Source organism: Chryseobacterium viscerum (assembly GCF_002899945.2).
GTDB classification, from domain to species: domain Bacteria; phylum Bacteroidota; class Bacteroidia; order Flavobacteriales; family Weeksellaceae; genus Chryseobacterium; species Chryseobacterium viscerum.
This window is the reverse complement of sequence record NZ_PPEG02000007.1, coordinates 230,687-346,029: the sequence shown is the minus strand read 5'-3', so window position 1 is coordinate 346,029 and position 115,343 is coordinate 230,687. Positions and strand designations below refer to the sequence as shown.

General features: G+C 36.7%; 86 protein-coding genes (2 of these 86 running past the window's edge). 44 read left to right on the top strand and 42 right to left on the bottom strand.

The features are described 5' to 3' along the window. Positions 1 to 56: the 5' portion of a hypothetical protein gene (locus C1634_RS17970; RefSeq protein ID WP_103234772.1), read on the bottom strand. 427 nt of this gene lie to the left of the window's left edge; the window shows 56 of its 483 coding nt (coding positions 1-56); the start codon lies at positions 54 to 56; its stop codon lies beyond the left edge, outside the window. A 466-nt stretch (positions 57 to 522) separates the two neighbouring features. On the opposite strand from C1634_RS17970, the gene C1634_RS17965 reads away from it, so the two are divergent. The 3 genes from C1634_RS17965 to C1634_RS17955 all read left to right on the top strand — a co-directional run bounded on the left by C1634_RS17965 (position 523) and on the right by C1634_RS17955 (position 4,570). Further along, entirely contained in the window at positions 523 to 2,118 is a 1,596-nt protein-coding gene (locus C1634_RS17965; protein ID WP_103234216.1) for a peptide chain release factor 3, read from the top strand. Positions 2,119 to 2,479: 361 nt separating this feature from the next. Next, positions 2,480 to 3,424, top strand: coding sequence for a DUF4349 domain-containing protein (locus C1634_RS17960; protein ID WP_109738869.1), 945 nt, complete (start codon positions 2,480 to 2,482; stop codon positions 3,422 to 3,424). Between the two features lie 114 nt (positions 3,425 to 3,538). Continuing rightward, a complete protein-coding gene (locus tag C1634_RS17955; protein WP_109738868.1) occupies positions 3,539 to 4,570 on the top strand; it encodes a cupin domain-containing protein in 1,032 nt (343 codons plus the stop codon). 117 nt (positions 4,571 to 4,687) lie between these two features. Here C1634_RS17955 and C1634_RS17950 read toward each other — a convergent pair whose 3' ends face one another. Then, positions 4,688 to 5,053 (bottom strand): hypothetical protein, encoded by a 366-nt coding sequence (locus C1634_RS17950; RefSeq protein ID WP_103234213.1) that lies wholly within the window; start codon positions 5,051 to 5,053, stop codon positions 4,688 to 4,690. Between the two features lie 25 nt (positions 5,054 to 5,078). Continuing rightward, on the bottom strand, positions 5,079 to 6,218 hold the full coding sequence (locus tag C1634_RS17945) for an acyl-CoA dehydrogenase (RefSeq protein WP_109738867.1): 1,140 nt from the start codon (positions 6,216 to 6,218) through the stop codon (positions 5,079 to 5,081). Between the two features lie 193 nt (positions 6,219 to 6,411). Between C1634_RS17945 and C1634_RS17940 the strand changes: the two genes are divergently transcribed. From C1634_RS17940 to C1634_RS17930, 3 genes are all read left to right on the top strand, one after another. Then, positions 6,412 to 6,984 carry a Crp/Fnr family transcriptional regulator gene (locus tag C1634_RS17940; RefSeq protein ID WP_103234211.1) on the top strand — a complete coding sequence of 191 codons (573 nt, stop codon included), beginning with the start codon at positions 6,412 to 6,414 and terminating at the stop codon, positions 6,982 to 6,984. Between the two features lie 79 nt (positions 6,985 to 7,063). Then, positions 7,064 to 7,735 (top strand): metal-dependent hydrolase, encoded by a 672-nt coding sequence (locus tag C1634_RS17935; protein WP_103234210.1) that lies wholly within the window; start codon positions 7,064 to 7,066, stop codon positions 7,733 to 7,735. A gap of 191 nt (positions 7,736 to 7,926) precedes the next feature. Continuing rightward, a complete protein-coding gene (locus tag C1634_RS17930; protein ID WP_103234209.1) occupies positions 7,927 to 9,705 on the top strand; it encodes an AMP-dependent synthetase/ligase in 1,779 nt (592 codons plus the stop codon). Between the two features lie 165 nt (positions 9,706 to 9,870). Here the strand turns inward: C1634_RS17930 and C1634_RS17925 are convergent, their stop codons facing one another. Continuing rightward, the gene (locus tag C1634_RS17925) at positions 9,871 to 10,647 is read right to left on the bottom strand and encodes a zinc ribbon domain-containing protein (protein ID WP_109738866.1); all 777 of its coding nucleotides are present in this window, start codon (positions 10,645 to 10,647) and stop codon (positions 9,871 to 9,873) included. Positions 10,648 to 10,649: 2 nt separating this feature from the next. Continuing rightward, a complete protein-coding gene (locus tag C1634_RS17920; protein ID WP_109738865.1) occupies positions 10,650 to 11,747 on the bottom strand; it encodes a Nif3-like dinuclear metal center hexameric protein in 1,098 nt (365 codons plus the stop codon). Positions 11,748 to 11,894: 147 nt separating this feature from the next. Here C1634_RS17920 and C1634_RS17915 point away from each other — a divergent pair, with 147 nt between their 5' ends. Both C1634_RS17915 and C1634_RS26120 read left to right on the top strand, forming a co-directional pair. Beyond that, positions 11,895 to 12,722 carry an ion transporter gene (locus C1634_RS17915; RefSeq protein WP_109738864.1) on the top strand — a complete coding sequence of 276 codons (828 nt, stop codon included), beginning with the start codon at positions 11,895 to 11,897 and terminating at the stop codon, positions 12,720 to 12,722. Between the two features lie 43 nt (positions 12,723 to 12,765). Continuing rightward, a complete protein-coding gene (locus tag C1634_RS26120; protein WP_153816342.1) occupies positions 12,766 to 12,924 on the top strand; it encodes a hypothetical protein in 159 nt (52 codons plus the stop codon). Between the two features lie 139 nt (positions 12,925 to 13,063). Here C1634_RS26120 and C1634_RS17910 read toward each other — a convergent pair whose 3' ends face one another. The 3 genes from C1634_RS17910 to dnaE form a co-directional block, all read right to left on the bottom strand. Then, on the bottom strand, positions 13,064 to 15,388 hold the full coding sequence (locus C1634_RS17910) for a fibronectin type III domain-containing protein (protein WP_103234256.1): 2,325 nt from the start codon (positions 15,386 to 15,388) through the stop codon (positions 13,064 to 13,066). Positions 15,389 to 15,558: 170 nt separating this feature from the next. After that, on the bottom strand, positions 15,559 to 19,092 hold the full coding sequence (locus C1634_RS17905; protein ID WP_103234257.1) for a T9SS type A sorting domain-containing protein: 3,534 nt from the start codon (positions 19,090 to 19,092) through the stop codon (positions 15,559 to 15,561). 336 nt (positions 19,093 to 19,428) lie between these two features. Further along, on the bottom strand, positions 19,429 to 24,099 hold the full coding sequence (gene dnaE, locus C1634_RS17900) for a DNA polymerase III subunit alpha (RefSeq protein WP_109738863.1): 4,671 nt from the start codon (positions 24,097 to 24,099) through the stop codon (positions 19,429 to 19,431). A 262-nt stretch (positions 24,100 to 24,361) separates the two neighbouring features. Between dnaE and C1634_RS17895 the strand changes: the two genes are divergently transcribed. Both C1634_RS17895 and C1634_RS17890 read left to right on the top strand, forming a co-directional pair. After that, positions 24,362 to 26,503: a S8 family peptidase gene (locus C1634_RS17895; RefSeq protein ID WP_103234504.1), complete on the top strand. Its 2,142-nt coding sequence runs from the start codon at positions 24,362 to 24,364 to the stop codon at positions 26,501 to 26,503. 75 nt (positions 26,504 to 26,578) lie between these two features. Continuing rightward, positions 26,579 to 28,651, top strand: a complete 2,073-nt coding sequence (locus C1634_RS17890) for an alpha-ketoacid dehydrogenase subunit alpha/beta (RefSeq protein ID WP_109738862.1) — start codon at positions 26,579 to 26,581, stop codon at positions 28,649 to 28,651. 463 nt (positions 28,652 to 29,114) lie between these two features. Here the strand turns inward: C1634_RS17890 and C1634_RS17885 are convergent, their stop codons facing one another. From C1634_RS17885 to C1634_RS17830, 11 genes are all read right to left on the bottom strand, one after another. Further along, positions 29,115 to 30,230 carry a hypothetical protein gene (locus C1634_RS17885; protein ID WP_109738861.1) on the bottom strand — a complete coding sequence of 372 codons (1,116 nt, stop codon included), beginning with the start codon at positions 30,228 to 30,230 and terminating at the stop codon, positions 29,115 to 29,117. 42 nt (positions 30,231 to 30,272) lie between these two features. Beyond that, complete coding sequence (locus C1634_RS17880; RefSeq protein WP_123921503.1) at positions 30,273 to 30,875, bottom strand: hypothetical protein; 603 nt, start codon at positions 30,873 to 30,875, stop codon at positions 30,273 to 30,275. A 578-nt stretch (positions 30,876 to 31,453) separates the two neighbouring features. After that, the gene (locus C1634_RS17875) at positions 31,454 to 32,569 is read right to left on the bottom strand and encodes a hypothetical protein (protein ID WP_109738859.1); all 1,116 of its coding nucleotides are present in this window, start codon (positions 32,567 to 32,569) and stop codon (positions 31,454 to 31,456) included. Between the two features lie 260 nt (positions 32,570 to 32,829). Then, entirely contained in the window at positions 32,830 to 33,165 is a 336-nt protein-coding gene (locus C1634_RS17870; RefSeq protein ID WP_109738858.1) for a transposase, read from the bottom strand. Between the two features lie 20 nt (positions 33,166 to 33,185). Continuing rightward, entirely contained in the window at positions 33,186 to 33,614 is a 429-nt protein-coding gene (locus C1634_RS17865) for a transposase (RefSeq protein WP_109738857.1), read from the bottom strand. A gap of 133 nt (positions 33,615 to 33,747) precedes the next feature. Next, positions 33,748 to 34,257, bottom strand: a complete 510-nt coding sequence (locus C1634_RS17860; protein ID WP_103235696.1) for a hypothetical protein — start codon at positions 34,255 to 34,257, stop codon at positions 33,748 to 33,750. A 76-nt stretch (positions 34,258 to 34,333) separates the two neighbouring features. Beyond that, positions 34,334 to 34,849, bottom strand: a complete 516-nt coding sequence (locus C1634_RS17855; RefSeq protein ID WP_123921501.1) for a hypothetical protein — start codon at positions 34,847 to 34,849, stop codon at positions 34,334 to 34,336. An 87-nt stretch (positions 34,850 to 34,936) separates the two neighbouring features. Continuing rightward, entirely contained in the window at positions 34,937 to 42,655 is a 7,719-nt protein-coding gene (locus tag C1634_RS17850) for a GEVED domain-containing protein (RefSeq protein WP_123921499.1), read from the bottom strand. 169 nt (positions 42,656 to 42,824) lie between these two features. Next, positions 42,825 to 43,817 carry a hypothetical protein gene (locus C1634_RS17845; RefSeq protein ID WP_109738854.1) on the bottom strand — a complete coding sequence of 331 codons (993 nt, stop codon included), beginning with the start codon at positions 43,815 to 43,817 and terminating at the stop codon, positions 42,825 to 42,827. 977 nt (positions 43,818 to 44,794) lie between these two features. Beyond that, on the bottom strand, positions 44,795 to 45,484 hold the full coding sequence (locus C1634_RS17840) for an alpha/beta fold hydrolase (RefSeq protein WP_228410103.1): 690 nt from the start codon (positions 45,482 to 45,484) through the stop codon (positions 44,795 to 44,797). A 353-nt stretch (positions 45,485 to 45,837) separates the two neighbouring features. Then, positions 45,838 to 46,836: a T9SS type A sorting domain-containing protein gene (locus tag C1634_RS17830; RefSeq protein WP_109738853.1), complete on the bottom strand. Its 999-nt coding sequence runs from the start codon at positions 46,834 to 46,836 to the stop codon at positions 45,838 to 45,840. A gap of 556 nt (positions 46,837 to 47,392) precedes the next feature. Here C1634_RS17830 and C1634_RS17825 point away from each other — a divergent pair. The 6 genes from C1634_RS17825 (at position 47,393) to C1634_RS17800 (ending at position 57,369) form a co-directional block, all read left to right on the top strand. Continuing rightward, the gene (locus tag C1634_RS17825; protein WP_109738852.1) at positions 47,393 to 48,376 is read left to right on the top strand and encodes a helix-turn-helix domain-containing protein; all 984 of its coding nucleotides are present in this window, start codon (positions 47,393 to 47,395) and stop codon (positions 48,374 to 48,376) included. A 706-nt stretch (positions 48,377 to 49,082) separates the two neighbouring features. Further along, positions 49,083 to 53,525 (top strand): VPS10 domain-containing protein, encoded by a 4,443-nt coding sequence (locus tag C1634_RS17820; protein ID WP_165835353.1) that lies wholly within the window; start codon positions 49,083 to 49,085, stop codon positions 53,523 to 53,525. Positions 53,526 to 53,537: 12 nt separating this feature from the next. Then, on the top strand, positions 53,538 to 53,936 hold the full coding sequence (locus C1634_RS17815; RefSeq protein WP_103232077.1) for a hypothetical protein: 399 nt from the start codon (positions 53,538 to 53,540) through the stop codon (positions 53,934 to 53,936). A 336-nt stretch (positions 53,937 to 54,272) separates the two neighbouring features. Beyond that, complete coding sequence (locus C1634_RS17810; RefSeq protein WP_103232076.1) at positions 54,273 to 55,304, top strand: bestrophin family protein; 1,032 nt, start codon at positions 54,273 to 54,275, stop codon at positions 55,302 to 55,304. Positions 55,305 to 55,514: 210 nt separating this feature from the next. After that, entirely contained in the window at positions 55,515 to 56,600 is a 1,086-nt protein-coding gene (locus C1634_RS17805) for a serine hydrolase domain-containing protein (RefSeq protein ID WP_103232075.1), read from the top strand. A gap of 37 nt (positions 56,601 to 56,637) precedes the next feature. After that, on the top strand, positions 56,638 to 57,369 hold the full coding sequence (locus C1634_RS17800; RefSeq protein WP_103232074.1) for a hypothetical protein: 732 nt from the start codon (positions 56,638 to 56,640) through the stop codon (positions 57,367 to 57,369). A 16-nt stretch (positions 57,370 to 57,385) separates the two neighbouring features. Here C1634_RS17800 and C1634_RS17795 read toward each other — a convergent pair whose 3' ends face one another. After that, positions 57,386 to 57,844, bottom strand: coding sequence for an Lrp/AsnC family transcriptional regulator (locus C1634_RS17795; protein ID WP_103232073.1), 459 nt, complete (start codon positions 57,842 to 57,844; stop codon positions 57,386 to 57,388). 157 nt (positions 57,845 to 58,001) lie between these two features. On the opposite strand from C1634_RS17795, the gene C1634_RS17790 reads away from it, so the two are divergent. Then, on the top strand, positions 58,002 to 59,231 hold the full coding sequence (locus C1634_RS17790; protein WP_103232072.1) for an aminotransferase class I/II-fold pyridoxal phosphate-dependent enzyme: 1,230 nt from the start codon (positions 58,002 to 58,004) through the stop codon (positions 59,229 to 59,231). Between the two features lie 124 nt (positions 59,232 to 59,355). Here the strand turns inward: C1634_RS17790 and C1634_RS17785 are convergent, their stop codons facing one another. Beyond that, entirely contained in the window at positions 59,356 to 60,360 is a 1,005-nt protein-coding gene (locus C1634_RS17785) for a glycosyltransferase (RefSeq protein ID WP_109738850.1), read from the bottom strand. A gap of 207 nt (positions 60,361 to 60,567) precedes the next feature. Between C1634_RS17785 and C1634_RS17780 the strand changes: the two genes are divergently transcribed. Together C1634_RS17780 and C1634_RS17775 are read left to right on the top strand one after the other, a co-directional pair. Then, positions 60,568 to 61,581 carry an SDR family NAD(P)-dependent oxidoreductase gene (locus C1634_RS17780; protein WP_103232070.1) on the top strand — a complete coding sequence of 338 codons (1,014 nt, stop codon included), beginning with the start codon at positions 60,568 to 60,570 and terminating at the stop codon, positions 61,579 to 61,581. 39 nt (positions 61,582 to 61,620) lie between these two features. Beyond that, on the top strand, positions 61,621 to 62,427 hold the full coding sequence (locus C1634_RS17775; protein ID WP_109738849.1) for an AraC family transcriptional regulator: 807 nt from the start codon (positions 61,621 to 61,623) through the stop codon (positions 62,425 to 62,427). A 64-nt stretch (positions 62,428 to 62,491) separates the two neighbouring features. Here C1634_RS17775 and C1634_RS17770 read toward each other — a convergent pair whose 3' ends face one another. Next, on the bottom strand, positions 62,492 to 62,923 hold the full coding sequence (locus C1634_RS17770; protein WP_103232068.1) for a branched-chain amino acid ABC transporter substrate-binding protein: 432 nt from the start codon (positions 62,921 to 62,923) through the stop codon (positions 62,492 to 62,494). Positions 62,924 to 62,932: 9 nt separating this feature from the next. Continuing rightward, entirely contained in the window at positions 62,933 to 64,099 is a 1,167-nt protein-coding gene (locus C1634_RS17765) for a THUMP domain-containing class I SAM-dependent RNA methyltransferase (protein ID WP_103232067.1), read from the bottom strand. Positions 64,100 to 64,236: 137 nt separating this feature from the next. Here C1634_RS17765 and C1634_RS17760 point away from each other — a divergent pair, with 137 nt between their 5' ends. After that, on the top strand, positions 64,237 to 64,962 hold the full coding sequence (locus C1634_RS17760; RefSeq protein WP_103232066.1) for a class I SAM-dependent DNA methyltransferase: 726 nt from the start codon (positions 64,237 to 64,239) through the stop codon (positions 64,960 to 64,962). Beyond that, on the top strand, positions 64,962 to 65,690 hold the full coding sequence (locus C1634_RS17755) for a ZIP family metal transporter (protein ID WP_103232065.1): 729 nt from the start codon (positions 64,962 to 64,964) through the stop codon (positions 65,688 to 65,690). The genes C1634_RS17760 and C1634_RS17755 overlap by 1 nt, the downstream gene beginning before the upstream one ends. 80 nt (positions 65,691 to 65,770) lie before the next feature. Here the strand turns inward: C1634_RS17755 and C1634_RS17750 are convergent, their stop codons facing one another. Together C1634_RS17750 and C1634_RS17745 are read right to left on the bottom strand one after the other, a co-directional pair. Then, complete coding sequence (locus tag C1634_RS17750; RefSeq protein WP_228410102.1) at positions 65,771 to 67,156, bottom strand: OmpP1/FadL family transporter; 1,386 nt, start codon at positions 67,154 to 67,156, stop codon at positions 65,771 to 65,773. 53 nt (positions 67,157 to 67,209) lie between these two features. After that, positions 67,210 to 68,325: a prolyl-tRNA synthetase gene (locus C1634_RS17745; RefSeq protein ID WP_109738848.1), complete on the bottom strand. Its 1,116-nt coding sequence runs from the start codon at positions 68,323 to 68,325 to the stop codon at positions 67,210 to 67,212. Between the two features lie 144 nt (positions 68,326 to 68,469). Here C1634_RS17745 and proS point away from each other — a divergent pair, with 144 nt between their 5' ends. From proS to C1634_RS17715, 6 genes are all read left to right on the top strand, one after another. Next, a complete protein-coding gene (gene proS / locus C1634_RS17740) occupies positions 68,470 to 69,945 on the top strand; it encodes a proline--tRNA ligase (protein ID WP_103232062.1) in 1,476 nt (491 codons plus the stop codon). Positions 69,946 to 70,062: 117 nt separating this feature from the next. Further along, positions 70,063 to 71,388: an OmpA family protein gene (locus C1634_RS17735; protein ID WP_103232061.1), complete on the top strand. Its 1,326-nt coding sequence runs from the start codon at positions 70,063 to 70,065 to the stop codon at positions 71,386 to 71,388. A gap of 112 nt (positions 71,389 to 71,500) precedes the next feature. Beyond that, positions 71,501 to 72,838 carry an Nramp family divalent metal transporter gene (locus tag C1634_RS17730; protein ID WP_103232060.1) on the top strand — a complete coding sequence of 446 codons (1,338 nt, stop codon included), beginning with the start codon at positions 71,501 to 71,503 and terminating at the stop codon, positions 72,836 to 72,838. A 198-nt stretch (positions 72,839 to 73,036) separates the two neighbouring features. Continuing rightward, entirely contained in the window at positions 73,037 to 73,573 is a 537-nt protein-coding gene (locus C1634_RS17725; protein ID WP_103232059.1) for a nucleotide exchange factor GrpE, read from the top strand. Positions 73,574 to 73,674: 101 nt separating this feature from the next. Continuing rightward, positions 73,675 to 74,793 carry a molecular chaperone DnaJ gene (gene dnaJ / locus C1634_RS17720; protein ID WP_103232058.1) on the top strand — a complete coding sequence of 373 codons (1,119 nt, stop codon included), beginning with the start codon at positions 73,675 to 73,677 and terminating at the stop codon, positions 74,791 to 74,793. A gap of 98 nt (positions 74,794 to 74,891) precedes the next feature. Beyond that, positions 74,892 to 75,572, top strand: a complete 681-nt coding sequence (locus tag C1634_RS17715; protein ID WP_109738847.1) for a DUF4304 domain-containing protein — start codon at positions 74,892 to 74,894, stop codon at positions 75,570 to 75,572. 241 nt (positions 75,573 to 75,813) lie between these two features. Here C1634_RS17715 and C1634_RS17710 read toward each other — a convergent pair whose 3' ends face one another. Beyond that, complete coding sequence (locus C1634_RS17710; RefSeq protein WP_109738846.1) at positions 75,814 to 76,698, bottom strand: DUF808 domain-containing protein; 885 nt, start codon at positions 76,696 to 76,698, stop codon at positions 75,814 to 75,816. Positions 76,699 to 76,853: 155 nt separating this feature from the next. Here C1634_RS17710 and C1634_RS17705 point away from each other — a divergent pair, with 155 nt between their 5' ends. From C1634_RS17705 to C1634_RS17695, 3 genes are read left to right on the top strand one after another with little or no spacing between them, the layout of a single operon-like run. Next, positions 76,854 to 77,339, top strand: a complete 486-nt coding sequence (locus C1634_RS17705; protein ID WP_103235258.1) for a tetratricopeptide repeat protein — start codon at positions 76,854 to 76,856, stop codon at positions 77,337 to 77,339. Positions 77,340 to 77,382: 43 nt separating this feature from the next. Next, positions 77,383 to 78,771, top strand: a complete 1,389-nt coding sequence (locus tag C1634_RS17700; RefSeq protein ID WP_103235259.1) for a serine hydrolase — start codon at positions 77,383 to 77,385, stop codon at positions 78,769 to 78,771. Between the two features lie 38 nt (positions 78,772 to 78,809). Next, positions 78,810 to 79,679 (top strand): alpha/beta hydrolase, encoded by an 870-nt coding sequence (locus C1634_RS17695; RefSeq protein WP_103235260.1) that lies wholly within the window; start codon positions 78,810 to 78,812, stop codon positions 79,677 to 79,679. A gap of 378 nt (positions 79,680 to 80,057) precedes the next feature. Here C1634_RS17695 and C1634_RS17690 read toward each other — a convergent pair whose 3' ends face one another. The 5 genes from C1634_RS17690 to C1634_RS17670 all read right to left on the bottom strand — a co-directional run bounded on the left by C1634_RS17690 (position 80,058) and on the right by C1634_RS17670 (position 84,947). Continuing rightward, complete coding sequence (locus C1634_RS17690; protein WP_109738845.1) at positions 80,058 to 80,756, bottom strand: DedA family protein; 699 nt, start codon at positions 80,754 to 80,756, stop codon at positions 80,058 to 80,060. A gap of 86 nt (positions 80,757 to 80,842) precedes the next feature. Continuing rightward, positions 80,843 to 81,955 carry a peptide chain release factor 2 gene (prfB, locus tag C1634_RS17685; RefSeq protein ID WP_103231980.1) on the bottom strand — a complete coding sequence of 371 codons (1,113 nt, stop codon included), beginning with the start codon at positions 81,953 to 81,955 and terminating at the stop codon, positions 80,843 to 80,845. Positions 81,956 to 82,080: 125 nt separating this feature from the next. Beyond that, entirely contained in the window at positions 82,081 to 82,386 is a 306-nt protein-coding gene (locus tag C1634_RS17680; protein ID WP_103231979.1) for a hypothetical protein, read from the bottom strand. Positions 82,387 to 82,434: 48 nt separating this feature from the next. Continuing rightward, complete coding sequence (locus C1634_RS17675; RefSeq protein ID WP_103231978.1) at positions 82,435 to 83,544, bottom strand: NAD(P)/FAD-dependent oxidoreductase; 1,110 nt, start codon at positions 83,542 to 83,544, stop codon at positions 82,435 to 82,437. Positions 83,545 to 83,594: 50 nt separating this feature from the next. Then, on the bottom strand, positions 83,595 to 84,947 hold the full coding sequence (locus C1634_RS17670; protein WP_109738844.1) for an AAA family ATPase: 1,353 nt from the start codon (positions 84,945 to 84,947) through the stop codon (positions 83,595 to 83,597). A gap of 116 nt (positions 84,948 to 85,063) precedes the next feature. Between C1634_RS17670 and C1634_RS17665 the strand changes: the two genes are divergently transcribed. The 4 genes from C1634_RS17665 to C1634_RS17650 all read left to right on the top strand — a co-directional run bounded on the left by C1634_RS17665 (position 85,064) and on the right by C1634_RS17650 (position 88,201). After that, on the top strand, positions 85,064 to 85,966 hold the full coding sequence (locus tag C1634_RS17665) for an ABC transporter ATP-binding protein (protein WP_103231976.1): 903 nt from the start codon (positions 85,064 to 85,066) through the stop codon (positions 85,964 to 85,966). Positions 85,967 to 85,968: 2 nt separating this feature from the next. Beyond that, positions 85,969 to 86,814 (top strand): ABC transporter permease, encoded by an 846-nt coding sequence (locus C1634_RS17660; RefSeq protein ID WP_103231975.1) that lies wholly within the window; start codon positions 85,969 to 85,971, stop codon positions 86,812 to 86,814. Between the two features lie 104 nt (positions 86,815 to 86,918). Next, positions 86,919 to 87,548 carry a hypothetical protein gene (locus C1634_RS17655; protein ID WP_103231974.1) on the top strand — a complete coding sequence of 210 codons (630 nt, stop codon included), beginning with the start codon at positions 86,919 to 86,921 and terminating at the stop codon, positions 87,546 to 87,548. 2 nt (positions 87,549 to 87,550) lie between these two features. Continuing rightward, positions 87,551 to 88,201 carry a hypothetical protein gene (locus C1634_RS17650; RefSeq protein ID WP_103231992.1) on the top strand — a complete coding sequence of 217 codons (651 nt, stop codon included), beginning with the start codon at positions 87,551 to 87,553 and terminating at the stop codon, positions 88,199 to 88,201. 42 nt (positions 88,202 to 88,243) lie between these two features. Here C1634_RS17650 and msrB read toward each other — a convergent pair whose 3' ends face one another. The 4 genes from msrB to C1634_RS17630 form a co-directional block, all read right to left on the bottom strand. After that, positions 88,244 to 89,341 (bottom strand): peptide-methionine (R)-S-oxide reductase MsrB, encoded by a 1,098-nt coding sequence (gene msrB / locus C1634_RS17645; protein ID WP_103231991.1) that lies wholly within the window; start codon positions 89,339 to 89,341, stop codon positions 88,244 to 88,246. A 17-nt stretch (positions 89,342 to 89,358) separates the two neighbouring features. Further along, positions 89,359 to 89,805 (bottom strand): DUF417 family protein, encoded by a 447-nt coding sequence (locus C1634_RS17640; RefSeq protein WP_109738843.1) that lies wholly within the window; start codon positions 89,803 to 89,805, stop codon positions 89,359 to 89,361. A 78-nt stretch (positions 89,806 to 89,883) separates the two neighbouring features. After that, positions 89,884 to 90,153, bottom strand: coding sequence for a hypothetical protein (locus tag C1634_RS17635; RefSeq protein ID WP_103231973.1), 270 nt, complete (start codon positions 90,151 to 90,153; stop codon positions 89,884 to 89,886). A 6-nt stretch (positions 90,154 to 90,159) separates the two neighbouring features. Next, positions 90,160 to 90,714, bottom strand: coding sequence for a sigma-70 family RNA polymerase sigma factor (locus C1634_RS17630; RefSeq protein WP_109738842.1), 555 nt, complete (start codon positions 90,712 to 90,714; stop codon positions 90,160 to 90,162). A gap of 568 nt (positions 90,715 to 91,282) precedes the next feature. Between C1634_RS17630 and alaS the strand changes: the two genes are divergently transcribed. The 6 genes from alaS (at position 91,283) to C1634_RS17600 (ending at position 102,198) form a co-directional block, all read left to right on the top strand. Then, on the top strand, positions 91,283 to 93,886 hold the full coding sequence (alaS, locus tag C1634_RS17625) for an alanine--tRNA ligase (RefSeq protein WP_109738841.1): 2,604 nt from the start codon (positions 91,283 to 91,285) through the stop codon (positions 93,884 to 93,886). Positions 93,887 to 94,415: 529 nt separating this feature from the next. Further along, positions 94,416 to 95,894, top strand: coding sequence for a PhoX family protein (locus C1634_RS17620; protein WP_109738840.1), 1,479 nt, complete (start codon positions 94,416 to 94,418; stop codon positions 95,892 to 95,894). Between the two features lie 65 nt (positions 95,895 to 95,959). After that, on the top strand, positions 95,960 to 97,774 hold the full coding sequence (locus tag C1634_RS17615; RefSeq protein ID WP_109738839.1) for a cytochrome-c peroxidase: 1,815 nt from the start codon (positions 95,960 to 95,962) through the stop codon (positions 97,772 to 97,774). 234 nt (positions 97,775 to 98,008) lie between these two features. Next, on the top strand, positions 98,009 to 100,408 hold the full coding sequence (locus C1634_RS17610; RefSeq protein WP_109738838.1) for a hypothetical protein: 2,400 nt from the start codon (positions 98,009 to 98,011) through the stop codon (positions 100,406 to 100,408). 76 nt (positions 100,409 to 100,484) lie between these two features. Then, positions 100,485 to 100,721: a hypothetical protein gene (locus C1634_RS17605; protein WP_103235278.1), complete on the top strand. Its 237-nt coding sequence runs from the start codon at positions 100,485 to 100,487 to the stop codon at positions 100,719 to 100,721. A gap of 7 nt (positions 100,722 to 100,728) precedes the next feature. Then, on the top strand, positions 100,729 to 102,198 hold the full coding sequence (locus C1634_RS17600) for a M20/M25/M40 family metallo-hydrolase (protein ID WP_103235279.1): 1,470 nt from the start codon (positions 100,729 to 100,731) through the stop codon (positions 102,196 to 102,198). Between the two features lie 1,359 nt (positions 102,199 to 103,557). On the opposite strand, the gene ilvA is transcribed toward C1634_RS17600, so the two are convergent. The 7 genes from ilvA to folP all read right to left on the bottom strand — a co-directional run bounded on the left by ilvA (position 103,558) and on the right by folP (position 111,918). Beyond that, positions 103,558 to 104,820, bottom strand: a complete 1,263-nt coding sequence (gene ilvA / locus C1634_RS17595; RefSeq protein ID WP_103234238.1) for a threonine ammonia-lyase — start codon at positions 104,818 to 104,820, stop codon at positions 103,558 to 103,560. Positions 104,821 to 104,831: 11 nt separating this feature from the next. Beyond that, positions 104,832 to 105,878 (bottom strand): ketol-acid reductoisomerase, encoded by a 1,047-nt coding sequence (ilvC, locus tag C1634_RS17590; protein WP_103234239.1) that lies wholly within the window; start codon positions 105,876 to 105,878, stop codon positions 104,832 to 104,834. A gap of 46 nt (positions 105,879 to 105,924) precedes the next feature. Then, positions 105,925 to 106,206: an ACT domain-containing protein gene (locus tag C1634_RS17585; RefSeq protein WP_103234240.1), complete on the bottom strand. Its 282-nt coding sequence runs from the start codon at positions 106,204 to 106,206 to the stop codon at positions 105,925 to 105,927. Positions 106,207 to 106,217: 11 nt separating this feature from the next. Beyond that, positions 106,218 to 107,942, bottom strand: a complete 1,725-nt coding sequence (ilvB, locus tag C1634_RS17580) for a biosynthetic-type acetolactate synthase large subunit (RefSeq protein WP_103234241.1) — start codon at positions 107,940 to 107,942, stop codon at positions 106,218 to 106,220. A gap of 6 nt (positions 107,943 to 107,948) precedes the next feature. Further along, positions 107,949 to 109,631 (bottom strand): dihydroxy-acid dehydratase, encoded by a 1,683-nt coding sequence (gene ilvD / locus C1634_RS17575; protein WP_103234246.1) that lies wholly within the window; start codon positions 109,629 to 109,631, stop codon positions 107,949 to 107,951. Between the two features lie 179 nt (positions 109,632 to 109,810). Continuing rightward, positions 109,811 to 110,683 (bottom strand): branched-chain-amino-acid transaminase, encoded by an 873-nt coding sequence (gene ilvE / locus C1634_RS17570; protein ID WP_109738837.1) that lies wholly within the window; start codon positions 110,681 to 110,683, stop codon positions 109,811 to 109,813. A gap of 368 nt (positions 110,684 to 111,051) precedes the next feature. Next, positions 111,052 to 111,918, bottom strand: coding sequence for a dihydropteroate synthase (gene folP, locus C1634_RS17565; protein WP_103234243.1), 867 nt, complete (start codon positions 111,916 to 111,918; stop codon positions 111,052 to 111,054). A 389-nt stretch (positions 111,919 to 112,307) separates the two neighbouring features. Between folP and C1634_RS17560 the strand changes: the two genes are divergently transcribed. The 4 genes from C1634_RS17560 to C1634_RS17545 form a co-directional block, all read left to right on the top strand. Beyond that, on the top strand, positions 112,308 to 112,874 hold the full coding sequence (locus C1634_RS17560; RefSeq protein ID WP_103234244.1) for a DUF1599 domain-containing protein: 567 nt from the start codon (positions 112,308 to 112,310) through the stop codon (positions 112,872 to 112,874). Between the two features lies 1 nt (position 112,875). Continuing rightward, positions 112,876 to 113,985 carry a BT_3928 family protein gene (locus C1634_RS17555; RefSeq protein ID WP_109738836.1) on the top strand — a complete coding sequence of 370 codons (1,110 nt, stop codon included), beginning with the start codon at positions 112,876 to 112,878 and terminating at the stop codon, positions 113,983 to 113,985. 126 nt (positions 113,986 to 114,111) lie between these two features. Next, a complete protein-coding gene (locus C1634_RS17550; RefSeq protein WP_103234027.1) occupies positions 114,112 to 114,459 on the top strand; it encodes a tellurite resistance TerB family protein in 348 nt (115 codons plus the stop codon). Positions 114,460 to 114,487: 28 nt separating this feature from the next. Continuing rightward, positions 114,488 to 115,343 carry the start of a S9 family peptidase gene (locus C1634_RS17545; RefSeq protein ID WP_103234028.1) on the top strand. 1,271 nt of this gene lie beyond the right edge of the window, so 856 of the gene's 2,127 nt are visible here — the first part of the coding sequence; its start codon is at positions 114,488 to 114,490; the stop codon falls past the right edge of the window.

Below are 115,343 nucleotides of genomic sequence, written 5' to 3'. Positions count from 1 at the left end.
CATGATAGAAGAAAACATAAAAAAATTAAGGTCGTGAAGGTGTAGTTATAATTCATTTTTGCACTATTATTTTTTCTGCGTTTCCTGTAGTTTCAGTAAAAGTCAAGTAACTTCATAAAAACTGCTCTTTATCATTAAAGCGGAGAGTATAATTTATTAAACTCTTGTTATCCTCATAAGACCACTCTTCTTTTAAAGATATTTCATCTTAAAATAATATGGATCTAGTTTTATACAAGTATAAACCATTTTTTGAAACAAATAATGTCTGTTTTTAAAATCATCTACACTCTTTCTAAAATATCCTCCTTACAATTAAAAAAAAACTCCAAATAGATATTAAAATCATAAATAATAAAGCTTTATCCCACAATCTCTCTCTTCTCACCCCTACATTTAAATCTAATCTCTACTCCTCTCAAACCTTTCCTTCTACAAACTCTCCCACCTAATAAGCATTGTTGCAATTTAAATTTGAAAACCTCGCAAAAAATCACGATTTTTGCAACTTCAAAATACGATATGTCAGACTTAATCAAAGAAATACAAAAAAGAAAGACCTTCGGGATCATTTCCCACCCGGATGCCGGAAAAACAACTCTTACAGAAAAGTTACTTCTTTTCGGGGGTGCTATTCAGGAAGCGGGTGCGGTAAAATCCAATAAAATAAAAAAAGGAGCTACCTCCGACTTTATGGAAATCGAAAGACAGAGAGGGATCTCTGTAGCAACTTCCGTATTGGCTTTTGAATATAGAGACCACAAAATCAATATCCTGGATACGCCGGGTCACAAAGATTTTGCTGAAGATACTTACAGAACATTAACTGCTGTAGACTCTGTAATTGTTGTTATCGATGTTGCAAAAGGGGTTGAGGAACAAACTGAAAAATTGGTTCAGGTTTGTAGAATGAGAAACATTCCGATGTTGGTTTTCATCAATAAATTAGACCGTGAGGGTAAAGATGCCTTCGATCTATTGGATGAGGTAGAACAAAAATTAGGATTAACGGTTTGTCCGCTTTCTCTTCCAATTGGTATGGGAAGCGACTTCCAGGGAATTTATAATATCTGGGAAAACAACATTCAGTTATTCTTGGAAGAGAAAAAACAGAAAGTTGGAGATTCTATTAAGTTTGATGATATCAATGATCCTTCCATCGATGAAGTGATTGGTGAAAAAGCAGCCGCAACTTTAAGAGAAGAGCTTGATCTGATTCAATCTGTTTACCCTGAATTTAATCGTGAGGATTATATGAAAGGTGATCTACAGCCTGTATTCTTCGGTTCAGCTTTAAATAACTTTGGAGTTCGTGAATTATTGAATGCTTTCATCGATATCGCTCCAATGCCACAACCCAAAGAAAGTGATAGCCGTTTGGTAAAACCTGAAGAAGAAACTTTCACAGGATTCGTTTTCAAAATTCATGCGAATATGGATCCTAAACACCGAGACAGACTAGCTTTCGTAAAGATTGTTTCAGGAACATTCAAAAGAAACGAAAACTATTTATTGGTAAGAGAAGGTAAGAAAATGAAATTCTCTTCTCCTAACGCATTCTTTGCAGATAAAAAAGAGGTGGTAGAAGAAAGTTTCCCTGGTGATATCGTTGGTTTACATGATACAGGAAATTTCAGAATCGGAGATACCCTTACAGGTGGAGAAAAACTAAGCTTCAAAGGTATACCTAACTTCTCTCCGGAACATTTCCGTTATATCAACAATAGCGACCCATTAAAGGCTAAGCAGTTGGCAAAAGGTATCGATCAGCTGATGGATGAGGGAGTGGCACAATTGTTTACCCTTGAAATGAATAACAGAAAGATCATTGGAACTGTGGGAGCCCTTCAGTACGAAGTTATCCAATATCGTCTTGAGCATGAATATGGTGCAAAATGTACTTATGAACCTCTATCCATGCACAAAGCATGTTGGGTAGAAGCTGATGAGAAATCTGAAGAGTTCAAAGAATTTGCAAGATTAAAGCAGAGATTTCTTGCGAGAGATAAATATGATCAATTGGTATTTCTTGCAGACTCATCATTCACGATTCATATGACACAGGAGAAATTCCCGAATGTGAAGCTGCACTTCATCAGTGAGTTCAGAGAAAATTAAATAAATAGGCAACATCGCGAAAAGGCGAAGTCGTTGAAAATATAAATCCGTAGAAATTTTCTGCGGATTTTTTTTATGGTATACTTTCTACAACCACCCCGTCAAAAGCTCTTTGAATTTCCGCCACCCCTCCGGAAGAGGAGAATTTTTAGGTTTCCAATTTTATATCCGGAGAAAAGACAAAAGGGTTCCAACAATTTCAGGGTTTCAAACAAGTGAAAATCCTTTTGTAAATCTTTTGTAAAACAAATACAAAACACTGAAAGTATAACAGTTAGTATTTTACCAGCACAATACAGTCTATTTACAATCTTTACAAGAACTTCCCTTCTAATTTTACTTCATCAAAAAAATTAATGTTATGAAAAAGTTCATATTACTCGTTGCTGTATCAAGCACTTTCATTATGTGTAAGAAACCAGAAGCTGCACAAGGTAAAATTAGTGAAGCTCTCAATACAGCTGACAGCGCTGCCACAGTTGCTACCGAAGCTATTGATAATGTCAACAAAACAGCAGGCAAAGTTTTGGATTCTGCTAATATTAAAATAAAAGATTTTGAAAATACCAAAAATGATATTCAGCAGAAGATAGAAAATACTTCAAAAATGGTAGATTCTTTATCTGAGAAAATGGCCACTACAAAATTGGAATCCAAAATAGAGAAAAAAGATTCCGCAGAAAAAAAGCCTGAAAAGATTGCTGCAAAAAGTGTGGCTCCCAAGGTTATTAAAGAAACCAAAATCATTTATAAGGACAAGCCTAAAAACGACAGCTATGAACTGAATATGCCAAAAGATAAAATGGTAAAATCAGGATACCTTGTTATAAGAGCAGACAATGCAGAAACGGTAAAGGAAATCATCCGGGAAGAAGCCAACAAAAATAACGGCTATATTAAAAGTGAAAATCTTTCTTATATTGAGTCTGCCAGCCCTCATGGAGAGAATCAAAAAATATACAGTATTGACATCAAAGTTCCTATCCAGCATTTCGATGGATTAATGGAAGCCATTAGCAGCAATGTAAACGATATTGACACGAAAGATATACAGGTTTCAGGGCGTACTTATGCAGATAATACAATCTGTAACATCAATGTCAACATTGCAGACAAGACTGAAACAGAAAAAGAACCTACCACTTTCGGTGGAAAATCATTGGCGGCCATAGAATCAGGTTGGGACGTTATCACTTCCATTTTCCTGTTTATCCTTCCATTGTGGCCATTATTGCTTATTGCGGGTATTGGATATTATTTCTTCAAAAAGAAAAAGAAAAATATCCCTAACAACGACGCCAACTAAACATCAATCCATCCTTGTGATGGATTTTTTAATATTTTTTTAATAATATTTGTAATTTCAGATAAATTCTTATTTTTAAATTTATCAAAATATTAATCATCAAAACATCGGCTCATGAATAAAGAACTCCCTAATTTTAAGTATGAGTTAGAAAAAAAGGAGCCCAGACTAGGCCCCGGTGGAATTACAAGAGGAGTTTCTGTAAAAGAATTCAAAGCCTCTCAAAACCTTGCCGGAGTCAGCATGCATCTTGAACCGGGAGCTATCCGTGAACTTCACTGGCATGCCAATGCTGCAGAATGGGGCTATGTTTTGGAAGGACAGATGCGGACCACCGTTATCGATCCGCAGGGAAATGTTTTTATTGATATTTTTAATCCAGGAGATGTGTGGTATTTTCCAAGAGGTTATGGCCATGTGCTGCAATGTATCAGCAGTAAAAGCTGTCATTTTATATTAATTTTTGACAACGGTGATTTTTCTGAAGACCATACCTTTAGCATCACCGATTTTATCTCGAGTGTTCCGGTAGAAATTGCTGCCCAGAACCTAGGATTGACTGTGGATGAAGTAAAGCAGCTGCATCAGGGTGAGGCTTATTTTGCACAATGCGAGCTTCCGAATATCCGTTCCGGACTGGCTTCTGCAAAAAATGAAATTTCGTTGGTTTCAAAACACCGTTATCCACTGGGAGCTCAGCAGCCGATTGTTGTTCCTGGAGGCGGGGTGCAAAGAGTGGTTACCCAGAAGGAATTTGAGATTGCAAAAACCATTACCGGAAGTATTTTCGAAATAGAACCGGGAGGATTAAGAGAACTGCACTGGCATCCTAATGCTGACGAATGGCAGTATTATATTCAGGGGAAGGCAGAAATGGGTGTTTTTCTGGCTGAGGGACAGTTTGTAAAAGATGAATTTAATAAAGGAGATGTGGGCTATGTTCCAATGGGAGCAGGTCATTACATCAAAAATACGGGAACAGAAACGCTTATCGTTCTTCTCGGATTTAATAATGGCTTATATGAAGCTATTGATCTCAGCAGCTGGATCAGTGGAAACCCGAAAGATATTTTAAAAGGGAATTTTGGAGTGGGTGATAAAATTGTTGATCAACTCCCGACATCCGGTAAGCTTATTATCAAATAAATGAATTTTCGCAACCAGGCGAAATTCAAAAGTAAAGTTGGAAATTTTTATTTCATATATTAATATTTTGTGATTTGGTGTAAAATAAGGCTCTCAATTTGAGAGCCTTATTTGTTTTTATTTCATATTCACTATTTTGTCTACGACGAACTTTGTGTTTCCTCTCCACGGAAGTGCACCATTGTACTCTTTGTAATGCAGGTCAAAAGTTTTACCACTGTTGGTTTCCAACTGTTTGAAAATTTCAGGGTCATCTACAGAAAACTCAAACTCATAGCTGGTAATGGTTCCTGTCTTTCCTCTTCCAAAACCTTCCTGAATCAGCTTACCTTCATATGTTTTGAAGACATAGCCTTTTTTCATAGCATAGTTCAGGTATCCGGATTTTACTCCTTCTCCGAAAACAAAATAGTACTTATACCAGACAAATACGCCTAGTAACAGCAGTACAACCCCAAGGGTGATCCACAAAGATTTTTTCATAATAAATAGTGTGTTTTATAAAATGTTATTTTGCGATGCTTCTTGAGATCACGATTTTCTGAATTTCAGAAGTTCCTTCATAGATCTGCGTAATTTTTGCATCTCTCATTAATCTTTCTACGTGGTATTCTTTCACGTATCCGTATCCACCGTGGATCTGTACTGCTTCAATAGTAGTATCCATTGCTACCTGAGAAGAATATAGTTTTGCCATAGCTCCGCTTTCAGAGATATCTTTTCCAGCATCTTTTTCACAAGCTGCCTTGAAGCATAACATTCTTGCTGCAGTAATCTGAGTAGCCATATCAGCCAATTTGAATGCAATCGCCTGGTGGTTGATGATTTCAGTTTTAAAAGCTTTTCTTGTTTTAGCATATTTCAATGCCATTTCGTAAGCTCCTGAAGCAATCCCTAAAGCCTGGGAAGCAATACCAATTCTACCTCCGTTCAATACAGCCATTGCAAAATTGAACCCGAAGCCATCTTCACCGATTCTGTTTTCTTTTGGAATTTTTACATTATTAAAGATCAAAGAGTGTGTATCACTTCCTCTGATTCCTAATTTGTCTTCTTTGGCTCCGATTTCAAAACCTTCCCATCCTCTTTCAACGATGAAAGCATTGATCCCTTTGTGCTTTTTCTCAGGATCTGTCTGAGCAATTACAATATAATAAGTAGCTGTTCCACCATTAGTAATCCAGTTTTTAATACCATTTAAAAGATAGTAATCTCCTTTGTCTTCAGCAGTTGTTTTCTGAGAAGTAGCATCAGAACCAGCTTCTGGCTCAGATAAAGCAAACGCTCCGATTACCTGTCCGCTTGCAAGAGGAGTAAGATATTTTACTTTTTGCTCTTCAGAAGCAAATTTTTCAAGACCGGCACAAACCAAAGAGTTGTTTACAGACATTACAACAGCTGCAGAAGCATCTACTTTTGCAATCTCCTCCATTGCCAGCACGTAAGAAACGCTGTCCATACCTGCACCGCCGTATTTTGGATCTACCATCATTCCTAAAAGTCCCATTTCTCCCATTTTCTTCACCTGCTCTGCAGGAAACTTCTGGTCACGGTCTCTTTCAATAACTTCAGGTAATAGTTCGTTCTGTGCAAAGTCTCTTGCTGCTTGCTGAATCATCAGCTGTTCTTCCGATAAATTAAAGTCCATAAAAAAAATAATTAGATAGCCGTAAATTTACACTTTTTAACGAAATCTGAAAATAGAATTGGTAATCGCCCATTATTAATTGTCCGACTGCACAAATATGACAAAAAACAACCTATGGGTTGAAAGCACAAAGCATATAAAGTATTGATTTAATGTGTAGCTTTGGTCATATGAATATTTTAATTCCTGCGTGATGACAGAACTTGAACACTATATCCAATCTCATTTCAAAATTATTCAGCCGGAACAATTGCATCAGATAAGTTCACTTTTCAAATCAGAGATTTTGAAAAAGGGAGACAACTTTCTCAAAGCGGGAAGTAGATGTGATAAATTATGTTTTATTCAATCTGGATTATTGAGAGTTTTTACAACAACAGATGATAAGGAAATTACCCAATGGATTGCGACCAAGGGATATTTTGGAACAGACTTATCAAGTTTCTATTTTAAAAATCCATCCCGCTGGACTATTCAAGCGCTGTCCGATACAGAAATTTATTTCATCAACCACAGTGACTATAGTAAAATCATCAATATCGTTCCGACATGGAATGAGCTGGAAAGGAATTTCATCATACAATGTCTTACTTATATGGAGGATAGAATTTTCAGCCATTTATCGATGTCTGCAGAGGAGAGATACAATTCCTTTTTTGAGAGCAACAAAGAGTTATTTAACCAGGTTCCTTTACAATATATTGCTTCCATATTGGGAATGACACCTGAAACTTTCAGCAGGATCAGAAAAAAACAGCTTATGTAATTCTTGATTTTTATCAAGTGTATACCTTCTTCTATATTCTAACTTTGTGTCCGTTATTAAACGTAAAAACAATACAATCATGTTTATAGGACATTTCGGTTTATCATTTGCTGCCAAAAAAATAGCGCCAAGGGTTTCATTAGTTACCTTATTTGCAGCCACTCAGTTTGTAGATATTCTCTGGCCTTTTATGCTCATTTTTAATATAGAAAAAGTAGCAGTTGTTCCTGGATATACTAAAGTGAATGCATACGATTTTCTTTACTTTCCATACACCCACAGCCTTTTGATGGGGATTATATGGGGTATTCTTGCTGCATTCATCTATTTTTTACTAAAAAAAGATATCAGGAGCGCTGTGGTTATTGGTTTATGTGTTCTCAGCCATTGGTTTTTTGATTTGATCGTTCATACGACAGATCTGCCCATTACCCCATTCAGCAATTATAAAATGGGATTCGGGCTATGGAATCATATTGCTGCTACTCTTATTATTGAATTTCTTATCTTTTTTGGAGGCCTGTTTGTCTATACATCTGTAACCACTGCGAAGAATAAGAAAGGTAAATGGGGACTCTGGGGACTGATCGTATTGCTTGTGGCTGTGACGCTTTCCAATACATTCGGACCTCCTCCACCCGATTCTGTCAAAATTTTATTTATATCTTTTGTGATTCTCATGGCGCTTATTCTCTTCCTTGCTGGCTGGGTTGATAAAAACAGGAAAATAAAGCTTTCTATTGATGAGTAAAAATAGGTTTCACAAAAAAGCGGATGGACTCAATGAGTAGTTGAGAGAACATAAGGAAGTAATCTATTTTCCGGCGCGGATTTTAAATTAATATGTTAAGCATTTAAATAATCTTGAATTCATAACATTCAATTTTTTGAATTAAAAAAAATGCTTATATTTAAAATTCTTTAAAAATTGCTTAAAAAATCATGACGATCAAGAGATTATTCGATATTCCACACTACGCTTTAGAAAAATTTCCTAAAACGGATATGTTTGTTACCAAATATCAAGGCGAATGGAAAAAAACTTCTACACAGGAGTTTATTAATGAAGGAAATAAGATATCCAGAGGACTACTGAAGCTAGGTATAAAACCGGGTGATAAGATTGCTTTGATCACTACCAATTCCTGTACGGAATGGGCTATTATGGACTTTGGTATTTCTCAGATCGGAGTCGTTTCAGTACCGGTTTATCCAAGTATTTCTCCGGAAGACTATGAATTTATCTTCAATAATGCCGAAATTCAGTACTGTTTTGTTTCTGATAAGGAATTGTTGAATAAAGTCATGAAAGTAAAACATAATATCCCAAGTTTACAAGGGATTTTTACTTTTGATAACATCAGCGGAGCAGCCAACTGGAGAGAAATTCTTGATTTGGGTAAAGATGAATCTACACAGATTGAAGTAGAGGATCTTTCCAATGCGATCAATACAGAAGATCTGGCAACTATCATTTATACTTCCGGAACTACCGGAAGACCTAAAGGAGTAATGCTTACCCATAATAATATTGTTTCTAATATCCTGGGATCTGTTCCAAGGATTCCAAAGAAAAGAGGGTTTGATTATAAGGATGCGAGAGCTTTAAGCTTTCTCCCTATCTGCCATATCTTTGAAAGAATGCTGTTCTACCTTTATCAGTACAATGGTTTTTCTCTTTATTTTGCTGAAAGCATCGAAAAAATGGGTGAAAACGTAAAAGAAGTGAAGCCTCACTATATGACCGTAGTACCAAGACTGGTAGAAAAAGTATATGATAAAATTTACAATACGGGATCTTCTGCCGGAGGACTGAAATCAAAAATCTTCTTCTGGGCTTTAAATTTAATCAGTAAAAAGAAAACCGTTTCAAAACCATCGGGACTTCAGGAAATCATTGCTGATAAACTTGTATTCTCTAAATGGAGAGAAGGTTTAGGCGGTGAAATCGTAACGCTGGTTTCAGGATCTGCGGCATTGTCTACGAGACTTAACTTAATATTTCAGAATGCTGGAATTCCTGTTTTGGAAGGTTATGGCTTAACAGAAACATCCCCCGTAATTTCCGTGAACAGTTTTGATAAGATGAAATTGGGGACGGTAGGGATTCCATTGGATAATTTAAAGGTAAAAATCCAGGAAGATGGTGAGATTACAGTAAAAGGTCCATCGGTATTCAAAGGGTATTTCCAAAATGATGAAATGACCAAAGAAGCTTTTACAGAAGATGGGTTTTTCAAAACCGGAGATATCGGACATATCGATAGTGAAGGATTTTTACAGATCACTGACCGTAAGAAAGAAATGTTCAAAACATCCGGTGGAAAATATATTGCCCCTCAGACTATCGAAAACTTGGCAAAAGCATCTAAATTCATCGAACAGATCATGGTGGTGGGTGATGGTGAAAAAATGCCATGTGCCCTGGTACAACCTGATTTTGAATTTGCAAAAAGCTGGGCTATGAGAAACAATCTGAACTTAGGTTCCACACCAGAAGAGATTGCAAAAAGCGCTGAACTGAAGCAAAGAATCGAAAAAGAAATTGAAGGAATCAACGAACATCTCGGAAACTGGGAGAAAATCAAAAAGATTGAACTTACTCCTGAGGTTTGGAGCATTGAAAGCGGATTGCTTACCCCAACTTTAAAACTGAAAAGAAAAGCGGTAAAAGAGAAGTTTATTGCTTTGTATAATAAGATGTATGATCATCGTGAATAACTAAAATACAACCGCTTCGTTTTGAAGCGGTTTTTTTATAGCTATTTGCAAGGATGGGAGTTTGTTTTTTTTGATAAGCAAACGGGATAAAGCCCATTACTATTGAGTATATAAAAAAAGCTGTCTCATTTCTGAAACAGCTTTTGTATGATTTAAAATCAGTAATTAGAATTTAATTACCATTTTCATTCTTTCGTTTTCTTCCATTACCAACTCATCATCTACAAGGATTTTCCCTGAATGCTCGTCAATAATGATTTTCTTTCTCTGAGCGATTTCCATCTGCTTCTGAGGAGGAATTGTAAAGAAAGATCCTTTTGGAGCTCCTCTTTCTAATCCTACTACTGCAAGACCGTTGATAGAGCTAGTTCTGATTCTGTTGTAAGAAGCCAGTAATCTCTCATCAATTTTACCTGCAAATTCTTTAGACTGCTCAATTAGGTATTCTTCTTCTTTCTGAGTTTCAGAGATCAAACCATCCAACTCTTCTTTCTTGAATTTCAAGTGGCTTTTCAAGTCGTCGATCTTTGAAGTAAGTTCGCTTAAAGTTTCGTTTTTGTGAGCAATTTTAACTCCGAATTCTTTAATCCTTTTTTCAGCAAGTTGAATTTCCAGATCCTGGAATTCCATTTCTTTTCCTAATGCTTCAAACTCTTTATTGTTTCTTACATTATCCTGTTGAGACTTGTATTTATCAATTAAAGTTTTTGCATGGTTGATTACTTCATGCTTTGTTTTGATCTGATCGTCCTGATCTTTAATGTCTGCATGAAATTTTTCAGCTCTCTTTTCAAGACCTTCAATCTCAATTTCAAGATCTTCAACTTCAATTGGCAATTCTCCTCTAGTATTTCGGATTTCATCCAATCTTGAATCAATGATCTGTAAATCGTATAAAGCTCTTAATTTTTCTTCAACTGAAATATCGTTGGTTTTTGCCATATTTAAATGAAATAATTTACTGGGTTTGTTTTTTCAATAGATTTTGAAATTGCAAATGTACTAAATTTTTGTGACAAAATTTCAAATAATTGTTGAGCAACAAATTGTTCTGACTCATAATGTCCTATATCACAAATCAACATTTTAGACTCTGCTAAAAAATAGTCGTGGTATTTAAGATCACCCGTAAGATAGGCATCACATTTTTTGGCTGCTGCAGATCGTATTCCGCTGGCTCCTGAACCTCCCAAAACCCCTACTCTTTTGATTTTTTTATGATTAAAAGAAGAATGTTTTATCACCTCAAGACCAAACTTTTCCTTTACAAATCCAAGGAAATCTTTTTCATCCATTTCCTCTTCCAGGTCACCATACATTCCCAACCCGGCATGATGGTTTTTGTTATCCAGACTGTATACCTGATGGGCAACTTCCTCATAAGGATGTGCAGACTTCATAGCCCCTACAATCTGACCTTGCTTGTAGCCTTCAAAAATCACAGAAATCATATCTTCATCTGCATTTTCACGAATATTCTGCTTTCCGGAAAAAGGATTGGAACCTTCTGTCGGCCTGAATGTTCCGTTACCATTGACTGTAAAGCTGCATTCGTCATAAAATCCTATATTTCCTGCTCCTGCAGAGAACATCGCTTCTTTTACTTTTTCTGAGTACTCTTTCGGAACAAAAACCGTCAGTTGTTTCAAGTTATTTTCTTTCGGCTGTAGAATTTTCATATTCTTTAGCCCCAATTGACTGCAAATTCCATGATTTACCCCAAAGAAATCATTATCAAACGCGGTATGAATGGCATAGATCGCGACTTTATTTTCAATAGCCTTTAAAACCGCTCTTTCTACATAGTTTTTCCCTGTTAAAGATTTTAATCCGGAAAATATAATAGGATGAAAGCACACAATCAGATTGCAGTTTCTCTCAATTGCCTCATCTACAACATTTTCCAACGCATCATGACAAACCAGAATTCCTGATACATCACGATCGTAAACACCACACAAAAGTCCTACATTATCAAAATCTTCTGCCTGTCTGATACTTATTTCCTCTTCTATCTTTGCAATTACAGTTTTTAGCTTCATTAATTTATATTTTACGGTTACAGCGAAGATATTAATTTTACTAAAACTCTAAAGAAAATTTTAATATTTGTAAAATCCTTTTAACAGTTATATATTTACCTTTCGCTTTATAAATTATTAACTTCCCTGTGAAATAACCTTATGTAAATGGAAAGAGAACATAATCTTATTCCTGAAGACAGTCTTTGGAAAAGATTCCTTTACCGGATCATTTATCGCTCCGATACGAGGCTTGGAAAACTGTTTGATATCATATTATTATCTTTAATTCTTGCCAGTACTGCCATCATCATGATGGAAAGTGTACCTCAGCTTGATAAAAGGTTCCATTATACATTCCTGATCCTTGAGTGGGTGATCTCTATTTTCTTCACCATCGAATACTCTATGCGAATTGCCGTGATAAAAAACAGACGGAATTATATTTTCAGTTTTTTCGGGATTATTGATTTTCTGGCTCTGGTTCCTTTTTTTCTCAGTTTTTTCTTTCCTATTACAAAGTATTTCCTGATTTTCAGAATGCTGAGAATGCTAAGAGTCTTCAGAATATTCAACTTGCTGGATTTCATGAATGACGGCTATCTTATTGTTCGGGCTTTGAAGAACAGTTCCAGAAAAATTTATATTTTCCTTTTATTCCTCATTATTTTCTCAGTTATTGTTGGATCACTCATGTTTATGGTAGAAGGCGGAAGACAGGGGTTCGAAACGATACCACAATCGATCTACTGGGCGGTTGTCACAGTAACCACAGTAGGATATGGTGACGTATCTCCTATCACGCCTTTAGGAAAGTTTTTTGCTGTCATCCTGATGCTGGCCGGTTACTCCATTATTGCAGTTCCCACCGGAATCGTTACCGCAGAAATGAGAAATAAAAGACAAAACCTGGAAGTCATATGTGATCGCTGCGGAAATGATGACATTGATGATGATGCAAGGTATTGTAAGAAATGTGGCAAGAAATTAGCTTAATATTTGGTATAGATTTAATTTATTCACCAAATATTACAAAATCATGGAACCAAAAAAGAAAAACAGACCGAATAGTTTAGTGATCATTCTTTTCGCATTGATAGTCCTCATGATCATCGTCTACTTTATATTAGTAATGTTCTTCCCCACTGTCTTTGACCTTATGAACAAAGGAGAGATACAGCCTGTTCCTTATAAATAATGATCATGGCATACAATAAAAAGATGAACGAAATAATCCGTTCATCTTTTTTTATTCATTAATTTTCAAAACAAATACTACTCTAAATAAAAGACGGATTATAAATAACCCGCCTCTCTCTTTTTATTTAAATGATGAATTATTTCTTAATAGCTTTGATAGTCTGTTTAGAGCCATCTTTCATTTCTAAAGTTACTAAATAAACACCCTGCATTAAGTCTCTTAAATGTATGGTAGATTCAGGATTTGTAATAGTTTTTACTAATCTTCCTGTAACATCTGTTACCGATACATTTTTCACGTTTTTAACATCTGAGATATTCAATACATCTGTAAATGGATTAGGATATACCTGAATGTTATTTTTTGCTTTAGCTACTTCAGAAGTTGCCAGGTTTTCATTGGTAATATGTATATCGTCAAGATACAGATTATACTGGTCTGCATCTGAATATGCATTGAATCCAAAGAAATATACTCCGGTTGTAGGAACTGTAAACGTAATCGTCATTGTATGTGCAGTAGCATCATCAATTGAAGAATAATCTGCTATAGAATTAGTCATCGCTGACTCAACCGGTGACGTTCCGTATGCTACTTTTAGTTTTTCAACAAAAGTTGATGAGTTATTTCCATAGGTATAGCCAATTGTATACTGCACTCCTGCTGTAAGGCTCAATCCTTGAGTAAAGAACCATGCATCGGCAGAGCTGAAAGAATTAAATTTATACTTTAATACATTGGTAGAGAACCCCTGACTATCGGAAGGAGGGTCCATTGTTTCCCAGTTGTTTCCAGTTCCCATATTAGTAGCCACCGTACACCCAGGAAGCTCCGGAGTGGAAACATTCTCAAAATCTAAAGTATAAGGTAAGCCTGTACTTGAGCATAAAGTAGTAAAAGTAAGATAATCACTCCATGCACTTTTGCTCGTACTACTACATACCGATCTCACCCATACATAATAAGGAGTAGAAGCTGCTAAACCAGGGATATTATAAGTGATCGCTGTAACTCCTGTAAAATTAGGAGTACTTGTTGCTGTAGGCGCTGTATTGGTCGTACTATAATAAATATCATATCCGTTTGCCGGAACAGGAGTAGCCGCGGTCCAGGAAACTGTAGCTCCTGCAGCAGTAATATTTGAAGCAACTAATGCTGTAGGTTCACTACAAGCAGGTGCTAGATCTATACTAATATCATCAACGTATAATTCATTCATATTCGCATCAGAGTATGCCTGAAACCCAAAATAATATGTCCCTGTAGTAGCTGCTGTAAAGTTCACAAAGGCACTCGTTGCTGTACTGGTTACCACATTCGGATAATCTGCTAATGTGTTGGTCATCCCTGCACCTGTAGCTGAAGTGCCGTACGCTACTTTTAACTTTTCAGCATACACTGTTCCTTCAGCATTTGCATATTTATATTTGATTCTGTAGGTAGTTCCTGCTGTAAGATTAATTCCGTTGGTGAAAAACCAGGTATTGGCATCATTGGAAGAGTCATATGAATACTTAAGAACGTTACCTGTAAACCCCTGAGCATCTAAATCTCCTGTTTCCCAGATATTTCCAGCGCCGTCATTAACTGCTGTTGTACAAGTCGGCAAATCCGGAACTGTTACACTTTCAAAATTCAATGTATATGGTATCCCCACAGACACACAAGAGGTCATAAATGTTGCATCCTGAGACCATGCACTCTTATCTGAAGTACTACATACAGAGCGTACCCATACATGATAAGCAGTCGCCGGTAAAAGAGTAGACAGACCAGTACTTACTGTAGTACTTGTTCCTGACGGAACTATACTAGCAGAAGGATATGTAGCAGAGGTCGAATAATAATATTCGTATCCGCTGCCAGGAGCAGAAGATGGAGCTGTCCATGCAACCTGAGCTGAATTCGAAGTAACAGCAGACACCGTTATAGCTGTTGGAGCGAAACAGGTTGGAACTGCTCCAATCACCACTGTATAATCATGAGCTTCTCCATATCCATCAATATTACAAGGAATGGGATCGCCTGAGAACCGATCTCCAACTCTCATTCTATAGCTGCCTGGAGTAACTGTAGAAGGGATTGTTATCTGTCCGGCCGTAATATTAGCACCTCCTACAAAAGTACTGCTTGCAGATGCTACAAGTTCCGGAGCGACATCGTCAAAAGTTCCATCATTATTAAAATCTATCCAGATGCGTACATTTTGATCTTCGTATGCATGCTTAACACTAAAGCCATAGCTTAAACCTGCATTCAGGTTAATCGTCATAGAGGTAAAATCTCCATATGCATTATTAGAACAACCTGTATTCGAGTGATCAAATCCGGCACCCGGAATTGTAAAAGAGTCTATCTGGTCTCCACCATTACATCCACTAGCAAATGCAGGCGTGCAATAGGTCTGCGCGGTGGCAAAAAGGCCGGTCATTAAGAAACCAACGAGTAAAATGTTTTTCATATAATATATTATTAGTAATTCAAATCTAGCTAAAAATCATTAACAAAAAAAATACTTTTATAAGTATATAATAACGTATATGTCTTTTTTTTAAATAAAACATAATCTTTACCACAAAAAAAGAGACTACTCAAGCTGAGTAGTCTCTTTTCATATTTTTAAAAAATTATTTACTTTTTAATTGCTTTAACGGTTTGTTTAGTTCCGTCTTTCATATTCAGTACTACCAAATACATTCCTTCTTTCAGATCTCTCAACTGAAGTTCTGAAGCCGGAGTTTCAATAGTCTTCACAAGTCTTCCTGCAACATCAAGAATGGAAACAGATTTCACTTTAGATGCATCAGAAATTGTCAATGTGTCAATAAAAGGATTAGGATATACCTTAATTTTATTGTCTTTCACACCAACTTCAGAAGTCGATAAATTAGGATTTTGTTTTATTTCAACATTATCCAAAAGAATGTCATCATAGAAGTATCCGTTACCGCTTACATTTTTATCTACAGTAAATCTCACCTGAATCGTTGCTCCTATATAAGAAGCAGCTAAAGGAATACTAACTGTTCTCCATTGATTTAAGTTTGTAACATCACTAAATATAGCTACCCAGCCATTTCCATCGTTTACTTCTACAGTAAGTTTATTATTATCATAAGTAGAAGGTGAAACGGTAGTTGAAGTTGATGTAGAATGGTTTTTAAACCAATCAAAAGAAACAAGTGGTGAAGTCAATCCTGTTAAATTCACAGAAGGAGTAATCAATTGTACGGTACCAGTACCGGCTCCTGCATATGGTGAACTTGCATCTACCCATGCATAGGTACCTGCTGCTCTTCCATTATTGGCAGTATTAGCACCGTAGTCTGCAGATCCTGCAAATTTCCAGAAAAGTGTTGCATCGGTAGTAGTTGCTGTAGGGTTCACATTATTCCAACAGCTTGGTGCCGTTCCACTATCAAAATTCTGAGCAAAAGGCGCCATCACTGTACCACAAAGTGTATTGAAAACAGCCGGCCCAACCCAAGGGCTCTTATCGCTCGAACTACATACGGATCTTACCCAAACATAATAAGTGGTGCTTGAAGCTAGTCCGGATAAAGGAGCTGAAGTGGTACTGCTTGTTCCACTAGCCGTTGTAGCAGCAGTAGGAACTGTACTACTTGTACTGTAATAATACTCGTATCCGTTAGCTGGTGTTGTCGCTGGTGCTGTCCAGGATAGATTCGCTGTAGAAACTGTAGGATTAGCTACTACAGGAGAAGCTGGTTCCTGACATGTTGGCATAGCTTCTACCACAAAGTCGTCAATATGGAAGTCAATATCTGGAGTATTGGAGCTTGTTGTTGCAACAAAAGCAATTTTAATATTCCCAGAATATCCAGTAAGGTTTATTATTTCTGTTTGCCCTGTATTAGAATAAGTTGCTGCTCCCGTATAAGTTTTTATAACGTTCGCATTACTCCATGTAGTACCACCATCTGTAGAGACAATAACTCTAACCTGATGAGTCCCTAAGGTCGTTTGTGAAGTGGTTGCCAAATAACTGGTAACGGCCATCTTATACTTCATTCTAAACATACCAGGAGTAGCCCCAAGGTTAATCGGTTGAGAAATCAACCAATCCCCGGTATTGGTTCCATATAAGTTGATTCTTACGGCTGCATTAGCTCCTGCATTGGCAAAACCTGCCTCAGTAGCCCATTTGCTTGATCCATATGTAAGAGTAGATGAAGCTGTAACATCTCCTTTAGCAACTGACCAACACAATGGAGTAAATGTGGTAAAGTTTTGCGAGCTTGTTGGAGCGTTTTCTGGTGCACAAATCGTTGTAAAATTACGTTCAGTACACGAAGCAGAATTACTTGTTGGTGTATAAGCGTTAACTGTATAGTAATATTTTGTTGCATAGTTTAATGGACTAGGAAGTGTATAAGTTGTTACATTTCCCAAATCAGCATTATTCATGACATCAGTTCCTCCTGTTGTAGTACCGATCGACAATTTATATCCTGTTGCGTCTGTTACAGCCCCCCATGTTATTGTTGGGGTTAAAGAAACTCCTGTTGCAGGTGATGCAGGTGCACTTACAGTAGGACAGCCAATATTTTTAGTGGTGAATGAGACCGACGTACATCCACTGGCTGTTCCGTTACTATTGGCTGGCAGTATAGTCGCATAATAGGTAGTATTATATAACAATTGATTTGCTGCCGGAAGCGTATAAGTAAGCACATTTCCTACGTCTACTCCATTTATCACATTTGTTCCCCCTGGTGTAGTCCCCAGATTCAGTTTGTAAGAAGTCGCTCCTGCTGTAGCATTCCATTTGATATTTGGTGTTACGGCTACGCCTGTTGCTGCATTAGCTGGTGCAGTAATTACGGTACAATCCGGAATTGTAATGGCTGAAATTTTAACATTATCTACATAGATATCGTCACTTCCGTTATCGCCCTTAGCTAAGAATCTTACAATTGCATTAGGACTGGATGACCCTAAATCTATAAAGTTAGATGTCCATGATGCTGAAACTCCTAAAGCAGAACCTACATCTGTAAATGTATTCCCGCCATCAGTAGATATCTGGATTTTTAAAACATCGGTTCCAGAAGGGTTGATATAATCAAAACTTAAGTATCTGGTACCTGAACCCGAAGAGAGATTGACATATAAATCCATGTATCCTGAAGCATACTGGCAGTTGTAGGAGTGAAAACGAGCTGCTGGCGTTACTGCAGGAGTAGAAATCGTAGAAGATCCACTCGTTCCAGTCCATCCTGAAGCAGAAGTAAACCCTGTTGTTGCAATATCACTTTGTCTCCATGCATTATCTCCTCTGGCTGGCCATGCTCTCCAATAATTGGCATTAGGAAGATCTAAAGTTGAATTTCCATCTGCCCAGGTACTGAAGTTCTCTGTGAAAGGCAATGTAGCATAGGTGGCAGGTGGAATTTGCCATGTTCCCGGTGTGTAAGTAAATGTCAGTCCTGAAGCAGGAACTGTTGTTCCGTTCGTACTTCCTAAGGTTGCCGTAGAGCTATTTGAGCTTCCTACAGCAAGAGAAGTCCAGTTTGTTCCTGTCAAATTGTTAACATCAGAACTTTCCGATCCTCTTATCCCTACCTGTCCCGCAAGGGTTGCAGTTCCCGAAACACAGTTTCCATAAACAATAGCAATTGTTTTGGTTGTAAGGTCTAATTGAATCTGGAAATTAAGAAGCTGCGCCGCAGAAGCAGAATTACCCTGCACATCTGTAAATTGCACAATAAACTTAGAACCAACAGTTTCATAGGCAATTTCAGAGGTTGTAGTATTAGCATGACGAAGATTTACGGCAAATCCTGCAAAAGCTCCATCATAGGTAGTGGGTGAAATATCGGAAGATAATCCTGTATAAGTGGTGCTGGAAGCAGGAATCCCAAACGTAATAAAACCATTGTTACTGATATAAACAGAATTATACTTCTGATTGTTATAAGTAAAAAGACCAGGTAGAGGAATAGCTCCTGATACCAAATCTGTTCCTATTGTTGCACCGGACTGCCATATTGTTCGGCTTCCCGATAACGGTGTATAAGCACCAGTAGACTGTGCAAAGCCATATCCGTTATTTGTATTGGGGGTGGTCAGTTGAGGTGGACCAACCTGTGCGGACACGCAGTAATAGAACGCTGTCAAACACGATAGTAATAATTTCTTCATAAATAGTAATAATAAAAAGTTAGGTTTGTAAATGTATAAATATTAATTTAAATATTAGAAATTATCATAAAATATTGAACAAAAACACCCAAAAACAAGTATAAAACAAAATAAAATCAAACGTTTATTTAGTTTTAATATTTATTTCGCAATATGATGAAAAAACATTAAATAACTAATAATCAAATATTTAAAATACTATACAATAAAAATAGACTTCAGAAAATTTTTCTATTTAACATAAAAAAGGATATGAAATTTTTCATCAATATTTACAATATATAAACAAAAAAAGAGTGACCAAAAGTCACTCTTTAAGTTATTATATCATTTTTTCTAGTTTAAATAAAACTCATATTTATTAAGAAGCTGGATTTCTTTAATCAAATCTCCAGTTAAGTCTACCGAATGTTTCATAGACTGTACTTCAATATGAGAATCATCTTCAATATTTTTAATAAAGAATTTCAGTTTTTGATTTCCTTTATTCCTATCAAGAACTGTTCTGAAAAAATCCAGATCTTCCGGTCTTACATCCATCACATCCATCACCAAAGATATACTCTTAGCAAATCGCTCAAATGCTTCCTGAAGCTCTATCACATCGTTTACATTAACGAAGACCCTGCCGTCTTTCACCTGAGCAAATTTTATTTTGAAGATAACAAACCTCTGAACCTCCAGCTTTTCCTTCAACCTCATATAATCACGATCCCCCAATCTGAATGAGTACGACCCAGAATAATCTTCAAGCGTCACAAAGGCTACTTTCTCACCACTTCTAAAACCGTCTTTTACCACATACTCCGTAATCAAACCTGCAACGGTATATTCTTTTCCGCCACCTCCATTTTCTCTTTCTTTCTGCAAGGTTTTCCAGTCTTTTTTCTTTTCTTCAAAAAGCTCTTCCTGTTTATTTGCAAAGGCCTGTTCTTTATATGCATCAACTTCATCAAGATTCAAAAAATGAAAAACTCCTTTCGGTTCAGCTTTTTTTGTAACCTCTTCTATAATCTCTTCCTCTTCACCGGCAACAATGTCATCAGAAACAATTTCTACAAGATCTGCAACCTCATCAATAGAATCTTTTTCGAGAATCGGGGCTTCGTCTGCCACCGTTTTTCCCTCTTCATCTTTTTCTAAAACTGACTTTTGAGAAAGCCGTCCCTGCATAAACTGATATTGGTATTTAAATTCATCCAAAGGATGTGCAGAAAGGTAAAACCCAATGGTTTCTTTTTCTTTATTAAGCTTATGCATGTTTGGCCATTCCGGGCAAGGTGCCAATTTGGGCTGCTCAATCTGAACTTCTTCAGCAAAGTCTGCAAAAAGAGAGTGTTCCATCTCATTTTTACTCTCCTGAAAGCTTTGTCCGTACCTGATCAGTCTTTCTATATTTGTTCTTCCAGCCATATCAATATCAAAATACTGACCTCTGTGGAAAGAACTCAATTCATCAAAACCTCCAGCCAAAACCAAACTTTCCGCTACTCTTTTATTCATTTGCGAAGGCAGGATCCTTTCAAAAAAATCATAAATATTTTTAAATCTTCCGTTCGCTCTTTCTCGTGTAATTCCTTCACTCGGACCTTCTCCAATCCCTTTAATGGCCCCCAGACCAAAACGAATCTGTCCTTTCTCATTTACAGAGAATTTATATTGAGATTCATTCACATCAGGACCCAAAACATCAACTCCCATACTTTTACAATCTTCCATAAACATGGTGATAGCCTCTGTATTGTTGATGTTATTACTCATTACACTCGCCATATATTCCGCAGGATAATTGGCTTTTAAATAAGCTGTTTGATACGCAATAAATGCATAGCAGGTTGAGTGGGATTTATTGAAGGCATATTCTGCAAAAGCTTTCCAGTCGTTCCAGATTTTTTCTAATCTTTCCTCGTTCAGGTTGTTTTTTCTACCTCCTTCAATGAATTTAGGATACATTTTATTCAGAACATCGATCTGCTTTTTACCCATCGCCTTTCTCAAAGTATCGGCTTCACCTTTGGTAAAGTTGGCCAATTTCTGAGACAAAAGCATCACCTGTTCCTGGTAAACAGTAATCCCGTATGTTTCTTTTAAGTATTCTTCAGTCTCCGGTAAGTCATAAACAATATCTTCAATTCCGTGTTTTCTGTTGATAAAGTTTGGAATATATTTAATCGGACCTGGACGGTACAAGGCATTCATGGCAATAAGATCGGCAAAAACTGTTGGTTTAAGCTCTCTCATGTATTTTTGCATCCCCGGACTTTCATACTGGAAAATCCCAACTGTTCTTCCTTCTTTAAATAACTGATAGGTTTTCGTATCATCAAGCGGAATAAGGTCCGGATCAATATCTAAACCATATCTTGCCTTTACAAGCCTTATTGCATCTTTAATGATGGTCAAAGTTCTCAGCCCCAGAAAGTCCATTTTCAAAAGACCTGCACTTTCCGCCACCGAGTTGTCAAACTGCGACACCAAAATATCGGCATCTTTTGCTGCAATCGTTACAGGAACCAGGTTACTTACATCTTCAGGAGTAATAATCACCCCACAGGCATGAATACCTGTATTTCTGATACAACCTTCCATCTTTTTTGCACTCGCAAGCACATCATGACGGGCATCACCCGGAGTGTTAAGAACATATCTCATTTCATCAACAAGCATTTGTTCTTCCGGTTTTAGTTTATCATATTTAGATAAAGCTTTTGCAATATTCATCCCTGGACTTGGCGGAATTAGTTTCGCAATATTATTGGTATCAGGAATCGGAACGTCCAACACTCTTCCCGCATCTTTAATCGCAGATTTCCCTCCGAGAACCGAGTAGGTAATAATCTGTGCTACCTGGTTTTTACCGTATTTTTCAACTACCCATTTGATAATTTTATCACGCCCTTCATCATCAAAATCGATATCAATATCGGGCATGGAAACCCTTTCCGGATTCAAAAAACGCTCAAATAGCAAATCATATTTAATAGGATCTACATTCGTAATTCCCGTGCAATAAGCTACGGCTGAACCTGCAGCAGAACCACGGCCGGGACCAACCCAAACTCCCATTTTTCTTGCTTCATTACAAAAATCCTGTACAATCAGGAAATAACCGGGATATCCTGTGTTGGCAACTACTTCCAGTTCAAAATCTAAACGTTCTTTAATTTCGTCTGTGATTCCCGTTTCTACATATCTTTTTTTCGCTCCTTCATAAGTTAAATGGGTCAAATAGGCCATTTCCCCACGTTTTCCTCCGTCAATATCGTCTTCAGCATGAATAAACTCCTCAGGAATATCGAATTTAGGAAGTAAAACGTCTCTTTTTAAGGTATACGGTTTAAACTTTGCAGTGAATTCTTCATAGGTATCAAAAGCATCAGGATATGCTAAAAACGCTTCTTTTATTTCATCAGAATTTTTGATATAATATTCCCCTGTAGCTAATCCTCTTCTCTTTCCAAAGCCTTTTCCGACAGGAGTTGTCAGTTTTTCTCCGTCTTTGATGCAGCTTACAATATCCTGAATATTAGAATCGTCTTTATTAGAATAAAAAGTTTCGTTCTGTGCTAAAATTTTAACATTATATTTATCTGCAAAATGCAGTAAAACATCATTTAAATGCTCTTCTTCAGGCAGTTTATGATTTTGAATCTGAACATAAAAATCATCTTCAAAGGTATCTTTCCACCATTTGAAAAGCTCCTCCCCTTTCTGTTCACCGGTATTTAAAATAGCATCGGGAATATCTCCCAGAATTCCTGAAGTCAGCGCGATCAAACCTTCTTTATATTCAGCTATCAATTCACGACTGATCCTTGGAACTCCAAAATAGAAACCTTTAAGGAAACCTATACTTGAAAGTTTTGCTAAATTTTTATACCCTTCAAAATCTTTTGCCAACAAAACAACCTGCGTTCTTCTATCGGGGTCATCTTTTGTAAATTGCTTCTGTTCGTAACGTTCTGAAATATAAAATTCACAGCCTACAACGGGAATTAACGGTTCTGAAACAGGCTCTGCTTCATTAAATTCTTCTCCCTTTTCTTCTGCTTCCTGTTTTTTTGCTAAATATTCTTTATGCTTTTTTACTCTGTCCCCATTAGTTCCTTCCACCGCTGAAACGAACTTGAAAGCTCCCATCATGTTCCCAAGATCCACCATTCCGACAGCAGGGAAATTTTCATCAGTAGCTTTTTTGATCAGATCATTGATGCTTGAAGTAGCCGTAAGCGTAGAAAAAACACTGTGATTATCAAAATTGAAGTACTTCCCTAAATCAATTTCATCAATACTTCCAAAATCCTGCTGCTTTTTCTTGTTATGAAAATCTGCAACCTGCCTTCTGATAACAATATTAAAAGGCTTGATCGGATCTGGATAAAGGCTTTTGAAATAAGCCAGCTGATCTTCTGAGATCTTTAGTGTTTCAGCAGGAACCACCCCTATTCTTATCATTTCAAAGAAGGCACTGGCCGTAGCATTTACGTCGGCAGCAGCGTTGTGAGCTTCATCGAACTTATGACCGTACAATTTTTCGTACAATTCTTCAAGTTTCGGAGATTTGTAACGGCCTCCCCGCCCTCCGCCAAGCTGACAGAATTCGGTTCCCAAAATCATCGTATCTGCTTTTGGTTTTTCCTGTAGATTATCCTTCAGGTTTTTCCTGTAAAATTCTGCCCCTACAATATTGTAGTCGAACTCTACATTATGTCCGGAAACAACTCTTGTTCTTTCAAGGACTTTAGAAAACTCTTCAAGAATCTCCTGAAGGTCTCGTCCTTCTTCATTTGCAATTTTTGTTGTAATCCCGTGAATTCTTGCCGCGTTAAAGGGAATATCATACCCTTCAGGCTTTATTATATAATCCTGATTTTCAATCAACTTCCCGTCATCGTCGTGCAACTGCCATGCGATCTGAACCATTCTTGGCCAGTTATCCGAATCCGAAAGCGGAGCGTTGAAATTTTTTGGTAAACCGGTTGTTTCTGTGTCAAAAATTAAATACATATAATTTTCTAACTTTTTTATAAAAAAGAGAATGTAAAGTTACTTCATTTTTTCTAAATATTGCTTTATAGCAGCCATATAAACAATCAATAATATTTATAAAAAACAGCAAAATAAGAAATTTTCAAAAAATCATTTTAACAAATTAAAACATAAATTAAAATAACCTTAAAAAATTAGACTTATTCATTAAAACTAACTAATTATTAAAATTTTAGCATAATTTTGATTCACTATAGTTTTAATAATTTACTACCTAAAAATGAAGAAACAATTACTTTTACTCAGTACTTTAGCTATTACGCTAATAAATGCACAAAACAATGAAGAATTAAATAGGTTATTTGAACGTCAGAGAATAGACAACAACGAAAAGTTTGACGCCTATGTATCTAAACGATATGGTTCTAATAGAGCCCCTGAAGTTTTAAAAGAGATCGAACTGCAAAGAACTAATCTTGCAGGCTTTTTACCAGACAATAAGCCTTATTTTTTTCAGGCTCACGATATGGATCAGATTAAAAATTCCAATTCTGATTTTCTGCAGGGAGGAAATATTACTGGCTTAACAGGATCTTTTAACGGAGAGGGAATTAAGTTTACTATTTTTGATGGTAGTACTGCTTCCGGCGTAGCAAGAGTATTTGCAAGCCACGTCTTCTTTAACAATCTTCCTAACAGAATTATCAATAAAGAAAGCAGCAGTGTCAATTACGGTGACCACGCAACAGCCGTTGCCAGTTTTATAGGCGCGAAAGATTATCCATACACCGTAACATTTACGAATGGGACAACAAGACAGGTTAATTTCAAAGGGATTGCACCCAACTCAACAATAGATGCTTATGCTTTTGGGTCTTCTGTTTTGGATGGTGAAACTGCACAAAGTACCGTTTTTCAAAAAATCATAAAGGCACAGCCCAATGTTTCCAACCATTCTTATGGAAGTAATCAGGGATGGGCAGACCCTCAATTGATCAACAATGAACCATCATGGGTATGGAATGGTACTTTTGCGAGCCCAAATACCTCTTTTGATGCTCAGGGAACGTATCACACAAACGACCGTGATTATGACCAGATTGTATACAACAATCCGTCCTATATCATAGTAAAATCAGCAGGAAATTCTTTTGGCGAAGGACCTAGTGCTGACACAAGTACTTATAAAAAATATTACAAAGATAACACAGGGAATTTGGTAGAGTTCGCTGCAACCGATACTCTGCCTCCTAATAATTGCGCACAGGGATATGACTGTATAGGGATTGGTTCTCTTGGGAAAAATATTATTGTAGTAGGAGCTGCAGATAGAATAACAACTAACGATGGAAGATATACAGCTTCTTCTGATGTTATCCATTCCGTTTACAGCAGTGCAGGACCAAGAGATGACGGAGGTATCAAACCGGATATTACAGCGGTGGGGACAAGTGTTGCCAGTGCATGGACTGATAATACCAGTACAGGAGGAAGTAAAATCGACATAGGAGATGGAACCTCTTATTCTGCCCCAGTAGTAACGGGTATTATTGGACTTTGGACACAGGTGAATAAGCAACTATTTGGAGGCAGCTTATTAAATGCTGCATCAGCAAAAACCTTAATGGTACATTCAGCGAAAGAAGCAGGTAACATAGGTCCTGATCCACAATTTGGATGGGGCTTTATTGACGCCAAAAAAGGAGCTGAACTTCTTGTAGGAAAATCCAACAACAGTATTATTTTTAATGATGAAGTATTAAATAGCGGAGTTGCGAATGTAAAAACAGTTAAGGCATCTGGATCTGAACCGTTAAAGGTGACAATATCCTGGATTGATCCTGAATTCACAAACTTCACTAATCAATGGAGCAATATTTATAATAACAGAAGTTCTAAGCTGATTAATGATCTGGATCTAAAGATTACTGATACTACAACAAACACCGCTTATTATCCATGGAAGCTGGATGCCAACAATCCTATGACTCCAGCTACAAAAGGAGACAATACAGTAGACAACGTAGAACAGGTAATAATAGATGCTCCTGTTGCAGGAAGAACTTATAAAATAGAGATCACCAATAAAGGGATACTTAAAAATAATACAGGCGGAAATGCCCCTCAAAATTATTCTGTCATCGTAACAGGATTTACTGAATTATTGGGAACCAAAGATGTTACCAACCCTCTCAATAATCTTGCGATTGCGCCAACGATTACGAAAGATGTTACAAACATTTTAAAAGCACCTAAAAAGTCTACTTTCAATGTTTATGATCTTACAGGTAAAAAACTGCAAAGCGGTACCATCAATAATGAGAAAGAACCAGTAGATTTATCTGCTTACACAAAAGGAATTTACATCATTGAAGTAAAAACAGACAAAGATGTTATTTCCAAAAAAGTGATCAAGGAATAACCTATATAAACAAAGATTTTACACAAAATACTAACAGTTGTTAGTATTTTGTTTTTTTATGTATATTTGCTTCCTATGGAAAATGCACTTCACGAAAAAGTTTCTCAAGATATACTACTCAAGGCGTATAATCATATGATGCTGGCCAAAGCAATGGCTGATATTTACGAAGAAAACAGAAATGTATGTAAATATGTTCACAGTACCTCAAGGGGGCACGAAGCCATCCAGCTTGCTACAGCTTATCAGCTCAAAAAAGAAGACTGGGTTTCTCCTTATTATAGAGACGAAAGCATTCTTTTAGGAATTGGTTTTGAACCTTATCAATTAATGCTTCAATTATTAGCTAAAGCTGATGATCCTTTTTCAGGAGGAAGATCATACTACTCCCACCCTTCCAGCAGAGATGAAAACAAACCAAAAATTGTTCACCAGAGTTCTGCAACCGGAATGCAGACTATTCCTACTACAGGAGTAGCACAGGGAATCAAATATATTCAGGATTTTAATCTTCAGGAATTTGAAAACAATCCTGTTGTTGTATGCAGCCTTGGAGACAATTCTGTTACCGAGGGTGAAGTAAGTGAAGCTTTACAGTTTGCTGCTTTGCATCAGCTTCCTATTATTTTCCTTGTACAGGATAATGAGTGGGGAATTTCCGTAACGAAAGATGAAGCAAGAACTTGTGACGCTTATGATTTTGTAGCTGGATTCACTGGGTTGAGCAGAATGAGAGTAGACGGAACTGATTTCGTGGAAAGTTTTGAGGCTATGAAAAAAGCCGTGGACTTTGTAAGAACAGAAAGAAAACCTTTGGTAGTCTGCGCAAAAACGGTACTGATCGGACATCATACTTCCGGTGTAAGAAGAGAATTCTATAGAGACGAAGAAGATTTATCAAAACATAGAGCTAAAGATCCGGGAGAAATCCTTAGAAAACATTTACTGGAAACAGGTACTGATGAAGATCTATTAAAGCAAATCACAAAAAAGGCACGTCTTGAAGCTGAAGAAGCTTTTGAAAAAGCTAAAAACGCGGAAGATCCGAAGCCTGAAACCGTAATGCAGCACGTTTTCGCTCCTACTCCAATTACAGAGGAAACAGGAACGCGTGAGCCTGCCAACGGAGAAAAAATTGTAATGGTAGATGCTGCCATCCATGCGATCCAGGAATTGATGTGGAAACACCCTGAAGCTCTTCTTTACGGACAAGACGTAGGAGAAAGAATTGGTGGAGTTTTCCGCGAAACGGTAACGTTAGGAAAAAAATTCGGAAGCAAAAGAGTATTCAATACCGCGATTCAGGAGGCGTATATCATTGGATCTACAGCCGGAATGAGTGCTGTAGGATTAAAACCAATCGTTGAAGTTCAATTCGCAGATTATATTTACCCGGGAATCAACCAGTTAATTACAGAGATTTCAAAATCAAGTTATTTAAGTGGCGGAAAATTCCCTGTAAGCAACATCATCCGTGTTCCAATCGGAGCCTATGGCGGTGGTGGTCCTTACCACAGTGGAAGTGTTGAAAGTATTTTAGCCAACATCAAAGGAATCAAAATAGCCTATCCAAGTAATGCAGCAGATTTTAAAGGTTTATTAAAAGCCGCGTATTACGATCCAAACCCGGTAGTGATGCTGGAACACAAAGGATTATACTGGAGTAAAGTTCCGGGAACTGAAGATGCTAAAACCATAGAACCGGCTGAAGACTATGTTCTTCCGTTTGGAAAAGGGAAAGTAATCATTGAAGCTGACAAGGATGAAACTGAGAAAGGAAGAACCTTATTAGTGGTTACTTACGGAATGGGAGTTTACTGGGCTAAAGAAGCAGCTAAGAATTTCAATGGAAGAGTTGAAGTGATCGACTTAAGAACATTGATTCCTCTTGACGAAGAACTTGTTTTCGAAAGAGTGAAAGCTCATGGAAAATGTATCGTTCTTACAGAAGAACAGCTTAATAACTCTTTTGCAGAAGCTTTTGCACACCGTATTTCTAAAAACTGCTTCAAATATCTTGATGCTCCTGTAGAAACAATGGGATCACTGGATGTACCGGCTGTACCGATCAATCTGATACTGGAAAAAGAAATGCTTCCCAATGCTGAAAAACTCAGCAGTAAGATTGAAGAAATGCTGAAATATTAATTTTATAACGAGTCCTGAAATAGAGATACAAATTAAAGGATAAAAATAACTAATTAAACCAGAGCAAAAATAAATTTGCTCTGGTTTTTTGTTTTATGAGTTTTCATTTTTAATTTCGACTGTTTATGCATTTGAATTCGTGTTAAATAATGATTTGAAAAATAGGGTCTGAACTCATTATAAACACCAATCGATTAATCCATATTTTTCTTTCTCATTGAAGTCTCAATATCATATTTATCGATATCGAATTTCTGATTCTTCCGTTTCTATATCTCTTACCATTTGAAGTTTCAAACGCAAGCTGTAATCTTTCTGGGTACGCTTGACATAGAGTATTTCTAAGCTTTCTTTCATAGCGGCTGTTTTTTGTACATCGCTATTTCAGGACGGGACAATATATAAAAAACCTCTGTGTAGTTTACACAGAGGCTCCATTTTTAACTTTAAATTTTTCCTGTTATTAAATGATAATCACTTGTAAGCTTATCCACCTTGTCCCATCACTGATGATTTTCCATTGTGAATAATTGGATCCTGCCTGAATTTGATAATTAAGAAGGCTACTCCTTGAGTTATAACTATTGCTATCTGCTGCAGCCGAATGCATAGGGTAATTTACAAATACGTCTTCTGATGTACCTGCTCCTAATTTATCACTGTCATTCACAAATTGCAGAACCCTTCCAGGACAGGTTACAGGGTCTGGCAATTGTAAATTGGCAGTACTATTTAAATACGGACTTGTATTGCTCACATTAGCAGATAAATTCCCCCCCGAAGAGGTCGTGCTGTATCTTAATATAAGAAGAAAATCATCAGGCTGTACAACATAAGGAGTTGCTGCCGAATACGTTCCTGTAAGGATTTTAAAACCCTCTACCACTCCAGAAGATGAAGATCTGATGTTATACCATTTACTGGTTGGTGAATCGTAGAAATACAATCCTACAGACGTTACGTTCGATACCTTGTTTATCGCTGCTCCGTCTAATGTTGTTACAAAAACTAAGGTTCCGTTTTGGTCACTTCCATACACAGCATCTTTTGCCGAAAGCTGGGCTCGTGTCAATCGGGGTGTTGTGAATCCATCAGGAACTGATGGGGTTGTCACTTTTCCTTCTATCTGAACAGTCACCTTTGGATCGTTAGTTCCCATCCCTACTCGTCCAGCATCGGTAGCTACAAAATCCGTATTTGCATCTCTTACAGTAGAACCATCAGACTTTGTGCCTAGCTTTATCATTGTATTCGCATTGTCATTAGCCCACGCATCATTCGTTGCATCAAGAGGGTTCCAGGCAGTACCATTCCAATAATGGAATCCTTTGGTAAATCCTCCAGCATCAGCAATGAGATAAACCAACTGTCCATTTACACTACCATTGGTAGATAAAGCATTCACTCTTGGTACTAAAACCCCATCTTGCGCAGTGACTGCACCTGGAGTAGAGCCTGTATGATTTTTTGCCCGGATATCAAAAGTTGATTCTGGAGAGGGAGTATTTACTCCTACTTGTCCTAAGACTTTAATATTAAGTAAGAGTAATAGTATTATAATAAAATTTATTTTTTTCATTTCATTTTAGTTGATAATAAGTTTTTTTAAGTTCTTGTGAATTCAAATACCTATTGGAGGAGGGCGGATATAAGAAATTATTTGAAAGTAATCAAAGGGAACTTCCAGGTTTTTAATACTTCCTCCCAGTATTTTTATACAGTAAGGAGGTTTAATTAGTGTTGTTTTCCACCCTATGATAAATTCTATTTTTTTTAGGCTTGTAACAGGGGGAAGAAGACAATATCTCGAAGGATAAGAAGGCAGTAATAATTCTGAATTACCTTTTGGAATAGGAATAAATTTATTCTTAACTACTATTTTTTCATCCGAAAATTTAGCTTTTGTGTTGGTAATTTTAGGTTTACTCTTTTTTGGGGGTTTCTTTTTCTTTAAAGTGCTTATGTAAATAATTTCTCCCGAAATGTGTTCTTTTAAATTGCTAAACTGAGTTTCCTCTTGAATGTAAACCTTCCCCCTTTCCGGTTTTATAATTATTTCCTGCGTAAGATAGCTGCTATCTTTGACATAAATCTCGGCTCCATCATTAATGAAAATTTGAGAGTAAAGAACATTCTGTAATAATAAAAAAAACATCAATAATGCTTTACATTTGTATAATCCCACACAAATGCTACTATTCAATATCCTTTCTATGCTCTCCATTCTTTTCATTTATTTTGCTTTAGCTTTTTAATAAATAAGAGTTCTCAGAAAATCAACAATTTAAAGTTACGAAAAAAAAATAACTAAACCCCTGAAAATCACCAACAAAAACAACCTGTAAAATGGATTTTACTACATTCTTCCATTTGGAAAAGGGAAAGTAATCATCGAAGCTGATAAGGATGAAACTGAGAAAGGAAGAACCTTATTAGTGGTTACCTACGGAATGGGGTTTACTGGGCTAAAGAAGCGGGTAAGACAATGATTTGAAAAATGGGGTCTGAACTCATTATAAACATCAATTGGTTGATCCTTATTTTTCTTCTCATTGAAGTCTCAATATCATATTTATCGATATCGAATTCCTGATTTTCCCGTTTCTATTTCTCTTACCATTCGAAGTTTCAAACGCAAACTGTAATCTTTCTGGGTACGCTTGGCATAGAGTATTTCTAAGCTTTCTTTCATAACAACTATTTTTTGTGCATCGCTATTTCAGGACGGGACAAAAAATATATATAAAACCTCTGTGTAAACTACACAGAGGTTCTTTTTCTAACTTTAAATTTTTCCTTTTATTAAACGATAACCACCTGTAAGCTTATCCACCTTGTCCCATCACTGATGATTTTCCATTGTGAATAATTTTGCCCACTTGCAATTTCATAATTGTTAAGATTACTCCTTGAATTATAACTATTAGGATCTGAGCCCGCAGCGTGCATCGCATAATTTGTATATACATTTTCTCCTGTACTTGACCCTACTTTATCGCTGTCATTCACAAATTGCAGAACCCTTCCAGGACAAGTTGTAGGATCTGGCAATTGTAAATTGGCAGTACTATTTAAATACGGACTGGTTGTGCTAATATTAGCTCCGCTGTTCCCCCCCGTAGAGGCTGTGTTGTATCTTAAAATAAGAAGAAAATCATCAGGCTGTACAACATAAGGAGCTGCTGCCGTATACGTTCCTGTAATGATTTTAAAACTCTCTACCACTCCGGAAGATGAAGATCTGATGTTATACCATTTACTGGTTGGTGAATCATAAAAATACAATCCTACAGACGTTACGTACGATACCTTGTTTATCGCTGCTCCGTCTAATGTTGTTACAAAAACTAAGGTTCCGTTTTGGTCACTTCCATACACAGCATCTTTTGCCGAAAGCTGGGCTCGTGTCAATCGGGGAGTTGTGAATCCATCAGGAACTGATGGGGTTGTCACTTTTCCTTCTATCTGAACGGTCACCTTTGGATCGTTGGTTCCCATCCCTATTCTTCCGGCATCGGTAGCTACAAAATCCGTATTTGCATCTCTTACAGTAGAGCCATCAGACTTTGTGCCTAGCTTTATCATTGTATTCGTATTGTCATTAGCCCACGCATCATTCGTTGCATCAAGAGGTGTCCAGGCAGTACCATTCCAATAATGGAATCCTTTGGTAAATCCTCCGGCATTGGCAATGAGATAAACCAACTGTCCATTTACATTACCATTGGTAGATAAAGCATTAACTCTTGGTACTAAAACCCCATCTTGCGCAGTGACTGCACCTGGAGTAGAGCCTGTATGATTTTTTGCCCGGATATCAAAAGTTGATTCCGGAGAGGGAGTATTTACTCCTACTTGTCCTAAGACTTTAATATTAAATAAGAATAGTAGTATAATAATTAAATTTATTTTTTTCATTTCATTTTGTTTTAGTTGATAATAAGATTTTTAAAATTCTTGTAAATTCAAATACCTATTGGAGATGGGCAGATACAAGAAATTATTTGAAAGGGAATCAAAGGGAACTTTCAGGTTTTTAGTACTTCCTGCATAAGAGAACTGCTATCTTTGACATCAATCTCAGCCCCATCACTAATGAAAATTTGAGAGTAAAAAATATTCTTTCTAAATTCTCTTTTTTTGTCATTAATTGTGCTTGAACTCTATGATATATTATTTTATTGAAAACCAGATTCCGGGAATTTTTTTTTCCATTTTGAAATAGAATTTCTGCTTACCTTAAAATAGTTTGAAATTTCTGTATTATTCATTCTATTTTTTTTCTGATAACTTAATATTTTGCAGATATCATCATCGCCATACGCTCTAAACTTTCCATTTTCCTTATCTCTCAATTCAATATTTTTACCAAATATTCTTTCCTGCAATGCGATAACATCCATAGAAGAAATATTACTTTTATTCAAGATGTTCTCACAATCTTTCATTCTGTCTTGATATTTCATGTTAATCATATCAATATAAATTCTTTTATAATCAGGAGTGGTACCCATAATCGTTTAATTTTTATTCATTATTTCCCGTATTTTACTAACCATTTGTATAATGTCGTTTTAGGGATCCTATATTCGCTGATCACCTGTTGTCTTGTTTTTTCACCAGAATTGATAAGCTCTAAAATGAAATCAATAACTTCCTTTGTATAAATATTTTTTTTGAATTTTGGGAGCTGTGATGCTTGTTTAATGTTATTTGGAGTGCTTCCTGTTGCGGGCGAAAATAATATCAGATGCTGTGTATATAATCTAAAGAAATCATACTCTAAAAGCTTACTCCACTTTAATAAATAATCTGTACCAATATCTTTTTCTAAAAACATTTTCTCCACTTCATCCTCAGTGCATTTCAAGAAATTGCAAATACGATCAATATCCATATTAAGTTCTATCGTCTTTTGCTGAATTAAAGAACCTACATGAATATTTTTAAAATTATTATCCATATTTTATATATATTGATGCTTATTTTAATATTTTTTTTTTGATAAAAAAGATCAAACGTTCAACGATAGTGGCTTACACATCTGAACTGATGTTAATCCTGATTGAAGTTATCATCAATTTATCTTCTTACCGCTATGGCTTCCAGAAAGACCAGACACTGCCATTATACACCGCTAGCTGATGAGCAGTAGTATCATATACAATCATTCCTGCAGCAGGATTGATAATGTTTAAATGCGGACTCGCAACTTTAGGAAGAATCATTGCTTTGTTGCTATCCTCTAAAACCAAAATTCCATCTGTGGAAGTAAGAGTCCCAATACTTACCTTCGCTTCGGTTTTTTCGGTTTTAGTTGTTTGTACAGATAAATCGGCATTTCCAGTTGTATCTACACTTAAATCAAACCAGCTTCCGCTTTTAAGATATTTCACTTTATTATCTGTTGTATCAAATATCATAGTTCCATCTTGTGAAATTCCACTATTATCCTCTATATAGGGAAGAAGCAGCCCTCTGTTTTCGGTTTCGGCAAATTCCAGTGAGGTGGACGGGTTGCTGACACTATTTTTGCCTACTGCAACCTGCGCTTCTATTGTGATCGTAAATAATATTGCTGCTATACTAAAAATTACTGTTTTCATAACCTATTATTATTTTAATTGACAAGAAAATGAGCAAACAGACCAGTAATACCCATTCTTTTTAATGAACTATTCTCTAGTGCTGTACTACTTGTTCCGAAAATGTAATCAGAGCAGGGTCTGTAAAACTTATACGAAGGCTGTTTTTTTCCATCGCAGTGATTGCTTCATCTACAATACTGAAGCTCAGTACATCTCCTTTCTTTAGCTGGATCTGAAAATAATATTCCCCCTCTGCCGATAAATTCCCTTTTCTCGCTACAAAAGCTTCTTTTCCATTAATATGTACAGCGAATATGGGCTGTTGCTTGTCTTTTGGGTTTTTATTAATTTCTGATGATACGCTAATCCGGTAAATACCATTTTTAGTGACCTCTATTTCATTGTTCGTCAGCATAATTTCACCTTTATCCTCTCCCTGGGCACTTAATTTTGAGAAGTTCATGAGCTTTTTCACTCCTGACTCATTATAGCCTATTCCTTCAATAGCATAAACAGGATTTTTATCTATCATCTTTTCGATATGCTGTTGGGAATACATGAAACATGGAAATATTAATAGCATAAATAAAGTCGGTATCTTTAAATACATAATTTTAATTTTTATTGAATGAATTTTTAAATAAAAATTTCAGGTAAAAGCAACAGAAAAAAATCTGTTGCTTTCCCAAAATTCACATTAATCCGGACAAGCCTGTGTATTGAAGCACTGCCAGCTGAAAGTACTCCCTCCATCTGTTAAAGTATATACTTTCAGGCAGTTATTGGTTATATCGTATACCATCATTCCCTCTACAAAGCTCGCAGCCGGTATTCCAACTGGGTTTCCAGAACCATCAAATGCCACTCTGTTGGTAACAAAGCCTTTCGTTTTAGATTCAAGCACCAGCCACGCTCCTTTACGAACCATTGGCCAATTGTCTGAATCTGCTGAGCCTGCTCTGCTTAATGAGGTAATACCCATCTTACTATCCAGCGCTGTGCCTGTCAATATTCCCGGTTTGTAGCAATATGATGATATTCCACAGGTCCAGTCTACATAATAATCCTCTACTTCTCCATCATCTGCTTTCAAATAGCTGCGTTCATCCTCGGGAGTTCCTGTGTCATCACTAAGTTGGTTGGTTGTAAGACGCAAACGTATAAAACTGCGTAATAAATCTCCATTGCATCCAGGGATTGATCCAGGATCTGCCCATGTTAACGCAACAGTCTGTTGAGAAGCAGAAGCCGGTACACTTTTAACTATTGTTTCTCCCGGTTCAAAACTTCCGTTATTATTCCAGTCTATAGATCCATATAGATAAGCTGTCGTTCCCATATTATTGGTAAAAGGAACATTCAACGTATAGGCCACCCCTGCGGCTTTTACCGGCAAAGAACCACTTACAAAGGCATCCTCGTCAATTAAGCTCCCTTTACCATCATTATCATCATCGCTGGCATTATTTCCACTTCCGGTTATCGTAAATTGAGGCCCATCATCACTATCCCCAGCATTAGCCCCTAATCTCAATGGATTATCAACCTGGCTGTATTTAATCTGATGACTGGCCTGATCTCCAGGGTTATAACGGTTATCCAAATCTCCAAAATCAAAAGCAGTATTACCACATACCGGTCCCGTAGAAGGAGGGCCTGTAAAAGTAAACTCTGACGGACTATTCGTACATCCTCCACATCCGTCACTTCCATCAGCGGTATGACCTGTGTAGCCATATCTGTCATTTCTGTCCTTAATCAGGATAGAAATGTGCCCTCCGGCTTCTACATATTTCATCTTACCAGTAAGCATTTGCGCTCCTCCGCCCATCGTAGCTGCTGTAGGAATAAACCTTGTGGTAGGCGAAGGAAGTCCAGCTTTATTTCCGTTATTATCTCCGGCAGAATACGCTCTATTCTCCTCAGTTACCAAATAAAATAATGGATAATATGTATCATGATTATTGGCAGATATCCAGATAACTTTTCCAATAGGTTTTGTAATATCAGTCTGAACTCCGGGGGCATCCGGCTGCTCGTTGATATAAGAAACAGGCAGCCAGGATGTAGCTGTTGTTGTATTTCCAAGTCCTAATTGTCCTGAACCGTTATATCCCATCACAAATACTTTTCCGGCGCTGTCTCTCAAATAATACGACGCTGGCCCGGCATTATTTACATCTAGCTGTTTTACCGGAAGGCTGATTCCTGCCGGAACGTTCATCATAGCAGCAAAATTTCTGTCGGAAGCAGGCTGCCCATCTCCTAACAAAGTACTGGTTCCCCAGGTGTAGAAATTGTTACCATCTGTTGCAATGGCTGCACCACCAGAACTACGAACATCTTTCATCCCTGTCAATAGTGTAGAAGAATTGATCATTACCTGATGCCACCCTGTGGCAGCCTGGTTTCCATCTCCCTGTACATCACTGCCAATCGTATTTGAATATACCCATACTTCTCCCAATTTAGTGAGTACCATAAGAGATCCTGTTGTAAGATTACGCCCCGCATCCATCATTTGTACATTGGCGGGCCCTACACCTGGCGGCAATGCAACCTGAGTCATAGCGGTAGTCGCATTAGCAAATACTCCATTTGCAGCTCCCCAAACATATAGCCCAGAGGTTGTAAGAAGGAAATACTGATGATAAGCCACGCCATAAGAGACTCCTGTCACCATGAGCGGCATTCCAACAAATGAAAATCCGTTAGAGCCAGACTCCACTTTTGAAGGAGTATTTTGATTAGCAATTCCATTTCCATTCGCCGAGTTCCCAAATACAAGATACCCTCCTGTTGCCACTCTTATAATGCTGGCATGAAATAAAGCCTGCACAGAATCCATAAGGCCCAAGTGGTTATCTGTATCATCACAAGGCTGGGCAACAGCCACCGTAGTATCTACCGGTAAATAATAATCTTCTGTTTCTCCATTAATAGGAAAGGCAGCATTAACACCTGTACTTAACCCGTCACCGATGGAACGTTCGTCCACATTTACGGTTGCGGCATTGTCCGTAAGAGAAGCACTTGTAATGCGAACCCTCATATAGGTATTGGAAGCTGCTCCCGTGTAGATTGTCGCGTACCAGTAGAGCTTGGCAGTCTGGGATCCTGAATTGGCAGGTAATGATACTGAAGTATACTCATTGGAGGTAAACCGTCCATTTCCGTCCATATCGATCCAGGCATGCAATGTAGCTGCTGTTGTAAGAGTATTGGTCACATTGATCTGTGCACTGTATTCTGATCCCGGCACAAAGGTAGGTAAAGGAGTGGTTATTCCATCCTCATCAAGACCATCTCCGTTAGTTCCGTTGTTGTCTGATCCTGCTGCAACGCTTTGTGCTGCAGGTTCTATATCTATCGTATTTCCAATAATCAAATTCTCATCAGAAACATGACGTGCAGGCAGCATCATTCCCGATGTGTTTTGCTCGAAAGATGGCGGAGCATCTCCATAATCAAGGTTTGATGTTACAGGTATTGTATGATCTTCAATTTCACCATTATAAATAACTGGTGTAACCGCGTATTCTCCTGTATTCACCCCATCAGCAAGAGCTCTCTCATCTACCAAAAGCCCCGGAGCACCTGTTGTAAAGTCATTTAGTGTTCCTTCTGACAAACGGAGACGCATGTACAATTGGCTGGGTGTTCCTGTAACAACAGTGGAAGCAGCTGGCCAGGTGAGGACTACGCTGCCATTATCTGTCCCGTTAAGCACAGATACTGTTCTCGCCTCAGAGGTCTCAAAACGGCCATTGTTATTAAAGTCTATCCAACCATACAAAGTTCTGATACCTCCGGTATTATTAGTCACTTTTACACTCAGTGAATAAATAGAACCTCCACCGGAGTAAATAGGCCCTACAGCCACACCATCTTCATCATCAATCCCATTATTGTCATCGCCCAATGCATTTCCTGCAATGATCTGTTTTGAATTTTCATCATCTGCAGGATTATTCCCTATATATAATCCCTGGCTTGCAGTATGTCTTGCCGGGGCCACAATATTATTTCTACTGGTATCATAAGTATCCGGAGCATCTCCATAGTCATAAGAAGTAACAACAGGTAAAACATAATCTTCTATTTCACCTCCGTTAGCTGTTCCATACACCCCGGTAGAAAGACCATCTCCAATGGACCTTTCATCCACAACCAGTCCTGGAGGCCCCCCAGTAAAATCTGCTAATGCTCCATCAGATATACGCAATCTCATATAAACCTGGGTTACCCCGGCAGGAATCGTGTTTGTATCTGCAATGGTCCATGAAGGTAAAGTAACAGTTTGCATTACATTGGAAGAAGGAACTGATAGAGAAGACATTTCTCCAACTTCAAAATAACCATCATTATCCAGATCAATCCAGGCATATAGTGTTTTAGCAGAACCGGAATTATTGAATACATTGACTTGTGAATAATAGGCGATTCCTTTATAAACAGGCATCACAGAGGGTATTCCATCCTCGTCTGCTCCATCTCCGTTGGTCCCGTTATTATTGGCTCCGGCAGCTACAGACTGCTCAGCAGCTTCAGTATCTATAGTATTTCCCAGTTTTAATACCGGTGATGAAGCCTGTCTTGCCGGCACGGAAGTTATTCCGTCTCTTGCTCTGGAATAGGCTGCAGGTGCATCCCCATAATCATATAAATTGCTTACTGTAAACTGATAATCTTCTATTTCCCCTGCCGCACTACTGAAACCGGTGCTGCGGGTATCTATTAAAACAGGGACTGCATTATTGGTATTAGTAATCGTTGCTCCGGAAAGTCTGAACCTCACATAGGTTTTCCCTGCTATTAATACTAATGGAGACACAATGGTTGCGGTGGCCGGCCATGTTAAAGTAAATTCGTTGGTAGTCCCGGCAGTAACATTTCCACTTGCGGTAGCAGCTTCGTTACCATTAAATATACCATCGCCGTTAAAATCTATCCATGCATATAAATTTTTAGTCCCATTGACAGTAGTATTTACAGGTACTTTAATCGTAAACGGAGATCCGTTTGTAATGACCTGTGGGGCTATTCCATCTTCGTCCAATCCGTCTCCGTTAGACCCATTATTGTCTGCAGCAGCTGCTACTGCTGCATTACTTAATTCATAATCCACAGTGGCTCCCATAAATAATTCAGGGGCAATACTGTTTGTTTGGGATGCCGGAGATCCATTTTCATAGCTCACAGGTACATCTCCATAATCTCTAATCACTGTCAGCTGATAATCTTCAACCTCTCCCTGTGATACAGAGCTATATAATCCTGTATTTAAACCATCTGCAATTGATCTTTCATCTACAACAGTGTTATTGGCACCAGTTGTTAAATCACCTAATGTAATTCCTGTTTCCGGTTGTACCAATCTCAATCTCATATACAATTTACCCACTGCCGAAGAGATCGTATTGATCTGTGCTGCTGTAAAGGTAATATTGGCAGTAGCAGCTCCTGAAGCAACAGATACTGTTTCAAATTCTCCAGATTCAAATCTCCCGTTATTATTAAGATCTATCCAGGCATATAAAGTTGCTGCGGCTCCTGTTGTATTGTTTACGGCAACAGGATATGTGTTTGCAGCTCCGGATCTTATATACAACTGACTGGATTGAAGTCCATCATCAGAAACCCCATCTCCGTTAGCTCCGTTATTGTCATTTCCGGCTCCTACTGAAAAAGGAGCAGGCTCCAGTGTAGAACTATTTCCTAGATGTAATAGGGTTGTTGGCTGATTTCTGGCAGGCTTAAAATTGGTTGGATTTACAGTTCCGTCTTTGTCCATTTCATAGCTTACAGGAACATCTCCAAAATCATAATTGCTATTTCCAACCGCAAAACGGTAATCTTCAACTTCTCCAACACTTGGAAGGGTATACACTCCGGTAGATGCACCATCTGCAATGGAACGCTCGTCTACAGCTGTAGTCGCAGCATTATCTGAACCTGCAGTCTGGGTCAGCCTGATTCTTACATATAAATTATTAATCCCTGCTGGAATCAGATTGGTCTGGGCTCCTCTGAACCAAAAAGTGACTGAAGATGCGCCTACAGGGACAGACTGATAGCCCGTTCCTGTTCCTGTTGATGCAGTATAGGCAACTTCAGAAACTTCAAATCTTCCGTTATTGTTAAAATCTATCCAGGCAATACTATTTGATGCTAAATCTGCTCTTATCGGCACGGAGAAGCTAAAAGGAGCACTTTTTGTTATTGAAGGCACAACACCAGTAACCCCATCTTCATCTATACCATCTCCATTGGTTCCATTGTTATCGTTACCTGAAGGTACGTTTTGAGCGGCAGCTTCGTTATCTACTATACTTCCAATGAAATATAGAGGATTGGTAATTTGTCTGCCCGGGACTGAAGCACTTGCATTATTGCTTTCATAAGAAACCGGTGTATCCCCAAAATCATACAGATCTACCGGCAGCTGATAGTCTTCAACTTCACCATAGGCTACCATTGGGTTGTTAGCAGCATTAGAGGTTGTAGTAGCCCCGTTACCAATACTTCTTTCATCGATTACTGCACCTCCGGAAGCGGCTGTGGTAAAGTCTGTTAAATTTAAATTTGAAAGTCTGAGGCGTAAATAAATTTTTGTGGTTCCGCTTACAATAGCAGCCGTTTGTGCAGCAGTCCAGGTAAGGGTTAAATAACTTCCACCTGTTAAATTCGTATTTGTTGTGGCAATCTCTCCAACCTGAAAGCGCCCATCTCCGTTAAGGTCCAGCCAACCGAATAAATATTTATTACCGGCTAATGTCGTTGGTATATGTACAGGAACAGCAATACTATAAGCTACTCCACGGCTTACACTTGACACTGAAGAGATTCCGTCTTCATCAACCTGTCCTACTGCGTTATCCCCACCTGCATTATTCTCATTAGGGGCAGCAACAGAAGCAGGATTATCTTCAACATCGAGCAATGTCCCTAAAGTAAAACCTGAAAGAGGTGCATGCAGGCCTGGAAGAGGATTACCATCTTTATCATTTTCATAACTTGAAGGTACATCTCCATAATCAAAGGTATGTAATACCGTAATCTGATAATCTTCCACTTCTCCGTTTGAGGAAGTAGAAAAATCAGTAGCATTGGTTGTACTTGTCGCTCCGTTTCCAACGCTTCGCTCATCAATTAAAGCACCTCCAGAAGCTGCTGTTGTAAAATCAGCTAAGGAACGGTCTGAAAGTCTTAATCTCAGATAAAGTCTGGCTGCACTGGGGGCTATTGTACCTGTCTTAGCTGCAGACCAGGTTAGTGTCTGGGTCGTACTTCCTGTTGCTGTAACCGTTACTACAGCATTGGCCAATTCTTCAACCTGAAATTTCCCATCATCATTAAAATCTATCCATCCATAAAGATATTTTGCTGCAGAAGTAGGATTATTTACAGGAAGTGTCAAGCTATACGGAGCTCCTGCTCTTATGATATTGGCTGATGCCACAATGGCATCCTCATCTACTCCATCCCCATTACTGCCATTATCATCAGAACCGGAAGCGACACTGAGTGGTGAAATTTCAAGATCTGGTGCTGAACTGCCTAAGGATAAACCAGTGAGAAAGCGATGGCCTGCAGGTGCATAAACTCCATCTTTTGTAAAATCATAGGTAACGGGGGTATCGCCAAAATCATAAACTGCGGAGGCTACACCGTTCCATGAGCTTCCAACAGCAATACCATCTACTTCCAATGTTGGAGCATTGGCTGCCGTTCCCTGTAAAAGAGCTACGGCTGAAAAAGCGCTTGCATCAGCTCCGACTGCTGAGGAATATTGTACATCTGCTACGGTTGGTTCTGAAGACAGTGAAGGATTTACATAGAGCTTCACAGCATCATTTGTTGTTCCTGTCACGATTTCATACTTTAACACTACCATAATAGGAGTGTTAAACGGTCTTATTACAGACTCGTATACCGGAGTACCGCCTGTTCCTCTGAGAACGCCGAAACTAAAGCCGGCACCATTTGATCTGATAAAAAGCTTACCTCCTACTGTTGTTGCAGGAGCACCATTTATACCTATGGAATAAAAGAAATCTCCGGCAGTATTGGCTGCAGATACATTTACAATAAGAGATGAATAAATAGGAGCTGAAGTACTTGTAAATGTACGGTAGACATCCTGTCCGTTATTGAGTAAAGGAATTTTATTACCTATTCCATTCCCTACGGATCCCGCATATAAAAGATTTCCAGAAGAAATCATTATATTATTGGTTCCTGTACCTGATAACGCTGGCCAGTTATTACCTGAAAGTAGCGTACCCTGTGTGTAATTGAAACTTTCCGAAAATAAAATTTGGGCCTTACTTTGGGAAAATGTCAATAAAACGATACAAATACACCAGACAACCCGAAGGCTGCCTCTCGGAGAGGTATTGTTTATTAATTTCATTTTTATGTTTTTTTAAATAATGGAATATATACCAGGGAGGAGAACCTCCCTTAGTATACATATGTAAACATTTGTGTTTTTAGAAGTTGCCTCTAATTCTGTATTAGAATAAACTTGTTGGTATAGGATATGGGTATTATCTTATTCTAGTCACCAAAAAAGAAGCTTCTTACCTTGTTCTGAAACTATTAAATACACTAAAACCAATATTAACAGGATCAGGAGGGATACTTGTATTTCTATAGGTAATTCCGGCACTTGTCTTTTCGAGAATAAAATCTACACCTGTCGCAAAATCAAAAGTAAGCAGGTCTGTCCCTTCACCTGTTATGGAAAGATTATTGGTCAAAACTCCTCCGGTAGCGGTTCCAAAGTATCTGCATTGAAATTTATTGACCGGAGACCATAAAACCTCGCCGTATATCGTAGCCCCTACACCCGGTAATCCAAAAGCAAAACCAGAGTACACGGTAAACTTCACTACAGAACCAGGATTAAGAGATACAAGTGTTTGGGCTGTTGGTGTACTTGTATAAGGTCCGTCAAATGTGGCGGCCGTACTACTATTCTGAGTTACATTTGAACCATAATAGATATTGCCTCCACTATCAGAATATAAAGGATAAGCTTTATTATAGTCAATTGACGCTGCCGTTTTACTTCCGCTATTGCTTAAACCTTTCAGCTTTAGTATCGAATTTGTATCGGGCGAATTTACAGTAAGCATAGCCGTATAATCGTTAGCTCCTATACTTGTTCTTCCAGAATCATTAACACTAAATTCTGTTCCCGCCGGTCGTGCCGTTGATCCATCTGAAAGGGTTCCTAATTTAACAACGGTACCCACAGAATCGTCAACCCATGCATCGTTGGTTGCATCTTTTGTTACGGCTGTCCATGCTGTTCCATTCCAATAATGAAACCCTTTTCTAAACACTCCAGAGTCTGCAATAAGATAAACCAATTGCCCATTTACAGAGCCGTTTACAGTTAAAGCATTGACCCGAGGAACCAGAATACCATCTTTAGGATCAACATCTCCCAAGTGGTTTTTCCCTCTCATATCAAGAGTTGCTTCTGGAGCAGTAGTATTTAAACCTACTTGGGCAGAACTGAAAAAACCTACAAAAAAAATAAGAAAATAGAAATTGTTATTCATCATAATTGTTGTTTGATATTAATTGAAATATTAAATGATTTTTATGCAAATTTAACTTCCTATCACAACTGATTTCTGTAAATTTATACCTTTTATAAAAACGCTCAACAAAAAATTAAATACCTGATAAACAACCAATTAAATAAGCTTTTTTATAAATCAACTTAATTAATTACACTGATCTGCATTATTTATTATCTTAATCATATGTTTTTTGCTTTTTCATTTCTTATAAGAGCTTTTTTATATTATAATCTGCTTAATTGGTAGAATTAATAATTTAAGAAATATGTGAGTAAGTAAAATTTATTTAATCATCGGAAAAAGCATTTTTACCTGTTCCCTTTTTTGCTCATTTCCACTTCTGCATTATATTTTGTTTAATCTAAATGTTTTACAATAGCTTAGAAGCTAAAATATCCTCGAAGGAATCGCCAACCTAATATTTGAAAAATAGAATAATAGCACAGGAATAATGCTTAACAAAAGCATTATGTGAATGTCTTGCTGTCACCACTTTGCCGCGTCAATAGCTATTTTTACTATTTTATTAGTCAATTTTTTTGTTTTTTTGAATAGTTTCTATTTTTTGAATTATTGTTTGTTCGCAAGCCGTTAACCCAATTGTGGTAAATATTGTAATAAAAAGCTTAAGAATTTTCATCCTAATCAGTTTTAGAAAGTGGGTGTTGTAAATAATAGAGAGATGAGTGCAAAATTTCACTTTTCGTCAAACCCAATAATAATAAACCTGTTTAAACTTTTTTATGTAAATAAGTTTAAACAGGTTTATGATATCAATATTTCCGCGAACGAAACGTTACAATAAATTCTTATCCTAAAAAATAATTCGCAAAATTCTATTATATTTAATACATTCAATAGGCTGTATCATTAGCGTGCTGTATTTTCTTTTTCATCGGCTGCCCCAAGAAACGCTTCCGAAGCATAATGAGCTTCTTTATCAGATCAATAAATAGTTAAGATTCACTCTCTGCCCAACGAGCAGCTTCTCTGATTACTCTCAAAACAGCTTCTGGTTGTGATAGCATTGGTACATGACTGCTTTCTAGTTCAGTAATAGCAGCACCCATTCTGTTTGCAAAAAGACGTTCTAAATCTGGATTGATAGTATGATCGTTTTTCCCAACAATATACCAGTTCATTTTATTTTTCCACGCAGGATTTGTGACCTGAGCTCCAAATAAAGCTACTGATGCCGGGCCCTGTACTGCATACATTAATGATGTCTCTTTTTCAGGAAGGTCTCCTGCAAAGTATTTTTGCATGCCTTCCAATCCCATCCATACCAAGCCATCTGCAATCTGCAGGTGTTTTGCTGCTTCGGCAGGATATTGTTCAGATAATGCTCCCAAATTTTCACCTTCATCGGGTGCTAATGCTGCAACATACACCAATGATTTTACTTTCTCATCGTTACCGGCAGCAGTAATTACTGCACCTCCCCAAGAGTGTCCAACCAACACAGTAACTCCTTCCAGCCTTGCCAATGCTTTTTGCGTGGCCATTACGTCATCCTCAATAGTTGTTAACGGATTCTGAACCGAAATTACTTGATGTCCTTCTTCTAAAAGAGTTGGGATAAGGGCATTCCACCCGGAACCATCAGCCCAAAGACCGTGTACAAATACAATGTTTGCTTTTTTCACCTTAATTATTTTTGAAATTATTATTTAATCATATCATTATTTTGCCCCCCCCATAGCTGATCGGCTAAATTTCACTTCTTTAGTTTTACTAGCATCAGCTTTCATGCAAATGGTATTTTTTCAAGAGCTTTTTCTTTTGAAATATGCCATTTTTCAAAATACTTAGAAAACCAGAAAAGTTATCAATGAATTTTTCTAACCTGTTCAGGGGGAGTTTTATTAATGATTTATATTATCTTGTCATATAACCATCAGTTTCCTGGCCGTAGAAGAAAGGTGTGTCCATTGAACCAGGACAAATAACTGTAACTGAAATTCCTCTTGATGCCAATAAAGTAACTATTTAGATTGAGTTATTTTTTTAAGATTTTTATTCGTTTAGTCTCCAAACTATTCCCCAAAAATTCTATTGCATACATCCCGGGAACCAAATAAGAAATTTGAATTTTCCCTTCTTCTATTTTCCCTGAGTTTATCATTTTGCCTTCCATAGAATAAATCTTATATGCAGTATAATTGCGAGATTTTGTAGAATTTATAATTATAAAATCCTCAGCCGGATTAGGAAAAACATAGAAAAAATCATTTTTTATTTGCTCATTGACAGCTAAAAAGGTCTCATCTAAAGCTTGAGCGTTGCTAGTTGTCTGATTAATACTTAAAATAGGAATAGTAATATTTCCTTGTGTCGAATTCAATAAGGGAAACTTATGCAAATTATCATAATACAGATACGTAGTACTTGTTACATTTCCTATTGAAAAAAGATAACTGGTATCTGTAGATTGGTATAGGTTTAAATTTTGTACAGACTTTAATCGGAGGACATTCATATAGGTTTTGGTCCCTATCAATAAAGTACCTGAGGCATCTGCCGTAGTGGTTACCGTTCCTTTGAACAGTCCTGATCCTGATGAAGAACTGAATGTACCTCGTGCATTATCTGTTTCTGAATGTCCATAACTTGCTGGGTAGGTAATAAAAGTACCATTGTCTGCTGAAAAATTTAAGGTCGCATCTGCTGTAATAGCTCCCGTTATTTCAAGTTTCGAAGCAGTAGATTTGTATAAAATGGTATTCCCTGTATTGTTCATTTTAATGTTCGAGCCAGGAAAAGCAGCTATTTCACTGACTGTAGGGGTTGCATAATTAGTAATCGAAGATGCTCCGGCTGTCAAAGCTGAATTATTGAAGGTAGTATTCATTCCTGTTGCTGAATTATCAACCGTTCCATTGATATTATAATTATTTATTACATCTCCTACAGAGGGATCATTAAATGATTTTGTAATAGTGGTTTGGCCTAAACAAATATTAGTGCCTACTATAAAAATTATACTTATTAGTTTCATATTATGTTTTTTTAAATAATGGAATATATACCAGGGAGGCTCTCCTCCCTTAGTATACTTATAAACATTTGTGTTTTAAAGGCTGCCTCTAATTCTGTATTTAGAATAAACTTGTTGGTATAGGATATTGGTATTATTTTCTTTCAGTTAGTCACTAAAAAAAAGTTTCTTACTTTAGGATCAACATCCCCCAAATGGTTTTTCCTTCTCATATTAAGAGTCGTCTCTGGAAAAGTAGTATTTAATCCTACCTGCCCAAAACTGAAAAAACTTATAAAAAAACAAGAAAATAAAAATTTTTATTCATCATAAATGGTATTGATATTAAATAAGTTTTATACAAATTTAACTTTCTACAACAACTGATTCGTATAAATTTATACCTTTTATAAAAACGCTCAAAAAACAAACAAACAACTGATAAACAATTAATTATATAAGTATTTTTATAAATGAACTTAATTAATTATATTGATCTATATATTTATTATCTTAGTAGTAATATCTTATCCCTCTGTCTTAGAAAATATTATTATCCATTAAAGATCACATTTGTATGAAACCAAATTTATTTTATTCCAACAAACCCATAGATCCATTTTCGATGGATCATCTTTTAAAAATGTACTTTTTCCATTATCATCTTCTTTTTCTTCTTATTTTATCTATACACATAGGTACATTATATTTTGAGGGGAATACTAATATTGCAGAGTTCATTTTTGGAGCTTTTTTAATTGTCATTGTTACTGCTGCTGTAGTATTTAAATTAGAGTATAGTATTTTGAAACACTTTGTAACCCCTTATTTGGTTATAAAAATTGGAGCTTTAAGTTTTTTCTTATTTATGGTTTGGAAAGCATCTCCCGAAACTTGTACATATTTTTTACTCATTCCTTTTGGAATTTGTAATTTATTTAAATTCAGGACAGTTGTTATATGGACATTAGTCATTTTATTATTAATAGTATTTATTACTATTCTACCCAATAGGTATTATCCGGATTTGATGAAATATAAAAATGTACATGTTAATAATATAAGAATCTTAATCACTTTTTTCACCATTGGCCTATTTATAATATATTACAACATCAAAATATCAGAGAATAAATATAGAATACTTGTTAAATCTTTTGAAAATGAATCTCTTATTCTAGAGGAAAAAATTTACATTGAAAATTCTCAGATGTATGATAGTATTTATCTGCAAATTTTAGATTATTTTGAAAACTCTAAGCCTTGGAAAAACTCAGAATTCGGAATGCAAGACCTTGCTCATCAATGCAATACAAACACCTCTTATATTTCCAGAGCTATTAAATATAATACGGATATGAATTTTAAAAGCTTCATGAATACATACCGCATTAATTATATAAAGGAAGAAATGAAAATCAATTATCCCCGCTATACGTTAATGCATATATATACATCTGCAGGTTTCAAACATCAATCTACTTTTAATAAAGCCTTTAAACAGGTTGAAAATATGACTCCATCAGAATTCATGAATTCTTTGGAAATATCTTCAAAGTAGATTAGCCCGCAAGAATTGTTAAAAAATTAAGGTAATTATATGCGATTTTACACGAATCATGATATTTAATTATTATGACTCTGTCATTCTGAATACAGACTGAAGGTCTGCCAACCTAGTTCAGGAAGTGAAATGAAGAACATATAAGGGTCACTCGACGAAGCGGAAAATATAGCGCGATAAGTGTAAAATCTATTAATTTTAATAGATAAAATGATTTTTTTGCCTGTAAACCTTAATTTCCACCTTTCTTTCTCTTAAATATTTATACAAATGATGGGACATTAGCAAGTAATCGCATGGTAAATTAAGGAGAAAATCCCCTTACTTTTAATACAATTTTAGAAAAAGGAACAGTCTCAGGATCTTAGACTATGATTTCTGGCTACTAAAAAATACAAAAACATTTACGATACTATCTCACTTAGATCGTAAGTGAGATAGTATTATTAACTCAAGTATGGTCTTTTCTTTTAGAATATAATCCTTTTCCTCCAATCAGGATAAAAATAATAACCATCAAAAATCGAAAACTTTCCAGATTGTTGAGAATAAATTTTTTGTAACTTCAATCAGTTTATAACTCTTTCAATTTGAAAAGATTGAAACGCAATTATCTTCTTTTAATTCATCACAAATGAAACGAATCATCTATTTTTTGCTTTTATTTTTACTTGCTGCTCATTGTTATGGGCAAAATAAATCAATGAGTATTAAAGACTTTATTAATTTCTCTGATTTGCCCGTACAAACCTCTGATACCCCAAACTGGGCTAAACAATTTTATAATAATCCTGATCACATTAATATCTTTAAGTTACAAGATAATATGGATGTATGGATAAAAAAACAGGAGAAGGAGAAGGAGCAAGAAAAGGAAAGAAAAGAAAAATATCGTGAAGAAGAAAATGAGTTAGAAGAAAGTATTAGTGAAATCCCTATTGTACGTTTTGCTCTCTACTTTTTACGAAGTGTTCCTTCAGAATTCATTAATAGTGAAGGTTTCCTTAGTCTTCCATCCAAAGAAGCTTATATTAAGCATATTAACCAATCAAATTCAACAAGCAAGACTACGACCAATATAATTTGGTCACAAGTTTCTTCGGATGAAACAGTTAATTCAAGCGGAACAAATATCCCCTATCAAGCTAATGTTTATAATATTGGTATTGCTCCTTCTGACCCTTTAATTCGTATTGCTTCATTGGAGGTAGGAGCTTTATTTAAAACCATAGATGGTGGCGAAAACTGGACATTTTTAGATGATGCACGAGGACCTATTGCATTTCACCCTACTAATCCCAATACTTTTGTTATAGGAAGTTCTCCGATGAAACAAACTACTGATGGAGGAATAACCTGGACTATAAAACCAGTTATCTCTAACAGTAACGAAATAGTATGGTCTGCTGACGGAAATACAATTTTATCTGCTACAACAAACGGAGTGTATGTTTCTAATGATTCTGGAGCTACATTTTCTCAGAAATTAAGTGGAAAAACCTTTCATGATGTTACTTTTGCCCCCAACAGTAATACCATTGCATATGCAATAACCAATACTGGTGATTTTTATAAATCAACAGATGCAGGGATCAGTTGGATTTTAAAACCAACAACATACAGCTTAACTACTACAAAATCAGGATACTTACTAGGCACTACAGCTGATAATCCAAATTTAGTAGCCATTGCTTTTCTATCAGATACTAATGTAGAACTTATAAAAAGTACAGATTCTGGAGAAAATTTTGCTCCTCTATCTGTTTATGCTACTGGATTTTCACAGGGATTTTATGATTTTGTATTTGGAATTTCTCCCAGTAATCAAAATATATTTTTTTTAGGAGTTACCACATTTTTTAAATCAATAGATGGGGGACTTAATTTCACAACTATAGGAGGATATAGTGGGAGTTTTCCTATTCATCCTGATATACAAGATCTAAGGTTTGTGGGAGACAGTGAGGTCGTTCTAGCTACAGATGGAGGGGTAAGTGTTTCTTCTGATAATTTTACCTCTCTTACTAATTGGAAAAGCACAAATAAGGGAATCCTTTCACGTGCTTATTGGGGATTTGATGTAGGATTTAATACCGATCAGATGGGGGGTGGCCAATATCATAATGGTAATCATATATATAACCCTAACTGGAGTAACAGAAAAGCTATTGCTCTTGGAGGGGGTGAATCTCCTGTTGGTAAAACTATTTTTAGCAGACCAAACAGCATTTATTATTCGGATATCTATTCCGGATTCTATCAAGCTGATATTAATTATAATACTTCAGTTCCGAAAACGTATGAATTTGTAATGTCTAATACAGATTATCTTTATGGAGCGAGAATAAGTGATACAACTTCAAATGTTGTGAATAGTAATATCATCTATGTCGGAAAAGATAATTCCATCATGATATCTGATAATAATGGTATTTCTCAAAAAGTTTTATACACTTTCGGTTCTATAGTATGGAATATTAAAACCACTAGAAGTGATGCCAATGTTATGTATGTTTTAACGCAATCCTCAGGTTTATGGAAAACAACTGATGGTGGAATAACATGGAATCTACGCAGCCTCTCACTTAATGGGGCAGACTTTACGTCCAATGGAAGAAATTTATATCTTGATATTTCTCAAACCAATGCTAATGAATTATTTCTAGCATATAGCAGCAATGCTGCTTTTAGCCCAAATACTTCACGTAGAGTTTTTAGAAGTATAGATGGTGGAACGACCTGGATAGATCTAGACTCTAATACCTTAAGTCAATTTCAGGTAAAAGATATGATACATCAATATGGGACTAACGGAGGGATATACATATGTGGTTCAAATAGTATGGGTACATCAAAATGTTATTATAGAAATAATAACATGGCTGACTGGAGTGATTTTTCAAATGGATTGATGACTAAAACAGCAGTCGATAGAATTTATATAAGACCATCCTATTTTCAGGAAAAGCTCAGAATAGCAGGATATCGAGGCATTCAGGAGGCATCCTTTTACGAAGTATATAATACGCCTATAGCACAGCCTACTACAAATGTGAAAGAAGTCTGTATTAATCAAAGAGTAAAATTAGCAGACTACAGTATTTTAAAAACAGCTGGAGCTACCTGGAATTGGTCATTTACCAAAGCTCCTATCTACCTTAATGGCACAAGTGCATCTTCCCAAAATCCGGAGGTAAAATTTTTATCACCAGGAAGCGTAGATGTAACTTTAACAGTAACGGATATTTACAATAAATCCAATACAAAAACGATTACCAACTTCTTAAATGTAAACTATGATAGCAGTAGTTGCTTAATGCTAAATTCTGATGGGAATGTTTCTGCAAATTGCGTCAACAATATCCCGCAAAGCAGTAACTTTACACCAGGAAATCAAGTACTGGTAACCAATTTTGGTAATGCAGCAGCAGGTGAATTTTTAGTAAATATAAATGTTAGTACCAATTGCTATAGTACACTCGCTAAATTAACTGCTATTGTAAATTTAGCAGCCAATAAAATAACAGTCCTCTCATATAGTCATTTTGGTAATGCCAGTATTATGGTTACAGGAGACAATACGAATACCGTTACGAGTGTAAGTAATTCTTATGCTACAATTTCTTTTATACTTACGGGCAATAATTTATATTTAAAGCATATCTCAAATGCTTGTGGATCGGGTGCTACCATTCGCTTGCAGGCTTCTTGCTGGAAACCTTATGTTAAAGCAGACGGTGGTGACTCTGATGAAATACAAAAATGTACGAATACAATACCTCAATCTGCATCTGTAAACAATAATACTTCTATAACTGCTACTAATTTCAATGGGGCAACTTCAGGCATATACTATGTAAATTTGAATGCTTATACCGCCTGTGGGACGAGTGTAAATAATCTTAAAGCGATTATCAATTTGGATAACAATACAATCAATGTTCTTACTTACAAACACTTTGGAGATACTAATACATCAACCGTTACAGGCAATGAAACAAATTCAGTTACAAGTACACTAACGACTAATGCCCAGGTTACTTATTACCTCAATAATCATATACTTTACATCCAAAAAAATTCCGATACTTGTGGTGGATCAGGAATATTTAGATTGAATGCTTCCTGCTGGGCTCCTTTAGATAAAGACAATAATACAATAGATGATACAGAACAGCCAACGACATGTAACAATCCTATTTCAACCAGCCAGATAACTGACAGTAATAATTATTTAATTAAAGATTTCACAACTTTAGCTAGTACTCAGAATAATGTGTTTGTAAATCTTACGATTAACACCAATTGTTCTTCAGCAACTGCTAAAGTCTATTTAAATATTGATTTAATCCACAATATTATTCAGGTAATTAATTACCAACACTTTGGCGCTTCTGCACCCTCCAATGTTACCAATAATAATTCAGCAAACGTATATTCAGAATCTTCAAATATTGCCCAGCTCAAATTTATACTTATAAACAAAGCATTATATATCAAAAGACTTCAAACCGATTGTGCCGGATCCTATTATGAAGTGGTAAATTCCTGCTATTCAACTACAGATCCTGATTGTGGTGTAGTGCCACCTACAGGCAGTATTGCTCAAAATGTCTGCCAAGATTCTACTCTGGATGACTTAACCGCAATAGGAAATGGAATTACCTGGTATGATGCTCCTTCCGGAGGTACACTACTGGATTTATCCACCCCGCTTATTGAGGGTACTACTTATTATGCCGCTCAAACTATTAATAATTGTGACAGCAGCAGCAGATTACCAATTACCGTTTCTCTGATTGCTTGTGGAGCTATAGGTATAAATATTGCCCAGCCGACTTCTATGCTTGATGTAAATGGCTCCATGAGCAGAAAAGTAAATGCCATAAATACTGCTACGACACTGAATAGTACGCATTCTATTGTTTTATCGAATTCTGCCTCAAGCATTACTATAACTTTACCTTCTGCACAAGGAATTAAAGGAAGGACATATATTATTAAAAGTATAGGAACAGGAAACACAGTAATAATGCCTTCTAACAGTGAAAAGATTGATTTAGGAAACTCTGTCACTCTTACACCAAGTAACATGATTACGATTGTAAGCGATGGAGCAGGTTGGCAGATTCTGAAAAAAATATAATAACAACTTAGTATGAAAATAATAATAGCATTTTTACTAGCCTTTTTTTCCATCGGAATACAGGCTCAGGTGGGTGTAAATACAGCGACTCCTAATTCAACTCTGGATGTACGTGGCTCTTTAGCAAACAAGGTTACCAAGATTACAACCAATACAACACTTACTATTAATCATTCTTTAATAATATGTATCCCGACAACAGATATCATCATTACTTTACCTACAGCCATTGGAATTTCGGGTAGAACTTATGTTATAAAAAACACTACTTTGAAAAAAGTAAGTATACAAACACAGCTAAGCCAAACCATAGAGGGCATATCTAACTATGATTTAATAACTCAAAATCAATCTGTAGAAATCGTAAGTGATGGGAATAATTGGATCGTATTAAATACATACATTCCATAAAATTATAATCAGTGTTACTATATGAAATGACAATCGTTAAAAACTACCTATAAAGCCTGTCTTCAGTTTAAGGAAGCAGAACAGAAATGATGCAAATTTTGTTTCAAAAAATTGCAACTTCCTTTTATGTTTAAAATATATATAAAACCTCTAAAAATTTTTAGAGGTTTTTTTGTGCAATTTTTTCACTACTTTTATTTAAGATTATCAATCTCAATTTTAGACTATTATAAACTAAGAAAACTCAACTATCCATTATCTGAAAGGCATTACAAAATAAAATCAATCACAGTTTGGTATTTATTTTGTCTATACACGCAAAACACATCCATCTTTATGATCACAACCAAATACGTCAATTATAAACAGGTTCTCAATCTGGCCGGTGTACATCTTATCCTAATCTCTATCTGGTGTACCTTGATTGCTGTTTTCTTTTATTTCTTCAACTGGCACTGGATGACAATTCCATGGGTTCCTGTTGCACTGATTGGTACAGCAGAAGCATTCCTTGTGGGTTTTAAAAACAACCAGGCCTATGACAGACTTTGGGAAGCCAGAAAAATCTGGGGCGGAATTGTGAACTCAAGCCGTTCGTTTGCTTCCATGGTATATGCCTTTGATACCAAAAATGAAGAAATAGGGGTGTTTGATCTTGAAGACCGTAAAAGAAGAATTGTTTACCGCCATATTGCATGGCTATACACTTTCCGTGAACAGCTTCTTGTTCCTACAGAATGGGAACATATCAGTACAGAAAATAATAAATTCGGGAATATCAACCTGAGAAGAAACAGATTGATCAAAGCAGGATTTCCGGATTACGGAAGAGCGCCTATTTTCCTGCACAAATATCTTTCGGAAGAAGAATATGATCTTAAAAATGATTATAAAAACTTTGCTACTTATCTTATTGCCCAACAGGCAAAAGACATCAATGAGCTCAAAAACATGGATGTCATCACAGATTTTAATCAAACTCAGCTGCAAAACAGTTTGAATGAATTCTATAATCTTCAGGGACAGGCAGAAAGAATCAAAAAATTCCCTTCGCCAAGACAATTTGCCAGTACGGCTTTTGTTTTTAACATCCTGTTTATTATGCTTCTCCCATTGGGATTAGTGAATGAGTTTGCAAAACTGGGTGACTGGGGAATCTGGACCTCTATTCCGTTCTGTATCATTATCGGATGGATCTATATCATCATGGAACTGGTAGGAGATTATTCTGAAAACCCCTTTGCAGGATTGATGTTTGATGTCCCTATGCTTTCTATCTGCAGAACGATTGAAATTGATTTGCTTCAGATGAGCGGAGAAACAGATCTTCCGGATCCTATTGTTTCTAAAAACGGAGTCTTGGTATAGTTTTCAATACGTTGAAAGATCAAAAAGACACCATAAAACGGAATGTCTGAACTCTCGAAAAAAATTAAAAATATTCGATAAAATATATTTTAAAACTTCATTGTTTTTCATAATTTAGAGGCATTGAAAGTATACGTTAAATCACTCAATTCTGGTTTGATTTAACGTATATTTTTATCAACTAATCATTTATCCCTTCTTTTTTAAACAATGAGATCCAAGCAAGTACTGCAGGTTTTGACAATCCTATGTCTTACCCTATTCTGCTCTAAAGTAAAATCACAGGCAGCTTTCAACAAGGAATTACCCAAAGAATTTGAAGACAAATTCACCAAGGAAATCAATGACAGTATTCCATCCCTGGGTTCTTTCATTGTTACCCAAAACGGCAGACTTTTGTATGAGCACTATTTTCACGGAGCCAATAAAGAAACCACCTTCAGTGTAAAATCTGTTACCAAAAGTATCGTATCTGTTTTGGCAGGAATTGCAAAAGATAAAAACATACTTCCCAATCTCAATACTCCGGTTTTAAAAATCCTTCCGGAATACAATATGTCAAGAAGCAGATTCAAAAACATTTCCAATATCGAAGGGAAAGTTCTTCATGATTCTATCAGAAATACATTAACACTAAAAAATCTGTTGACCATGCAGGGAGGTTTCGACTGGGTTGAAAATTCAAAAATTTCGACAGCTATGTCTTTCTCCGGTGACCCGGTAAAATTTGTTCTGGATTTACCTTTTGAAGAATATCCCGGAACTGTATTCAACTATAACAGTGGTGAAAGCCATCTTTTCGGGGCTGCCTTATCAAGAATCGTAAAAACCAGCTTGAAACAATTTGCCAATGAAAATCTGTTTAGACCTTTAAAAATGAATATCACCAGATGGGATACGGATTCAATGGATAGAAATCTTGCAGGCTCGGAGCTTTTTATGAAACCGAATGACATGCTGAAATTCGGAACGATGATCCTTAACAACGGAAAACTTAGCGGCAAACAGATTGTATCTCAAAAATGGATTCAGGAATCAACATCTGAACAGGTAAAGCTGGATTCATGGGATGTAATGCCCAACGCAAACGGATACGGCTATTATTGGTGGCGAAGAAAAACCAATGGACATCAAGCTTTTGTAGCAACGGGCTACGGAGGACAGCTGATCTGCGTCATTCCTGATCTGAAAATGGTGATTGTAACAACATGTTTCTTAAATGAAAGCAATAAAGGAAGAGCAGATATTAAAAGACTACATTATTTCATAGACAAAATCACCAAAGGCGACCAATAAGAACTAACAAAACCAATAGCCAACCGAACAAATAAATATGAGATTCTATTTAGCCCTTATCCTACTCTTCTTTGTCAGCCTATCTTCGGCGCAATCTATTGAAAACAGTAAAAAAGTAAGAGAAAAACAACTGAAAGTTCAAAATCAAAAAGAAAATCTGGATTTTAAAAGAGTGGAAGAAGAACTTAAAGTCCCGGGTAAAGATTCAGGTCCTTTTACGTATGGTGTTTTTCCTTATCCAATCTATGACAGCATTCAGAAAGACGGTTTTAAAGGAGTGGGAACACTGGGAAATTTTTTTGGCTTAAAACTGCAGGGCAAAAGGATTGTATATACAAGCTTTATAGAAAATAAATGGGGAGCTTTAAATTCTCATAAGGTTAAGAATAAAGACAGAGTGTTTTTCACCATTCTTGTTCTCACAGATTTTATTGATGATAAAGAATACACTTCAAGTAAAATGAATATCGTTTCGAGAAATTTCCCCGATGTGATCGGACAAGGATTTGTAAAAACTTCCAATAACAAAATTGACTTCTCTGCCTTTACCACTCTTGAAAAGGAAGATTTTGCTATTGTCAACATGAAACTTTACCATCTGAAATATGGCAACGTGATTCTGATCGCTCCACAGAAAGATGGAAGTCTGCGAAGCTTACAGATCAACAATACAACAGATTTAACTTCTGAAACGTTGAAGCCATATGTTGAACAGCTTATCCAACAACCGGAAACCGTTACTTTTTTTATTAACGAAAAAACAATCTGAGTCTACCGATTAATGTCTACAATACAATTGCTGTCGTATTTTTCACCTCGGAAATCATAAATGAACTGTGCGTACTTGCAATGTGCTGAAGCGTTGTAAGTTTCGTCAGCATAAAATTGCGATAGTCTTCAATATCCTTCACTCCTATTTTAAGGATATAATCATAATCTCCGCTTACATGAAAGCATTCTGTAACTTCCTGAAGATCCATTACTTCTTTTTCAAACTGCAGTACAAATTCTTTTTTATGCTGGCTTAATTTTACGTGACACAGAACGATAAAATTTTTCTTAACTTTACTCTTGTCCAGCAAGGCTACATATTTTGAAATAATTCCGGCATTTTCAAGCTTTTTTACACGCTCGTAGATTGCTGTAACAGACAATCCAAGTTTGCCGGACAGTTCTTTGGTGGTTTGTTTACAGTCTTCCTGTAAAAAAAGTAATAGTTTCTTATCCGTTTCGTCAAGTTCCATAGATATTTTTTTGGTAAAAGTTTAACAATCCCGAAGATACTAAATAATTTTTCTAAATAAACAATATTTTACAGTTTTATATTCTATAAATTCAAATTTATATTGTAATTATTAGGAAATTAATGCAAATTGGGACAATAAAATAAAAACAATACTTATGGAAAACTTTAACGCAGCCAATGAGATCCAGGATCTTCAGTATTTTGGTGAATTCGGAGGAGTGAATCCTTCTATCTCTGACAGCTCTACCTATACGTTCCTTTCTGCAAAAACCATGTTTGATACTTTCGAAGGGAATGCTGAAGGATGCTACCTGTATTCCAGACACTCATCCCCGATGAATCTTTATCTGGCACAGGCTCTTGCCAAGATGGAAAATACCGAATCTGCCAACGTTACAGCATCCGGAATGGGAGCTATTACTTCCGTTTTGATGCAGGTGTGCAAAAGTGGAGACCATATTATATCAAGCAGAACCATCTACGGAGGAACGTATGCTTTTCTTAAAAATTTCCTTCCTCAGTTTAATGTAGCCACCACTTTTGTTGATATCAACAATTTTGAATCTATAGAAAAAGCAATAACACCCAATACTAAAGTTATTTACTGTGAAAGTGTGAGCAATCCGCTTCTTGAGGTAGCAGACCTTAGAAAACTTTCCGAAATTTGTAAAAAACACGATCTGAAACTGATTGTAGACAATACCTTCTCCCCTCTTTCTATCTCTCCAACATTATTTGGGGCAGATGTTGTGATTCACAGTCTGACGAAATTCATCAACGGAAGCAGTGATACTGTAGGAGGTGTATATTGTGCAACACAGGCCTTCATCGATGATACCAAAAATGTAAATTCCGGGGCTTGTATGCTTCTTGGACCCACTATGGATAGTTTAAGATCTTCAAGTATCTTAAAAAACCTCAGAACATTACATATCAGAATAAAACAACATAGCCACAACGCTATGTATCTTGCCGAAAGATTTGAAAAAGACGGCTTAAAAGTATCTTATCCGGGATTACCTTCTCATAAAAATCATGAATTAATGAAAAGCATGCTTCATGAAGAGTACGGATATGGAGGACTATTGACACTGGATGCCGGAACCACAGAAAAAGCCAATGAACTGATGGAAATGATGCAGACAGAAAACCTGGGTTATCTTGCCGTAAGCTTAGGGTTCTACAAAACCTTATTCTCATGCTCAGGGAGATCTACCTCATCTGAAATTCCAGAGGAGGAACGCGCTTCCATAGGTATTTCCGACGGATTGATCAGATTCTCCATCGGCCTTGACCACGATATTAAAAGAACTTATCATAAAATGAAAGAATGTATGCTGAAAGTAGGAGTTCTTAACCACCATGAAAACATTTCTATCATCTAAATTTATTGTAAAAAGGCTGTTTCGTTTGAAACAGCCTTTTTTTATTCTATAAATTCAATAGGAATGGGCTTTAGCCCATTTATTAAAAAGAAATCCTTCAATTTGCTTTAGCCGAAACTTACAATTATTTCTTATGATAATGATGCGGAAAAGCATCTTCCGGTTTCATTCTGAAAACATTCAGCAGGATCCAGGATTTCAAGAACCCGTAGCCGTAAGAAAACATTTGAATATAAGTGGAAATAACTGCCATACCGGCAATACTGATATTTTTCGTCAGCAGTAAGGCATGAAAAAGCACCAAAAAGGTGTACAATCCATAAAAAGCAAGGATTATCCCTCTTCCCATGATAAAATACTCCAGAAAGCCCATTATATAACCCAACATAAACAAAGTTGGAAAAGCAAAAGAGATTTTCACATAATTAGGATGCCTCTGATTAAGAATAGGTCTTGCACAGCCAAACTGATAGACCTGTTTGGAGAATTTACCGAAATCTACCCTGCGTTTATGGTATACTGCAATATCATCAAAAAAGGCGGTCGTAAAACCGTTTTCCCAAAGGGTCATAGACAGATCCGGATCTTCCCCTATCCTCATCTCTGAAAACCCACCAACCTTCTCAAAAACAGCCTTTTTTACCCCCATATTGAAGCTTCTGGGTTGGAATTTGGAAACAGCTTTCTTACTTCCCCTGATTCCTCCGGTTGTAAAAACAGAAGTCATAGAATAAGAAATAGCTTTCTGCATCAGATTAAAACCTTTATGTGCCTTATCTGCTCCCCCAAATGCATCACAAGGAATGGTCTGAATATCTTTTTTGATATGTTCAATATAATCAGCTTCAACAATGACATCACTGTCTACAAATACCAGCCATTCATTTGCTGCTCTTGCCGCCCCATAATTCCTTGTCAATCCAGGTCCTGAATTATCTTTTCTGAAATATTTAATATCCAGAATTCCTTCAAAATTCTTGATGGTGGGTTTCAGATCGATCAGAGAACCATCATCTACGATAATCATCTCGAACTCCTTATCTGTCTGTTGAGTAAGAGAAGTCAGCAGCTCAAAAAGTTCATCTTTTCGGTTGTAAATGGCAACGACAATGGAAATAGTAGGCTTCAAATTGAAAATTTTTCAAAATTACTTATTCGCAGCACAACCTACAAACAGTTTAACAGCTTATTCAGAGAAATTAACTCAGATAAAATTTATTGTTCTCAGTGAATGCATATTATCTGTGAAATTCTGAGCCAACCAATTTGACATTTTAAACAAAATGAACACAAGGAATCCCTCCTAATTTTGCTATAGAAATTTAAAACAAAAAAAATGGAACCAATTATCAGCACATTACAGCAACCTATTCAATCGGGATTTAATGCCTATTCAACCGCTCAGGAAGTTATTAAAGGAATTGATCTTACCGGAAAAACAGTTATCATTACCGGCGGTTATGCAGGAATTGGGCTTGAAACCACAAAAGCGCTTACTTCAGCCGGAGCACATGTCATTATTCCCGCAAGAGATATTGAAAAAGCTGGAAAAAATCTTTCAGGAATTGAAAATTTTGAACTTGAAAAAATGGATCTGATGGATCCGGCATCGATAGAGGCCTTTGCAGAAAAATTTGTCTCGTCAGGAAGAAGTCTGGATCTTCTGATTAATAATGCAGGCATTATGTGGGTGCCCCTTCGCAGAGACAGCCGAGGGTTTGAATCCCAGCTGGCAACCAATTACCTTGGGCAGTTTCACCTTACATCAAAACTGTGGTCGGCTCTGAGAAAATCACAGGCTGCGAGAGTCATTACTGTGTCTTCTTATGGACATCAGATGTCCTCTTTTAATTTTGAAGATCCCAATTTTGAGAAAAGAGACTATGACACTCTTGCAGGCTATGGACAGTCAAAAACAGCCTGTAATCTATTTGCGGTAGAATTGGATGAAAGAGGAAAAGAATTCAATATCAGAGCGTATTCTCTTCATCCGGGTTCTGTGTATGGCACTGATCTCGGCAGAGAGGAACCTATTGAACTTTTTAAACAGCTTGGAACGCATGATGAAAACGGAACGATAAAACCGGAGGTTGAAGCACGATTAAAAACTCTTCAGCAAGGGGCTGCCACTACAATCTGGTGCTCTGTAAGTCCTCAGCTTAATGAAATTGGTGGTGTTTATTGTGAAAACTGTGATATTGCGGAGATAGACAAAGGTCACATTGAGCATCGATTTGATGAACCTGCTACCATCCGTGGGGTACAACCCTATTCTATCGATAAAAAAAATGCAGAACGGTTGTGGAAACTAAGCGAAGAGATGCTGGGATTCCGTTTTGATACGAAATAAGTGTTTTTTAAATACATTTGTAATGAAAAACTTTTGACAATGGATTTCCAGATACAATATCTCACACCGGATATCAAGCTTTCCAGTTATGACGACAAACTGTTCAAAACGGAAACGGTTTTTGAATACCATATGCTGGTCTGGTTTATATCTGGAGAAACGAAAATTATTCAGGCAGATAAAACCTATGTTTTTAAAGCGGGGGATATTTTCCTCATTCCGAGGAATCATCTTGCCACGATCATCAATTATCCGAAAGACGGACTTCCTCATAAAGCGGTGGTCATGCATCTTACGACCGAACGCCTGAAACAATTTTATGCTTCTATTGATCTTACACAGAAAGTGGCTCCGCGAGAATCCTGTATTCACAGTTTTAGCAGTCATCCACTTCTGAACAGCTGTCTGGCTTCTCTTATTCCTTATTTTGAGGTTGAAGGACCTTTTCCTGAAAATATTGCTCATTTAAAGATTACTGAGGCCATCAGTATTGTAAGAGAAATTGACCAGAATATAGATGCTATACTGGCAGATTTTGATGAACCGGGAAAAGTGGATCTGATTAATTTCATGGAAAAGAATTATATGTTCAATATGCCTTTGGAGCGGTTCGGATATCTTACCGGAAGGAGCTTATCTACTTTCAACCGGGATTTCAGAAGGATTTTCCTAACGACACCACAGCGTTGGCTCACTCAAAAGCGTCTTGAACTCGCTTATTATCATTTATCCGAAAAGAATAAAAAGCCGTCCGATGTTTTTCTGGAAGTGGGTTTTGAAGATTTGTCACATTTTTCACATGCTTTTAAAAAACAGTATGGTTTTGCCCCTTCCCTGGCACGATAAAATAACATAGGCTGTATCACAATGAATACAGCCTATTTTTATTTTGATATAAAACTGAAGTCTGCTATATAAACAAACCTGATTTAAAATAAATATACATTACCGCAGAAATAAAAAATGCGATCACTGAACAGCTGAACAGAAGCAGTTTGAACAGCGTTTTAAAATAATAAAGCTCCAGTACATGCAGGACAAAAAACATTAAAAACGAAAGGCTGACTCCTATTAAAGAAGCTACCACTAAAGTTTGTGTATAGTTTTGTTCCGGTAAAGGATCTTTAAAAACAATAAAAAAAGAAAATGCAGCCAATACTAAAGCTATTGCACTTACTTTCTCTGTGAAATATTTTGATTTTTTTGATTCCTTCTTTTGAGGCTTTTCATCATAATTCAGACTCTTTCTGTCAGGAGTTGAGCGTGATAATCCAGAACCACCCTGAAATATTCTGGATATATTAAAAATGAAATCTAAAAAATCAAGAAAATCTCCTAACACTTTTTCTTACTATTTATTATCTTCCAGTTTATGTACTTTCTTCGTTCCTTCATACATTTCGTACTGTAAAAATCTCGTTTCCAGCTTTCCGTTGAAAAGTTTGATCTTTCTTGAAGGACGTAGTCCGATTTTCTTCACTGCTTCCAGATCAGAAGAGATTAGCCATGCTAATGTATTCGGATAATGGGTTTTAAAGGTATCTCCGATTTTTTTGTAGAAATCATCATCATTGATGGAAATTCTCTCATCGTATGGTGGATTGAATACCATTAATAACGGGAAAAGTTCTTTTTTCGAATCAAAGAAATCCTGTTTTTTAATCTCAATAACATCTTCCATTTCTGCTGCTTCTACATTTATTCTTGCGGCATTCAGCATTCTTGAATCGATATCATATCCTACGATTTTTCCATCAAACTGTCTTACTCTGTTGATTCTGAATTCTTTAATTTTTGAAAACAAATCTGCATCATAGTTTTTCCAGTTCTGGAATCCGAATCTCTTTCTGAAAATCTGAGCCGGAAGATCCATAGCGATCATCGCTGCTTCAATCAACAAGGTTCCGGAACCACACATCGGGTCAAGGAAATTTCCTTTTCCATCCCAACCTGCCAGCTGAAGCATTCCGCTTGCTAACACTTCATTGATAGGTGCTTCTCCCTGCTCTTTTCGGTACCCTCTTTTGAATAGAGCATCTCCGGAAGAGTCCATTGAGATCATCACCAATTCTCTGTCGATATGAAGGTGAAATTTTATATCCGGTTCTCTGGTTTCCACATTCGGACGTCTTTTGAATTTGTCCTGGAAATAATCCACGATGGCATCCTTCATTTTTAACGTGACAAACTGAGAATGTTTGAATGTTTCAGAGTTTACTGTTGCATCAATAGAGAAAGACTGGTTAACATCCATAAAGTTCTCCCATTCAAATTTGAACAATCTGTCATAGAACTGATGTTGATTAAAAGCCTTGAACTCGTGAATTGGCACTAAGATTTTCAATGCTGTTCTCGCAGAATAATTGATTTTATAAAGAAAACCAAGATCTCCCTCACAATTTACTGCTCTGTTTTTAATTTCAACGTTTTTTCCACCCAGTTTTTTGATTTCTTCGGCAAGAATAGGCTCCAATCCGAAGAATGTCTTTATCTGTATTTTTATATTTTCTGTATCCATAAGTATGAATTAAAAGTTTTAAAGTTTTTAAAATCAAAAGATTAGCTATGTAACTTATTGTCCAATTGAATTTCTCAATCTCTTAATGTTGTAAAATACTTTGCTTTTAACCGCACAAATTTAGTTATTTTTGCATTATGGAATGGTTTGAATCTTGGTTTGATACCCCTTATTATCATTTGCTTTATAGCAACAGAGACTATACAGAAGCTGAAAACTTCATTACAAAGCTTACTGCGGACCTTCAGCTTCCGCCTCAATCGAAAATCATAGATCTTGCCTGCGGAAAGGGAAGACACTCTGTTTTCCTCAACAAATTAGGGTATGATGTTTTGGGACTGGATCTTTCAAGACAAAGCATTGAGTCTGATAAACAGTATGAAAATCAAACGTTGATTTTTGATGTTCATGATATGAGAAATCCAATTGATGCAGATCCTATGGATGCTGTATTCAACTTATTTACAAGTTTTGGATATTTCGACAATGAAAATGATGACAAAAAAGTATTCCAATCCGTTTACAATGTGCTAAAACCTGGAGGATATTTTGTACTGGATTACCTGAACGAGGAGTATGTAAGAAATACATTAGTTCCTGAAACGGTCATTACCCGTGGTGATATTGATTTTAAGATCCTGAAAAAGATTGAAGGGAGACATATCATCAAAGATATCCAGTTTGAAGCAGATGGTAAACCGCTTCATTTCTTTGAAAAAGTAAAACTTCACCCATTAGAAGCCATTCATGCCTATGCTTCTGAATGTGGTTTTGAAAGAATAAAAATCTGGGGAGATTATCAGCTGAATGAATTTAAGAAAGAAAATTCTCCACGATGCATCAATTTATTTAAGAAAAAATAATGACAACAGTACTTTTACTGATTTTAAGTGTAGTAACAGGAGTATTTCTGGGAAAACACTTTGGTAAAAAAGAAAAGCTAGCCAAAAACCTATTGATATTAAGTGCGGGCTTTTTGATTACCATCTGTCTCAATGAAGTTTTCCCGCAGGTTTATACCTCTGCAGGAAGCAATAGTCTTGGGATATTTGTGATTGGAGGAGTTCTTCTGCAGATGATTCTGGAAGCCCTTACCAAAGGTTTTGAACACGGACACTTTCACCATCATAGTGAGCACAATATTCTTCCTGCTGCCTTAATGGTAGGATTATTTATCCATGCTTTTATTGAAGGGATTCCTTTGGCCAATGAAACGCATGAGATGTCACCTTATCTTTGGGGAATTGTATTTCACAATCTTCCTATTTCATTTATTCTGGGGGCATTTTTATTCAATAGAAAAGGAGAATCAAAGAGTTCTTCATCATATCCTTCTATTCTGATTGTAGCCTTATTTGCTTTGGCTTCTCCAATGGGAATGCTATTGGGAAATTATTTCAATCCTGATCTACAGCCTTATTTTCTGGCTATTGTAGGGGGAATTTTCCTTCACATCTCTTCAGTAATCATTTTTGAAAGCAATAAGAATCATAATATCGACTGGACGAAGATTGGCCTGGTTGTTTTAGGAGTTTCACTGGCATTGATGATGCATCTTTTCCACCAACATCCTGCTGCTCATTCTCATTAAAAATAAAGATAAAAATAAAAATAAAAAAAGCTCCGAAATTCGGAGCTTTTTTGTTGTTGTATATACTTAATGTTTTAAGCTTAGAATTTCCATCCTACAGTAAGGAAGAAATTGTTTCTGTTACTTTTTACATCACTTACTGCGTAAGAATCACTTTCGAAGATTTTATTTGCAGAATAGTAAGATGAATCAAAATTATCACCCATATATCCTCTCATAAAAGGATTGGCATATTTAGAAGAGATATTCTGATAAGATGCATCTACATAGAAAGATCTGAAATCATATCCGATACCAAATGAAAGCGTATTTCTATCACTTAATATCAAGTTGCTATAAGACTGATCTCCTACACTTCCGGCATCATTAAATCTGCTGATCGTAAGCGCATCAAAAGGACTAGACTGGTACGAGTAACCTCCTCTCAATCTGAACTGCTGTACTCTGTACTCAGCTCCTACTCTTACTTCTGAAAGATTTTTGTAGTTATCCTTAAAGAAGCTATTCAACTCTCTTTCTGCACCACCATATACTTTATAGTCAGGCTTTGTAAGTCCAAGGGTATAATCTACGTTCAATGAGAAATTTTTACTTGCTACAAATGCAGCACTCACAGTTGCTTTAAGCGGTGAAGTAAACTTTCTGTTTTCAGCACCCATATCGTCCCCGTAAGTAGGGTCGTTGTAGAAATAGTAGTTTCTGTCTATCGTCCAGAATGTAGGCGTTTCAAGAGACGCTCCCACTCTGAAATTAGGACTTAGCTTTCCGATTACCCCTAATGAAGCAGAAAAACCTGAAGATCTTTCTGAATATGGAGTATCCTGCTTACTAAATCCTTCTGTAGAATTATTGGTTAGATTTCTGTAAAACAAGTTGTCATATTGATCAATTGAAGCATTGAAAAAATTGAAACCTGCTCCCAGATATAAATTATGATTATAATTCGCTCCTACCCCAAAACTCATTTTTGACAAATTACCGTATCTTTCATACATGTGCCCTGCCAATGCAGCGTCTTTCGTTATATCCGCTTTATCAAAAGCATACACGATATTATTATTACCTGGCGACTGAATTACATTGTCAAGTTGTTGATTGGAAAAATTAATACCAATATTAATAAACTTCCATCCAGTCTCTGTCATCAGTGGGAAAGCAATTATCCCTCCTGCATTTCCAAGATCACCTTTCGTTTTGCTATAGTCTATAGTAGATCCTGCCCAAGAGCTGCTGTTTTTATTTCCTAAAATAGATAAAGTTCCTGAAACCTCTCCTGAAATAGCTACCCCTAAACCTGCCGGGTTGGTAAGCAGAGAGTTTGCATCACCACCTAGCGCACCATTAGATCCAGCCATTGCATTAAACTTAGCCGATCCCACCATAGGAGTACTTGAGTAAACATCTACAGTATTTCTTATTACAGAAACATCCTGAGCCTGCGCATAAAATGCAGCAGAAATACTCATTAATACTAAAGATTTTTTTAACATTATTTTTTAATAGTTTATTAGTTTGAAAATTATCTGAAGCCGCCTCTGCCTCCGCCGCCGGATCTCATTCCGCCGCCACCGCCTGAAGAACCGCCTCTGAAGCCTCCTCCACTGGAACCACCGCTAGATCTGAAACCTCCTGAATCATTAGATCTGAAGCCTCCATTATTATTGTTGTTATATCTTGGCTGTGGTTGCTGATAATTGTAATTAGGTCTTGTTTGTGGTGCAGAATTACGGAATCCACCGTTAGACTGTGTATTTCTGAAACCTCCGGAATTCCCGTTTCTGAAGCCTCCTGAATTACCGTCTCTGAATCCGCCATTGCTGTTTCTGAAACCACCACTTGAGTTCGAATCTCTGAAACCTCCATTATTGGTGTTTCTGAATCCGCCGTTTCCATTACTATTTCTGAAACCTGAATTATTTGTATTTGTTCTGTATACAGCGTTGGCTACCCCAGTATTCTGGAATCCTCCTCCGCTCACACCACTTCTTCTGTAAACAGGTCTGTTGTAGTTGCCACCACCCCAGTAACCTCCTCCGTAGCCCCAGTAAGGGTTTCCGTAGCCGCCCCAGAATGGATCATAGTATCCTCCATAACCACCATATCCCCAGTATGGGTTTCCCCATCCGTAAGAGCCTCCCCAGCCCCATCCGAATGATCCGCCCCAACCCCAGGACATGCTTCCACCCCAGCCCCAGCCGCGGTTCATGCCCCAATATGGGCTATAGCCACCATACATTCCCCAAGGAGATCCCCATCCCCATGAGTTATCATAGTAGTTCGTTTGAGAACCTGAATAAAGTCCCCAATCGGAATCTGTAGCATTGGTGTTCCAATTCGGATTGGTACCACTCCAGTCACTATATCTGTTTTGCTGTTCTCTGGAATTCGTTTGTGCATTTTGAATCACATTAGAATCCTGATAGTAGTCATAGTATTCTCCTACCCTGTTTCCGCTATCATTAATGATAACTCCTTCAGGTAGCGTATCCTTATTGGGGTCGTAATACACCCCGTCTGTCTCGCTATACCCTCCCATCTGAGCACCACAAGACACAAGTAATAATCCGCCCGATATGGCCAAAATCCCTTTGGATCTTAGCAGACCAAGCAAATTTTTATGTATATTTCTTTTCATGATAACGTAAAAATTTTTAATTTAAATTATATTTGCAATCTGTACCAAAAATGTACCAAAGCACTGGTAGAAAAATCTATCAAAAATAGATTTTTATTTTTAGATAACAATAATGTACAAAAGTTAAAAAAATTTTAAAAAATAATGGCAAAATTAACCTCAAGAAGCGAAGATTACAGCAAATGGTATAATGAGCTGGTTGTAAAAGCTGATTTAGCTGAAAGCTCAGTCGTGCGTGGATGTATGGTAATCAAACCGTATGGCTATGCAATCTGGGAAAAAATGCGTGATGAAATGGATAAAAAATTCAAAGAAACAGGTCACGTTAACGCATACTTCCCGCTTTTTGTGCCCAAGAGCTTGTTTGAGGCAGAGGAAAAAAATGCAGAAGGTTTTGCAAAAGAATGTGCTGTTGTTACTCACTACAGATTAAAAACCGATCCGAACAATCCATCCAAACTGATTGTGGATCCGGATGCAAAACTTGAAGAAGAACTTATCGTTCGTCCTACTTCAGAAGCTATTATCTGGAATACATACAAAAACTGGATTCAATCTTACAGAGATTTACCAATATTGATCAACCAATGGGCGAATGTGGTTCGTTGGGAAATGAGAACACGTCTTTTCTTAAGAACAACAGAATTCTTATGGCAGGAAGGGCACACTGCTCACGCTACCAAAAACGAAGCCGTAGAGGAAGCAGAAAAAATGAATAAAGTCTATGCAGATTTTGCAGAGAACTTTATGGCAATACCGGTAGTTCAAGGATTAAAAACACCTTCTGAAAGATTTGCAGGAGCAGATGAAACGTACTGTATCGAAGCATTGATGCAGGATGGAAAAGCATTACAAGCAGGAACATCTCACTTCTTAGGTCAGAATTTCGCAAAAGCATTTGACGTAAAATTCACCAACAAAGAAGGAAAGATTGAACATGCATGGGCTACATCATGGGGAACATCAACGCGTTTGATGGGAGCTTTGATCATGACCCACTCTGATGATTTCGGATTGGTATTACCTCCTACTTTAGCGCCAATTCAGGTAGTGATTGTTCCTATCTTTAAAGGAGAAGAGCAGTTAGAGCAAATCAGTGAGGTTGCGTTGGATATCCAGGCGAAGCTGAAGGCAAAAGGAATTTCTGTGAAATTTGATAATGACACTCAGAACAAACCGGGTTGGAAATTTGCAGAATACGAATTGAAAGGAGTTCCTGTAAGAATCGCAATGGGACCAAGAGATTTGGAAAACAAATCGGTGGAAATCGCCAGAAGAGATAATCTTACAAAAGAAGTTCGTTCTATTGAAGGGCTTGATACTTACATCGAAGAGTTATTAAAAACTATTCAGCAGGACATTTACAATAAAGCTTTTGAATTCAGAGACAATAATATCACGAAAGTGGATACTTATGAAGAGTTCAAAAAAGTGCTGGAAGAGAAAGGTGGTTTCATCTATGCTCACTGGGATGGTACGGCTGAAGAAGAAGAACAGATCAAGGATGAAACGAAGGCAACGATCAGATGTATTCCTTTAGATGATGATATAGAAGAAGGAATTTCACTGATCTCTGGAAAACCATCTAAGAGACGTGTGTTATTTGCAAAAGCGTATTAAAAAATTTAATAATTTTAAAAAAATTAGTTAATTTTTAAGAAATATTCAAAAAAAAGTGACATTTGGACAGATTTTTGTTTAAATTTATCTCAACATTAATCAAAAAAATTTATTATTATGTCTTTAAATGTCATTGATTTAATTAAAGGGCAATTAGGTCCCGCTTTGGTTTCACAAGCTGCATCGCAGTTTGGAGAAAGTGAATCCGGTATTTCTAAAGCAATTGGTGGACTATTACCTGCTGTAGTAGGTGGATTAGCCAATAATGCAGATAAACCTGGCGTTGTGGATGCTATTACACAGGCCTCATCAAGTGGAATTTTAGGAAATTTATTAGGCGGATCGTCTAGCAGTCCTATCATTTCTACTTTGTTGTCTTCAATTTTTGGAGATAAAGTAGGTGGATTAGTCAATTCTATTGCAAGTTTTTCAGGAGTCAGCAACACCACTGCAGGTTCTTTGTTAAGCCTGGTGACTGGAGCGACAGCAGGTACTGTCGGAAAATATGCAGCAGACAATAATTTGGGTGCTTCAGGTATTTCCAGCTTACTGAATGATCAGAAAGGCATTATTTCTTCTTTACTGCCGGCAGGTCTTTCTTTGGCTTCCTTTGGACTAGGAGCTGAAAATTGGTTTGGCCAGGCAAAAGAAACGGTTTCTTCTGTTACTTCTACTGCTAAAGATAACATCGCCGAAGGTGTTGCTACAGCAAGAGAAAATGTTTCGGAAGGAGCAAGAGAAATAAGAGAACAATTTAATGATAATAACAATAATAATCAAGGCGGAGGCTCAATCTGGAAATGGTTGCTTCCGCTTTTATTATTAATTGCAGCCGCCTATTTCCTATGGAAACAGTGTGAGAAAAAACAGACGACAACGACTACAACAGCGACGTCTGACTCTGCAACAGCTGGTTCAACTGCAGATACAGCATCTGCAACTGTAACCCCTGCTCCGGCAACTGCTAAAACTGATGAAAACATTGACCTTAACGGGGTAATGTTAAAAGGTTACAAAGGCGGAATGGAAGATCAGATGATTACTTTCCTAAAATCCGGAGGGTATAAGAATGCAGCTGATGATTCAGTATTGAAAGAGAAGTGGTACGATTTCGATCACGTTAATTTCAAAATGGGAAGCTCTACGGAACTGGAAGCTGGTTCACAAGGACAATTGGATAACTTAGTAGCTATTCTTAAGGCTTTCCCTGAAGCAAAAATCAAAGTTGGAGGTTACACTGATAAAACAGGAAACGAAGCTTCTAACGTAAAATTGTCAAAAGCAAGAGCTGAATTTATCAAAGCTGCTTTAGCTAAAGCTGGCGTTGGTGCACAGGTAATTGCTGCAGACGGTTACGGAAGTCAATTTGCTAAAGTAGATGCTAAAGCTTCTGATGCTGAAAGAGCTGCTGACAGAAAAATGTCTATCAGATTTGCGAAATAATCTTTAGACTTAATAAAAATTAGATCCCGGGAAGTAATTTCCGGGATTTTTTCTTTCCATATTTTTGTGTTTACATTTATTTAATTAAATTTGTTAGTCATTTCTAACATTTATGAATTTCAATATAAAAGGCGCCTGGCGAAAAGATAAAACATCTCACTCCTTATCAGAGGTTTATTCATCTATCAAAGTACCTAAAAATGCAAGTTTTTGGAGGAAGTATCTTGCGTTTGCAGGACCGGGACTGATGATTGCGGTAGGATATATGGACCCGGGAAACTGGGCTACGGATATTGCTGGGGGAGCTCAATTTGGATATACCCTACTTTCAGTTATTCTTATCTCCAATATTTTCGCAATGGTTTTACAGCATTTATCTGTAAAACTAGGTGTTGTAGCAGAAAGAGATCTTGCACAGGCCTGTAGGGATCACTTCAGCCCTACTACTAATTTTATTCTTTGGGTGTTCTGTGAAATAGCCATTGCCGCCTGTGATCTCGCCGAGGTCATTGGTTCTGCTATTGCCTTAAACCTATTATTTCATATTCCGCTGACCTGGGGAATTGTCATCACAACAGTTGATGTCTTAATTATCCTCTTGCTTCAGTCCAAAGGTTTCCGATGGATTGAAAGTATTGTAGGTGGACTTATATTCATTATTCTAGCCTGTTTCATTTATGAAATTGTGATCTCCCAACCTGCTTTCAACGAAATTCTGGGAGGATTGGTACCTCAAAAGGAAATCATTACAAATCCGGCCATGCTTTATATTGCTATTGGGATTTTAGGAGCTACAGTCATGCCCCACAACCTTTATCTTCACAGCAGTATTGTACAGACAAGAGATTACACCCGAGATACTGAAGGGAAAAAGGAGGCAATTAAATTTGCTACTTTAGACAGTACCGTTTCACTGATGCTGGCATTTTTCATCAATGCTGCCATACTTATTCTCGCAGCAGCTACATTCCATACAACGGGTAATGAACATGTTGCAGACATTCATGATGCCTATAAAATGTTGACTCCTATTTTGGGAGCTTCCATGGCAAGTATTGCGTTTGCAATTGCTCTATTAGCCTCCGGACAAAATTCAACATTGACAGGAACGCTTGCAGGGCAGATTGTAATGGAAGGATTTTTAAATATCAGATTAAAACCATGGCTGCGAAGACTTATTACAAGACTTATTGCTGTAATTCCTGCACTTATTGTTGCTATTCTTTACGGAGAGAAGGGAACAACTGATCTGTTGGTTTTAAGCCAGGTAATTCTTTCTATGCAGTTGAGTTTTGCGGTTGTTCCACTGGTGATGTTTACCAATGATAAAGCCAAAATGGGTGAATTTGTCAATAAGCCATTCCTTAAAATCTGTGTATGGGTTATTTCCATTATTATCATTATTTTGAATCTATATCTCTTATATCAAACGTTTGCAGGAGAACAATAGCCTAGAGCTGTCAATAGTCAATTTTGTTTCACAATATCAATAATCAAACGATAAACTCCTTTAATTTACAAGGGTGGGCGCATTGACCTATTTAAGTTTCAAAATGCCCCTTACCTACTCATTATTTTTCTGCCTTAATGTCCTGATTTTAGATTTGGCAGGCTCTTTGTGAAACAATCAGTAAATAAATATTGAATTATGGAAAACAAGGATATTAACGAAGAAAGCATCAATAATCAGGAAGAAAACAATGTTCAAAACGAAGCAGCATCTCAGGACAATGTGACAGTTGCTCCTTCTCCAGAAGAACTTTTGGCAGAAGAAAAAGACCGTTACATCAGATTATATGCTGAATTCGAAAACTATAAAAAAAGAACGAGTAAGGAGAAGATGGAATTCTTCCAGTACGCTAACCAGGAAATGATGGTTTCAATGTTAGGAGTTTTAGATGATTTTGAAAGAGCATTAAAAGAAATCGCTAAAAACGGAAATCCTGCTGACCTTCAAGGTGTAGAACTGATCTATCAGAAATTCAAAAATAAACTTACTGAAAAAGGCTTACAAACAATGGAAGTAAAGGCTGGTGACAGCTTTAATGTTGATTTCCATGAGGCGATTACTCAGATCCCTGCTCCATCAGAAGATTTGAAGGGAAAAATCGTAGATGTTATTGAAACAGGATACACTTTAGGTGATAAAGTAATCCGTTTTGCAAAAGTAGTAACAGGAAATTAAAATTAATAAATGATAAATGATGAGTGATAATGGATGAATATTTCACTTATTAGCTTTAAAATATCTTTTATCATTTATCAACAATCAATTATAAAATTGTCATGTCAAAAAGAGATTATTACGAGGTTCTTGAGATCAGCAAATCTGCATCGGCCGACGAAATAAAAAAAGCATACCGTAAAATGGCTATCAAATTTCACCCGGATAAAAATCCCGGTGATAAAGAGGCTGAAGAAAAATTTAAAGAAGCTGCTGAAGCTTACGAAGTTCTAAGCGACGATCAGAAACGTGCCAGATTCGACCAGTTCGGTCATGCCGGAGTAGGTGGAAACGGCGGTTACGGAGGCGGTGGCTTCGGAGGCGGAATGAACATGGAAGATATTTTCAGCCAGTTTGGAGATATTTTCGGTGGTGGTTTCGGAGGATTCGGCGGTGGCGGCGGTGGCCGTCAGCAGGTGAAAGGTTCTAATTTAAGAATCAGAATCAAGCTGAACCTTGAGGAAATGGTAAACGGAACTCAAAAAACCATTAAAGTAAAAAAAATGATGATGGCAGAAGGTGCCACATCAAAAATATGCCCTACCTGTAATGGTTCCGGTGTTCAGCTTAAAGTAATGAACACGATGTTTGGCCAAATGCAGACACAAACTACTTGTGGTACCTGCCAGGGAATCGGAAAGGTTGCTGATAAAATTCCTGCAGGAGCCAATGCACAGGGGCTTATAAAAGAGGAAGAGGAAATCACCATCAACATTCCTGCTGGAGCTAGAGATGGTATTCAGCTTAATGTAAGAGGAAAAGGAAATGATGCTCCTTTTGGCGGAATTCCGGGTGACTTATTGGTGATTATTGAAGAAGAAGTAGATCAAACGATCAAAAGAGAGGGTGATAATCTACATCAGGAACTGTATGTTTCATTTGCTGAAGCTGCTTTAGGAACTAAAAAAGAAATTCCTACTGTGGGCGGAAAAGTAAAAATCACCGTTGATCCGGGAACTCAATCCGGAAAGATCCTAAGATTAGCTGGAAAAGGACTTCCAAGTATCGACAGCTATGGAAAAGGAGATATGTTCATCCACATCAATGTATGGACGCCACAGAAGCTTACCAAAGAGCAGAAAGATTTCTTTGAAAAGCAGATGTCCAGCGGAGAAATGGTTGCAGAACCATCCGGAAAGGAAAAAACTTTTTTTGATAAAGTGAAAGATTTATTCAATTAATATATAAAAGAGACTTGTTTAAGTCTCTTTTTTTTGCTCTTTTATTTTTTTTATTTTTGCTCCTCAATTGGATTTATTCAAAATATTATCAGAAACAAATGGATACAAGAACAATATTTTTAAATGCCTGCAATGAAATTGCCACTCAACTCAATGGTTTCAAAACACTTGAAAAAGGACAAAGGCTTAAAAAAATTTCCCTTGATAAAGACATCTATTTTGAGATTTATTTTCAGTCCAGTTTTAGGAATGATTCTTCATCCGTTCAGTTCCTTCCTCATATTGCTATCTATTCTAAAATTTTAAAGAAATGGCAGACAGAGCAAACTAAAAATGAATATTCTCAGGGATTAATTTTTGGAAATCAGATAGGTTATTTAACTCCGTATAATAATTGGAAAGAATGGAATTTAGCAGGATTATCTTATGAAAAATCAATTATTGAAATCACAGAAAATATAGAAAAATACATCCTCCCAATTTTCAAAATTTTTAATTCTAAGGAAATTGCTGTCGAATTTCTAAAAAACAATGGAACAAAGTTTAATCAATGGTCAGAGAATTCTATTTCTCCTTTAGACTTCCTTTTATGTTTTTCTGAAAAAGATACTGCTGAAGTTTTTCTAAATAATTTTGTAAACAATTGCCCTTATAAAGGGAATATTCTTAAACTTTACGAGAAACTAAAAACAGAAAATGAAATCGATCTCAATTCTTCTGAATTTCACGGAGCTAATACAATTAAATTAGCCTATGTAAATGGGTTGAAAATAAAATAAGCTTACAATAAATTAACCCAAGTCAATAAAAATATTCTTATCAACCATTTTTTCAATCATCTGTATGATAAAAAATAATATTCTGAAAATGATAAGAAAAACAGCAACTCCTATTCTGAAAAGTATGTTCACCAATACATAACCTAATAAAGAATAAGAATCTCCTGGCAGTGCACATTACAAAAAATCCTGCATTCTTTCGAACACAGGATTTTTTTGGTTATTTAATTCTAATTCTGTTTTATTTTTTCGTAGCTAAAGAATAGATTCCCTTTCCTACAGTAAATACGGCAACCGCTACCAATCCGCCAACAACACCAAGCGTAAGCTCTTTCAAAACATCTGGCCAGGTTGGAAATATGCCATGGAAAAATTCAATCCTATGTAGAAAAATTCCACCAGCAACCATTATTAAAGCAATTGTCCCTACGACTCCTAATATTTTAATAACAATAGGTAAAGCCTTCACTAATAGATGTCCAAGCCTCCCGAAAAAACCTTTATCGTTACTTTTCTTTATTAATTTAAACCCTGCATCATCCATTCTCACGATCAAAGCTACAATTCCATAAACTCCAACCGTAGCGATAAATGCAACTAAGCTCGTTACTAAAATCTGCGTAATGAAAGGATGGCTTTCTTCCAATACGGTTCCTAAAGCAATAATAACGATCTCGATTGATAAAATAAAATCAGTTGTAATTGCCGATTTTACTTTCTCTTTTTCAATTTGTTCAGAACTTTTTTTGTCTTCTTCAATTTCTTCTATAACTTCATGACCCTTTTTGTCACGGTGAAAAAGGAATTCTATTACTTTTTCAACGCCTTCAAAAGCCAGATAGAATCCTCCAAGAATCAATACATAATTAATAGCCGGAGCATACAACCAATTAAGTAAAAAAACGATAGGCAGAATGATCAGTTTGTTGATAAAAGAACCTTTTGTAATTGCCCATAAAACCGGAATTTCCCTTGAAGAAAGAAAGCCAGTGGCTTTTTCTGCATTTACAGCCAGGTCGTCTCCTAAAATACCTGCTGTCTTTTGGGTAGCAATCTTACTCGTAACCGCTACATCATCCATCAATGCGGCAATATCATCCAAAATTGCAAAAAAGCCTGATGCCATATTTTAATAATTTTTTAATCTTTGTTAAGTTCAGCAAAAATAAATATTTAATTCCGTTTTCTGATTCATAAGAGTACAATAATTTTAAGAATTATGAGAATAATAAAGGAATACTTCACTTTCAATATTTTATATCTTTGTTTAAAATCTAATCGATGGACGAAAACTGGGAAATTCAATTACAAAGTATCTGGCTGAAGCTTGGAATAATAAGCAATGAAGAGTTTATTCAGCAAATTAAAAATCATGTCGAATTACGCCCAAATTCGCAAGCGATTGCTGATTTTGAAAGAGCCTGTGCTTTTGATTCCACCGGGCATGAAAAAGAAGCGGAACCTTTGTACAGATCCGCATTAGATAAGGGACTCACCGGGTTGCGAAGAAGAAGAGCAAGAATCCAACTGGCAAGTACCTTAAGGAATAATGGAAAAATAGAAGAGAGCATTCGTATTTTAAGAGAAGAGAAAGCCAATTATTCGGATGAATTGAATGATGCAGTAGATTCTTTTTTAGCATTATCCCTTTCTTCAGCGGGAGAGGATAAAGAAGCGCTATCTATAGCTTTGAAAGCAATATCAAAACATTTGCCCAGATACAATAATTCTTTGAGCCGCTATGCTGAAAATCTATTATCAATATAAACAAAAATCTGCTTAATTTACCCGTTTTTTAAAACCTGATACTATGCGTCAATTTCATATTTTAACTTTAGGATGTTTATTTTGTCTGTTCAGTACAATCTGTTTTACTTTAAAAGCTCAGACTCCAACGAGTCTCAACAACTTTAATCAGGAAAAGAAAAAAGAAGAAATAGACCGTATTATAAAAGCATTTGAGGGTATTAATAAATTTAACGGAACAGCTTTAATCCATTATCAGAATAAGAATATTTTTGAAAGATCATATGGCTGGCAAAATGCAGAGAAAAATATACACAATCAGGATAAAAGTATTTATCAGATTGCTTCTTTAACCAAGTCTTTCACTGCCCTGGTCATTGTAAAACTAAGTGAAGAAGGAAAACTTTCTTTTAAAGATCCTATTTCAAAGTTTATTGCAGATTATCCAAGAGGAAATGAAATCACTATAGAACATCTCCTTACCCATACTTCGGGAATTTATGAAGTATTACGAAATAAGGAGTATTTCAGTCTGCTTCACACCGGAAAAGCCATAGCCAAAAATAAAGAACTTTCTTTTTTTAAGAATGAACCGCTGGATTTTGAGCCCGGCACTCAATTTTCGTATACCAATTCGGGGTATATTGTACTGGGACTCATCATTGAAAAAATAACGGGGCTTTCTTATGAAAATGCTGTAAGAAAAATCATCTTAAATCCTCTCAAGATGACTCATACCGGCTTTAACTACATGGCTCTGAAAAGTCCTTACAAAACGGTTCCTTATTCTTATATTTCAAAAACAAGACAGGAAAAAACAGAAGTCTGGAATTCTACATTAACCGGTCCTGCAGGACAGATCTACAGTACCGCTGAAGACCTGTACAATTATTATTTAGGATTGAGGGATTATAAAATTGTTTCCAAAGAAGCGTTTAAAAAAGCGACCACACCTTATTTGAGCGGCTACGGCTATGGTTGGTTCATTGATGATCTTTATGGAAAAAAACTCATTAACCATGGCGGAAATATAGAGGGTTCCACAAGTTATTTTGCCATGCTTCCTGAGGATGATCTTTGTATTATCCTTTTGAACAATATCACAAGTAAAAAATTGGAGAAAGCTGGAAATACTATTTTAGCAGCACTTTTAGGACAGCCTTACACTCTTCCACAACCGAAAAAAGAAACAACGCTAAGTGCTGATGTTCTCAAAAAATATGCGGGTGATTATAAGCTTTCTGATGATAGCATTATTCATATTCTGTACGAAAACGGTCAGCTTTTTATTCAGAACAATAAAGATCCTAAGGTAAGAATGCTGGCTGAAAAAGAGGATGTATTTTTCCTTCAGGATGATGACACCGAGATTTCTTTTATTTTTAAGAAAGGAGAAAAGGACGTTATTACCATTAAAAAAGGACTTTCATCAAAGACAGCAGAAAGACTTTAATCCTTCATAATCAATAGATTTTTTTGTAAATTTAATTAATGAAAAAGTTCATTCTCCGGTATCATTTTTTCGTCATGGGATGCATTGGTTTTCTCCTGCAATCCTGCAATACGAAATTCAGAGTTTGGGTAGGTCCCGGAGGACAGCAGAAAATTTACAATTTAAAATATGGTGAACACAAAAGACAGAAAATGGATGTCTTTCTTCCCAAGGATTACCCACAAGATGCTCCTGTAGTTGTTATTGTACATGGCGGAGCTTGGACTCTCGGTAAAAAAGAGCATATGATCCAGGTTCAGAAAATGCTTTTTAATAACAGGATTCCGAGCATCAGCATGAATTACCGATTGGTTTCCACCAAGAAAAAAATCACTTACAAACAACAGCTTGAGGATATTGGTCTGGTCATTGAGAAATTCAATTCTTTATCGGAAAAGGCAGAACTTCAGTCTAACAATTATATTCTTTTGGGAGAAAGTGCCGGTGCACATCTTGCTCTACTCTACGGATATCAGCATCCTGAACAGATCAAAAAAATCATTTCTCTAAGTGGACCTACCGATTTTTTCAGTTCTGAATATCTAAAATCTTTTTATTCAAAATATACTTCTTCTACGTTTCAAAAGGTTGTAGGGACTAAATTTGAAAGAAAAAATATCTCTGAAGCCTTTAAAGAAGCCAGTCCTATTGCCAATATCACGAATGTTCCTACCCTGCTATTTCAGGGAAACAATGATTTTCTCGTTAATCAGCATCAGGGAATAGCCATGGACTCTGCGCTTACCCACCTGAATGTTCCTCACAAATTTGTCTTTATGAAAGGCGCAGGACATGCTCCAAGGTTCTTCAGTAAAAGAAAAAGAGACAGCATTATTTATCCTAACATTCTAGAATGGATTAAAAAATAGAGTTTTCATAAGATTTTTTTTTATTATTAAACGCAAAGGATAGATCATCAAACGTTTTAGCTTAAGAGAGCTAAGGGATAGTGACTGTGTCACTGATGAAGCTATTTGGTTATTATATAGCTTTCCGAAATTATTTTAATCTCCCGCTGATTTCACAGATTAAGCAGATGTTTGTGGAAAAGCCTGTGTAATCTGTAAGAAGTATGGATATTACACTTACGCTTAGTAAGAATCAATTTCATTGATTCACATCTTTGCCTCCTGAAATATAAAATATTGAGATTTAATCTTTGCATTAAAGAAAAAGCCCATTCAATAAGCAATAAAAAAAGCCATCTCACTACTGAGACGGCTCTATATTTTTGATTGAATTTTTATTTATTTAAAATCCTGGTCTTCATATTTTTTAGAAAGATCTTCTTTTTTTCCAAAAACAAACTTGAAGATAACCGGAAGTGTAGTCACCAATACGATTACAATAATGATGTATTCCAGTTTTTGTTTTAAGTTGATTCCAAACTGCTCCATAAACAATTTGTCAAGATAATGTCCTGCAAAAATCAAGATAAATGACCATAATACCGCACCGATAACATTATCTCTTAAAAACTCTTTTTTATCCATCCTCACAATTCCTGCAACAATGGGTGTAAAAGTTCTCACAACAGGTAGGAATCTTGCCATAATAATGGCTAATGCCCCATGTTTTTCAAAGAAATCGTGAGCCTGATAAAGGTATTTTTTCTTGAAAAGCATTGAATCTGGTCTTTTATATAAAGCAGGTCCTGCTTTTCTTCCGAAATAATATCCTACTTCATTTCCTATAATAGCAGCAAGAGCTACTCCTGAAGCCAAAATAGTGGTATCTAAGAAATCGCTTCCTGTAGAACCAAAAGTCTCTTTAATAATTTCAACGGCATAAATCCCGGAAACGAATAAAAGTGAGTCTCCAGGTAGGAAAAACCCTACAAAAAGGCCTGTTTCAGCAAAAACAATGAATAAAATAAGCCAAAACCCTCCCATTTTAATATAAAACTCAGGGTTTAATAAATCCTTCCAGCTATTGAAATCTTCCATAAATATCGATGAACAACAAAAGTAAGCCTAAAATGTCTGAAACAAAAATTAATTATAAGATTTTAACTAAAATTCAAACATGATTGTTATAAGTTGAAATCATCATCGGAAACTGCCGTCCCATCAGCCATTAAGAATGCTTTTAAGAATGGAGTAAGATTCCCATTCATTACGGCATCTACATCTGATGTTTCATGCCCCGAACGTACATCTTTTACCAATTTGTAAGGATGCATGACGTAGTTTCTGATCTGGCTTCCCCACTCGATCTTCATTTTGTTGGCTTCTATCTCATTTCTTGCTTTCAAACGCTCTTCCAATTCCATTTCGTATAGTCTTGAACGAAGGAGCTGCATGGCTTTTTCTTTATTCTGAAGCTGAGAACGGGATTCGGAGTTTTCAATGATAATTCCGGTAGGTGCGTGACGAAGACGTACCGCGGTTTCTACCTTGTTTACGTTCTGTCCTCCTGCTCCGGAAGATCTCATGGTTTCAAAGCTGATGTCTGCAGGATTGATATTGATCTCGATGGTATCATCTACCAAAGGATAAACGTAAACGGATACAAAACTTGTATGGCGTTTTGCATTACTGTCAAAAGGGGAAATTCGTACCAGTCTATGTACTCCGTTCTCTCCTCTTAAATATCCAAAAGCAAATTCTCCTTCAATTTCCAGCGTTACGGTCTTCACTCCTGCTACTTCCCCTTCCTGGAAGTTCAGTTCACGGATTTTATAGCCCTGTTTTTCTGCCCACATGGTATACATTCTCATCAGCATAGCTGCCCAGTCACAACTTTCTGTTCCTCCTGCTCCGGCAGTGATCTGCAGCACTGCAGAAAGCTCATCCCCTTCATTGGAAAGCATATTTTTGAATTCCAGATCCTCAATTTTTTCAACCAATTGTGGAAACGTTTCATCCAATTCTTTTTCAGAATCAGGATCTTCTTTGGCGAACTCAAGTAAAACCTGCAGATCTTCAAACTGAGTCTGAATTTCGTCATAGCCTTCCACCCATTTTTTCTTGGAACGAAGTTGCTTTAGAAATGCTTCAGCCGTTTTCGGATTGTCCCAAAACTCAGGGGCTGCAGTTTTTTCATCATCATTGGCAATTTCAATCTTCTTTTTTTCAATCTGAAGATATCTGTGTAAGTCTTCAATTCTGGATTGAACTTCTTTTATATGGTCGTTGTTAATCACGAATTTTTCTTTTTGCAAAAATAAGGAATTCTTTTAGAGTGGAGCATTTTGAATTCTGAGTTTTCGGGGGTTCGGGTTACGAGTTGCCGGATTTGAGTTGTGGGTTCTAACTGGTCGGAAGATAATTAACTAAAAAAGTAGTCTCTTCTCAGCATAAAAACAGTAAAAATGCATATAACATGTATTGCAAGAATAACGGGAAAGGCTTTTTTTGTTTCAAATTTATCCATTAAAAAACCATAAACAGGTAATTGTATTATTCCTATAAGTACAGGTATTTCTTCATTAAAAAAAGTTCCCAGTAAACTAAACGGAAAGATAGCCAATAAAGGAAAATAAGTCCCGTGACCTCCACCTCCTGCAAGGATTGCAAGAAAACCAAGAGGAATTGTCAATATAGAAAACCATACTGTATATTTATAACTGCTCATTCTGTTTTATTCCGGTTTATTCGTAAAATCTTAGATGAAGATCTCAATTTAGTTTATCATTTCTGCTACCATTTCACCAATCTTTGGAGCTAATGCAACTCCCATTCCTGAAAGTCTTACGGCACAAAACTGTCTTTCCGAAACCTGTTTTACAATGGGTGTTTTTTCTGAACCCATCGCCATTATTCCTGACCAGCGAAGTGCTATTGTAAAGTCTTTATGGGGAAGTATGACCTCTTTTAAAAAGTTCTCCAAATGATTTTGCAGGTATTCTGTAGTGTCAAAGGCGGTCGTTTCTTCTGTTTCAAAATCCTGATTTCTTCCGCCTCCCAACAATATTCTGTTTCCTACATTTCTGAAATAATAATATCCTTCATCATAGTGAAAGGTTCCTTTAAGCTTCAGACCTTCTATTGGTTCTGTGAGAAGAACCTGTCCACGGGCAGGAATGATGTTTTCTTTTTCCAGAAACTTTGATGTGAATGCATTGGTGCAATAGATCATTTGATCTGCTTTTACAGAAAGATCAGCAGAAAAATGAACTTCAATCTCATTCGCTGATTCTTCAATACTTCCGACCTCTGTTCCGAATAAAAATTCCACTTTCAGCTCATAACATTTTTCAAGAAGTTTCTGCAAAAGCCTTCCTGAATGCAGGCTTCCTTCAAAGGGGTTTTCAATCAGAAATGATGATTTCCCAAGCCCGAATTCCTCTATCTTATTCTGTTTAAGAGCATACGTTTTATCCAGTCCGGTAATAGGTTTTAGTTTTTTATTGACAGCATCAATATGGAATAAAGGTTTCTCATTATTTAAAATTTCAAAACCTCCGTTAAGTTCAAAATCAATTTCATCATTCTTAAAATAATGTCTGATTTTCTGAAGTCCATCAAACCTCATTCTAACAAGCTCCAGTGTTTTTTCCCAACCCATCTTCTCAGAATCGGCAATTATTTCTGTAAGGCTTCCAAAACAGGCAAACCCGGCATTTCTCGTTGATGCACCCAATGGAATGGCATTCCGTTCAATAATTAAAACAGATTTTTCAGGATATTTCTCTTTGATGGATATAGCAGTCCATAGCCCCGAAAATCCAGCACCAATAATGATAATATCTCTTTTTCTGTAGAAGGTGTCCAGTTCCCAGATGCTGTTCATGAGTAATGAGTGATAAGTAATTTTTTGAAAAACACTAAACTTTGAACGATTTACCCTTTATCCTCCTCACCATTATGCTGAAATCCTATTTCTCTTCGAGGTTCTTCAACAACCCTATAGGTTTCCAGTTCAATTTTCAATGCCTGAATTCTAAACTTAAAATCATCAAAATTATTGATGATGGCATCGGCAAGGAATCGGGCTACCTGATCAAGATATTCTTCGGTAAGCTTAGACCTGGCATCTCTTAAAGCTCCGTTCAAAAGATTCTGATCGATCTTCAGCTTTTCATTTCGGGTTTTTTGGTAAAGATTTTTAATTCTTTTCTTTAAACTCTGCGTAAAATCTATCAACATGGTATTGCTGAATGCCTTCATTTTTGATGACGACTCATGCCAGAAAGGAATTTTATCAGCTTTATTATTTTTAAGGATTTTATACAGTAAAGAATCTTGCTCAAGACCTCTGGTCATCGCATATAAAATAATTTCCGACCGTTCTGAAGCATTGGGAGGAAAGACAGGAATCATCACATCAAATCTTCCCGGAGCAAGAATTTCTTCATCAATTTCCGAAACAGAATTGGCAGAACCTACCATTAAAACGCCTTCTTTTTCAAATTTGCTTATATAATGAAGAATAAGTTCCTGCGCTTCAAGGTTGCAAGATGCAATATCTGTTTCTGCTTTTCGCTGCATCATAATTTCATCGAAATCATCCATAAAAAGCAACATTTTATTTTCTTTCATCATATTCATCAGGAAATCACTGAAATTAATTTCATTTCCGTCAACCAACGAAATTCCCAGATAGTGCTTTTTCACTTCCTTAAACTGATATCCAATGATCTCAGCAATCTTATTGGCCCAGAATATTTTACCGCTTCCTGGAGGGCCATACAGAATAATTCCTGCAGGTCTGTGGATTCCCCAATCTTTGATCTGCTGTGGATTCAGAAAGGGCTCCAAAACCGCTGATGTATAAAAAAACAGATCTCTGTATCCTATAAAATCTCTTTGCTGAAGGCTGGTTTTACTCCCGAAATAATCATACACAAACTTATAGTTTCCGCCTAATTTGTTATCAATTCCATAACTTGATATGGATGATTTGAAGAATCCATTATCAAAAATATTCAGATTATTATCTTTGATTACCTTTTCAACCTTATCCTTAGGCTGATTGATCACCTCAGCAATCTGTTCCAGCGTTTTATTTTTATCCAGGTCTTTTTCGTATAATTTTAAAAAGGCTATATTTTCGCGGGCAAATTTTTCAAAATCTTCTTTTACTTCAAAATTGGTACTGATACAGTCTACCAACTCAATATCAAAATCCTGTATAAATTGTTTTATGGCTTCTGCAGAAACTTTCAATTCCTCTGCCAGTTCAATTAGCTTCATAACTGTTGATTAATTCTATCAAATTTAATGTATTTACAAATAAATCAACATTGATTTATGATAATTCTGTAACATTATCTAATTCATATAGACTACTACTATGTAAAACAAATTACATGGAAAAGATTTTATCAGTAAAGAATTTGACAAAAAAATTCAAAAGAGTTGTGGTCAACAATATTTCTTTTGATGTCGAAAAAGGAAATGTTTATGGACTTTTGGGTCCCAACGGAAGTGGAAAATCCACAACTTTCGGGATGCTGCTTTCTACCATCAATCCTACCAGTGGAGATTGGTTCTGGTTTGGTAAAAAAGGTACTGACCCCGCCACTTTAAAAAGAATCGGAGCCATTATCGAACAGCCTAATTTCTACCCTTATTTAAGTGCAGAAACCAATCTTAAAATTGTTGCGGAAATTAAAAACACTCCCTATTCAAGAATTGACGAAGTCTTGAAGACTGTAAATCTGTACGAAAGAAGAAAAGATACTTTCAAAACTTTTTCATTGGGAATGAAGCAGCGACTTGCTATTGCTTCAGCCATTTTGAACAATCCTGAGGTATTGATACTGGATGAACCGACCAACGGGCTGGATCCTGAAGGAATTATTCAGATCCGAGAAATCATCAGCGAAATTGCAAAACAAGGGATCACCATTATTATTGCAAGCCACCTTCTGGATGAAATTGAAAAAATATGCAGTCATGTAATTGTATTAAAAGAAGGAAATTCTATCTACTGCGGAAGAGTAGATGAAATGACTTCCAACAATGGTTTTTTCGAATTAAAAGCAGACAACAATACTTTACTTTTGAATGCCTTGAATGAGCTTCAATGGTTCTCTTCCATCAATCAGGAAGGTGATCTTATCAAAGCTCAGATCCGTGATGATGCTTCAATTTCTGCTTCAGCGATGAATCAGAAGCTTGCTGAAAAAGGAATTTTCCTTTCACATCTAACCAAGAAAAAATTATCTCTTGAATCTCAATTCCTTGAACTTGTAAAAAAGACCAATTAGTCATGATAAAATTATTAAAACTGGAATACTACAAAAACCTGAATTATAGACCATTCAAGGTTTTCACCATATTATATTTTGCCATTCTTATCGCATTGCTTTTCATCGGATTGGTTGATTTTGATCTTTTCGGAGCAACCATTAATTTGAAGGAACAAGGGATTTATAACTTTCCGGAAATCTGGAATTTCACTACATGGATTGTTGCTTTATTGAAAATTTTCCTTGGATTGATCATTGTTTTCTCGATTTCACAGGAATTCAGCAACCGAATGTTCAAGCAGAATACAATTGATGGATTGAGCAGAGAAGAATTTATCATGTCAAAACTTTTAACGATCAGTATTTTCACCCTTGTTTCTACTGTACTTGTATTCGGAATCACCATATTGCTTGGATATCAATATTCCAATACAACAGAATCTACAAAAGTTTTTGCTGAGATTTTCTTTATCGGAAATTATCTTGTAAAGCTCTTCACTTTCTTCTGTTTCCTAATGTTCCTTTCCATTTTATTAAGAAAATCTGTTTTTGTATTTCTTGCTCTTTTTGTGTTCTGGATTGGTGAAGGAATCTTAACGGCTGTTGAAGTTTTCTCCAAAGTAAAAGGAATGCAGGGACCACAAAGAAATGAGATCCTTCAGAATGATTTTTTCATCACTCATCTTTTACCATTGGAAAGTATGTCCAGCCTTATCCCTAATCCGATGATGAGATTAAATATGGCCAAAATGATGGGCGTAAAATATGAGTTCCATTACCCTACAGAAAGCCTTATCGCCTGTTTGGTCTGGTCTGCCGTTTTCATATTCGGATCGTATTGGATTTTGAAAAAAAGAGATTGGTAGGTTTAAAGATTTAAAAATTGAAAGATTAAATAATTAAAGTGGTTCGTATTGAATCACTTTTTTTTGGCTTAAAATTTTCATTCGGTTTTGCTAAAAACCTATCCATGAAAAAAATATACTACGTTCCGGGATTGATCAGTGCTGTACTGATCCCTGTTTTATTCTGGTATTATGGAAACCAGAGAACTCATCCTCCATATACCATAATGGACCTTGGACTTCCAGCGAAAATTAGACCTAATATACCTTTAGACAATACTTTTGAATTCTATAGAAACTGGAATTACAAGAAAATTATAGTTAAGCCTAACACTGCTCTTCAAAATCAGAATTTCTATGTTTCTGAACTTAAAAAACTGCAGGCAAGAAATGAGAAAGAATCCGGAATTGAATTTATCATTGATGATAACAATAGCTATCAGGATTTCATTGCTCTAATGGATGCTATGACAATTTCCAAACAGGATGCATTTTGTGTTGATATGGAAAAAACAGGACATTTTTTTGCTGTTCATTTTTATAAAGATCCCGATAAAGAAATTCGTTCTGTTTATGGATGTGTAGTTGGTGGTAACGACTACAGAGAAAAAGAAAACCTGAATTTAATCAAGCCGGAAAGTTTTATCAATCATGTTCCCCAACAAACTTTTTATATTATTTTCGGTTTTTTGCTCTTTGTAAATATCTCTATGTTCAGCATTAAAGAAAACCTTCAAATCCAAAGAAAAAGATGAGCATGAAAAAAATATACTACTTCCCGGGGCTTATCAGTGCTGTCATTATCCCGGTTTTATTCTGGTATTATGGAAATAAAAAGTTTGAAGATATTAACGTTTCTGTGATGGATATAGGACTTCCTACCAAAGAAATAGAAGGGATTAAAAGTACTTTTGAAAGTTTTGAAACTTATAGAGACTGGGATTACAAAAAAATAAAAATAGACCCCAGTACAGCCAAAGAAAATTCAAAATTATATGTTTCTGAACTGAAAAAACTTCAGAAAAGAAATGAGAAAGAGTCTGGTATTGAATTTATTTTAGATCAAAATAATACCTATGGTGATTTTGTCTCAGTTTTGAATGATTTGGCAATAGCCCAACAAGAACAATATGCAGTTGATCTTGAGAAAACAGGGCATATATTTGCTGTTTATAGCTATATTGACCCCAATCCTAAACCTCTCGAATATGAATGTTTGCTTTGTAATGACACTGTATATCGGGGACCAGAAGAAATTGTAGATACTTTTCAATCTACACAGTATGGAAAAATCTTTAATCTGTTTACAACCGCTTCTAAAAAAGCATCATACATTATTTTTGGATTTCTTATATTTCTGAATATCTCTATGCTCAGCATTAAAGAACGATTTCAAATACATCATTAATTCAAAATAAAAAGGCTGCCATCTGGCAGCCTTCCTTTCAAATTACTTTTTATCTAACAACGGAAGATATTTTCCGTATCCTTTTGTTTCCATTTCAGCTTTTGGGACAAACTTCAAAGAAGCACTGTTGATACAGTAACGAAGTCCTCCTTTATCTTCCGGTCCGTCTGTGAAAACGTGTCCTAAGTGGGCATCACCGGTTTTGCTTCTCACTTCTACCCTATCCATTCCATGGGTACGATCCAGTTTTTCATCAATCAAGCTTTTCGTAATTGGTTTTGAGAAACTCGGCCATCCACAACCGGATTCAAATTTATCTGTAGAAACAAATAAAGGTTCTCCTGTGGTAATATCTACATAAATTCCTTCGCGGGTTTCGTTCCAGTATTCATTTTGGAAAGGTCTTTCCGTACCATTTTCCTGAGTGACATTATATTGTTCCGCAGTCAGTTTTCCTTTTAAAACTTTTTTATCCTGTTTCTGATAGGCTGGCTTTGGAAGCGGGTTCGCTTTTTTGGCCATTTCAAAAAGGCCCGGTTCAATATGACAGTACCCTCCTGGATTTTTATCCAGATAATCCTGATGATAATCTTCTGCTTTGTAGAAATTCTTCAACGGAATAGTTTCTACCAATAAGGGCTTATTATAATTTTTTGCTAATTTTTGAACCTCATCTTTTACAACGGCTTCAGCTGTTTTGTCTGTATAATAAATTCCTGTTCTATATTGGTTCCCTCTGTCATTTCCCTGCTGGTCTTTACTGGTAGGATCAATGGTCTTAAAATACAGATCAATCAGAAGTTTCAGATCTACCTGCTCAGGATCATACTTCACTTTCACGGTTTCCGCAAAACCTGTTGTATGACTTACCACTTCTTCATAAGTAGGATTATTGGTATTCCCGTTGGCATAGCCCACTTCTGTTCCTACAACTCCACGAATTTGTTGAAAAAAATGTTCTGTTCCCCAAAAACATCCTCCTGCAAAATAAATCTCTTTGACATTTTTATTATCCATAATTTTCTCATTTTCTTTTTTTACTTCCGCTTCATGGGGCTTTGTTTTTGTAAAAAGCCCGGACCCTGCAGCAAATACTGCTATCCCCAGAACAATTCCGAGTACAATTAATATATTTTTCATATTTATCTTTTTATTCATTACTTATTATTTTGAACGATCATTAATCCAAATCCTAAAAGCATCAGATCTTTTAAAATAAAGAAATCAGTTACAGGAACTCCATCCACTACTTTCCACATTCCCGGTGTTGTAAACAAATAGCTTAATGTTACCAGAAAAGTTACAATCATTCCTATTCCTGCATACTTTTTCAGTACAGCAAATTTCGCACTAAATATCAGGAGTAATGCAATGATAATTTCTATCACTCCGATAAGATTTGACACTGTCTGGACGCTTGTCAATTTATATACGAAAAAAGTTAAGAAATGGTTTTCTACCAAAGGTTTTATTGCCGCTGCTTCTGTAGGGGTAAATTTGAAAATACCAATCCACAGCAAAATAAGGGCAGCTCCGAAAAGTGAAATGTAATATCCGATTAGGGATAATTGATTCTGTTTAGATTTTTGTTCTGTTCCGACCATTTTTTTAAGATTAAATGAATACTTTATTGTTTTCAAAAGTATAGTCGGAAGCTTTTTAAAATCCTGACAAAAATTTTCTTAGAAATTTAATTTATCGATCATTTTATTTTTAAAGTCCTGAATTTCAGAATCATTAATTTCAATTTCCTTTTCAGAAAAGGTCTTTTTAAAAACTTTATCCAGGAGGGCAAGTTTTTCATTGTACATCCTGCACCATTTGCAGATCATCAGGTGCATGCTAAGCATCCGGTTTTCTCTGGCAGAAATGGATTGGGCATTCCTTTTTTCCATCAGTAAAGTAGCTTCACTGCATGGTAAAAATAAGATATGTAGTATTCTTCTTATCATTGTTTCTTATGATTTTGAAAACCAGTTAAACTCCAGACACTCTCTGAGCTGCATCCGGCTTCTTTGCAAAATCTTCCAAAGATTAGTCGTAGAAACATTCAATTCCTGACTTACTTCCGGAGCTTTTTTTTCTTCTATATAATACATTTTAAGCAGGATCTTCCATCTGGAGGGCAATTCTTCGATACATTCCTCCAATGTTTTGTTAAAATCTGCGCTGTCTAAAAGTTCATCTCCTTCGCCTGAAACATTCCAGTCATTCAAAACGTCATTATTTTTCCATGATCCGGTTTCATCAAAAAAATGGTCCAGCCTGATATTGGGTTCGGATTTATATTTTTTTCGATAAAAATCTGCCACTTTTCTGTTAAGAATTGCCATCAGCCACGTCAGGGCCTGACTTTTCCCTTCAAAAGAATCATAGGCCGAGTAAGCGGAAAGAAAAACTTCCTGAACAACATCCTGTGCATCTTCTTTATTTGAAAGTACATACAGCGCCCGTTTCAAAAGCGGTCCGGAATATTGTTCTATCCAGCTTTTCAGTTCTTCATCTTTTGTCATTGAAAGGATTTTTTGTCTTATTTCAGATCACAACGAAGGTAGTAAGTTAAACGGAAAATTGCAAGATTAGAAAGATTATTATTGATTACAGCCACGACAAACGTTATAGGTTTTGAAAACCGATAAGGTTTCATAAAAAGAAATTAAAAAATTCTGATCTGCCTCCCATATCAAAACCGGGCCCCATTCAGACTATCTTTTTAAGATTTTAATTTTAATCTAATTTTTTGAAAACGCAAGGGCGCAAAAAGACATCAACTAAAGAAGGTTTTTAAGTCGCAAAGATTTTATATTCGATAAAATTGCATCCTTCTTTTATATTGATCACCAGTGCAATATTACCTTTATTATGAACATATTAATGACAATAAATAAGATTATAACCGTTGAAAATCTTTGATTTTATTACACCATTAAATAGGCAGGAGATAATTCAAAAAACTTTGCGCCTTTGCGTTAAAAAATGTTACCCGCATATTTATTACCAACCTTAGAAATTAAATCGCTTAAAAATCTTAAATTTGCATCTTATCAAAAATTTGATACTTAAAAAAGCAAAAGCAATACTATGACATCACAAGAGATACGTCAAAAATTTTTAGATTATTTTAAAAGTAAGGAGCACTTAATCGTTCCTTCAGCTCCTATTGTGCTGAAAGACGACCCTACCCTTATGTTTTCCAACTCCGGAATGACGCAGTTCAAGGATTTTTTCCTTGGCTACAAAACTCCTACCGCCCCTAGAATTGCCGATACCCAAAAGTGTCTGAGAGTTTCGGGGAAGCATAATGATTTGGATGATGTGGGTAGAGATACTTACCACCACACCATGTTTGAAATGCTGGGAAACTGGTCTTTCGGGGATTACTTCAAAAAAGAGGCTATTGCTTTTGCCTGGGAATTACTGACTGAAGTATACGGAATTCCAAAAGATAATTTATATGTGACGATTTTTGAAGGTGATGCTTCCGAAAATCTTGACAGAGATCAGGATGCTTATGACTACTGGAAAGCAGTAATTTCCGAAGACAGAATCATCAACGGAAATAAAAAAGATAACTTCTGGGAAATGGGAGCAAGTGGACCTTGCGGACCTTGTTCTGAAATCCATGTTGATTTGAGAACTCCGGAAGAAAAAGCTAAAGTTTCAGGACTTGAATTGGTGAACAACGATCATCCTCAAGTTGTGGAAGTATGGAATCTCGTTTTCATGGAATTCAACAGAAAAGCTGACGGTTCTCTGGAAAAACTTCCTGCACAGCATGTAGATACAGGAATGGGCTTCGAACGTCTTTGTATGGCGCTTCAAGGGAAATCTTCCAACTATGATACAGACGTTTTCACGCCTTTAATTGCTAAAGTTGAAGAACTTTCAGGTAAAAAATATACAGGAATTTTAGAAGACGAAAAAGATATTGCCATCCGTGTTGTGGTAGACCACATCAGAGCGGTTTCTTTTGCTATTGCAGACGGACAACTACCTTCAAACGGAGGAGCTGGGTATGTCATCAGAAGAATTTTGAGAAGAGGAATTTCCTATTCTTACAGATTCTTAGACATGAAAGAGCCTTTCCTTTACAAATTGGTTGCTGTTTTACAGGAACAAATGGGAACTTTCTTCCCTGAGCTGGAAAAACAGGGAACTTTGGTAACTGATGTTATTAAAAGTGAAGAAGAATCTTTCCTAAGAACAATTGAAACCGGATTAATCCGAGTTGATAAATTAATTCAGCAGACAATTTCGGAAGGTAAAAAAGTATTGCCAACGGAAGAAGTTTTCGAATTGTATGATACTTATGGTTTCCCTGATGACTTAACGAGAATTATCGCTGAAGAAAAAGGTTTAACGATCGATGAAAAAGGTTTTGAGGCTGAATTAGCAAAACAAAAACAACGTTCAAAGGCAGATTCAGCTCAGAAAGTGTATGACTGGGTAAATCTTGAAGATAAACCTGAAACATTTGTAGGATATGACCAGACAGAATCTGAAACGTATATTACAAGATACAGAAAGGTAGAAAACAAAGACGGAGAATTTTATCAGGTGGTCCTAAGCAGCTCTCCTTTCTATCCTGAAGGGGGTGGACAGGTTGGAGACAAAGGTATTCTTGAGAATGCTGTTGAAAGCTTTGAAGTACTGGAAACTAAAAAAGAGAATGGACTGATTATCTCGTTGATCAATGATCTCCCTAAAGATGCAGGTGCTCTTTTCTATGCTAAAGTAAATGCTTCTGAAAGAAAAAATTCTCAGGCTAACCACTCTGTGACTCACCTTCTGCATGAAGCGTTAAGAGAGGTTTTAGGAACTCACGTAGAGCAGAAAGGGTCTTATGTAGGTCCTGATTATCTGCGTTTCGACTTCTCTCATTTCAACAAAATGACTGAGGAAGAATTAGCATTAATTGAAGAAAAAGTAAACAAAAAAATCAAAGAAAGTATTGCTTTACAGGAATTCAGAAATATTCCGATCCAGGAAGCTCTGGAGAAAGGAGCAATGGCTTTATTTGGTGAAAAATATGGTGACAGCGTGAGAATGATCCAGTTCGGAAGTTCAAAAGAACTTTGCGGGGGAACTCACGTAAAAAATACCAGCGAAATCGGTCATTTCAAGATCACTTCTGAAGGTTCTGCAGCAGCAGGAATCAGAAGAATTGAAGCTATTTCAGGAGATAAGTCTGAGGAATATTTCAATAATCTTGAAAAGCAAATCATTGAACTTTCTCAGCTGTTAAAGTCTAAAGATGTTGTAAGATCTATCGAAAAGCTGATCGAAGAAAACACTTCACTGAAGGCTGAGGTAGATGCTCTTAAGAAAGAAAAGGCAAAAGGAGAAATTGGTGAATGGAAGAATGCTTATGAGCAGAAAGGCAACAAGCAACTTTTGGTAAAGAAAACTTCTTTGGATGCCGGTTCTGTAAAAGACATCGTATTCCAGTTGAAGAAAGAAATCCCTGCTTCAGTGACGATTATTCTTTCTGATGCAGATGGAAAACCAATGATTACTGTTGGAGTTTCTGATGATCTGGCTGCAGATTACCAGGCTGGTGCTATCGTAAAAGATCTTGCAAAAGAGATCCAAGGTGGTGGTGGTGGAAACCCTGGCTTCGCAACGGCTGGCGGTAAAAATCTTGACGGTCTTGAAAATGCTTACCAGAAAGCTTTGACTCTCTAAAATAGAAACATCTATTATAAATTTTAGCCCGGCTGTCTCAATTCTGAGACAGCCGGGCTTGTTTTTACCATGTATCATAATTATTTTTTAATGCAAAGTTTAAATCTCAATATTTTATATTTCAGGAGGCAAAGATGGGAACCAACTTCATTGATTCTTACTAAGCGTATGTGTAATATCTATACTCCTTAAAGATTACACTGGCTTTTCCACAAGCATCTGCATAATCACTGAAATCAGCGGGAGATTAAAATAATTTTGGAAAGCTATATAATATTCAAATAGTTTCATCAGTGACATTGTGGCTTTATTAGCTCACTTTGATACACGACTTGAATCATCAAACCTTAGTTTAAAGAAAAAAAATGCGAAAATACAAGTAGATCATTCCTTATTTATATAAGTTCTAATTATTGATCTTATCGTAACAAACCACCATCTAATATTAAACTATTTGTTTTGTCTTATTAAAACTTAGTTAACACTATACCTTTAGTTTTGCCATAATCGAAATTCAAAAAATATAATTATGAAAATTAGCAAAACTATTGGAGCCCTGATCCTTGCAGCTATTGTTTTTCAAAGCTGTAATGATGACAATAACGGGGATGGAAATACTCCTGTCAATGACAAAATAAAGATTGAAAATTTTTCTAAAGAGCCCGCTTTCGTTTTTGGAATGCCTGGTTTTGAAAATTTAAATATTACGACACTTATTTCCAGTTCTGATATTCTTTCAGGATCTCCTGATTTCGTTTTCGGAGGTCAGCCTGATGGGATGGGAATTATGAAGGATCCTAACTCTGACGGCTATCTGATGATTACCAATCATGAGATCAAACAGTCTGTATCAAGAGTATACTTAGATAAAACTTTTAAGCCTGTAAAAGGAGAATATATTTTAAATGGAACCGGAGGAATGACAAGATTGTGCTCCGCTACATTGGCAACGCCAGAAATTCATGGTTTCAGTGCCTTCCTTACAGCGGGTGAATCAGGTGAAGAAAGTATGGTGCATGCTTTGAATCCATTAGCATCAGTATCTCAGGCATCAGATAAAACAAGAGTAAAACCAGCTTTAGGAAAAGCTTCCATGGAAAATGCCGTTCCGCTTCCTAAAGACGTTTCCAATGGAAAATCTTATATCATCATTGGAGAAGATCAGTCTTATTCTTCTTCTCACCAGTCAGCAGGACAGTTGATCATGTATGTAGCCGATACACAAGGGGATCTGGATAATGGAAAGTTGTATTCTTTAAAAAGAACCAACAGCAACTATACTGAAACTGATATGACTAAGGGAAGCAGCTACGATGTAGAGTTTGTTGAAATTCCTAATGCTAAAAATCTTACAGGAGCTCAGATTAACCAGAAAAACATTGATAATAACGCGATCCGTTTTTCAAGAGTAGAAGATGTAGATTACAGAAAAGGAGCAGGAAAAGGAAGAGAAATTTACTTTACCGCTACCGGAGAATCTTCAGACGGAATGAATCCAAAAGCAGGATTAACGATGTGGGGAAGAGTTTATAAGCTTGTTCTTAACTCCAGTAATATGCTGACAGGAAAATTGGAAGTTGTTGCTGAAGGAGATTCTAATCCAGGAAACAATCTTATCAATCCTGATAACTTATGTGTTACTGAAAACTTCGTATACATTCAGGAAGACGGTGATTCTTATTACAAAAATGCCAACCACGATTCTTACATCTGGCAGCTTAATATTGCTACAAAACAATATAAACCATGGTTGAACATGAAGCACAACAGAAACGATTCTGCATGGCAGACGGCTTACAACCAATCCGGAGATCTTCAGAAGTTTGGTTCTTGGGAATTCGGGGCAATGGTTGATATTTCCGATATCATCGGGATTCCAAATACCTTTACGGTCAATATTCACTCTCATACTTGGCAGTTAGATAAATTTAAAAACCCTGACGGTTCCGGAGTCAACACCAACAAAGAAGGTGGACAGATTGTAATCATCAGAAACGTAGAAAAATAGTTTTAATTCCTTCATATCAAATTAAAGTATCAATAGAAATTTTCTGTTGATACTTTTTCATACCTATGCATAAACTTTCAAAATACCCGATACTCCTTTTGTTATACTGTTCGGCAGCACTTTTTACGCTCTATTATTGTAAAAATGATAAGCAGCAGCCGGTGTACGAAGATCTTGGTTCTGTAAAAAACAGGATTATCAAAACCAATGCTGATTTTGAAAAACAGATCAATGAACTGAAAGCCCTTGTTTCTAAAAATTCTGAGCAAAAACTTCTTCAGGAGAAATTTCAGGATATCAGAAAAACTTACAAAAAAATGGAATGGGCGGTAGAATACTTCCTGCCCCACTCTGCAAGATTTATCAATGGTCCGGCCCTTCCTGAAATAGAAATGGACGAGCATACCGAAATAGAACCGGAAGGACTGCAGGTTTTGGAAGAAATGTTTTATCCTTATGATAAAGGGAATAAAGATGAAGTGATCAGAATGCTTAATAAGCTTATCAACAAAAGCAACACCATAGCAACCAACTTTCAGGTAATTACTGTAAGTAAAGATCAGGTATTTGATGCGTTGAGACAGGAAGCTTTCAGGATTTCCAGCTTAGGAATTTCAGGTTTTGACACTCCTGTTTCGGGAGTTTTTTTACAAGAAATACCTTCTTCCCTGGAAGGGATTAAAGAAACATTAGAACAAATCTCTACTGAACGGTCGAAAGATAAAGCATTAAAAAACATTACTGCAGAAATCAATTCAGCGATTGAAGTTCTGAAAAAAAACACAGACAAAAATACATTTGATTATGTCAATTTTATCCCTGATCATCTGAATAAGATCACTGCTTTGATGCTGGATTTTAAAAATCAGGAGAAAATTCCGGATGTTGAGGTAACCACTGCCTTAAACAAAAATGCAGCTACTTTTTTTGCTAAAAACGCCTTCAATCCCAATGCCTTCACTCCCGGGAAAGAATATGCATTCTCTGAAGAAAAAGCAGCTCTTGGTCATCAGCTTTTTAATGATAAGATACTGTCCAATAGTAACAACCGAAGCTGTGCAACATGTCATATTCCTGAGAAAGCATTTACTGATGGTCTTGCCAAATCAATGTCCCTTGAAAACTCAGAACTTGCCAGAAATGCACCTTCTCTCAACTATGCAGGATATCAGCATGGCCAGTTTTGGGATATGCGGAAGGATGATCTGGAAGGACAGAGCTCAGATGTGATCTCCAACAAAGAAGAAATGCATGGCGACCTGAATGTCATTCTTGCCAAAATCAATCAGGATAAAAACTATCAGGCAGCTTTTAAAAAGATCTATCATTCTCAAAAAACGGAAGTATGGCAACTTCAGAATGTATTGGCGAGCTACATCCGTTCTCTGGCAAAATTCAATTCAGATTTTGATGAATATATGAGAGGAAATAAGTCGGCAATGACGGAAAGCCAAAAGCGCGGATTCAATCTTTTTGTTGGAAAGGCTCAGTGTGCGATATGCCATTTCCTTCCTTTATTCAATGGTACCGTCCCTCCTAATTTCAAGAAAACAGAACAGGAAGTATTGGGAGTGGCCATGAACGGAGAGAATAAAACGTTTGACCATGATCTGGGAAGAGGAAAGTTTCATGAGACCGTTCCTTCATTACAGCATTCTTTCAAAACTCCAACGCTTAGAAATATTCATAAAACAACTCCTTATATGCACAATGGAGGGTACAAAACGTTAAAAGAGGTGATGAATTTTTATAATAAAGGGGGTGGAAAAGCTTTTGGATTCAAAGTAGAAAACCAGACACTTTCTGATGCTCCGCTACAGCTTAGCGATAAAGAAATAGATGATATTATTGAATTTATGAAGGCTTTGGATGATCGATAAAACCTTTCAGAAACACAAAAACTACAATAAACAATTAAAATTCCTGAACCTCATCTGTTCAGGAGTTTTTTTATTGGAAATCTTCAAGAAATTCAGAAAGACTATCTGAGACAATCAGACATTCAATTTTCTCAGGAAAAAGCACATACAAACATTAGATTAAATCAATGTTATACTCTGTTAAAAACTTTTCCAGAACAATAAATATCATTAATTTTGACGTAGTTTTTATACATGAAAAGGGGCTTACTGTTATTATTTTTTCTGATCAGCTTTTTGGCGTACTCACAATCAAAAATTAAGGTTGTAGATGACGCCACTCAAAAACCTGTCTTTAATGCTAAGATATCCTGTGACAACACGCTTATTGGATATACCAATGAACAAGGTGTTCTGGAATTCAAAACGGGCTGCAAAAACATTGATATTGACGCCGATACTTATCAGAAAGAAAGCATTACCGTAGAGAGCAGTATGGAAGTTTCCCTGCTCAAAAAAACATCAAAAACCACAGACATTGAAGCTGTAGTGATTGAAGATAAAAGTGATCCCAGAGCATTGGAAATTCTTAAAAAAGTAAATAAACTATTTAAAGAAAATTCCCCGAAAAGCTTAGGATCCTACTCCTATAAATCCTACGAAAAAATATCTCTGGATATAGATGAGGACAGCCTTTCCCAGTTTAATCAGTATTTTAATGATTTAAACATTTTCAAGAAAAAAAGGGAAAAAGACTCACTGAATAACATCACTGCAAGAAAAATATTTTCAAAAAGCAAGCTCTTCCTCTGGGAAAGGGCGCAGGAGTTTTTATATTCCAAAAAGTATGGTGAGAAAATCAATATTCTGGACAACAGAATCTCTGGTCTGAGGCAGCCTATCTATGAAATGATTGCACTCCAGCAAAGTAACAGAGATGTGGTTCCGGAACAATTGAAGCCGGAAAACAGAGGGCTTTACCGATTCTTTCTTTCAGATACAGTGACACTGGACGGAAGAAAAAACTTTGTGATCCGTTTCCGTGAAGTGAACTACAAGAAGTCAGACAAAAAGCGAAAGTATAACGGTGCCATTTATGTAGATACTGAAACCTACGGAGTCAAAAAAATTGAAAATTTCAGTAAAAGCAAAAACGACGGAATCATTACCAGTACCTGGGTTTTTTACAATAACAAATGGTTTCTTGCTCACGAAAAAGCCAAGCTTAAAATGGGCAAAATGGCGATGGATGACAAACAGCATTCTGATGATAAGAAAGATAAAAAGAGCTTTGGAACCTATGCATTTCTTACCTCTAAATATTTTGATTTCGAGGCTCCTATTGAAGAGAATGCCAAAGATTTCAAAGGCTATACTTTCTCTGTAAAAAACATTGACGGCCATTCTCTGGATCAATACAGAACAGATCCTCTTACGGACAGGGAACAAAATACCTATAAAACAATCGACAGTTTAGGTAAAAAATATAAAATCGACAGCAAAGCACAGATCTTATCAGGACTGCTGAACGGGCAGATCAGAATGGGATCTGTAGACATCGCTGTAGATGAAATTGTCAATTATAACTCCTACGAAGGATTCAGATTAGGTTTAAAAGCCAAGCTGAATGAAAATTTCAATCCTTATTTTTCACCGGACTATTATTTTGCTTATGGTGTGAAAGACAGAAAATGGAAATACGGGATGGGGCTTGATATGAAAACGACACTGGAGAAAAATTCATTTTTCAGATTTGAGGTGTACGATGATGTAACAGCATCCGGAGAGTTTAACCGAAAGCTTTGGAATTTCAAAATGAGAACGATGAACTTCGGGAATAATCTAAACAATGACAAATATTTTCACTTTAAAGGAATGTCATTATCTTACCTGAATGATGTTACAAACGGTCTTACCCTCGCCCTCGCTGTACGAAGAAATACAGAGGCCGCAGAATTTGATTATCAATTCAAAGACAGAGGAACTTCCTACAGGAACTTCAATACATTGTTTACCTTAAAATATTCTCCGAATTCTACCAATATTATGACTCCACAGGGAAAATCCCTGATCGATCAGAAATATCCTGAGCTGTATTTTAATTATGAACAGAGCTACAAAATGCTGGAAGGAGACTTCAGCTATTCCCGTTTTGACGCCCTTTTTGTTCATAATTTTAAGACGCCTATCGGAACTACCGGTTTCAGGCTCTATGGAGGTGTTGTCTTGGGTGGAGCGCCTATCTGGAAAAACTTTACGATGAACGGACTGGCTTCTCCAGGTAAGGATTTTAATTTTAACCTTACTTCTTACCTTGGATTTGCGACGCTTGAAGGCGGGAAATACTATAATGATAAGTTTGTAGCTTATTATTTCACTCACAAACTGCCTTGGTATTTCAAAAGTTTTGGACACAATGTTTCCAGTTTTGATTTTGTCTTAAGAGGAACTATCGGGGATATGAAGCACCCGGAATACCACCAGTTTAAGTTCAGGAAGCTGGATCACCTGTATCAGGAAGTCGGATTGGAATGGAACAATTTCCTTTCCAGTTATTTTAATCTGGGCTTATTCTACAGAGTGGGCTATTATGCGACGCCTCATTTTAAAGAAAATTTTGCCATCCAGTTTAAGCTGAAGTTTCTCGAGTTTTAATCGTCAGTGAAATACAAAATCTTTATTTTTGAATCAGAATTCAGAAATATTCAACGATACTATATAAAAAAAGAACATGCAGAAAATCGAAATCAAAGCAGAACAGTTTTTTGAATTATTAAAATTAAAAGACACTCCGATGTGGGACATTTTCTCACAGATGATCGATGGAAATGAAAAGGAAATCATCTTTTTAGACAATGAAGACAAGATCCTTTTTAATTATTTTTTGCCTTCTAACCTGGAAAAGCTGGAAGAAGACAGAAAGGAATTTTCAAAACAGTTTTCAGAGAAATTAGCTAACTTCAATTAAAGTTCCTATGAATAAAAATTATGTTTTTTCTCTGCTGGGTCTTTTCTTATTTGCCTTTGGAAACGCTCAGAATTATAAAAAACCTTTGGTCTCTGCCATCAAAGAATCTGATCTTCGTACCGATATGTATCAGCTTGCCGCAGACCAATTTTGGGGTCGTGAAGCCGGAACTCTGGACGAGTTAAAAGTTTCTATGTGGCTTGCTGACAAAGCAAAAGAAGCAGGAATGAAACCTGCCGGCGATAACGGAACTTTTTTCCAGTTTTTTGATATGTACAGACATCAAATTATCCCGCAAAGCAGTCTGAAAATTGGAGACAACAACCTGAAAATATGGAAAGATTTCCTGGTTGCAGAGCCTGTAAATGCGTCTGTAGATGCTGAGATTGTGTATGCAGGAAACGCAGAACCTGAAGATCTTGCAAAATTAAATATCAAAGGGAAGATTCTTGCCGTAAATGCTTCTGATAAAAACATTTCTAAAGATATGACCCTTTTCGTAAGGAGATATCCCGGATTTGTAAGGAATAAATATTACAATAAAGCTTCTGAGCTGGGAGCTAAAGCCATTATTTTCATTACCGATGATATTTCTGAGCAAAGCTGGGTAGAAATACTCCCTCAAATGACCAGAGGAAGCTACGGAGTGGAAGGATTAAGAGAGAAAATCACCAATAATATTCCTGTTTTGTGGATCAAAAGAGAAAATGCCGGCTGGGTAAAAAACAATCCTAAAGCTTCTCTGAACCTGATCACTGAATCTTACAAATATCCATCCATTAATATCATCGGAAAGATAGAAGGGACAGATCCGGTTCTTAAAAACGAGTATGTTTTATTAAGTGGACACCAGGATCATGACGGCATCAGACATCCTGTGAAAAATGACACGATCTACAACGGAGCTGATGATAATGCAAGTACGTGTGTTGCGATGTTGGCAATGGCCAGAGCTTATAAGAAACAGCCGGGAAAAAGAAGTATTTTGTTTGTTTTCCATGGAGCTGAAGAGAGAGGACTGTTGGGTTCACGATGGCATGCAGCCCACCCTGTTGTTCCTAAAGAGAAGATTGTAGCAGTTCTGAACGGTGATATGATCGGAAGAAATGACAATAATGAAGCGGCTTTATTAGGAGGAAATGCGCCACATAAAAATTCTGAAGAATTGGTAAAAATGGCTGAAGAAGCCAATAATGAGAGTACAAAATTCAAATACCTGAAAGATTGGGATTCTCCGAGCCATGCTGAGTATTTCTATTTTAGAAGTGATCATCTTCCTTATGCTAAAATCGGGATTCCTGCTATATTTTTCACGAGTGTACTGCATGATCAGTACCATACTCCACAGGATGAATCTGAAAATATCAACTACAAAAAGCTTTATAAAATGACCGAATGGATGTACAGAACATCCTGGAAAGTTGCTAATGAAGCTGAACGCCCGAAAGTAATTTCAAATTTTTCATTGGAAAGATAAACTATAAGAATAAAGAATCGAACCATTAAGAAAAATTTAGTGTTTAAGGAAAGTTAAGATTCAAATTAATTTGAATGAAGCATTCCACTTAATAAATATCGAAAGATATTTTCCTTCATCATTCTTAAAAACTTAATCATCCTTAATGGTTTAAAAAATTATTTTTAATTCATTATAGTTCTTTTGCCTTGAAGCAAAAGAATCAAAAATTCAAGACTTAGAAACTTCAGCTAAAAATGAAATCTGTTCTCTAAAAACTCTAAACTCGTGCGGAAACGGACTATGTTTAGGATCAAATGTTGTCCCGCACTCAAACACCAGAGTTTTTCTAACGTTCACAGAATTCATTTTCTTAACGCTTCAGTTTCTTATGTCGGTTGACATTGTTAAAAACAAAAAAGCTTCACAGATTGTGAAGCTTTTTTCATCATTGTGTTTTTAGAATCTGTTTGAAAAACGAAATAATTTACTATAGAATATGATTTGGAACCATTAAGAAGAGTTTAGTGTTTAAGGAAAGTTAAGATTCAAATTAATTTGAATGAAGCATTCCACTTACTAAATATCGAAAGATATTTTCCTTCATTATTCTTAAAAAATTAATCATCCTTAATGGTTTAAAAAATTATTTTTAATTCATTATAGTTCTTTTGCCTTGAAGCAAAAGAACCAAAAATTCAAGACTTAGAAACTTCCGCTAAAAATGAAATCTGTTCTCTAAAAACTCTAAACTCGTGCGGAAACGCATTATGTTGAGGATCAAATGTTGTCCCGCACTCAAACACTAGAGTTTTTTTAACGTTCACAGCATTCATTTTATTAACGCTTCAATTTCTTATGTCATTTGATATTGTTAAAAATAAAAAAGCTTCACAGAGTGTGAAGCTTTTTTCATCATTGTGTTTTTAGAATCTAGTTGAAAACGAAATAATTTAATATAGAATATGATTTGGAACCATTAAGAAGAGTTTAGGTTGTAAGGAAAGTTAAGATCCAAATTAATTTGAATGAAGCATTCTGCTTACTAAATATAGAAAGATATTTTCCTTCATTATTCTTAAAAACTTAATCATCCTTTATGGTTTAAAAAATTATTTTTAATTAATCATAGTTCTTTTGCCTTGAAGCAAAAGAACCAAAAATTCAAGACTTAGAAACTTCCGCTAAAAATGAAATCTGTTCTCTAAAAACTCTAAACTCGTGCGGAAACGCACTATGTTGAGGATCAAATGTTGTCCCGCACTCAAACACTAGAGTTTTTCTAACGTTCACAGAATTCATTTTATTAACGCTTCAGTTTCTTATGTCATTTGACATTGTTAAAAAAAGAAACATTTCTCTTTTTAAATCTAAATTCTTTTAAATAAGAAGATTCATTAAAGAAGGATCATTATTCAGATAGTTGACAAAAAAATCATTTTGCTTCATTTTATCAATCAAAGGGGTAAAATCTTTGTTTTGTTTGAGAGCAATTCCCACCACTGCAATTCCTTTTTCTTTCGAGTTTTTTTGGGTGTACTCAAAGTAGGTAATGTCATCATCAGGTCCCAGCACATCTATCACAAACGTTTTCAGTGCTCCGGGGCGCTGTGGAAATCTCACCAGGAAATAGTGTTTCAATCCTGCATACAGCAACGCTTTTTCTTTGATTTCCTCCATACGGGTGATATCATTATTGCTTCCGCTGATAATACAGACTACATTTTTACCTTTAATTTCGTCTCTGTACTTTTCCAATGCTGCTACTGAAAGGGCTCCCGCAGGTTCTACCACAATAGCATCTTTATTATACAATGACAAAATGGTTTGGCAAACAAGTCCTTCCTCTACCGTAGCCATATCATACAGGATATCTTTGCAGCGTTCAAAAGTGAGATCTCCCACTTGCTGTACGGCAGCTCCATCTACAAACCGGCTTATCTTTTCAAGAAGGACAGGCCTCCCCTTTTCCAGTGCTTTTGTCATACTTGCTGCCGCTGAAGGTTCTACTCCAATAATCTTTGTCTGTGGTGACAGATGTTGAAATACAGAACAAATGCCTGCTGCCAGACCTCCTCCTCCAATCGGAACAAAAAGATAATCGATAACACCTTCCGTTTGATCCAAAATTTCCAGTGCCGTTGTTGCCTGTCCTTCAATAATCGCGGGATCATCAAAAGGATGAATAAATGCACTGTTATGGTCTTTGCAAAAACTCATCGCGGCATCTTTGGCGGCATCAAATGTATCTCCATACAGAATGACATCTATATATTCTCCACCGAACATTTTCACCTGTTCAAGTTTTTGTCCGGGGGTAGGCAAAGGCATGAAAATAGTACCTTTCACCTTCATCGTATGACACGCAAAAGCAACTCCCTGTGCATGATTTCCGGCACTGGCACACACGACTCCTTTTGAAAGCTCTTCCTGTGACATGGTTGCCATCTTATTGTAAGCTCCTCTGATTTTATAGGATCTTACTCTTTGAAGGTCTTCTCTTTTAAAACTAATATTCGCCTCATAAATAGCTGACAGATTATTATTGACAGCCAAAGGTGTTTTTACCACTACATCTTTTAATCGTTCCTCCGCTTTATAGACATTCTCTAAAACGGAGGAAGCTATTCCTTCTTTCATCATCTTTATAGTTATTAATTGTTTTCGGGTCTCAGGCTTCGTACCGTCTTACCGGCCTTCCACATTTCGCTTTCTCTTAATTCAGTAAGCTCTACTTCTAATTTTTCACGATAATCCGGCTTGCTGTTGCTGTCGATAGAACGTTGTGCTTCATTTCCTTTGGCTACATTGTCATACAATTCTTCAAATAAAGGAGAAGTTGCATCCCTGAAACGTTTCCACCAATCCAAAGCGCCTCTCTGGGCAGTGGTACTGCAGTTGGCATACATCCAGTCCATTCCGTTTTCTGCGACCAATGGCATTAATGACTGGGTCAATTCTTCTACGGTTTCATTAAAAGCTTCAGAAGGACTGTGTCCGTTTTTTCTCAATACATCATACTGAGCGGCAAATATTCCCTGTACGGCTCCCATCAATGTTCCACGTTCTCCTGCAAGGTCACTGTATACTTCTTTTTTAAAATCTGTTTCAAAAAGATATCCGCTTCCTATCGCGATCCCCATTGCCGTTACTCTTTCTCTGGCTTTTCCTGTTGCATCCTGATATACGGCAAAACTGCTGTTCAGACCTCTGTCTTGTAGAAACATTCTTCTCAATGATGTTCCTGAACCTTTTGGCGCTACCAGAAATACATCTACATCGGTGGGAGGAACAATTCCTGTACGTTCGCTGAAAGTAATTCCGAAACCATGAGAAAAATACAAAGCTTTTCCAGCAGTAAGATGCTGTTTTACTTTTGGCCAATATTCAATCTGGGCAGCATCACTCAAAAGATAGCAGATAATAGTTCCTTTTTCTAACGCTTCTTCGATTTCAAATAACGTTTCTCCCGGTACAAATCCGTCTGCTACTGCTTTATCCCACGATTTGGAGTTTTTTCTCTGCCCTACAATGACATTAATTCCGTTATCTTTCTGATTCAAAGCCTGCCCTGGTCCCTGTACTCCATATCCAATTACTGCTACAACTTCATTTTTTAATACTTCCTGAGCTTTTTCCAACGGAAATTCGTTTCTTGTTACTACGTTCTCCTCTACTCCTCCAAAATTCAATTTTGCCATTTTTTTTGATTTTATTTATTACTGATTATGATGTTTAATTTTTTGCTTAACTCGCATATTCTATTGCGGTCAGATATGGGGTTCTGTGATAATGTACCTCCAGAACGTCTACCTGTTTTTCCATTTGCCTGCTGATCTTCTGAACAGAATCTTCTGTTTCTCTGATCACAATGACAAACTTTTTTACTTTTTCTATTTCGGAAGGTCCCACGTTGAAAGTCAACATAGAAATTCTCCTTCTCGAAAAAATAGCATTAATCCGGCTGATCAATCCTAAATAGTCTTCTGTATACGCGGTAATGGTATATTCTTTATGATCTGTTTTCATCTTTTTATTCTTTAAAATTTATTATTCAGTACAATCTCTGAAACACTTTTCCCTTGAGGAATCATTGGAAATACATTGTGTTCTTTTCCTGTCATGACCTCAAGAAGAAAAGCTCCGCTGTGATCAAGCATTTCACGAAGGGCCAACTTCAAATCTTCTCTCTCAGAAACTTTGTTTCCAGGAATATGATATCCTTTTGCTACCTGAACAAAGTCAGGACTTTGAATATCCACTGAGGAATATCTTTCTTCGTGAAACAGTTCCTGCCACTGTCTTACCATTCCCAGGTAGCAGTTATTAAGAATTAGAATTTTAACTTCCGGATGATACTGCATAATGGTTCCCAATTCCTGAATATTCATTTGGGCTCCTCCATCTCCCATAACCGCTATAACAGGGCGATTGGTCCCTGCATATGATGCTCCGATTGCTGCGGGAAGACAAAATCCCATGGTTCCCAATCCGCCACTCGTGACATTGGTTCGGGAATGCTTAAATATAGAGTAGCGGCATGTTGCCATCTGATGCTGTCCTACATCTGTTACAATGATTGCTTCTCCTGCTGTCATCTCATTCAGGTAGCGGATAACTTCTCCCATTGTAATTTCTCCTTCCTCAGGATAAAGCTCCGTATTGATCAGGTTGATACTTTCAATTTCATAACATTTTTTAAATCTTTCATGCCATTCCGGATGCTCTCTTTTTGAAATCCATCCTGTAAGAAGAGGAATCGTCTGTTTGCAGTTTCCAAGAATCGGAACATCGGCTTTTACATTTTTATTGATCTCTGCTTTATCAATATCCAGGTGAATGATCTTTGCCTGTTTCGCATACTGATCCAGTCTTCCGGTCACCCGGTCATCGAAACGCATTCCGACAGCGATCAGAACATCGCATTCGTTGGTTAATATATTCGGTCCATAATTTCCATGCATTCCTACCATCCCTACAGCCTGAGGGTGATCGGTAGGTATAGCACTCATTCCCAAAACCGTCCATGCCACCGGGATTCCTGATTTTTCAGCAAACGCTAAAAATTCTTTTTCAGCTTTCCCCAACATAATTCCCTGTCCTGCTATGATAAATGGTTTCTCTGCATTATTGATCAGTTCCGCCGCTTTTTCAATACTTTCAAAACATAGATTGGGATCCGGTTTATAGCTTCTCAATGATTGACATGGAGAATATCCTTTATAATCAACAGACTGCAGCTGGGCATTTTTGGTGACATCAATCAGTACAGGGCCTGGACGGCCTGATTTTGCAATATAAAATGCTTTTGCCAGTACTTCGGGAAGCTCATTGGCATCAGTCACCTGGTAATTCCATTTGGTAACCGGGCTTGTGACGTTCATTACATCTATTTCCTGAAAGGCATCGGTTCCGAGAAGGTGTTCAAAAACCTGTCCTGTAACGCATACCAAAGGGGTATTATCCAACAGAGCATCTGCTAATCCTGTGACAAGATTGGTTGCTCCGGGCCCACTGGTTGCCAATACAACCCCTACTTCTCCAGATACTCTTGCAAGACCTTGCGCAGCATGTACCGCAGCCTGTTCATGACGCACCAGAATATGTTCCAATGATTCCTTGTAGTCGTAAAGGGCATCATAAATTGGAATAATAGCTCCCCCCGGATATCCGAAAACGGTTTTTACTCCTTCCTGAAGAAATGCCTCCAAAATGATCCGGCTTCCGGTAAGTTGTATTTCTGTTGATAAATTCAGGTTTTCCATATACTTTTATTGAGTGATTTCGTCCGTTACGCAGCCTTCTGCCGCTGATGATACCGTTAATGCATATTTAAAAAGCAGTCCTTTCTGTACTTTAAGAGGGGGTTTTTGCCACCCTTCCTTTCTTCTTTCAATTTCTTCTTCTGAAACTTTGAGCTGTATGGTGTTGTTTACGGCATCTATTTCAATCAGGTCATTATCGTTTACAAAGGCGATCAATCCTCCTTCGTGAGCTTCCGGAGTAATATGTCCTACTACAAAACCATGGGTTCCGCCACTAAATCTTCCATCTGTAATCAAGGCAACACTTTTCCCCAGACCTGCTCCAATCAAAGCACTGGTAGGTTTCAGCATTTCCGGCATTCCGGGAGCTCCTTTGGGACCTTCATGACGAATGACGATGACATCACCATGCTGTACGGTTCCATCCTGAATTCCTCTGATCAGATTTTTTTCTCCATCAAATACACGGGCTTTTCCCACAAAACGTTCTCCTTCTTTTCCTGTAATTTTTGCCACGCTTCCTTTTTCAGCAAGGTTTCCATACAATATTCTCAGGTGTCCGGTAGCTTTTATGGGTGCTGACAGAGGTCTTATGATTTTCTGTGTATTAAAATCCAGATTCGGAACATCTTTAAGATTCTCAGCGAGTGTTTTTCCGGTAACGGTAAGGCAGTCTCCATGAAGTAAACCTTCTTCCAGCAAATATTTCATTACCGACGGTATTCCTCCGTGCTCATACAAATCCTGCATCAGGTATTTCCCGCTTGGTTTAAGATCGGCCAATACAGGCGTACAATCGCTCATCTTCTGAAAATCATCCTGGGTGAGAGGCACTCCGACACTTTTTGCCATGGCTATAAAATGTAAAACCGCATTGGTACTTCCTCCCAAAATAACAATCATACGAAGGGCATTTTCAAAAGCTTTCCTGGTCATGATATCAGAAGGCTTAATGTCTTTTTCCAATAATATTTTAATATATTTTCCGGCTTCATGACATTCGTTTTGTTTTTCCTGGCTTAAAGCAGGATTGGAAGAGGAATATGGAAGGCTCATTCCTAATGCCTCTATCGCAGATGCCATAGTATTTGCCGTGTACATTCCTCCACATGCTCCTGCTCCCGGGCAAGAATTTTTTATCACCCCATCAAAGTCTTCTTCTGTGATTTCACCGGCAATTTTTTGCCCTAAAGCTTCGAAAGCCGAAACGATATTGAGCTGTTCTCCTTTATAACAACCGGGAGCAATAGTTCCTCCATACACCATGATAGAGGGTCTGTCTAACCTTCCCATTGCGATAATAGTTCCCGGCATATTTTTGTCACAGCCCGGTAATGCGATCAATCCGTCGTAGTATTGTGCTCCGCAGATGGCTTCAATACTGTCTGCAATTACATCTCGGCTTACCAGTGAATAGCGCATCCCATCTGTTCCGTTGCTCATTCCGTCACTTACACCAATGGTATTGAAAATCAATCCGGCCAACCCATTATTCCAGGTTCCTTTTTTTACCTCCCTGGCAAGATCGTTGAGGTGCATATTACAGGTATTTCCATCGTATCCCATGCTGGCAATCCCGATCTGAGCCTTGTGCATATCTTCTTCTGTAAAACCTATCCCGTACAACATTGCTTTGGCAGCGGGCTGTTCACTGTTTTGTGTGAACGTTTTTGAATATTTATTTAGCATATTATTCTTCATTTTCTTTTCTTCTCATCTGCTTAAAGCGATTTTTTTTATTTAATTTTCAGCCAAAACTACAGCTTGTAATATTTCTTTCATTTCTAAATTTCCTAAAAACTACAATATCCAATCATTTAAAAAACAGATGTATTTATTTGATAATTAGATATTTAAATTCTAAAAATTTACAATGACAGAACTCTTACCCTTTTCAAATAAGCCCGCTGTACTCTCCCACTTGCTGTATCTTCCCAGTCTCTGGTAAAAGGGACATCATCGAGCGAATCCAGCGCAACAATTTCTGCAGCGGTACCACAGAAAAAACCGGCATCTGCTCCTCTCATTTCTTCAGGTTTGAAAAAGGATTCTTTAACCGGAATATCAAGCTCCTCACAGATTTCAAAAACCGTCTGTCTTGTAATTCCCGGAAGGATGCTTCCTTTGCCCGGCGTGAATAGGACTCCATCTTTTTCGTAGAAAACATTGGCACCAGAGCTCTCGGCAACATTTCCGTTCTCATCCAAAACCAATGCTTCATCATAGCCTTTGTCTTTGGCATCCTGACAGGCAAGGATCGAATTCACATAATGTCCACCTACTTTGGCTTCAACCTTAAAAGCTTTAGGATTCGGGCGCTGAAAAGGGGAAGTCATGATTTTCATTTTATCTGCCAGGTATCCGTTGTTCCATTCCCAGGCAAGAAGCGACAGGTAAGATTTTTGTCCTTTTGAAAGTGACATATTGGGAGAACATGTGACCAACGGACGGATATAAGCATCTGTAAATCCGTTACGTTCCAGAAGTTCATACGTCAATTCTGTAAGCTGCTCTGCGGAATAATCAAAGGGAATATGCATCAGTTCTGCTGATCTTTTCAGTCTTTCGTAGTGTTCTTTTGCTTTGAAAATTTGGGTTCCCTGATCTGTACTGTAGGATTTGATTCCTTCAAAAACAGAGTAACCGTAGTGAAGGGATTGCCCATAAAGATCTGTTCCGGCTTCCTTTGCCTTCAAAAATTTTCCATCAAAATAGATGACCGTGTCGTCGTTGTAATACATGTTATAGAAGTTTAAAAAATTAAAAAAGGGAATAAAAAAAGCCCTCTCACGCTGTGAGAGGGCTCCATATATGTACAGTCATATAGTTTCCTTCTCACAGACGCAAGGGAATAATAATGACGATAATAATTACTGATAATAACTGATACATACTCTTGTACTATAAAAAATTAAAACAAAAAAAAGCCGTTTCAAATATGAAACGGCCTATATATAATTTAAATTAAAATCTATTTAAAATGCCGTTTCCCTACTGTTGTTAATGACAACAGCAATAATAGAAATGACAATAATATTTTTCTGATTCGTAAAATTCATACTGCAAATGTATAAACTTTTTAAATACTCACAAGTTTTTTTCACACTTTTTATTTTTTTCGTAAAAAATGGGTAAGCGTTTCCTTTGCTTCAGCCACATCATGAACCCTTAAAATTTTTGCGCCCTGCTCCAACACTTTCATATGAAGTTTCTGAGTTTCTTCATTGATATCCAGAGGCGATTTCCCAAGTGGTTTATAGATAAATGACTTCCTGGAAATGCCTATTAAAAGAGGAAATTTTCCCAATCCGAGATATTCAACTTCGTGGATCATTTTCATTTGGTCTTCTACTGTTTTTCCGAAACCAAAACCGGGATCAAGGATGATATCATTCACGCCTTTTTCTAGAAGTTCTTTCGTTTTTTTGGAAAAATATTGGTTCACATCCAGCGTTATATCTTCGAATTTTATTTTATCGTGCATGGTTTGGTAAGAAGGATTTACATGCATCAGGATGTACGGAAGCTTCGTTTCGGCAGCTGTATCAAACATTTCTGCATCATACTGCCCTCCTGAAATATCATTGATCAGATCTATTCCTTCATTAAATCCAAATCTCACTGTTTCCGCATAAAAAGTATCAAGGGAAATCAGGGCTTCCGGAAATTCTTTTTTGATCAGAGAAATGAGATTTCCGATCCTGTCGATTTCTTCTTCAGCACTCAAAAATTCTGCATTAGGACGTGTAGACTGAGGTCCAATATCCAGTATTTCAGCTCCTTCTTTCAAGAGTTTTTCGGCATGTGACAAAGCTGATTTTTCATTATTGAATTTCCCTCCGTCAGAGAAAGAATCCGGGGTCAGATTCAGGATTCCCATGATCTTTGGAGTGTCTAGTTGTACCAATCGGCCGTTGCAGTTGATTGAATAGGTTGGAGCGTTGGAGCGTTGGATCGTTGGAGGGTTGGAAAGCATGGGAGTTTATTACAGGGGGATGAGAATTAATAAATGATAGTTGATAAATAATTTTGTAGTGCAAAATTAGTGATTTATGTGTTTTTAATGAGAAGAAATTAGAAATTATAGGCTGGAAGCTAGAAGCTGGAGGTTGGAAACTACATGCACACTCTCAAATCCCAAAACTCGGTAAATCGAATCTTGAAACTCTTACCTCAAACACTCTCTACCCCTAAAACCCTCTTACTCTCCAACTCTAAAACCCAACAACTCGAAACCCAACCCCTGCATCACGAATCCGAAACACTCAAACTCACCCACCCTCAAACCCTCTGACTCACAAACTCAGCTCTTCAAATTCAAAAATCTAAAACCGAATTCGTATATTTGGAAGATTAAGAAATTTTATGCTAAAAACATCAGTACAGTTCGAGAAAGTTATCAGTCAGTGTCGTGATCTTTTCGGTAAAAAACTACAGGATTACGGGGCTGCATGGAGGGTACTAAGACCGAGTTCCATTACAGACCAGATTTACATCAAAGTCAACAGGATTCGTACGCTTCAGATGACTGATAAAAAAATGGTAGATGAGAGTGAGGAAGATGAATTTATTGCCATTGTGAACTACTCTATCATTGGACTTATTCAGCTTGAGAAAGGTCTTTCCAATGACTTCAATGAAAATAAAGAAGAAATTTTAGGTCTGTATGACCAATACGCCCATGAAGCGAAGGCTTTAATGGAAAGAAAAAACCATGATTATGGTGAGGCATGGAGAGATATGAGAATCTCTTCGATTACGGATCTTATTTATCAAAAAGTATTAAGAACAAAACAGATTGAGGACAACCAGGGAAAAACTATCGTCTCTGAAGGGCTTGACGCGAACTATTTCGATATGCTGAACTATGCTGTCTTCTGCCTGATCAAATTCTCGGAAAAAGAAAATCAATTCGAACCCAAAAATATTTAATATGCTCAAAGGTTTATTACGCTTTATTATCGCTGTTATTTTTATCCTTTCAGGCTTTGTGAAAGCCGTGGATCTTGTAGGTTTTTCTTTCAAAATGGAAGAATATTTTGCTCCTCCTGTTTTTAATATGCCATTTTTAGAAAAGTTTGCACTGCTATTTTCAGTTATAGTAGTGGTACTGGAGCTTTTCTTAGGATTTATGCTGCTGCTTAAATTAAAGCTTAAATTTACCTTATCCATATTAATTGCCCTTTGTATTTTCTTTGGATTCCTTACCTTTTATTCCGCTTATTTCAATGTCGTAACAGACTGTGGATGTTTTGGGGATGCGATCAAATTTACGCCTTGGCAAAGTTTCATTAAGGATGTTGTCCTTCTTGTAGGACTGATTATTCTATTCATCATGTATAGAAAAGAATTCCGTAAAAAAGATGAGTATGCCGTTACTCAGAAAGAGCCTTCCAACACTTTTAAATATATTCTTTTAGGTGTGTTTTCTCTGGGCATGATTTACGTTATGGCACAAGGAATTATGCATGAACCGATCATTGATTTCCGTGATTATAAAATTGGTACAGATATTAAAAGTGAAAAAGTAAAAATCGAGAAGAACCCTTCTGAATACAAGACTTTCTACTCTCTGAAAAATCAGAAAACGGGAGCCGTTGTAAAAGTAAATCAGGATGATTATATCAAAAAAACAGAATACTGGGCAGAAGGTTCTCCATGGAAAATTGAGGATGGGAAAAACGAATCTGTATTGATCAAAGAAGGTTATAAATCTGAAATTGTAAAACTGAAGATTGAAGATCCTACGGGAATGGAGGTTACTAATGAGATCATTAATGCTCCAAAAGCTGTTTTGGTTTTCTCTTACCACCCCAAAGAGATCCCTGCTGATCTGCTTCAGAAAGTGGAAGCGAAGGTAAATGCTCAGAAAGGAGCTCTTATCTATGGAGTTTCTACAGAGCCCAATACTTTTAAAACAATCAAGAATGTACTAATGGACGGAACTGCCATCAAAACAATAGCGAGAAGCAACCCGTTTGTATTGATCCTTGAAAAAGGAAAAATTGTAGACAAACAACCTGCAAAAGACTACGTTAACTAATTATAAATGATAGAAGAAAAGAAGTCTCTATGAGAAATAATTGTAGATCAATTATCAATTATCAATTATCAATTATCAATTATCAATTATCAAATTTAAACACTAAACTTAAACATACCACAACACATGCAAAAATCAAATAAATCAATCGCTGGCTATCACTTATTAATGATACTTTCTTCTGTAGACGGAGAGTTTGCTCCTGAAGAAGGAATGCTGGTGCAGCAATATATGGCGGATGAATTTCCGTTCAGAATGAATCTTGACAATGAACTTGAAACACTGGCTCTTTTGCAGCCTGAGGAATGGAAAGACCATTTTGAGTTCCATGCAAGATGTTTCCATGAAGATTCTACAGCAGATGAGCGTGTAAAATTTGTTCAGTTTGCAAAATCACTGATCAAAGCAGACAACAAAGTAACCGAAGAAGAGCACACATTCTACGTTTTGCTGAAAAACCTTTGGGGATTATAGCATCAACTCTGATCCAAAACAAAATACCATGAAAAAAATTTATCTAGGACTATTAGTAATGAGTGCATCAACATTTCAATCTCAGAAATTTCCGGATATGAAGACGCCTGTTGCAGACAAACAGGAGCATATCAGGGAAATACATGGTGATAAGGTCAATGATCCCTATTACTGGATGATTGATTATTTTAAAAAAGGAAAAGATTCTACCAAGGTTGTTGATTATTTAAAGGCCGAAAACACCTATTGGGAGGGCATGATGAAGGATACAGAACCTTTCAGAGAAAAGCTTTTCCAGGAAATGAAAGCCAGAATCAAGGAGAAAGATGAGTCTGTGCCTGTTTTTAGGAATGGATATTACTATTACAGCCGTACAGAAGCAGGAAAACAATACTTTAAGTACTGTAGAAAAAAGGGCAGTCTTACCGCTCCGGAAGAAATTCTTATGGATGTAGATAAGATGGCTGAAGGTCATTCCTATTATGCCGCTTCAGGTTTCAGTATCAGTCCTGATAATACAAAGATGGTATTTGGTGTGGATGATGTTTCCAGAAGACAGTATAAGTTATTTTTAAAAGATCTTGGTACAGGAAAAGTTACAGATCTGGAAATAAAAAATACAGGAGGTTCTGCAACATGGGCCAATGATAATAAAACCATTTTCTATACGGAAAATAATCCTACGACCCTTTTATCTGAAAAGATCAAAAAGCATACGCTGGGAACAGATTCCAGTAAAGATGTAACGGTGTATGAAGAGAAAGATAAAACCAACTTTATTTCCGTCTATAAATCTAAGAATGAAAAATTTGTTCTGATCCACTCAGGGTCTACCACTTCATCAGAAACAAGATATCTGAACGCTGATCAGCCTGATGGGACAT

Coding starts and splice junctions, on each gene's coding strand:
- C1634_RS17615 (WP_109738839.1), top strand. CDS start 95,960: ATGCATAAACTTTCAAAATACCCGATACTCCTTTTGTTATACTGTTCG.
- C1634_RS17820 (WP_165835353.1), top strand. CDS start 49,083: ATGAGTATTAAAGACTTTATTAATTTCTCTGATTTGCCCGTACAAACC.
- C1634_RS17650 (WP_103231992.1), top strand. CDS start 87,551: ATGAAAAAAATATACTACTTCCCGGGGCTTATCAGTGCTGTCATTATC.
- C1634_RS17875 (WP_109738859.1), bottom strand. CDS start 32,569: ATGAAAAAAATAAATTTAATTATTATACTACTATTCTTATTTAATATT.
- ilvB (WP_103234241.1), bottom strand. CDS start 107,942: ATGGAAAACCTGAATTTATCAACAGAAATACAACTTACCGGAAGCCGG.
- alaS (WP_109738841.1), top strand. CDS start 91,283: ATGACATCACAAGAGATACGTCAAAAATTTTTAGATTATTTTAAAAGT.
- C1634_RS17855 (WP_123921501.1), bottom strand. CDS start 34,849: ATGTATTTAAAGATACCGACTTTATTTATGCTATTAATATTTCCATGT.
- C1634_RS17635 (WP_103231973.1), bottom strand. CDS start 90,153: ATGATAAGAAGAATACTACATATCTTATTTTTACCATGCAGTGAAGCT.
- C1634_RS17730 (WP_103232060.1), top strand. CDS start 71,501: ATGAATTTCAATATAAAAGGCGCCTGGCGAAAAGATAAAACATCTCAC.
- C1634_RS17765 (WP_103232067.1), bottom strand. CDS start 64,099: ATGGATACAGAAAATATAAAAATACAGATAAAGACATTCTTCGGATTG.
- C1634_RS17825 (WP_109738852.1), top strand. CDS start 47,393: ATGAAACCAAATTTATTTTATTCCAACAAACCCATAGATCCATTTTCG.
- C1634_RS17880 (WP_123921503.1), bottom strand. CDS start 30,875: ATGGAGAGCATAGAAAGGATATTGAATAGTAGCATTTGTGTGGGATTA.
- C1634_RS17555 (WP_109738836.1), top strand. CDS start 112,876: ATGCTCAAAGGTTTATTACGCTTTATTATCGCTGTTATTTTTATCCTT.
- C1634_RS17865 (WP_109738857.1), bottom strand. CDS start 33,614: ATGGATAATAATTTTAAAAATATTCATGTAGGTTCTTTAATTCAGCAA.
- C1634_RS17690 (WP_109738845.1), bottom strand. CDS start 80,756: ATGGAAGATTTCAATAGCTGGAAGGATTTATTAAACCCTGAGTTTTAT.
- C1634_RS17960 (WP_109738869.1), top strand. CDS start 2,480: ATGAAAAAGTTCATATTACTCGTTGCTGTATCAAGCACTTTCATTATG.
- C1634_RS17890 (WP_109738862.1), top strand. CDS start 26,579: ATGGAAAATGCACTTCACGAAAAAGTTTCTCAAGATATACTACTCAAG.
- C1634_RS17935 (WP_103234210.1), top strand. CDS start 7,064: ATGTTTATAGGACATTTCGGTTTATCATTTGCTGCCAAAAAAATAGCG.
- C1634_RS17940 (WP_103234211.1), top strand. CDS start 6,412: ATGACAGAACTTGAACACTATATCCAATCTCATTTCAAAATTATTCAG.
- C1634_RS26120 (WP_153816342.1), top strand. CDS start 12,766: ATGGAACCAAAAAAGAAAAACAGACCGAATAGTTTAGTGATCATTCTT.
- C1634_RS17895 (WP_103234504.1), top strand. CDS start 24,362: ATGAAGAAACAATTACTTTTACTCAGTACTTTAGCTATTACGCTAATA.
- C1634_RS17885 (WP_109738861.1), bottom strand. CDS start 30,230: ATGAAAAAAATAAATTTTATTATAATACTATTACTCTTACTTAATATT.
- C1634_RS17735 (WP_103232061.1), top strand. CDS start 70,063: ATGTCTTTAAATGTCATTGATTTAATTAAAGGGCAATTAGGTCCCGCT.
- C1634_RS17550 (WP_103234027.1), top strand. CDS start 114,112: ATGCAAAAATCAAATAAATCAATCGCTGGCTATCACTTATTAATGATA.
- C1634_RS17620 (WP_109738840.1), top strand. CDS start 94,416: ATGAAAATTAGCAAAACTATTGGAGCCCTGATCCTTGCAGCTATTGTT.
- C1634_RS17600 (WP_103235279.1), top strand. CDS start 100,729: ATGAATAAAAATTATGTTTTTTCTCTGCTGGGTCTTTTCTTATTTGCC.
- folP (WP_103234243.1), bottom strand. CDS start 111,918: ATGCTTTCCAACCCTCCAACGATCCAACGCTCCAACGCTCCAACCTAT.
- C1634_RS17830 (WP_109738853.1), bottom strand. CDS start 46,836: ATGAAACTAATAAGTATAATTTTTATAGTAGGCACTAATATTTGTTTA.
- C1634_RS17560 (WP_103234244.1), top strand. CDS start 112,308: ATGCTAAAAACATCAGTACAGTTCGAGAAAGTTATCAGTCAGTGTCGT.
- C1634_RS17945 (WP_109738867.1), bottom strand. CDS start 6,218: ATGGACTTTAATTTATCGGAAGAACAGCTGATGATTCAGCAAGCAGCA.
- C1634_RS17925 (WP_109738866.1), bottom strand. CDS start 10,647: ATGGCAAAAACCAACGATATTTCAGTTGAAGAAAAATTAAGAGCTTTA.
- C1634_RS17845 (WP_109738854.1), bottom strand. CDS start 43,817: ATGATGAATAACAATTTCTATTTTCTTATTTTTTTTGTAGGTTTTTTC.
- C1634_RS17605 (WP_103235278.1), top strand. CDS start 100,485: ATGCAGAAAATCGAAATCAAAGCAGAACAGTTTTTTGAATTATTAAAA.
- ilvD (WP_103234246.1), bottom strand. CDS start 109,631: ATGCTAAATAAATATTCAAAAACGTTCACACAAAACAGTGAACAGCCC.
- C1634_RS17675 (WP_103231978.1), bottom strand. CDS start 83,544: ATGAACAGCATCTGGGAACTGGACACCTTCTACAGAAAAAGAGATATT.
- C1634_RS17810 (WP_103232076.1), top strand. CDS start 54,273: ATGATCACAACCAAATACGTCAATTATAAACAGGTTCTCAATCTGGCC.
- C1634_RS17955 (WP_109738868.1), top strand. CDS start 3,539: ATGAATAAAGAACTCCCTAATTTTAAGTATGAGTTAGAAAAAAAGGAG.
- C1634_RS17660 (WP_103231975.1), top strand. CDS start 85,969: ATGATAAAATTATTAAAACTGGAATACTACAAAAACCTGAATTATAGA.
- C1634_RS17610 (WP_109738838.1), top strand. CDS start 98,009: ATGAAAAGGGGCTTACTGTTATTATTTTTTCTGATCAGCTTTTTGGCG.
- C1634_RS17795 (WP_103232073.1), bottom strand. CDS start 57,844: ATGGAACTTGACGAAACGGATAAGAAACTATTACTTTTTTTACAGGAA.
- C1634_RS17745 (WP_109738848.1), bottom strand. CDS start 68,325: ATGAAAAGAAATATACATAAAAATTTGCTTGGTCTGCTAAGATCCAAA.
- C1634_RS17870 (WP_109738858.1), bottom strand. CDS start 33,165: ATGGGTACCACTCCTGATTATAAAAGAATTTATATTGATATGATTAAC.
- C1634_RS17800 (WP_103232074.1), top strand. CDS start 56,638: ATGAGATTCTATTTAGCCCTTATCCTACTCTTCTTTGTCAGCCTATCT.
- C1634_RS17860 (WP_103235696.1), bottom strand. CDS start 34,257: ATGAAAACAGTAATTTTTAGTATAGCAGCAATATTATTTACGATCACA.
- C1634_RS17915 (WP_109738864.1), top strand. CDS start 11,895: ATGGAAAGAGAACATAATCTTATTCCTGAAGACAGTCTTTGGAAAAGA.
- C1634_RS17585 (WP_103234240.1), bottom strand. CDS start 106,206: ATGAAAACAGATCATAAAGAATATACCATTACCGCGTATACAGAAGAC.
- C1634_RS17705 (WP_103235258.1), top strand. CDS start 76,854: ATGGACGAAAACTGGGAAATTCAATTACAAAGTATCTGGCTGAAGCTT.
- C1634_RS17965 (WP_103234216.1), top strand. CDS start 523: ATGTCAGACTTAATCAAAGAAATACAAAAAAGAAAGACCTTCGGGATC.
- C1634_RS17905 (WP_103234257.1), bottom strand. CDS start 19,092: ATGAAGAAATTATTACTATCGTGTTTGACAGCGTTCTATTACTGCGTG.
- ilvE (WP_109738837.1), bottom strand. CDS start 110,683: ATGTATTACAACGACGACACGGTCATCTATTTTGATGGAAAATTTTTG.
- msrB (WP_103231991.1), bottom strand. CDS start 89,341: ATGAAAAATATATTAATTGTACTCGGAATTGTTCTGGGGATAGCAGTA.
- C1634_RS17910 (WP_103234256.1), bottom strand. CDS start 15,388: ATGAAAAACATTTTACTCGTTGGTTTCTTAATGACCGGCCTTTTTGCC.
- C1634_RS17775 (WP_109738849.1), top strand. CDS start 61,621: ATGGATTTCCAGATACAATATCTCACACCGGATATCAAGCTTTCCAGT.
- C1634_RS17920 (WP_109738865.1), bottom strand. CDS start 11,747: ATGAAGCTAAAAACTGTAATTGCAAAGATAGAAGAGGAAATAAGTATC.
- C1634_RS17950 (WP_103234213.1), bottom strand. CDS start 5,053: ATGAAAAAATCTTTGTGGATCACCCTTGGGGTTGTACTGCTGTTACTA.
- C1634_RS17630 (WP_109738842.1), bottom strand. CDS start 90,714: ATGACAAAAGATGAAGAACTGAAAAGCTGGATAGAACAATATTCCGGA.
- dnaE (WP_109738863.1), bottom strand. CDS start 24,099: ATGTATTTAATTTTTGACACAGAAACAACCGGTTTACCAAAAAATTTC.
- C1634_RS17700 (WP_103235259.1), top strand. CDS start 77,383: ATGCGTCAATTTCATATTTTAACTTTAGGATGTTTATTTTGTCTGTTC.
- C1634_RS17815 (WP_103232077.1), top strand. CDS start 53,538: ATGAAAATAATAATAGCATTTTTACTAGCCTTTTTTTCCATCGGAATA.
- C1634_RS17790 (WP_103232072.1), top strand. CDS start 58,002: ATGGAAAACTTTAACGCAGCCAATGAGATCCAGGATCTTCAGTATTTT.
- C1634_RS17680 (WP_103231979.1), bottom strand. CDS start 82,386: ATGAGCAGTTATAAATATACAGTATGGTTTTCTATATTGACAATTCCT.
- C1634_RS17805 (WP_103232075.1), top strand. CDS start 55,515: ATGAGATCCAAGCAAGTACTGCAGGTTTTGACAATCCTATGTCTTACC.
- C1634_RS17780 (WP_103232070.1), top strand. CDS start 60,568: ATGGAACCAATTATCAGCACATTACAGCAACCTATTCAATCGGGATTT.
- C1634_RS17725 (WP_103232059.1), top strand. CDS start 73,037: ATGGAAAACAAGGATATTAACGAAGAAAGCATCAATAATCAGGAAGAA.
- ilvA (WP_103234238.1), bottom strand. CDS start 104,820: ATGATGAAAGAAGGAATAGCTTCCTCCGTTTTAGAGAATGTCTATAAA.
- C1634_RS17715 (WP_109738847.1), top strand. CDS start 74,892: ATGGATACAAGAACAATATTTTTAAATGCCTGCAATGAAATTGCCACT.
- C1634_RS17760 (WP_103232066.1), top strand. CDS start 64,237: ATGGAATGGTTTGAATCTTGGTTTGATACCCCTTATTATCATTTGCTT.
- ilvC (WP_103234239.1), bottom strand. CDS start 105,878: ATGGCAAAATTGAATTTTGGAGGAGTAGAGGAGAACGTAGTAACAAGA.
- proS (WP_103232062.1), top strand. CDS start 68,470: ATGGCAAAATTAACCTCAAGAAGCGAAGATTACAGCAAATGGTATAAT.
- C1634_RS17640 (WP_109738843.1), bottom strand. CDS start 89,805: ATGGTCGGAACAGAACAAAAATCTAAACAGAATCAATTATCCCTAATC.
- C1634_RS17750 (WP_228410102.1), bottom strand. CDS start 67,156: ATGAGTATTTCTGCTGCATTTTATGCGCAGGCTCAGGATGTTTCTGTA.
- C1634_RS17665 (WP_103231976.1), top strand. CDS start 85,064: ATGGAAAAGATTTTATCAGTAAAGAATTTGACAAAAAAATTCAAAAGA.
- dnaJ (WP_103232058.1), top strand. CDS start 73,675: ATGTCAAAAAGAGATTATTACGAGGTTCTTGAGATCAGCAAATCTGCA.
- C1634_RS17655 (WP_103231974.1), top strand. CDS start 86,919: ATGAAAAAAATATACTACGTTCCGGGATTGATCAGTGCTGTACTGATC.
- C1634_RS17670 (WP_109738844.1), bottom strand. CDS start 84,947: ATGAAGCTAATTGAACTGGCAGAGGAATTGAAAGTTTCTGCAGAAGCC.
- C1634_RS17710 (WP_109738846.1), bottom strand. CDS start 76,698: ATGGCATCAGGCTTTTTTGCAATTTTGGATGATATTGCCGCATTGATG.
- C1634_RS17850 (WP_123921499.1), bottom strand. CDS start 42,655: ATGAAATTAATAAACAATACCTCTCCGAGAGGCAGCCTTCGGGTTGTC.
- C1634_RS17930 (WP_103234209.1), top strand. CDS start 7,927: ATGACGATCAAGAGATTATTCGATATTCCACACTACGCTTTAGAAAAA.
- C1634_RS17755 (WP_103232065.1), top strand. CDS start 64,962: ATGACAACAGTACTTTTACTGATTTTAAGTGTAGTAACAGGAGTATTT.
- C1634_RS17695 (WP_103235260.1), top strand. CDS start 78,810: ATGAAAAAGTTCATTCTCCGGTATCATTTTTTCGTCATGGGATGCATT.